At 70.3% G+C, this 108,931-nt stretch carries 111 protein-coding genes and 2 tRNA genes (2 of these 113 cut by a window edge); 47 read left to right on the top strand and 66 right to left on the bottom strand.

Going from position 1 to position 108,931, the window contains the following annotated elements; translation table 11 throughout:
• Positions 1-106, bottom strand: partial view of a thiamine pyrophosphate-binding protein gene (locus tag ACY0MJ_RS14905; protein ID WP_462639264.1) — the beginning only. It extends 1,604 nt beyond the left edge of the window; 106 of the gene's 1,710 nt are visible here — the first part of the coding sequence; it begins with the start codon at positions 104-106; its stop codon lies off the left edge, out of view.
• Positions 107-148: 42 nt separating this feature from the next.
• On the opposite strand from ACY0MJ_RS14905, the gene ACY0MJ_RS14900 reads away from it, so the two are divergent.
• From ACY0MJ_RS14900 to ACY0MJ_RS14885, 4 genes are all read left to right on the top strand, one after another.
• Positions 149-799 carry a TetR/AcrR family transcriptional regulator gene (locus ACY0MJ_RS14900; protein WP_462639263.1) on the top strand — a complete coding sequence of 217 codons (651 nt, stop codon included), beginning with the start codon at positions 149-151 and terminating at the stop codon, positions 797-799.
• A 74-nt stretch (positions 800-873) separates the two neighbouring features.
• The gene (locus ACY0MJ_RS14895; RefSeq protein WP_462639262.1) at positions 874-2,037 is read left to right on the top strand and encodes a Gfo/Idh/MocA family protein; all 1,164 of its coding nucleotides are present in this window, start codon (positions 874-876) and stop codon (positions 2,035-2,037) included.
• 11 nt (positions 2,038-2,048) lie between these two features.
• On the top strand, positions 2,049-3,233 hold the full coding sequence (locus ACY0MJ_RS14890) for a dihydrodipicolinate synthase family protein (protein ID WP_462639261.1): 1,185 nt from the start codon (positions 2,049-2,051) through the stop codon (positions 3,231-3,233).
• A gap of 2 nt (positions 3,234-3,235) precedes the next feature.
• On the top strand, positions 3,236-4,114 hold the full coding sequence (locus ACY0MJ_RS14885) for a sugar phosphate isomerase/epimerase family protein (protein WP_462639260.1): 879 nt from the start codon (positions 3,236-3,238) through the stop codon (positions 4,112-4,114).
• A 132-nt stretch (positions 4,115-4,246) separates the two neighbouring features.
• Here ACY0MJ_RS14885 and ACY0MJ_RS14880 read toward each other — a convergent pair whose 3' ends face one another.
• Positions 4,247-4,774, bottom strand: a complete 528-nt coding sequence (locus ACY0MJ_RS14880) for a bactofilin family protein (protein ID WP_462639259.1) — start codon at positions 4,772-4,774, stop codon at positions 4,247-4,249.
• A 177-nt stretch (positions 4,775-4,951) separates the two neighbouring features.
• On the opposite strand from ACY0MJ_RS14880, the gene ACY0MJ_RS14875 reads away from it, so the two are divergent.
• Positions 4,952-5,653 (top strand): hypothetical protein, encoded by a 702-nt coding sequence (locus ACY0MJ_RS14875; RefSeq protein ID WP_462639258.1) that lies wholly within the window; start codon positions 4,952-4,954, stop codon positions 5,651-5,653.
• Between the two features lie 6 nt (positions 5,654-5,659).
• Here the strand turns inward: ACY0MJ_RS14875 and ACY0MJ_RS14870 are convergent, their stop codons facing one another.
• From ACY0MJ_RS14870 to ACY0MJ_RS14860, 3 genes are read right to left on the bottom strand one after another with little or no spacing between them, the layout of a single operon-like run.
• Positions 5,660-6,352, bottom strand: a complete 693-nt coding sequence (locus ACY0MJ_RS14870) for a general secretion pathway protein GspB (RefSeq protein ID WP_462639257.1) — start codon at positions 6,350-6,352, stop codon at positions 5,660-5,662.
• An 11-nt stretch (positions 6,353-6,363) separates the two neighbouring features.
• The gene (locus tag ACY0MJ_RS14865; RefSeq protein WP_462639256.1) at positions 6,364-7,995 is read right to left on the bottom strand and encodes an ExeA family protein; all 1,632 of its coding nucleotides are present in this window, start codon (positions 7,993-7,995) and stop codon (positions 6,364-6,366) included.
• 48 nt (positions 7,996-8,043) lie between these two features.
• Positions 8,044-9,273: an MFS transporter gene (locus ACY0MJ_RS14860; protein ID WP_462639255.1), complete on the bottom strand. Its 1,230-nt coding sequence runs from the start codon at positions 9,271-9,273 to the stop codon at positions 8,044-8,046.
• Between the two features lie 72 nt (positions 9,274-9,345).
• Here ACY0MJ_RS14860 and ACY0MJ_RS14855 point away from each other — a divergent pair, with 72 nt between their 5' ends.
• Positions 9,346-10,170 carry an AraC family transcriptional regulator gene (locus ACY0MJ_RS14855; RefSeq protein WP_462639254.1) on the top strand — a complete coding sequence of 275 codons (825 nt, stop codon included), beginning with the start codon at positions 9,346-9,348 and terminating at the stop codon, positions 10,168-10,170.
• A 14-nt stretch (positions 10,171-10,184) separates the two neighbouring features.
• A complete protein-coding gene (locus tag ACY0MJ_RS14850) occupies positions 10,185-10,655 on the top strand; it encodes an NUDIX domain-containing protein (RefSeq protein ID WP_462639253.1) in 471 nt (156 codons plus the stop codon).
• Here the strand turns inward: ACY0MJ_RS14850 and ACY0MJ_RS14845 are convergent.
• Complete coding sequence (locus ACY0MJ_RS14845) at positions 10,647-12,593, bottom strand: S9 family peptidase (protein WP_462639252.1); 1,947 nt, start codon at positions 12,591-12,593, stop codon at positions 10,647-10,649. The genes ACY0MJ_RS14850 and ACY0MJ_RS14845 overlap by 9 nt on opposite strands.
• A 17-nt stretch (positions 12,594-12,610) precedes the next feature.
• Positions 12,611-13,039, bottom strand: a complete 429-nt coding sequence (locus ACY0MJ_RS14840) for a hypothetical protein (RefSeq protein ID WP_462639251.1) — start codon at positions 13,037-13,039, stop codon at positions 12,611-12,613.
• Positions 13,040-13,237: 198 nt separating this feature from the next.
• Here ACY0MJ_RS14840 and ACY0MJ_RS14835 point away from each other — a divergent pair, with 198 nt between their 5' ends.
• A complete protein-coding gene (locus tag ACY0MJ_RS14835; RefSeq protein WP_462639250.1) occupies positions 13,238-14,017 on the top strand; it encodes an SDR family oxidoreductase in 780 nt (259 codons plus the stop codon).
• On the opposite strand, the gene ACY0MJ_RS14830 is transcribed toward ACY0MJ_RS14835, so the two are convergent.
• The gene (locus tag ACY0MJ_RS14830; RefSeq protein WP_462639249.1) at positions 14,014-14,154 is read right to left on the bottom strand and encodes a DUF3096 domain-containing protein; all 141 of its coding nucleotides are present in this window, start codon (positions 14,152-14,154) and stop codon (positions 14,014-14,016) included. The genes ACY0MJ_RS14835 and ACY0MJ_RS14830 overlap by 4 nt on opposite strands.
• A gap of 114 nt (positions 14,155-14,268) precedes the next feature.
• On the opposite strand from ACY0MJ_RS14830, the gene ACY0MJ_RS14825 reads away from it, so the two are divergent.
• Positions 14,269-14,469, top strand: coding sequence for a DUF3079 domain-containing protein (locus ACY0MJ_RS14825; RefSeq protein WP_462639248.1), 201 nt, complete (start codon positions 14,269-14,271; stop codon positions 14,467-14,469).
• A gap of 4 nt (positions 14,470-14,473) precedes the next feature.
• Here the strand turns inward: ACY0MJ_RS14825 and ACY0MJ_RS14820 are convergent, their stop codons facing one another.
• From ACY0MJ_RS14820 to ACY0MJ_RS14800, 5 genes are all read right to left on the bottom strand, one after another.
• A complete protein-coding gene (locus ACY0MJ_RS14820; RefSeq protein WP_462639247.1) occupies positions 14,474-15,214 on the bottom strand; it encodes a hypothetical protein in 741 nt (246 codons plus the stop codon).
• A 61-nt stretch (positions 15,215-15,275) separates the two neighbouring features.
• Entirely contained in the window at positions 15,276-16,271 is a 996-nt protein-coding gene (locus ACY0MJ_RS14815) for a Bug family tripartite tricarboxylate transporter substrate binding protein (RefSeq protein WP_462639246.1), read from the bottom strand.
• Between the two features lie 16 nt (positions 16,272-16,287).
• A complete protein-coding gene (locus ACY0MJ_RS14810; RefSeq protein ID WP_462639245.1) occupies positions 16,288-17,463 on the bottom strand; it encodes a 4-hydroxybenzoate 3-monooxygenase in 1,176 nt (391 codons plus the stop codon).
• Positions 17,463-18,305, bottom strand: coding sequence for a class III extradiol dioxygenase family protein (locus ACY0MJ_RS14805; protein WP_462639244.1), 843 nt, complete (start codon positions 18,303-18,305; stop codon positions 17,463-17,465). The genes ACY0MJ_RS14810 and ACY0MJ_RS14805 overlap by 1 nt, the downstream gene beginning before the upstream one ends.
• Positions 18,305-18,664, bottom strand: coding sequence for a protocatechuate 3,4-dioxygenase (locus tag ACY0MJ_RS14800; protein WP_462639243.1), 360 nt, complete (start codon positions 18,662-18,664; stop codon positions 18,305-18,307). The genes ACY0MJ_RS14805 and ACY0MJ_RS14800 overlap by 1 nt, the downstream gene beginning before the upstream one ends.
• 88 nt (positions 18,665-18,752) lie before the next feature.
• Between ACY0MJ_RS14800 and ACY0MJ_RS14795 the strand changes: the two genes are divergently transcribed.
• Positions 18,753-19,268, top strand: coding sequence for a MarR family winged helix-turn-helix transcriptional regulator (locus ACY0MJ_RS14795; RefSeq protein ID WP_462639242.1), 516 nt, complete (start codon positions 18,753-18,755; stop codon positions 19,266-19,268).
• Between the two features lie 34 nt (positions 19,269-19,302).
• Here the strand turns inward: ACY0MJ_RS14795 and ACY0MJ_RS14790 are convergent, their stop codons facing one another.
• The 5 genes from ACY0MJ_RS14790 to ACY0MJ_RS14770 all read right to left on the bottom strand — a co-directional run bounded on the left by ACY0MJ_RS14790 (position 19,303) and on the right by ACY0MJ_RS14770 (position 26,952).
• Positions 19,303-20,631: an NAD(P)/FAD-dependent oxidoreductase gene (locus tag ACY0MJ_RS14790; RefSeq protein WP_462639241.1), complete on the bottom strand. Its 1,329-nt coding sequence runs from the start codon at positions 20,629-20,631 to the stop codon at positions 19,303-19,305.
• A gap of 4 nt (positions 20,632-20,635) precedes the next feature.
• A complete protein-coding gene (locus ACY0MJ_RS14785) occupies positions 20,636-21,274 on the bottom strand; it encodes a response regulator (protein WP_462639321.1) in 639 nt (212 codons plus the stop codon).
• A gap of 196 nt (positions 21,275-21,470) precedes the next feature.
• Complete coding sequence (gene clpB, locus ACY0MJ_RS14780; protein WP_462639240.1) at positions 21,471-24,095, bottom strand: ATP-dependent chaperone ClpB; 2,625 nt, start codon at positions 24,093-24,095, stop codon at positions 21,471-21,473.
• A gap of 653 nt (positions 24,096-24,748) precedes the next feature.
• Positions 24,749-25,978, bottom strand: a complete 1,230-nt coding sequence (locus ACY0MJ_RS14775; RefSeq protein ID WP_462639239.1) for a flavin-dependent oxidoreductase — start codon at positions 25,976-25,978, stop codon at positions 24,749-24,751.
• Entirely contained in the window at positions 25,978-26,952 is a 975-nt protein-coding gene (locus tag ACY0MJ_RS14770; RefSeq protein ID WP_462639238.1) for a tripartite tricarboxylate transporter substrate binding protein, read from the bottom strand. Before ACY0MJ_RS14770 ends, ACY0MJ_RS14775 begins: the two co-directional genes overlap by 1 nt.
• Positions 26,953-27,045: 93 nt before the next feature.
• Here ACY0MJ_RS14770 and ACY0MJ_RS14765 point away from each other — a divergent pair, with 93 nt between their 5' ends.
• A complete protein-coding gene (locus tag ACY0MJ_RS14765; RefSeq protein WP_462639237.1) occupies positions 27,046-27,555 on the top strand; it encodes a MarR family winged helix-turn-helix transcriptional regulator in 510 nt (169 codons plus the stop codon).
• On the opposite strand, the gene ACY0MJ_RS14760 is transcribed toward ACY0MJ_RS14765, so the two are convergent.
• The 7 genes from ACY0MJ_RS14760 to ACY0MJ_RS14730 are packed head-to-tail and all read right to left on the bottom strand — an operon-like array spanning position 27,556 to position 34,008.
• Entirely contained in the window at positions 27,556-28,029 is a 474-nt protein-coding gene (locus tag ACY0MJ_RS14760; protein ID WP_462639236.1) for a molybdenum cofactor biosynthesis protein MoaE, read from the bottom strand.
• 8 nt (positions 28,030-28,037) lie between these two features.
• Positions 28,038-28,289 (bottom strand): molybdopterin converting factor subunit 1, encoded by a 252-nt coding sequence (moaD, locus tag ACY0MJ_RS14755; RefSeq protein WP_462639235.1) that lies wholly within the window; start codon positions 28,287-28,289, stop codon positions 28,038-28,040.
• Positions 28,286-29,515, bottom strand: a complete 1,230-nt coding sequence (locus ACY0MJ_RS14750; RefSeq protein WP_462639234.1) for a molybdopterin molybdotransferase MoeA — start codon at positions 29,513-29,515, stop codon at positions 28,286-28,288. The genes moaD and ACY0MJ_RS14750 overlap by 4 nt, the downstream gene beginning before the upstream one ends.
• Positions 29,512-30,045, bottom strand: coding sequence for a molybdopterin-guanine dinucleotide biosynthesis protein B (gene mobB, locus ACY0MJ_RS14745; RefSeq protein ID WP_462639233.1), 534 nt, complete (start codon positions 30,043-30,045; stop codon positions 29,512-29,514). The genes ACY0MJ_RS14750 and mobB overlap by 4 nt, the downstream gene beginning before the upstream one ends.
• On the bottom strand, positions 30,042-31,451 hold the full coding sequence (gene thrC / locus ACY0MJ_RS14740) for a threonine synthase (protein ID WP_462639232.1): 1,410 nt from the start codon (positions 31,449-31,451) through the stop codon (positions 30,042-30,044). Before thrC ends, mobB begins: the two co-directional genes overlap by 4 nt.
• 11 nt (positions 31,452-31,462) lie before the next feature.
• Positions 31,463-32,785 (bottom strand): homoserine dehydrogenase, encoded by a 1,323-nt coding sequence (locus ACY0MJ_RS14735; protein WP_462639231.1) that lies wholly within the window; start codon positions 32,783-32,785, stop codon positions 31,463-31,465.
• Positions 32,782-34,008 carry a pyridoxal phosphate-dependent aminotransferase gene (locus tag ACY0MJ_RS14730; protein ID WP_462639230.1) on the bottom strand — a complete coding sequence of 409 codons (1,227 nt, stop codon included), beginning with the start codon at positions 34,006-34,008 and terminating at the stop codon, positions 32,782-32,784. Before ACY0MJ_RS14730 ends, ACY0MJ_RS14735 begins: the two co-directional genes overlap by 4 nt.
• 98 nt (positions 34,009-34,106) lie before the next feature.
• Between ACY0MJ_RS14730 and ACY0MJ_RS14725 the strand changes: the two genes are divergently transcribed.
• The 3 genes from ACY0MJ_RS14725 to ACY0MJ_RS14715 all read left to right on the top strand — a co-directional run bounded on the left by ACY0MJ_RS14725 (position 34,107) and on the right by ACY0MJ_RS14715 (position 36,960).
• A complete protein-coding gene (locus tag ACY0MJ_RS14725; RefSeq protein WP_462639320.1) occupies positions 34,107-34,481 on the top strand; it encodes an Mth938-like domain-containing protein in 375 nt (124 codons plus the stop codon).
• A gap of 117 nt (positions 34,482-34,598) precedes the next feature.
• Complete coding sequence (locus ACY0MJ_RS14720; protein ID WP_462639229.1) at positions 34,599-35,075, top strand: peroxiredoxin; 477 nt, start codon at positions 34,599-34,601, stop codon at positions 35,073-35,075.
• Between the two features lie 196 nt (positions 35,076-35,271).
• Entirely contained in the window at positions 35,272-36,960 is a 1,689-nt protein-coding gene (locus tag ACY0MJ_RS14715; RefSeq protein ID WP_462639228.1) for a PhoH family protein, read from the top strand.
• A 4-nt stretch (positions 36,961-36,964) separates the two neighbouring features.
• On the opposite strand, the gene ACY0MJ_RS14710 is transcribed toward ACY0MJ_RS14715, so the two are convergent.
• The 11 genes from ACY0MJ_RS14710 to ppsA form a co-directional block, all read right to left on the bottom strand.
• The gene (locus ACY0MJ_RS14710) at positions 36,965-37,291 is read right to left on the bottom strand and encodes a hypothetical protein (protein ID WP_462639227.1); all 327 of its coding nucleotides are present in this window, start codon (positions 37,289-37,291) and stop codon (positions 36,965-36,967) included.
• 79 nt (positions 37,292-37,370) lie between these two features.
• Positions 37,371-38,777, bottom strand: a complete 1,407-nt coding sequence (gene dnaB / locus ACY0MJ_RS14705; RefSeq protein ID WP_462639226.1) for a replicative DNA helicase — start codon at positions 38,775-38,777, stop codon at positions 37,371-37,373.
• Positions 38,778-39,049: 272 nt separating this feature from the next.
• Positions 39,050-39,502, bottom strand: a complete 453-nt coding sequence (gene rplI, locus ACY0MJ_RS14700; protein WP_462639225.1) for a 50S ribosomal protein L9 — start codon at positions 39,500-39,502, stop codon at positions 39,050-39,052.
• A 10-nt stretch (positions 39,503-39,512) separates the two neighbouring features.
• Positions 39,513-39,794 (bottom strand): 30S ribosomal protein S18, encoded by a 282-nt coding sequence (gene rpsR / locus ACY0MJ_RS14695; protein WP_169420325.1) that lies wholly within the window; start codon positions 39,792-39,794, stop codon positions 39,513-39,515.
• Positions 39,795-39,812: 18 nt separating this feature from the next.
• The gene (gene priB / locus ACY0MJ_RS14690) at positions 39,813-40,100 is read right to left on the bottom strand and encodes a primosomal replication protein N (RefSeq protein WP_462639224.1); all 288 of its coding nucleotides are present in this window, start codon (positions 40,098-40,100) and stop codon (positions 39,813-39,815) included.
• Between the two features lie 19 nt (positions 40,101-40,119).
• Complete coding sequence (gene rpsF / locus ACY0MJ_RS14685; RefSeq protein ID WP_462639223.1) at positions 40,120-40,485, bottom strand: 30S ribosomal protein S6; 366 nt, start codon at positions 40,483-40,485, stop codon at positions 40,120-40,122.
• A gap of 106 nt (positions 40,486-40,591) precedes the next feature.
• Positions 40,592-41,032 carry a hypothetical protein gene (locus ACY0MJ_RS14680; protein WP_462639222.1) on the bottom strand — a complete coding sequence of 147 codons (441 nt, stop codon included), beginning with the start codon at positions 41,030-41,032 and terminating at the stop codon, positions 40,592-40,594.
• A 71-nt stretch (positions 41,033-41,103) separates the two neighbouring features.
• Positions 41,104-42,807, bottom strand: a complete 1,704-nt coding sequence (locus ACY0MJ_RS14675; RefSeq protein WP_462639221.1) for an MFS transporter — start codon at positions 42,805-42,807, stop codon at positions 41,104-41,106.
• 76 nt (positions 42,808-42,883) lie between these two features.
• The gene (locus ACY0MJ_RS14670) at positions 42,884-44,968 is read right to left on the bottom strand and encodes a VC_2705 family sodium/solute symporter (protein WP_462639219.1); all 2,085 of its coding nucleotides are present in this window, start codon (positions 44,966-44,968) and stop codon (positions 42,884-42,886) included.
• Positions 44,961-45,233: a DUF4212 domain-containing protein gene (locus ACY0MJ_RS14665; RefSeq protein WP_462639218.1), complete on the bottom strand. Its 273-nt coding sequence runs from the start codon at positions 45,231-45,233 to the stop codon at positions 44,961-44,963. The genes ACY0MJ_RS14670 and ACY0MJ_RS14665 overlap by 8 nt, the downstream gene beginning before the upstream one ends.
• Positions 45,234-45,318: 85 nt before the next feature.
• Positions 45,319-47,709 (bottom strand): phosphoenolpyruvate synthase, encoded by a 2,391-nt coding sequence (ppsA, locus tag ACY0MJ_RS14660; RefSeq protein WP_462639217.1) that lies wholly within the window; start codon positions 47,707-47,709, stop codon positions 45,319-45,321.
• Positions 47,710-47,853: 144 nt separating this feature from the next.
• On the opposite strand from ppsA, the gene ppsR reads away from it, so the two are divergent.
• The 15 genes from ppsR (at position 47,854) to hemP (ending at position 60,901) form a co-directional block, all read left to right on the top strand.
• Positions 47,854-48,675 carry a posphoenolpyruvate synthetase regulatory kinase/phosphorylase PpsR gene (gene ppsR / locus ACY0MJ_RS14655; protein ID WP_462639216.1) on the top strand — a complete coding sequence of 274 codons (822 nt, stop codon included), beginning with the start codon at positions 47,854-47,856 and terminating at the stop codon, positions 48,673-48,675.
• Positions 48,676-48,829: 154 nt separating this feature from the next.
• Positions 48,830-49,537, top strand: a complete 708-nt coding sequence (locus ACY0MJ_RS14650; RefSeq protein WP_462639215.1) for a sensor histidine kinase — start codon at positions 48,830-48,832, stop codon at positions 49,535-49,537.
• The gene (locus tag ACY0MJ_RS14645; RefSeq protein WP_462639214.1) at positions 49,534-50,958 is read left to right on the top strand and encodes an ATPase domain-containing protein; all 1,425 of its coding nucleotides are present in this window, start codon (positions 49,534-49,536) and stop codon (positions 50,956-50,958) included. The genes ACY0MJ_RS14650 and ACY0MJ_RS14645 overlap by 4 nt, the downstream gene beginning before the upstream one ends.
• 13 nt (positions 50,959-50,971) lie before the next feature.
• On the top strand, positions 50,972-51,343 hold the full coding sequence (locus ACY0MJ_RS14640) for a response regulator (protein ID WP_462639213.1): 372 nt from the start codon (positions 50,972-50,974) through the stop codon (positions 51,341-51,343).
• A gap of 159 nt (positions 51,344-51,502) precedes the next feature.
• A complete protein-coding gene (gene ahpC / locus ACY0MJ_RS14635) occupies positions 51,503-52,075 on the top strand; it encodes an alkyl hydroperoxide reductase subunit C (RefSeq protein ID WP_462639212.1) in 573 nt (190 codons plus the stop codon).
• A gap of 120 nt (positions 52,076-52,195) precedes the next feature.
• Positions 52,196-53,737 (top strand): alkyl hydroperoxide reductase subunit F, encoded by a 1,542-nt coding sequence (gene ahpF / locus ACY0MJ_RS14630; RefSeq protein WP_462639211.1) that lies wholly within the window; start codon positions 52,196-52,198, stop codon positions 53,735-53,737.
• Positions 53,738-53,828: 91 nt separating this feature from the next.
• Positions 53,829-54,311: a bacterioferritin gene (gene bfr / locus ACY0MJ_RS14625; protein WP_462639210.1), complete on the top strand. Its 483-nt coding sequence runs from the start codon at positions 53,829-53,831 to the stop codon at positions 54,309-54,311.
• A 173-nt stretch (positions 54,312-54,484) separates the two neighbouring features.
• Positions 54,485-56,620, top strand: a complete 2,136-nt coding sequence (locus ACY0MJ_RS14620) for a TonB-dependent receptor (RefSeq protein ID WP_462639319.1) — start codon at positions 54,485-54,487, stop codon at positions 56,618-56,620.
• Positions 56,621-56,627: 7 nt separating this feature from the next.
• Positions 56,628-57,314, top strand: a complete 687-nt coding sequence (locus ACY0MJ_RS14615; protein ID WP_462639209.1) for a Fe2+-dependent dioxygenase — start codon at positions 56,628-56,630, stop codon at positions 57,312-57,314.
• Positions 57,311-58,381: an alpha-hydroxy acid oxidase gene (locus tag ACY0MJ_RS14610; protein WP_462639208.1), complete on the top strand. Its 1,071-nt coding sequence runs from the start codon at positions 57,311-57,313 to the stop codon at positions 58,379-58,381. The genes ACY0MJ_RS14615 and ACY0MJ_RS14610 overlap by 4 nt, the downstream gene beginning before the upstream one ends.
• Positions 58,382-58,484: 103 nt before the next feature.
• Positions 58,485-58,748, top strand: coding sequence for a (2Fe-2S)-binding protein (locus ACY0MJ_RS14605; protein WP_462639207.1), 264 nt, complete (start codon positions 58,485-58,487; stop codon positions 58,746-58,748).
• Between the two features lie 61 nt (positions 58,749-58,809).
• Positions 58,810-59,556, top strand: coding sequence for an energy transducer TonB (locus ACY0MJ_RS14600; protein ID WP_462639206.1), 747 nt, complete (start codon positions 58,810-58,812; stop codon positions 59,554-59,556).
• A 21-nt stretch (positions 59,557-59,577) separates the two neighbouring features.
• On the top strand, positions 59,578-60,294 hold the full coding sequence (locus ACY0MJ_RS14595) for a MotA/TolQ/ExbB proton channel family protein (RefSeq protein WP_462639205.1): 717 nt from the start codon (positions 59,578-59,580) through the stop codon (positions 60,292-60,294).
• A 2-nt stretch (positions 60,295-60,296) separates the two neighbouring features.
• The gene (locus ACY0MJ_RS14590; protein ID WP_462639204.1) at positions 60,297-60,710 is read left to right on the top strand and encodes an ExbD/TolR family protein; all 414 of its coding nucleotides are present in this window, start codon (positions 60,297-60,299) and stop codon (positions 60,708-60,710) included.
• On the top strand, positions 60,707-60,901 hold the full coding sequence (hemP, locus tag ACY0MJ_RS14585; protein WP_462639202.1) for a hemin uptake protein HemP: 195 nt from the start codon (positions 60,707-60,709) through the stop codon (positions 60,899-60,901). Before ACY0MJ_RS14590 ends, hemP begins: the two co-directional genes overlap by 4 nt.
• A gap of 27 nt (positions 60,902-60,928) precedes the next feature.
• On the opposite strand, the gene ACY0MJ_RS14580 is transcribed toward hemP, so the two are convergent.
• Positions 60,929-61,336 (bottom strand): GlcG/HbpS family heme-binding protein, encoded by a 408-nt coding sequence (locus tag ACY0MJ_RS14580; RefSeq protein ID WP_462639200.1) that lies wholly within the window; start codon positions 61,334-61,336, stop codon positions 60,929-60,931.
• 136 nt (positions 61,337-61,472) lie between these two features.
• Between ACY0MJ_RS14580 and ACY0MJ_RS14575 the strand changes: the two genes are divergently transcribed.
• Positions 61,473-62,132, top strand: coding sequence for a Bax inhibitor-1 family protein (locus ACY0MJ_RS14575; protein WP_462639318.1), 660 nt, complete (start codon positions 61,473-61,475; stop codon positions 62,130-62,132).
• Positions 62,133-62,176: 44 nt separating this feature from the next.
• On the opposite strand, the gene rlmD is transcribed toward ACY0MJ_RS14575, so the two are convergent.
• The 6 genes from rlmD to surE all read right to left on the bottom strand — a co-directional run bounded on the left by rlmD (position 62,177) and on the right by surE (position 67,920).
• Positions 62,177-63,577 carry a 23S rRNA (uracil(1939)-C(5))-methyltransferase RlmD gene (gene rlmD / locus ACY0MJ_RS14570; RefSeq protein ID WP_462639199.1) on the bottom strand — a complete coding sequence of 467 codons (1,401 nt, stop codon included), beginning with the start codon at positions 63,575-63,577 and terminating at the stop codon, positions 62,177-62,179.
• Positions 63,578-63,644: 67 nt separating this feature from the next.
• Positions 63,645-64,442: a 3'-5' exonuclease gene (locus ACY0MJ_RS14565; RefSeq protein ID WP_462639198.1), complete on the bottom strand. Its 798-nt coding sequence runs from the start codon at positions 64,440-64,442 to the stop codon at positions 63,645-63,647.
• Positions 64,443-64,536: 94 nt separating this feature from the next.
• The gene (rpoS, locus tag ACY0MJ_RS14560) at positions 64,537-65,475 is read right to left on the bottom strand and encodes an RNA polymerase sigma factor RpoS (RefSeq protein ID WP_462639197.1); all 939 of its coding nucleotides are present in this window, start codon (positions 65,473-65,475) and stop codon (positions 64,537-64,539) included.
• A 71-nt stretch (positions 65,476-65,546) separates the two neighbouring features.
• On the bottom strand, positions 65,547-66,413 hold the full coding sequence (locus tag ACY0MJ_RS14555; RefSeq protein ID WP_462639196.1) for a peptidoglycan DD-metalloendopeptidase family protein: 867 nt from the start codon (positions 66,411-66,413) through the stop codon (positions 65,547-65,549).
• Positions 66,410-67,153: a protein-L-isoaspartate(D-aspartate) O-methyltransferase gene (locus tag ACY0MJ_RS14550; RefSeq protein WP_462639195.1), complete on the bottom strand. Its 744-nt coding sequence runs from the start codon at positions 67,151-67,153 to the stop codon at positions 66,410-66,412. The genes ACY0MJ_RS14555 and ACY0MJ_RS14550 overlap by 4 nt, the downstream gene beginning before the upstream one ends.
• Complete coding sequence (surE, locus tag ACY0MJ_RS14545) at positions 67,150-67,920, bottom strand: 5'/3'-nucleotidase SurE (RefSeq protein WP_462639194.1); 771 nt, start codon at positions 67,918-67,920, stop codon at positions 67,150-67,152. The genes ACY0MJ_RS14550 and surE overlap by 4 nt, the downstream gene beginning before the upstream one ends.
• Before the next feature lie 92 nt (positions 67,921-68,012).
• Here surE and ACY0MJ_RS14540 point away from each other — a divergent pair, with 92 nt between their 5' ends.
• From ACY0MJ_RS14540 to ACY0MJ_RS14530, 3 genes are all read left to right on the top strand, one after another.
• On the top strand, positions 68,013-69,002 hold the full coding sequence (locus ACY0MJ_RS14540; protein ID WP_462639193.1) for an NADPH:quinone oxidoreductase family protein: 990 nt from the start codon (positions 68,013-68,015) through the stop codon (positions 69,000-69,002).
• Positions 69,003-69,039: 37 nt separating this feature from the next.
• Positions 69,040-69,115, top strand: a tRNA-His gene (locus ACY0MJ_RS14535).
• Between the two features lie 87 nt (positions 69,116-69,202).
• Complete coding sequence (locus tag ACY0MJ_RS14530) at positions 69,203-69,670, top strand: thioredoxin family protein (protein ID WP_462639192.1); 468 nt, start codon at positions 69,203-69,205, stop codon at positions 69,668-69,670.
• Here ACY0MJ_RS14530 and ACY0MJ_RS14525 read toward each other — a convergent pair.
• On the bottom strand, positions 69,667-70,227 hold the full coding sequence (locus ACY0MJ_RS14525) for a DUF1003 domain-containing protein (protein ID WP_462639191.1): 561 nt from the start codon (positions 70,225-70,227) through the stop codon (positions 69,667-69,669). The genes ACY0MJ_RS14530 and ACY0MJ_RS14525 overlap by 4 nt on opposite strands.
• A gap of 151 nt (positions 70,228-70,378) precedes the next feature.
• Here ACY0MJ_RS14525 and ACY0MJ_RS14520 point away from each other — a divergent pair, with 151 nt between their 5' ends.
• Positions 70,379-72,328, top strand: a complete 1,950-nt coding sequence (locus tag ACY0MJ_RS14520) for an APC family permease (RefSeq protein WP_462639190.1) — start codon at positions 70,379-70,381, stop codon at positions 72,326-72,328.
• Positions 72,329-72,335: 7 nt separating this feature from the next.
• On the opposite strand, the gene ACY0MJ_RS14515 is transcribed toward ACY0MJ_RS14520, so the two are convergent.
• From ACY0MJ_RS14515 to ACY0MJ_RS14495, 5 genes are all read right to left on the bottom strand, one after another.
• Positions 72,336-74,252, bottom strand: coding sequence for a SurA N-terminal domain-containing protein (locus ACY0MJ_RS14515; protein ID WP_462639189.1), 1,917 nt, complete (start codon positions 74,250-74,252; stop codon positions 72,336-72,338).
• A 58-nt stretch (positions 74,253-74,310) separates the two neighbouring features.
• A tRNA-Val gene (locus tag ACY0MJ_RS14510) sits at positions 74,311-74,386 on the bottom strand.
• A 19-nt stretch (positions 74,387-74,405) separates the two neighbouring features.
• Positions 74,406-74,678, bottom strand: a complete 273-nt coding sequence (locus ACY0MJ_RS14505) for an HU family DNA-binding protein (RefSeq protein WP_013901776.1) — start codon at positions 74,676-74,678, stop codon at positions 74,406-74,408.
• A 197-nt stretch (positions 74,679-74,875) separates the two neighbouring features.
• The gene (locus ACY0MJ_RS14500) at positions 74,876-75,961 is read right to left on the bottom strand and encodes a tartrate dehydrogenase (RefSeq protein WP_462639188.1); all 1,086 of its coding nucleotides are present in this window, start codon (positions 75,959-75,961) and stop codon (positions 74,876-74,878) included.
• Positions 75,958-76,842, bottom strand: a complete 885-nt coding sequence (locus tag ACY0MJ_RS14495; RefSeq protein ID WP_462639187.1) for an alpha/beta fold hydrolase — start codon at positions 76,840-76,842, stop codon at positions 75,958-75,960. The genes ACY0MJ_RS14500 and ACY0MJ_RS14495 overlap by 4 nt, the downstream gene beginning before the upstream one ends.
• Positions 76,843-76,918: 76 nt before the next feature.
• Between ACY0MJ_RS14495 and ACY0MJ_RS14490 the strand changes: the two genes are divergently transcribed.
• Positions 76,919-77,884 carry a LysR substrate-binding domain-containing protein gene (locus ACY0MJ_RS14490; protein ID WP_462639186.1) on the top strand — a complete coding sequence of 322 codons (966 nt, stop codon included), beginning with the start codon at positions 76,919-76,921 and terminating at the stop codon, positions 77,882-77,884.
• Here the strand turns inward: ACY0MJ_RS14490 and ACY0MJ_RS14485 are convergent.
• The 3 genes from ACY0MJ_RS14485 to uvrC all read right to left on the bottom strand — a co-directional run bounded on the left by ACY0MJ_RS14485 (position 77,838) and on the right by uvrC (position 81,466).
• Positions 77,838-78,746: a DMT family transporter gene (locus ACY0MJ_RS14485; protein WP_462639185.1), complete on the bottom strand. Its 909-nt coding sequence runs from the start codon at positions 78,744-78,746 to the stop codon at positions 77,838-77,840. The two genes, ACY0MJ_RS14490 and ACY0MJ_RS14485, sit on opposite strands and share 47 nt — an antisense overlap.
• 10 nt (positions 78,747-78,756) lie before the next feature.
• Complete coding sequence (gene pgsA, locus ACY0MJ_RS14480; RefSeq protein WP_462639184.1) at positions 78,757-79,323, bottom strand: CDP-diacylglycerol--glycerol-3-phosphate 3-phosphatidyltransferase; 567 nt, start codon at positions 79,321-79,323, stop codon at positions 78,757-78,759.
• Between the two features lie 145 nt (positions 79,324-79,468).
• Positions 79,469-81,466: an excinuclease ABC subunit UvrC gene (gene uvrC, locus ACY0MJ_RS14475; protein ID WP_462639183.1), complete on the bottom strand. Its 1,998-nt coding sequence runs from the start codon at positions 81,464-81,466 to the stop codon at positions 79,469-79,471.
• Positions 81,467-81,486: 20 nt separating this feature from the next.
• On the opposite strand from uvrC, the gene earP reads away from it, so the two are divergent.
• The 3 genes from earP to ACY0MJ_RS14460 all read left to right on the top strand — a co-directional run bounded on the left by earP (position 81,487) and on the right by ACY0MJ_RS14460 (position 84,026).
• Positions 81,487-82,533, top strand: a complete 1,047-nt coding sequence (earP, locus tag ACY0MJ_RS14470; protein ID WP_462639182.1) for an elongation factor P maturation arginine rhamnosyltransferase EarP — start codon at positions 81,487-81,489, stop codon at positions 82,531-82,533.
• A 99-nt stretch (positions 82,534-82,632) separates the two neighbouring features.
• Positions 82,633-83,187 carry an elongation factor P gene (gene efp / locus ACY0MJ_RS14465; RefSeq protein WP_462639181.1) on the top strand — a complete coding sequence of 185 codons (555 nt, stop codon included), beginning with the start codon at positions 82,633-82,635 and terminating at the stop codon, positions 83,185-83,187.
• Between the two features lie 47 nt (positions 83,188-83,234).
• Complete coding sequence (locus ACY0MJ_RS14460; protein ID WP_462639180.1) at positions 83,235-84,026, top strand: heme-dependent oxidative N-demethylase subunit alpha family protein; 792 nt, start codon at positions 83,235-83,237, stop codon at positions 84,024-84,026.
• A 92-nt stretch (positions 84,027-84,118) separates the two neighbouring features.
• Here the strand turns inward: ACY0MJ_RS14460 and ACY0MJ_RS14455 are convergent, their stop codons facing one another.
• Positions 84,119-84,799, bottom strand: coding sequence for a hypothetical protein (locus tag ACY0MJ_RS14455; RefSeq protein ID WP_462639179.1), 681 nt, complete (start codon positions 84,797-84,799; stop codon positions 84,119-84,121).
• A gap of 91 nt (positions 84,800-84,890) precedes the next feature.
• Here ACY0MJ_RS14455 and ACY0MJ_RS14450 point away from each other — a divergent pair, with 91 nt between their 5' ends.
• A complete protein-coding gene (locus ACY0MJ_RS14450; protein WP_462639178.1) occupies positions 84,891-85,754 on the top strand; it encodes an LOG family protein in 864 nt (287 codons plus the stop codon).
• Here ACY0MJ_RS14450 and ACY0MJ_RS14445 read toward each other — a convergent pair.
• From ACY0MJ_RS14445 to ACY0MJ_RS14430, 4 genes are all read right to left on the bottom strand, one after another.
• Complete coding sequence (locus ACY0MJ_RS14445) at positions 85,729-86,826, bottom strand: MFS transporter (protein ID WP_462639317.1); 1,098 nt, start codon at positions 86,824-86,826, stop codon at positions 85,729-85,731. The genes ACY0MJ_RS14450 and ACY0MJ_RS14445 overlap by 26 nt on opposite strands.
• A gap of 64 nt (positions 86,827-86,890) precedes the next feature.
• Entirely contained in the window at positions 86,891-88,186 is a 1,296-nt protein-coding gene (locus ACY0MJ_RS14440) for a DNA recombination protein RmuC (RefSeq protein ID WP_462639316.1), read from the bottom strand.
• 50 nt (positions 88,187-88,236) lie between these two features.
• The gene (locus tag ACY0MJ_RS14435; protein WP_462639176.1) at positions 88,237-89,217 is read right to left on the bottom strand and encodes a 2-hydroxyacid dehydrogenase; all 981 of its coding nucleotides are present in this window, start codon (positions 89,215-89,217) and stop codon (positions 88,237-88,239) included.
• A 4-nt stretch (positions 89,218-89,221) separates the two neighbouring features.
• Positions 89,222-90,631: a sodium:proton antiporter gene (locus tag ACY0MJ_RS14430; RefSeq protein WP_462639174.1), complete on the bottom strand. Its 1,410-nt coding sequence runs from the start codon at positions 90,629-90,631 to the stop codon at positions 89,222-89,224.
• 184 nt (positions 90,632-90,815) lie between these two features.
• Between ACY0MJ_RS14430 and ACY0MJ_RS14425 the strand changes: the two genes are divergently transcribed.
• A complete protein-coding gene (locus ACY0MJ_RS14425) occupies positions 90,816-91,388 on the top strand; it encodes a hypothetical protein (RefSeq protein WP_462639173.1) in 573 nt (190 codons plus the stop codon).
• Between the two features lie 3 nt (positions 91,389-91,391).
• On the opposite strand, the gene ACY0MJ_RS14420 is transcribed toward ACY0MJ_RS14425, so the two are convergent.
• The 3 genes from ACY0MJ_RS14420 to ACY0MJ_RS14410 are packed head-to-tail and all read right to left on the bottom strand — an operon-like array spanning position 91,392 to position 93,486.
• Complete coding sequence (locus ACY0MJ_RS14420; protein ID WP_462639172.1) at positions 91,392-92,117, bottom strand: nitroreductase; 726 nt, start codon at positions 92,115-92,117, stop codon at positions 91,392-91,394.
• Complete coding sequence (locus ACY0MJ_RS14415; RefSeq protein WP_462639171.1) at positions 92,114-92,560, bottom strand: acyl-CoA thioesterase; 447 nt, start codon at positions 92,558-92,560, stop codon at positions 92,114-92,116. Before ACY0MJ_RS14415 ends, ACY0MJ_RS14420 begins: the two co-directional genes overlap by 4 nt.
• Complete coding sequence (locus tag ACY0MJ_RS14410; RefSeq protein WP_462639170.1) at positions 92,557-93,486, bottom strand: histone deacetylase family protein; 930 nt, start codon at positions 93,484-93,486, stop codon at positions 92,557-92,559. Before ACY0MJ_RS14410 ends, ACY0MJ_RS14415 begins: the two co-directional genes overlap by 4 nt.
• 167 nt (positions 93,487-93,653) lie before the next feature.
• Here ACY0MJ_RS14410 and phaP point away from each other — a divergent pair, with 167 nt between their 5' ends.
• A complete protein-coding gene (gene phaP, locus ACY0MJ_RS14405) occupies positions 93,654-94,211 on the top strand; it encodes a TIGR01841 family phasin (protein WP_462639315.1) in 558 nt (185 codons plus the stop codon).
• Between the two features lie 143 nt (positions 94,212-94,354).
• Here phaP and ACY0MJ_RS14400 read toward each other — a convergent pair whose 3' ends face one another.
• Positions 94,355-95,251, bottom strand: a complete 897-nt coding sequence (locus ACY0MJ_RS14400; protein WP_462639169.1) for a patatin-like phospholipase family protein — start codon at positions 95,249-95,251, stop codon at positions 94,355-94,357.
• A 91-nt stretch (positions 95,252-95,342) separates the two neighbouring features.
• Between ACY0MJ_RS14400 and ACY0MJ_RS14395 the strand changes: the two genes are divergently transcribed.
• On the top strand, positions 95,343-96,383 hold the full coding sequence (locus ACY0MJ_RS14395) for an extracellular solute-binding protein (protein ID WP_462639168.1): 1,041 nt from the start codon (positions 95,343-95,345) through the stop codon (positions 96,381-96,383).
• Between the two features lie 49 nt (positions 96,384-96,432).
• A complete protein-coding gene (locus tag ACY0MJ_RS14390) occupies positions 96,433-97,191 on the top strand; it encodes a 3-hydroxyacyl-CoA dehydrogenase (protein WP_462639167.1) in 759 nt (252 codons plus the stop codon).
• Between the two features lie 7 nt (positions 97,192-97,198).
• Here ACY0MJ_RS14390 and ACY0MJ_RS14385 read toward each other — a convergent pair whose 3' ends face one another.
• Positions 97,199-97,858, bottom strand: a complete 660-nt coding sequence (locus ACY0MJ_RS14385) for a hypothetical protein (RefSeq protein ID WP_462639166.1) — start codon at positions 97,856-97,858, stop codon at positions 97,199-97,201.
• Between the two features lie 47 nt (positions 97,859-97,905).
• On the opposite strand from ACY0MJ_RS14385, the gene ggt reads away from it, so the two are divergent.
• Entirely contained in the window at positions 97,906-99,690 is a 1,785-nt protein-coding gene (ggt, locus tag ACY0MJ_RS14380) for a gamma-glutamyltransferase (protein ID WP_462639314.1), read from the top strand.
• On the opposite strand, the gene ACY0MJ_RS14375 is transcribed toward ggt, so the two are convergent.
• Positions 99,687-100,538 (bottom strand): YihY/virulence factor BrkB family protein, encoded by an 852-nt coding sequence (locus ACY0MJ_RS14375; RefSeq protein WP_462639312.1) that lies wholly within the window; start codon positions 100,536-100,538, stop codon positions 99,687-99,689. The genes ggt and ACY0MJ_RS14375 overlap by 4 nt on opposite strands.
• Positions 100,539-100,605: 67 nt before the next feature.
• Positions 100,606-102,252 carry an acyl-CoA synthetase gene (locus tag ACY0MJ_RS14370; RefSeq protein ID WP_462639165.1) on the bottom strand — a complete coding sequence of 549 codons (1,647 nt, stop codon included), beginning with the start codon at positions 102,250-102,252 and terminating at the stop codon, positions 100,606-100,608.
• A gap of 88 nt (positions 102,253-102,340) precedes the next feature.
• Between ACY0MJ_RS14370 and dnaG the strand changes: the two genes are divergently transcribed.
• The 3 genes from dnaG to ACY0MJ_RS14355 all read left to right on the top strand — a co-directional run bounded on the left by dnaG (position 102,341) and on the right by ACY0MJ_RS14355 (position 108,024).
• Positions 102,341-104,188, top strand: a complete 1,848-nt coding sequence (dnaG, locus tag ACY0MJ_RS14365) for a DNA primase (RefSeq protein WP_462639164.1) — start codon at positions 102,341-102,343, stop codon at positions 104,186-104,188.
• A 241-nt stretch (positions 104,189-104,429) separates the two neighbouring features.
• Positions 104,430-106,802: an RNA polymerase sigma factor RpoD gene (gene rpoD, locus ACY0MJ_RS14360; protein WP_462639163.1), complete on the top strand. Its 2,373-nt coding sequence runs from the start codon at positions 104,430-104,432 to the stop codon at positions 106,800-106,802.
• A gap of 97 nt (positions 106,803-106,899) precedes the next feature.
• The gene (locus ACY0MJ_RS14355) at positions 106,900-108,024 is read left to right on the top strand and encodes an NAD(P)/FAD-dependent oxidoreductase (RefSeq protein ID WP_462639161.1); all 1,125 of its coding nucleotides are present in this window, start codon (positions 106,900-106,902) and stop codon (positions 108,022-108,024) included.
• Positions 108,025-108,244: 220 nt separating this feature from the next.
• Here the strand turns inward: ACY0MJ_RS14355 and ACY0MJ_RS14350 are convergent, their stop codons facing one another.
• Both ACY0MJ_RS14350 and ACY0MJ_RS14345 read right to left on the bottom strand, forming a co-directional pair.
• Entirely contained in the window at positions 108,245-108,490 is a 246-nt protein-coding gene (locus ACY0MJ_RS14350; protein ID WP_462639160.1) for a hypothetical protein, read from the bottom strand.
• A 69-nt stretch (positions 108,491-108,559) separates the two neighbouring features.
• Positions 108,560-108,931 carry the end of a class III extradiol dioxygenase family protein gene (locus ACY0MJ_RS14345; RefSeq protein WP_462639159.1) on the bottom strand. The gene runs 465 nt beyond the window's last position, so the window shows 372 of its 837 coding nt (coding positions 466-837); the start codon falls outside the window, past its right edge; its stop codon occupies positions 108,560-108,562.

Genomic DNA, 108,931 nt, shown 5'->3' with positions numbered 1-108,931 from the left:
GCACGGCGAGGTAGCTCTCGCCGGGAACGCCGAACGCATGGCGCACGCCCTGCGCGACGAGGCATTCGACGATCAGGTGGCCGGCCAGCTGGGTGTCTGCGGTCATGGTGCTTGACTCGATTAACTGTTTGGTGAATTATCGGCGGCCATGGCACGAGACCCCAGCCCTGCCGGAGAAGAACGACTGCGCGATGCCGATCGCTCGCAGAGCACCATCTTAGCGGCGGCCCGCGACGAATTCGCGGAGCACGGCCTGGGGGGCGCCCGCGTGGACCGCATCGCCGAACGCGCGGGCCTCAACAAGCGGCTGATCTACTACTACTTCGAGGACAAGGACAAGCTGTTCCAGGCGGTGCTGGAGCAGACCTACCGCGACATCCGCCAGCGCGAGCTGGAGCTGCACCTGCAGGAACTGGAGCCGGCCACCGCGGTGCGCCGCCTGGTCGAATTCACCTGGGACTACTACCTCGAGCACCCCGAGTTCCTGACGCTCCTGAACAGCGCCAACCTGCACCGCGCGCGCCACCTCACGGATTCGAGGCGGGCGCGCGAACTGAACTCGCCGCTGATCGAGACGCTGGCGGCGGTGCTGGAGCGCGGCCGCCGCGAGGGCGTGTTCCGCGGCGGCGTCGACCCGGTGCAGCTGTACGTGTCGATCGCCGGCATGGCGTACTTCTACCTCTCCAACAGCCACACGCTGTCGGCGATCTTCGGCCGCGACCTGCTCGCGCCGCGGGCCCGGGCCGAGCGCCTGTCGCACATGACGGACGTGATCCTGGGCTACCTCTCGGCCCACTAGCGTCCCGCTTGCGCCAGGCCCATGGCTGGCCCATAATTCACCGGATAGTTAATTAACCGCAGCAAGGCACATTCATGGCGACCCAGAGACTCGGAATCATCATGCACGGCGTCACCGGACGCATGGGCATGAACCAGCACCTGATCCGCTCGATCGTGGCGATCCGCAACCAGGGCGGCGTGACGCTCTCCAACGGCGACAAGGTGATGCCGGACCCGATCCTGATCGGCCGCAACGCCGAGAAGATCGAGGCGCTGGCGCGCTCCCAGAAGATCGAGCGCTGGGGCACCGACCTGGACAAGGCGCTGGCCAACAAGGACGACACCGTCTTCTTCGACGCCGGCACGACGCAGATGCGCCCCGCCCTGCTGGCCAAGGCCCTGCGCGCCGGCAAGCACGTCTACTGCGAGAAGCCGATCGCCACCACGCTGGCCGAGGCCATGGACATCGCGCAGGTCGCGCAGAAGTCCGGCCTGAAGCACGGCGCCGTGCAGGACAAGCTGTTCCTGCCCGGCCTGCGCAAGCTGGACATGCTGCGCCGCGCCGGCTTCTTCGGCCGCATGCTGTCGCTGCGCCTGGAATTCGGCTACTGGGTGTTCGAGGGCGACCTGCAGCCGATCCAGCGCCCCAGCTGGAACTACCGGGCCGAGGACGGCGGCGGGATGATCCTGGACATGATGTGCCACTGGCGCTACGTGCTGGACAACCTGTTCGGCCAGGTGAAGTCCATCTCCTGCCTGGGCGCCACGCACATCCCGCAGCGCTGGGACGAACAGGGCCGGCCCTACCAGGCCACGGCGGACGACGCCGCCTATGCCATCGCCGAACTCGTGGGCCACAACGGCGAGCCGGTGGTCGCGCAGCTGAACATGTCCTGGGCCACGCGCGTGCGCCGGGACGACCTCGTGACCTTCCACGTGGACGGCACGCACGGCTCCGCCGTGGCCGGCCTGCAGGAATGCCGCGCGCAGAGCCGCGTGACCACGCCCCGCCCGGTGTGGAACCCCGACGTGAAGCAGACGATGAACTTCTTCGACCAGTGGCAGGAAGTGCCCGACTCGGAGTTCTACGACAACGGATTCAAGATCCAGTGGGAGCACTTCATCCGCCACGTGGTGGAAGACGCGCCCTACAAGTGGACGCTGCCGGAAGGCGCCAAGGGCGTGCAGCTGGTGGAAGCGGCCCTGCAAAGCTGGAAGGAACGCCGCTTCGTCGACGTGCCGCCGCTGGCCTTCTGAGGAGCACCGCCATGGCCCTGACGCTCAAGCTGCCCACGCGCGCCGGCGCGATCGAGACCTATGCGCTGCGCGGCGCCACGCCCGCGCGGCCCGACGCCGGCGTGAAGTTCAACCGCATCGCCTACTCCGCCGCGCACGTCGTGGCGGACCCGCTGGCCGCCATCGACCCCTGGCTGCAATGCGCCGTCGACTGGGACGCGACCATCGCCTACCGCCGGCGCCTCTGGTCTCTGGGCCTGGGCGTCGCCGAGGCCATGGACACGGCCCAGCGCGGCATGGGCCTGGACTGGCCCACCTCGCTGGAGCTGGTGCGCCGCTCGCTCGACGCGGCGCGCGACGTGCCGGGCGCGCTGGTCGCGTCCGGCTGCGGCACCGACCACCTCGCGCCCGAGGACGCGAAGAGCGTCGACGACGTGATCCGCGCCTACGAGGAGCAGATGGCCGCCATCGAGAAGCTCGGTGGCAAGCTGATCGTGATGGCCAGCCGCGCGCTGGCCCGCGTGGCGAAGTCGCCGGCGGACTACGAGAAGGTCTACGGCCGCATCCTGTCGCAGGCGAAGCAGCCGGTGATCCTGCACTGGCTGGGCGACATGTTCGACCCCGCCCTGGCGGGCTACTGGGGCGCGAAGGACGTCGATGCCGCGATGGACACGGCGCTGGGCATCATCGCCGCGCACGCGTCCAAGGTCGACGGCATCAAGATCTCGCTGCTGGACAAGGACAAGGAGATCGCCATGCGCCGCCGCCTGCCTGCGGGCGTGCGCATGTACACGGGCGACGACTTCAACTACGCCGAGCTGATCGCCGGCGACGGTCACGGCAGCGCGCCCGAGCACGGCAAGAGCGACGCCCTGCTGGGGATCTTCGACGCGATCGCGCCGGCCGCGAGCGCGGCCCTCGGCGCGCTGGCGCAGGGCAACCTGGAGCGCTTCCACGCGATCCTGGGGCCGACCGTGCCGCTGTCGCGCCACATCTTCGCGGCGCCGACGCGCTTCTACAAGACGGGCGTGGTGTTCATGGCCTGGTTGAACGGCCACCAGTCGCACTTCGCCATGGTGGGCGGCCAGCAGAGCACGCGCAGCCTGCCGCACCTCGCGGAGCTGTTCCGCCTGGCCGACGCGGCCGACCTGCTGGAGCAGCCGGAGCTGGCGGTGCGCCGCATGAAGACGCTGCTGGCGCTGCACGGGGTCGAGTGAACATGCGCGACTTCTCCGGGGACCACCGCTGGCTGTCGATCAACACGGCCACCATCCGCAAGAGCCGCGGCGCCGACCTGCCGCTGCCGGACATCATCGAGGCCTGCGTGCGCAAGGGCATCCGCGCGATCTCGCCCTGGCGCGACCAGGTGCAGGCCGCCGGCCTGGCCAAGGTGTCGCAGCTGGTGCGCGCGCACGGGCTGGAGCTCTCCGGCTACTGCCGCGGCGGCATGTTCCCCGCGGCCGATGCCGCGGGCCTGCAGGCCGCGCGCGACGACAACCGCCGCGCCGTCGACGAGGCGGCGGAACTGCGCGCCCCCTGCCTGGTGCTCGTGGTGGGCGGCCTGCCCGGCGCGCTGCAGGGAAAGGCGGCGCACAAGGACATCGCGCTGGCGCGCACGCAGGTGCGCGACGGCATCGCCGAACTGCTGGAGTACGCGAAGAAGGCCGGCATGCCGCTCGCGATCGAGCCGCTGCACCCGATGTACGCGGCCGACCGCGCGTGCGTGAACACGATGGAGCACGCGCTCGACCTCTGCGACGAACTCGACCCCGGCCGCACGGGCGCGCTGGGCGTCGCCGTGGACGTGTACCATCTGTGGTGGGACCCGAAGCTGCAGCAGCAGATCGCGCGCGCGGGCAAGGAACGCCTGCTCGCATTCCACGTCTGCGACTGGCTCACCCCGACCACCGACCTGCTCAACGACCGGGGCATGATGGGCGACGGCGTCATCGACATCCCGCGCATCCGCGGCTGGGTCGAGGCGCAGGGCTTCGCCGGCTACAGCGAAGTGGAGATCTTCTCCACCGGCAACTGGTACCGCCGGCCGCACGACGAGGTGCTGGACACCTGCATCGCGCGGCACAAGGCCGCGGTGTGAAGACGAATACCCGACGCAAAGGTCGCAAAGGTTCCGCAAAAGTCGCGAAAGAATCCTTGAACAGGTCTTCCGAATCTTTTGCGACCTTTGCGCAGTTTTTGCGACCTTTGCGTCCGGCTGTCCGACCCCCTCTTACTGCAGCGGAACTGCGGGCCGCTGTTGCGCGGCGCGCGGCGCGGGCGTGGCGCCGGATTCGATCTCGCCGGACAGCTGCCCGCCCTCCTCGATCACGACCTTGCCGTAGCGGACCTTGCCCGTCACCTTGCCGGTCGAATAGATCACCAGCTTCTGGCGGGCGTTCAGGTTGCCGTCGAAGAGGCCGCGGATCTCCGCGACGTCGATCTCGGCGGAGCCCTTGAAGGCGCCGCGCTCGGAGATCTGGATCACGCGCGAATCCATCGTCGCCTCGACCGAGCCTTCCACGACCAGCGTGTCGCAGTCGGTGATCTCCACGCCCTTCAGCTTGATGTTGGGGCCGACGGTCAGCTTGCTCTCGCCTTCCTTCGCCGGCGTGCCGGCGGCGGGCGCGGGTTGCGTGACGGGCGCGGCGGCCGCGGGCTGCGCGTGCCCCGCGGCGGCGGCGGCATTCGGGCTCAGGCCCGGGCGCGGGTAGGCGTCCTCGCGCTTGTTGTTGTTGAAGAAGGGGGATTGCAGGGCCATGGGGTACTTCCTCTGAGGTGGATGGGAGCGATGAGCTGACGATGCTACGCAGCGAAGCCCTTACAAGTTCATCGTGTCCCGCAAGATGGGTAACGAATGGCGTTGCAGCGCGCCGACGCTTTCCTTGCGCGCGGGCACGCGAGGCTTCACGATGTGCGCAAGGACGGAGGAGGAGCGATGAAGCACTGGTTGCGTGCGGCGTGCGCCGCGGCGCTGCTGGCCGCCACGGCCGGCACGATGGCCGCCGACACGGGCGAGCACTTCGAGCTGAGCGCGTCGAACCTGCTGGTGGTGCTGCGCGAAAGCCCCGGCGCCAACAAGCAGGACGAGGGGCTCACGCCCTTCGGCAAGATCTCCGCGCGCGCGGCCGACGGCCGCGAGTTCGAGTTCGAGGCGAGCTGGTTCCAGTACCTGGGCGACATGCACCTGCGCCTGGTGTTCGACGGCGAGCGGCGCGTGCAGAGCGCCCTGCCCGAGGACCTCGCGCGGCTGCGCCTGTCGCCCGAGGAGGCGCTGCAGCGCGCCGTCGACAACCTGCGGCGCCGCTACGGCGCCCCGGTCGCCGAGCCCTGGAGCGGCGGCCTGATGCAGGTGCACGGCAACGCGCCCGAGCTCGATAGCAGCTACTTCCTCGATCGCCGCTTCTGGCTGGAGCAGCTGCGCCAGTCCCCCGCCGGCATCGTGGCGGCGGTGCCGGACCGCGGCGGACTCGTGTTCGCGCGCGCCGACGACGAATCGGCCATCGCCACGCTGCGCTTCAGCGCCGCGGCCCTCTACGCGGGCAGCGACGACACGCGCATCTCCTCGGGCCTGTACCTGTTCAAGGACGGTCGCTGGTCGGTGTTCCAGCCGCCGCAGAAGGTCTCGTCACTGCAGTAGGCACGCTCAAAACCCCACGCTGTACCGCAGCCCCTTGAACCGCATCACCGCGCTGCGGCTGCGGATCTGTTCCAGCACCACGCCCGGCGCCAGCTCCGCGCCTTCGCTCACCACCTTCCCGCCGACGATCAGCAGGCGCTGGCCGGGATCCTCGGACCACACGCCGCCGGTGATCGCGAGCTTGGGCAGCTCGCCCTTCACGGCTGCCGGCAGTTCGGCGACGGAGAGGATGCGCGGCGGCGGCGCGACCGGCGCAGCCGGAGCCTGCACCGGCGCGGCCTCCGCCTGGGCCGGTGCCGCCGCGGAGGCCGGCGCAGCGGCCGGCGGCGGTGCCTTCAGCACCGCGGCCGGCGCGCTGCGCGCGGCGACGCGTTCCACTTCCGCCGCCGGCAAGGGCGGCGGCGCGGGCGGCAGCAAGGCGGCCGCGGGAACGGGCACGGCGGCTTCGGCCGCCGTGGCAACGGGAACCGCCACCGCGGGCTGCACGGGGACGGTCACCGGCTGCGCGGCCTGCTGCCACAGCACCCAGCCGCCGGCGAGCAGCAGGACGGCCGCGGCGCCCGCCGGCCAGGCCCAGCGCGGGGACCCCGGTGCGGAGCCGGCGGGCACGCCCGCCGCGGGCTGGGCATGGATGCCGCGGGCCGGGTCGCGCTCGCGCTGCGCGTCGGCGCGGCGCAGGGCATCGAGGATGTACGACATGGGCTCGCTTCTTAAGGTTCGGTGCGCAGGCGCGGTTCTTCCACGCCGGTCACACGATTGAGTTGCATGTAGGTGAGCGGGCCCGGCCGGCCGTCGGCCGGCAGGCCCTGCGCCACCTGGAAGGCGCGCACTTCGGCGCGCAGGCGCGCATCCAGCTTCGGCGCGCGCGGCGGCTGCGCGCCCTTCACGCTGGCGAGCTGCGCGGCGATCCATTCGATGGCCGGGCCGTCCGCACCGTCGCGCGGCCGGTCGGCATAGCCCTCGGGCGCGCGCCACAGGGTGGCGAACTCGCCCTGCCAGCGCTGCGCCAGCGCCGCGAGCGTCACCGTCTGCTCGGTGCCGGCGGCGCGCAGCGTCGCGCTCTGGTCGGTCAGCGCGGTGAGGATCGCGTACGAAGGCTGGCCCGTGTGCGTGTCGAGCACGACGATGCCGGGGCGGGCGAGCTGGCGGATCAGCGCCAGGCTCAGGTTCTTGCGGAAGCAAAGCACCTGCGCGCGCGCGAGTTCCTCGCAGGGCTCGCCCTGCGGCGGCGGCAGCTTCCAGGCCTGGGCCAGTTCGCGCCAGGCCGCGTCCTCGTCGCGCAGCAGCGTGGGCCGAGCGGCGGGCGCTGCAGCGGCGGGCTTCGGCGCGGCCAGCGCCACCGGGACGGCGGCCGGCGCCGGCGCGCCAGGAGGCGCCAGGCGCGGCGTGACGGTGAGCGACACGGGGCGCGCCCCGCCGGGCTCCGTCACGTGCGTCACGGCGGCCAGCAGGCCGGCCCCCGCGACCAGGCCGATGCCGCCCGCCAGCACCGCGCGCGACCAGCCGGCGTGCGGCCGCTCGCGCCGGGGAAAGACCTCGGCGACCGCGCGATCGACGATCCCGCGGGTCACCTGTCCCAGGCCTTCGGCATAGGCGCCCAGCAGCGCCCGGTCGCACAGCAGGTTGATGCGCCGCGGCACGCCGCCGCTGGCGGCATGCACGCGCTTGAGCGCCCCGCGGTCGAAGGGCAGCGGCCCCTGCAGCCCGCAGAGTTCCAGCCGGTGGCGGACGTACTGCGCGCTCTCCGCCGGGCCCAGCGCCTGCAGGTGGTAGCGCGCGATCACGCGCTGCGCCAGCTGCTCCAGGTCCGGCCGCGCGAGCATCTGGCGCAGCTCGGGCTGACCGATCAGGATGATCTGCAGCAGCTTGCGCTCGTGCGTCTCCAGGTTGGTCAGCAGCCGCAGCTGCTCCAGCACCTCGGCCGACAGGTTCTGCGCCTCGTCGATCACCAGCACCGCATTGCGCCCGGCCGCGTGCGACTGCAGCAGGAAGGCGTTGAGCGGGTCGAGGTAGTCCTTGACCGTGGCGGCGCGGTGCGCAGGCAGGACCACGGCCACGCCGAACTCGTGGCAGACCGTCTCCAGCAGCTCCAGGACGGTCAGCTTGGGATTGAAGATGTAGGCCAGGTGGCAGTGCGGCGGCACCTGGTCCAGGAAGGAGCGGCACACGGTGGTCTTGCCGGTGCCGATCTCACCCGTCAGCAGCACGAAGCCGCCGCCGCCCTGGATGCCGTACAGCAGGTGGGCCAGGGCTTCGCGGTGCTGCGCGCTCATGAACAGCAGGCGCGGGTCCGGCGCGATCGAGAACGGCTCCTGCTTCAGCCCGAAATACGCGGCATACATGGCGCCTAGGATAGCGCGCCCAGGGGCCCTTTCCCCCGGGATCTGCCCTCAGGCGGGCGCGAGCACCGTGCGGCGGACCCGCCGCACGTTGAAGGCGCTGGCGATCAGGAGCAGCTGTGCCAGCACCAGGCCCAGCCACACGCCCTGGAAGTTGTGGCGGTCCATCAGGGCGCCGAACAGCAGCGGCGCGGCGGCCTGGCCGATGTCCAGTCCCGAGTAGACGACGCCGTAGACGCGGCCCGTGGCGTTCTCGGGCGTCGAGCGCTTGACCAGCATGTCGCGCGAGGGCGCGGCCATGCCGGCGGCGAACCCCATCACGCCGAACAGCACCGGCACCGCCATCCCCGGCACCGGCGCGAAGCCGATGGACAGGGCGACGGCCGCGGCCACGGCGAAGCCGATGCCGAACACGCGCTCGCAGCGCGCCGGGTCCGAGGCGAGGAAGCCGCCGGCGACGGTGCCGCCGGCGCTGCACACCATGTACACCGTGAGGCAGGCCGCGGCCACGCCCACCGGCACCTGGTGCAGCTGGCGCGCCGCTTCCGGCGCGAAGGCCTGCACCACGCTCAGGACGACGGCGTAGACGAAGAAGAAGGCGAAGCACATCCAGACCGCCGGGATGCGCAGGAAGCCGAAGGTCTCTTCCTGCGCGGCGGCCGCCGCGGCGGGACGCGGCGCCTCGGGCAGCGCGAGCGTGGCCCGCTTGAACCACAGGATCGCGAGCACCAGCAGCGCGACGCCGCCCGCGGCCGCGAGCGCGATGCGCCAGTGGAAGGCGATCGCCAGCGGCACGACCAGCGCCGGCGCCGCCGCCCACCCCAGGCTGCCGGTGAGGCCGTGCACGCTGTAGGCGTGGCCCAGGCGCGGTGCGCTCACCTTGCGGTTCAGGAGCGTGTAGTCGACCGGGTGGAACACGCCGTTGCCGAGGCCGGCCACGATGGTGAAGAAGGCGACGGCCCAGTAGTTCGGGCTGATCGCGTAGCCGAAGGCCGCCGTGGCCACCAACGCCAGCCCGCCGAACAGCACCGGGCGCGGTCCGAAGCGGTCCACGAGGAAGCCCGAGGTCGTCTGCACCGCGCAGGACACCACGAAGAAGATGGTCATGAGCGCGCCCAGCTCGGTGTAGCTGGCGTGCAGGGCGTCCTTCAGCCAGGGGAACAGCGGCGGCAGCAGCAGCTGGCAGAAGTGACTCACCAGGTGGGCGATGCCCACCAGCCCGATCACCCCGGCATCGTGCTTGAGGGGAACGGCGGGCTTCGCGGCGGCGGTGGCAGTCATGGACGCGATCGTATGCCGGCGGCCGGCTTTCCGGAATGCGATGGAAGGACAGGAATCGGCGAAAATCCGCCAATGCCGCGCCGCCGCCGTTCCGTGGTCGCCAACATGGATGCCAGCCAGTTCCAGCCCAGCCGGGGCCGGCCGGTGCGCGTGCGCTCGCGCAACATGCCGGCCGACGCGCATTTCGAGCCGCACCGCCATGCGTGGGCGCAGGTCGCCTACTGCGCGAGCGGCATCCTGCAGGTGTCCGCCGCGGACGCGGGCAGCGCCAGCGGCGAGGTCACCTACATCGTGCCGCCCTCGCGCGCCGTGTGGATCGCGCCCGACGCCCTGCATTCCGTGCACGTGCTGGAGGCGGCGCACTTCCGCACGCTCTACATCGACGCCTCCGCGGCGCCCGCCGGCTGGAGCGGCTGCCGCGTGCTGGTGGTTTCGCCGCTGCTGCGCGAGCTGGTGCCGGCGCTGGAAGCGCCGGACCTCGCGCCGGCGCGCGAGGCGCTGCTCACGGCACTGCTGCTCGACGAGCTGCGCGGCGCCGACACCCAGGCGCTGGGCGTGCCCCTGCCGCCCGCGCACAGCGGCGACAAGCGCCTGCGGGCGCTGTGCGAGGCGGTGCTGCGCGCGCCGGCGGAGCGCGCCACGCTGGCGCAGTGGGCGGCGGACGTGGGCGCGAGCGAGCGGACCATGGCGCGCCTGTTCCGCGAGCAGCTCGGCACCAGCTACCAGCAGTGGCGGCAGCAGGCGGTGCTGGCGCACGCGCTGCCGCTGCTCGCGCGCGGCCTGCCGGTGGCGCAGGTCGCCTTCGCCAGCGGCTACGCGAGCGAGAGTGCGTTCACCGCCATGTTCAAGGCCGCGATGGGCCAGCCGCCCAGCCGCTTCCAGGGCCGCCTGGCCTGAGGCCGCAGCACGCCATGCCCCTGATCCGAAGCGCCGGCCTCCTGATGTTCCGCCGCACGCCGCGCGGCACGGAGGTGCTGCTGGCGCATCCGGGCGGCCCTTTCTGGGTGCGCCGCGACGACCTGGCCTGGACCCTGCCCAAGGGCGAGATCGGCCCGGACGAGGATCCGCTCGCCGCCGCGCGCCGCGAGTTCCTGGAGGAGACCGGCTTCGCCAGCACGCCGCCCTTCCTGCCGCTGGGCGAGCTGCGCCAGAAGAGCGGCAAGCGCATCGCCGCCTGGGCGTTCGAGGGCGACGCCGATCCCGAGCGCCTGGTGAGCAACCTGTTTGAACTCGAGTGGCCGCCGCGCTCGGGCCGGATGCGGTCCTTCCCGGAGGTGGACCGGGTGCACTGGTTCGGGCTGGAGGCGGCGCGGCGCAAGCTGATCGCCGGCCAGGCGCCCTTCATCGACACGCTCGAGGAGTTGCTCGCCGCCTCATCCTGAGGCGCCGCCCACGTGGCGCTCCAGCCAGGCGATGATCCGCCGGGCCGCGTCCTCCCGCACCGCCGGCGCGCCTTCGCCGAGGAAGTGGTGGTTCTCGCCGGGATACAGCACCAGCTCCGCCGGCGTGGTGCCGGCGCGCATCAGCGTGACGAACAGCTCCTCCGACTGCGAGCGCGGGCAGCGCTCGTCGTCCGCGCCCTGCAGGAACAGCGTGGGCGTGGTGGCGCGGTGCACGTGCGCGAGCGGCGACAGCGCGTGCGCGCGCTCGCGGTCGAATGTCTCGCCACCGAGGTAGAAGGGGTCGGCGTAGTAGCCGCCGTCGGATGTTCCGTAGTGCGCCTCGATGTTGCCCACCGGCGCCATCACCACGGCGGCGCGGAACAGGTCGCAGTGGCCGATGGCCCAGGCCGCGAGGTAGCCGCCGTAGGACTTGCCGGCGATCGCGAGCCGCTCGTCGCACACGCCCTCCTCGCGCATCTGCGCGAGCGCCGCCAGGTGCTGCGGCAGGTCGTACTCGCCCCAGTGGCCGGCGAGCCGGTCGCAGAACTCGCGCCCGTAGCTGGCCGAACCCACGGGATCGAGCGCCAGCACGGCCCAGCCGCGCGCGCACAGCACCTGCCAGTACACGTTGGTGTCGAAGTCCAGCAGCGCGTAGCTGGCGGGACCGCCGTGCGCGTCGTCCAGCAGCGGCAGCGGCCCGCTGCGGCCCTCGGCCCGCAGCAGCCAGCCTTCGATGCGCTCGCGGCCGCCGCGGCCATCGGGCACGTCGAAGCCGCGGCGCTCGGCGCGGATCGCCTCGCGCTCGCGCCACCAGGGATTGAAGTCGCTCAGCGGGCGCACGGCGGCGCCGGCCTCCCAGGCGTGCACCTCGCTCGCCTGCGCCGGGTGGTCCACGCTGAAGCAGAGGGTTCCGCGGGCGGCGGCGAAGGATCCGATCTGGCCTTCGCAGGCGAACAGCACCTCGGCATCGGCACCGGTGAGCGGGACGCGGACGATTGCGTGGCGGCCGCGCCGCTGCGCGACCAGCAGCAGGCTGCGCCCGTCCGCGTCCCACGCGAGCGATTCCGGATCGGCGACCTCCAGCTCGTCGCCGCCGAGGCGGCGCACGGCGCCGCTCGCGAACTCCAGCAGGTAGACGCCGGTCAGCGCATCGCCCTCGGCGCCGGTGGCGCAGAACGCGAGCGCCTGGCCACCGGGCGCCCAGAGCGGGTGCGCCACGGTGGCGAAGTCGCGCGTGCACTGGCGCGGCTCGCTGCCGTCCGCGGCGCACAGCCACAGGTCGGTGCGATGCGCGAAACGGCCGATGCGCGTGCGCGTGCTCGCGATCCGGCCGTCGGGAGCCACGTCGAACGCGAGGACGTCGAAAGGTCCGTCGGTCAGCTGGCGATGCGCGCCCGTGCGCGCATCGAGCTGGAACAGGTGGATCTCGCGGCCCAGCAGGTAGCCGACGCCGTCGGCCTTGTACGGCAGCTTCCACGCGAGCAGGGGCTGCGCCCTGGACTGCGGCGGTTCGCGGCCATCCGCACGCTCGCCGCGCCAATCAGGGTCGACCGTCACCGCGGCCGACACGACCAGGGCCGCGCCGTCGGACCGCCAGCGCAGCTCCGACGCCGCGCCCGGCAGTTCGCCGAGTTGCTGCGCTTCGCCGCCGTCGGCGTCGAGCAGGTGCACCTGCGACGAGCCGCCGCGGTCGGAAAGGAAGGCCAGCCGGCGTCCGTCGGGCGACCAGCGCGGCGACTGGTCCAGGCCTGGGCCTTGCGTCAGCTGCCGCGCCGCGCCGCCGTCGAGCGGCAGGCGCCAGAGGCGCGACTGGTAGTCGTCCTGCTCGCGGTCGACCGAGCGCAGCGCGCAGGCGAGCGAGCGGCCGTCCGGCGCCGCCGCGAGTTCCATGACCCTGCGGTGCAGGAACAGGTCCTCGACGGCGAACGGCTGGGGCATGCGCCGCGGCTTCCCCGTCAGGCCGCGGCCCAGGCGGGTTCGGCGCGGGGAGCGGATCGCGTGGCCAGGAAGCCGGCCTCCACCAGCTCCTCGTCCTCTTCCGGCTCGGGCCGGGCTTGCGCCTGCGCGGCGTGGTCCCAGGCGGCACGGATGGCCTGCATCGCGTCCTCCAGGCTCAGCCGGGAGTCGCCGCGGATGCGCAGCCAGTTGGCGCAGAGGGATTTCTCGGCCTCCTCGAAGCGGCCGCCGTACTGGGCGTAGCCGATGTAGCCCACGCAGTAGGCGGGCGCGTAGTCGTCGTAGTCGAGACCGCTGCGCCGGTAGGGCTCGGTCCACCAGACGCTCTGCCACCAGGCGTCCTCCCGCTCGGGATCCACGCGACCATCGATGCGGACTTCCGGGTCGTCCGCCTGTTCTTGCCAGTCGTCCTGTGCCAGGGCGCTCATGCCTATCTCTCCGTTCTGTTCTTGCCTGGGATCGATGATCGCGAGCCGGCCAGCCCGGCCGCGTAGGACGCGCGCGCCGCGCCGCTGTCGGAAGCCGCACCCGGACCGTGCAGGCGGGTCCGCCGGGAGCGCGCCCGACGCGGGAGAGCCGCCGAGCCACCGCGCGAGCGATACTCGGCGGCAACAACGGAGGTGCGCATGGAGATCCAGGACAAGGTGGTGGTGGTCACCGGCGGCGCGAGCGGCATCGGCGCCGGGCTCGCGGCCCGCTTCGCGCGCGACGGCGCGCGCGGCGTCGTCGTCGCGGACATGAACCTCGAACGGGCGCAGGGCGTGGCGCAAGGCATAGGCGCGCGGGCGCTCGCGCTGGCCTGCGACGTGAGCCGGGAAGCGGACATCCAGGCGCTGGCGCGGCAAACGCGCGAGCGCTTCGGCCGCATCGACGTGTACTGCTCCAACGCCGGCATCCTCGGCCGGCTGGGCGGGATCGAGCTGGAGGATGCCCTCTGGGAAAGGATGTGGCAGGTGCACGCCATGGCCCACGTGTGGGCGGCGCGCGCCGTGGTGCCGGAGATGGTGGAGCGCGGCGAGGGCTACTTCCTCGTCACGGCCTCGGCCGCCGGCCTCCTTAACATCGTGGAGTCGGCGCCTTACGGCGTCACCAAGCACGCGGCGGTCGCGTTCGCCGAGTGGCTGCGCATCGCGTACGGCCGCCGGGGCCTGCGCGTCTCCTGCCTGTGCCCGCAGTCCGTGCAGACGGACATGACGCGCGACGGGACGGGCTCGGCCGGCATCAACGGCGTGCTCACGCCGGAACAGGTGGCGGAGGTGGTGGTGCAGGCCATGCGCGAGGAGCGCTTCCTCGCCCTGCCCCACCCCCATGTGGCGCAGTACTTCCAGGCCAAGGCCCAGGACTACGACCGGTGGCTGGGCGGCATGCAGAAGCTGTACGCCCGCCACATGGGCCCGGGCGCCTAGCGGCCGCCGAACAGGCCGACGACGCCGATCACGATCAGGTACAGCGCGACGATGTAGTTCAGCAAGCGGGGAATGATCAGGATCAGGATGCCGGCGATGAGCGCGGCCAGGGGACCGATGTGCTGGATGTAGGCCATGGAGGCTCCTGCAGGAAGGAAAGCGCGAGTATGCGGCGCGCGTCGCGCCGCGTGGGGCGCTGCTTGACGCAGCGCAAACCGTCGCGGGGGGCGGCTGCCCACAATGGGTTCGCCATGGCCAAGAAGTTTCCCATCCATCCGGCCCACCCTGAACGCACCTGCTGGGGCTGCGACCGCTACTGCGCCGCCGACGCGATGATCTGCGGCAACGGCACCGAACGCACGCAGCACCCGATCGAGCTGTTCGGCGAAGGCTGGGAAGAGGAAGGCCTGGACCCGCTGCGGCCGGCCGGGCAGCCGGCGCCGCCGGCCTGAGCGGCTAGGCGGCGGCCCAGTCCGGCCGCCGGTCGCGCTCGCTGTCCACCACCACGAGATACTGCCCGGCAAAGGGCAGCGCCTGCCCCTCGGCGGTGCGCAGGTCCGGCCGCTGGGCATCGAGCACGCCGTACGCGTCGAGGAAGGCCACGAGGCTCGGCGGCAGCAGCACGCGGCCGTCCGACTGCGGGGTGCCCAGGTGCGCGCGGGTGCGGCCGAGCGCGGCATGCGCGCGCAGGTGCAGCGCCGCCATCTCGCGCCCCGCCGTGCGGCGCACGCGCTGCATGCCGAAGTCGTAGACGCGCGCCGCGTAGGCGTGGCCGGCGCCCGCCGCGCCCGCCTGCGCGAACACGCCGCAAGGCGTTTCCACGCAGCCCGGGAGCAGCGGCGTGCCCGTCGATGCGGGCGTGGCGCCCACCAGTTCGAAGCGGCCCGGCACGAGCCGCCAGAACAGCAGCGCGGCCTGCACCATCGGGGAGCTGTCCACCACCAGCAGGTATTGCGGCGCGTCGTCCAGGCCGTCGGGATGGCTCGCGAGCTCCAGCTCCGCCAGCATCCCGTAGATCATGGCCTCGCTGCGCGGGACCGCCAGCTGGCCCGCGACCGCGTGCCCGAAGCGCTGCTTCAATTCGTGCGGCGTGCAGACGCCGGCCGCGCGCAGCGGAAGGGGAGCGGAGAGGGCGGCGGCCGCGGCGCCGAGGAGCAGCGTGCGTCGGCCGTGGGAAAAGGAAGGGGCGCTTCGCATGCAGTCCATTCTGCGAAGCGCCCCGGCGCAGCGCCTTGCGCTGCATCAAGGAAGCGGCGGCTCAGGTCGCCGTGATGTGGCGCTCGCGGATCACGGCGCCGTAGCGGCGGCTGTCCTCGTTCATGAGCGCCGCGAACTGCGCGGGCGACATGGGCGAAGGATCGGCGGCCAGCGTGGCGATCTGCGACTTGACGTTGGCGAGCGCGAGCGCCGCGTTCACCTCGCGGTTGACGCGCGCGACGATCGCCGCGGGCGTGCCCTGCGGGGCGTACAGGCCGTGCGTGGTGCCCGCGTCGAAACCCTTGAGGCCGGCCTCGTCCAGCGTCGGCACGTCGGGGTACAGCGCGGAACGGTGCGGCGCGGCGATCGCCAGCAGCTTCAGCTTGCCGGACTTCACGTGCTGCAGGGCGATGCCCGGATCGAAGTAGAAGTCGATCTGGCCGGCCAGCAGGTCCTGCAGCGCCAGCGAGGCGCCGCGGTAGGGGACGTGCACGGCGAACACGCCGGCCTGGCCCTTGAGCATCTCGCCGGCGAGGTGAAGGCCGGTCGCGTTGCCCGCGGAGCCGTAGGTGGCCTTGCCGGGGTTCGCCTTCAGGTACGCGAGGAACTCGCGCACGTTGCTCGCCGGGAAGTCGCCGCGCGTGACCAGGAACAGGTTCAGGCGCGCGAGCGCCGCCACCGGCACGAGGTCCTTCGCGGGATCGAAGGACATCTTGGGGAACACGTGCGGGTTGGTCGTGATCGTGCTGCCCGCCGTCATCAGCAGCGTGTAGCCGTCGGCCGGCGCCTTGGCGACGAGGTCGGCGCCGATCATGCCGCTCGCGCCCGCGCGGTTGTCGATCACCACGGGCTGGCCCAGCGCCTGCTGCAGCGGCTGCGACACGGCGCGGATCAGCGCGTCGGGCGAACTGCCGGGCGGGAAGTTGCAGATCACCTTGACCGGCTTGGCGGGCCAGACGTCGCCCTCGGCGAGCGCGAGGCCGTGCAGGCCCAGTGCGGCGGCGGCGCCGGCGTGCGCCAGGAAGCGGCGGCGGGAAGAAGGAATACGCGGGTCCATGGCTTGCTCCTCGTTGTCAGGCGTCCACCGGCAGGCCGGTGAAGTTCTCGGAAAACTCCAGCCGGCCGGGGCCGGTGGTGGTCATGTACTCCAGGTCGGCGCGCTGCAGGCGGCGCACGAAGGCATTCTCGCCGGGGAACTGGTGCACCATCGTGCACAGGCCCGCGGAGAAGCGCTGCACCATCCACATGCGCTTGAGGCAGATGGCGGAATAGCGTTCCAGCCAGTCGCCGTTGCCGCGCTTGTATTGCTCCACGAGGGCGCGCCCCAGCACCTTGACGTCGGCGAGCGCCGAATTGAGGCCCTTGGCGCCGGTCGGCGGCACGATGTGCGCGGCGTCGCCGGCGAGGAACAGGCGGCCATGCTGCATCGGCTCGGCGAGGAAGCTGCGCATCGCCGTCACGCCCTTCTGCGTGATGGGACCCTCTTCCACCGGCGGCAGGCCGGGCACGTCCAGGCGCTTGTGCAGCTCGGACCAGATGCGGTCGTCGGACCACGCGTCCGGCGACTCGTCGGGGTCGCACTGCAGGTACAGGCGCGTGACGCTGGGCGAGCGGATGCTCATCATCGCGAAGCCGTCCTCGTGGCAGCCCCAGGTGATGTCCTGGATCGCCGGCCTGGCCTCGGCCAGGATGCCCAGCCAGCCGAAGGGATAGATGCGGTCGTAGACCTTCATCCGCTCGGCCGGGATGGCGGCGCGGCTGACGCCGCGGAAGCCGTCGCAGCCGGCCACGTAGTCGCACTCCAGCGTGGCCTGCTCGCCGCCGTGCTCGAAGTGGATCACGGGGCGCTTGCCCTCCAGGCCCTCGATGCGCGAGACCGGCGCGTCGTACAGGACGGGGAGGCCGCTCGCGTCGCGGGCGGCCATCAGGTCCGTCACCACCTCGTGCTGCGGGTAGACCCAGGTGTTGCGGCCGCACACGGCGCCGAAGTCGATGGGGTGCGACTCGCCGTTGAAGCGGAAGTCGATGGCGCGCTGCTTCAGGCCCACCGTGTCCACGCGTTCGCCGACGCCGAACTCGCGCATCATCTCCACGGTGCCCTGCTCCAGGACGCCGGCGCGCAGGCGGGTGCGCACGTGCTCCTTGCTGGAGCGCTCGATGATGACCGACTCGATGCCCTGCAGGTGCAGGATCTGCGCCAGCATGAGCCCCGAGGGGCCGGCGCCGATGATGCCGACTTGCGTGCGCATCAGGCGGCCTCCTCGAGCGTGATCAGGCCCATGCCCGTGGTCATGGGCGCGTAGTAGTGGCGGTGCACCCGCTTGGCGCCCTGCGACAGCGCCCCGCGCATCACCAGCCACATGATCAGCTCGATCCCCTCGACGCCGTACTTCTGCATCATCTGCTCGTGCGTCAGGCCGGCCAGGCTCTCCGGGTCGCGCTCGATGCGGTCCAGGAAGTCCTGGTCTTCCTTTTCGTTCATCGCGCCGAAGTTGGGGCCGGTGAGCTGGTGCGACATGCCGCCGGTGCCGATGATCGCCACCTTGATGTCCTTGTCGTAGCTGTCCACCGCGCGGCGGATCGCCTGGCCCAGGCGCAGGCAGCGACGGGCCGTGGGCAGCGGATGCTGCAGCACGTTCACTTCCACCGGCACGCAGGCCACCGGCCAGCCGTCGGCCTGCGGGTCGAAGCACAGGTGCATGGGCACCAGGAAGCCGTGCTCCACCGCCATCTCCTGGCACACCGTGATGTCGAACTCGTCGTACACCAGCGAGGTGCACAGGTGCTGCGAGAACGCCAGGTCGCCGCGGATCGCCGGCAGCGGCCGCACGCCGAAGCCCTCGTCGGCGATCGGGTAGCTGTCGGCGCAGCCGATGGCGAAGGTCGGGTACTTGTCGAAGAAGAAGTCGGCGCCGTGGTCGTTGTAGACCATGATGCAGACGTCGACCTGCTGCTCCTTGAGCCACTCGCGCACGGGCACGTAGGCGTCGAACAGGGGCTTCCAGGCGGGCGTGGCGGTCTTGCCGCGGTCGTAGGCGCCGCCGATGGAGGGAACGTGGGAGGTGCCGATGCCGGCGACGATGCGTCCCATCAGGTGGCTCCCGCGTCGTTGCGGGTGGCGAGGAACTGCTCGTAGCTCTCGCCACGCATCTTCGCGCCCATCTTGTACAGGCCGTTGCCGGTGACCACGCCCAGCTTCAGCAGGAAATAGATGTTGCCGCCGGCCGCCAGCAGGCCGGAGAAATCGCGGTCGCGCACGAGCTGCTTCTCTTGCTCGGTGAGGTGGTAGGCCGCCAGGAAGGCTTCCTCGTCGCGCTTGAAGGCCTCGCGGTTGGCCGCCTGGGACAGCGCGTTGCACATCTTGTTGATGCGGTAGCCCCGCCAGGAGTTGGCGAGGTCGAAGACTTCGGATCCGTAGATGCGGATTCCCGGAGTGAGCTGGGTCGTCATGGTGGGTGGTTCGAAAGGATGTCGTCCAGTCTAGGACGCCAGCCGATAATTCATCTATACAACTATCGCCCCGCCCCCCTGGAACGCCATGTCCCTCGCCGACCCGCGCACCGTCGACGACCTGCTCAACTACCGCCTGAGCCGCCTCTTCTCGGCCAGCGGCGCCATGGTGATCCGGCTGTGCGAAGGGCGCTACGGGATCACCCGGCGCGAATGGCGGCTGATCGCGCTGCTGGCCGCGCACGGGGCGATGTCGCCCTCGGAGCTGGCGCAGCGGGCGCACCTGGAGCGCGCCCGCACCTCGCGGCACATCACGGAGCTGAGCGCCCGCGGGCTGATCCGGCGAAGGCCGCTGCCGGGAGATGGACGGCGGGCGGAGGTGGAGCTGAGCGCGGAGGGACGGCGGCTGTACGACGAGCTGTTCCCGCAGTCGGTGCGGTTCAACGGGGAGGTGCTGGCGGCGCTGTCGGCGGCGGAGTTGGCGGCGTTCGAGCGGGCGCTCGACAAGCTGACGGCCAACGCCGAACGCATCGCTGCGGCGAAGCCGGTGGCGGAGAAGGCGGACCGGCGGCATGGCGGGGCGCGGCGCTTGCGGGATCGTTGAGCCGCAGGCGAACCCCAGCACAGCCCGCAGCCCCTCAACTGTCCGTCGTGCCCGGATCTATCCCCGTCACCACCCGCGCGTACCGCTGCGAGCTCCAGTACGCCGACGCCCAGTCGATCAGAACGACCAGCCGGTTGCGGAACCCGATCAGGAACCAGATGTGCGCGAACAGCCAGAACACCCACGCGAACCAGCCGCTGAATTCGATGCGCCGCCAGGGCGTCCACAGGTCCACCACCGCTGAATTCCGCCCGATGGTCGCGAGGTTGCCGTAGTCGCGGTAGCGGAAGGCCTGCGTCGGCTTCCCGGCGATGCGGCGCAGGATGTTCGCGGCGGCGCAGCGGCCCATCTGCTTGGCCGCGGGCGACACGCCCGGCACCGGCCGGCTGGCGTGCCCGGGCAGGTGGCTCTGCGCCGCGGCGAGGTCGCCGATCACGCTGATCTCGGGATGGCCCGGCAGGCTCAGGTCCGGCTGCACCACCACGCGCCCGGCACGATCCACGTCCGCGCCCGCGGCCTGCGCAAGCTGGCGCCCGAGCGGCGAGGCGCTGACGCCGGCCGCCCAGACGATGCAGCGGGCCGCGATGCGTTCCGGCGCGCCCTCGGCCGCTTGCACCTGCAGGCCCGCGCCGTCGATGGCCACCACGCGCGCGCCGACGCGCACCTCCACGCCCAGCTTCTCCAGCTGGCGCTGCGCGCTCGCGCTCAGCGCCTCGGGCATGGCCTGCAGCACGCGCGGACCGCCTTCCAGCAGCAGGATGCGGGCGGCCGCGGGATCGATGTGGCGGAACTCGCCGGGCAGCGTGTGCCGCGCGATCTCCGCCAGCGTCCCCGCCATCTCCACGCCCGTGGGGCCGCCGCCGATCACGACGAACGTGAGCCAGGCGGCGCGCAGGTCCGGGTCGCTTTCCTTCTCCGCCGCCTCGAAGGCGTACAGCACGCGGCGGCGGATCTCGAAGGCATCCGCGAGCGTCTTGAGGCCCGGCGCGTACTCCGCCCACTCGTCGCGCCCGAAGTAGCTGTGGGTCGCGCCGGCGGCGACGACGAGGTGGTCGTAGGGCAGCGTGGCGCCGTCGGCCAGGCGCACCTGGCGTGCCTGGGCTTCGATCGCCACGACGTCGCCGAGCAAGGTGGTCACGTTGGCCTGCCGGCGGAACAGGTGGCGCACGGGCGCCGCGATCGCCGGCGCGGGCAGGCCAGCGGTGGCGACCTGGTACAGCAGCGGCTGGAACAGGTGGTGGTTGGTGCGGTCGACGACCGTGATGTCGACCTCGGCGCCCCGCAGCGCGCGGGCCGCCTCCAGCCCGCCGAAGCCGCAACCGATGATCAGGACCCGTGGCTTGTCGTTCGTGGCGCTCGACACGCCTTCAGTCTAGCAGCCGGTGCTTGAGCGCATAGTAGGTGAGGTCGCTGTTGGAGCGCGCCTCCAGCTTGCGCATCAGGCGCGCGCGGTAGGTGCTGACGGTCTTGGCGCTGAGCGAGAGTTCGGCGGCCACTTCGCCGGCGCTGCAGCCCTGCGCGAGCTTCAGGAACACCTGCAGCTCGCGCGCCGACAGCTGTTCGTGCAGGCCGCCCGGCGTGGGCGCGATCACCTGCGAGGCCAGGAGTTCGGCGACGGCCGCCGTGATGTAGCGGCCGCCCTGCGCCACCCGGCGGATCGCGGCGCAGATCTCCGAGGGTTCGCAGGCCTTGTTCAGGTAGCCGCTCGCGCCGTTGCGGATCAGGGGCACGGCGTACTGGTGCTCGGGATAGCCGGAGAGCACCAGCACCGCGACGTGCTCCGCCTTGGCCTTGATCATGGTGAGCGCGTCGATGCCGCTCTGCCCCGGCATGTCGAGATCCAGCAGCAGCACGTCGACGGCCTGCGTGCGCACGAGGTCGATCGCCTCGCGCCCCGAGCACGCCTCGGCGACGACGCGGATGCCGTCCTGGTCGTCGAGGAAGCCGCGCAGCGCGGTGCGCGTGATGGGATGGTCGTCGGCGATGCCGACGCGGATGACACGCAGCGTCCAAGACCCCTGCGACTGGGCCCCGCTCTGCTCGCGTTCGCCGAAGCGCTGCAGCTTCACGGACTGTGCCTCCCGGGTCCTCCGACCCGACGAGCCGATTAGGTAACGGGAGGGGTACGCCCCCCGTAGTCCGCAGCCTACAGCGCGGTAGGGGAATTCCGCAAGCTGCGCGCCGCCTGGCGGCAGGCCGCCGTCAGGCGGCCTCCGCCTCGCGCCGGCGCCCCTGCCCCTCGCCGAAGTGGAAGACGCCGGGCTCGCGCACCGGGTCGACTTCCACCGGGATCCGGCTCTTGGGCGGGAAGCGGCCTTCCAGGATCAGGCGCGACAGCGGGTTCTCGATCCGCTGCTGGATCGCCCGCTTCAGCGGCCGCGCCCCGAACACCGGGTCGAAGCCCACCTTGGCCAGTTCCTCCAGCGCCGCCGGCGTGACCTCCAGCTGCAGGTCCATCTTGGCCAGCCGCTGCTCCAGCACGCGCAGCTGGATCTTCGCGATGCGCGCGATGTCCTCGGCGCCCAGCCCGTGGAACACCACCGTCTCGTCGATGCGGTTCAGGAACTCCGGCCGGAAGTGGTTCTTCAGCTCGTCCCAGACGGCTTCCTTCACGTCCTCGTAGGGCTTGCCCACCATGGCCTGGATCATGTGCGAGCCGATGTTGGACGTCATCACGATCACCGTGTTCTTGAAGTCCACGGTGCGGCCCTGGCCGTCGGTGAGGCGGCCGTCGTCGAGCACCTGCAGCAGCACGTTGAACACGTCGTGGTGCGCCTTCTCGATCTCGTCGAGCAGGATCACGCTGTATGGCTTGCGGCGCACGGCCTCGGTGAGGTAGCCGCCCTCCTCGTAGCCCACGTAGCCCGGGGGCGCGCCGATCAGGCGGGCCACCGAGTGCTTCTCCATGAACTCGCTCATGTCGACGCGGATCAGGTGCTCCTCGCTGTCGAACAGGAAGGCGGCGAGCGCCTTGCACAGCTCGGTCTTGCCCACGCCCGTGGGGCCCAGGAACAGGAAGGAGCCGGTCGGCCGGTTCGGGTCGGACAGGCCCGAGCGCGAGCGGCGGATCGCGTTGGCGACGGCGCTGATCGCCTCGTCCTGGCCGACCACGCGCTCGTGCAGCTTGTCTTCCATCAGCAGCAGCTTCTCGCGCTCGCCCTGCATCAGCTTGGACACCGGGATGCCGGTGGCGCGCGCCACCACCTCCGCGATCTCCTCGGCGCCGACCTGGGTGCGCAGCAGCTGCGGCTTGCCGCTCTTGCCTTTCGCGTTCTCGGCGGCCTGCGCCTCCTTCAGCTGCTTCTCCAGGCCCGGGAGCTTGCCGTACTGCAGCTCGGCGACCTTGTTGAAGTCGCCCTTGCGCTTGAACTCCTCGATCTGGGTGCGGATCTTCTCGATCTCCTCCTTGATCAGCGCGCTGCCCTGGGCCTGGGCCTTCTCGGCCTTCCAGACTTCCTCCAGGTCGGAGATCTCCTTCTGCAGGCGGCCGATCTCGTCCTCGATCAGCGCCAGGCGCTTCTGCGAGGCCTCGTCCTTCTCCTTCTTCACCGCCTCGCGCTCGATCTGCAGCTGGATCATGCGGCGGTCCAGCCGGTCGATGGCCTCGGGCTTGGAGTCGATCTCGATCTTGATCTTGGAGGCGGCCTCGTCGATCAGGTCGATGGCCTTGTCCGGCAGGAAGCGGTCGGTGATGTAGCGGTGCGAGAGTTCGGCCGCGGCGACGATCGCCGGGTCGGTGATCTCCACGCCGTGGTGCACCTCGTACTTCTCCTGCAGGCCGCGCAGGATGGCGATGGTCGCCTCCACGCTCGGCTCGCCCACGAGGATCTTCTGGAAGCGGCGCTCCAGCGCGGCGTCCTTCTCGATGTACTTGCGGTATTCGTCCAGCGTGGTGGCGCCCACGCAGTGCAGCTCGCCGCGCGCGAGGGCCGGCTTGAGCATGTTGCCGGCGTCGATGGCGCCCTCGGCCTTGCCGGCGCCCACCATCGTGTGCAGTTCGTCGATGAAGACGATGGTCTGGCCCTCGTCCTTCGCGAGCTCGGTCAGCACGCTCTTCAGGCGCTCCTCGAACTCGCCGCGGTACTTGGCGCCGGCCAGCAGCGCCGCCATGTCCAGCGACAGGACGCGCTTGCCCTTGAGCGTCTCGGGCACCTCGCCCGAGACGATCCGCTGGGCCAGGCCTTCCACGATGGCCGTCTTGCCCACGCCGGGCTCGCCGATCAGTACCGGGTTGTTCTTGGTGCGCCGCTGCAGCACCTGGATCGCGCGGCGGATCTCCTCGTCGCGGCCGATCACCGGGTCGAGCTTGCCCTGGCGGGCGCGCTCGGTCAGGTCCAGCGTGTACTTCTTGAGGGCCTCGCGCTGGCCTTCCGCCTCGGGGGAGTCGACCCCCTGGCCGCCGCGGACGGCCTCGACGGCCGCCTCGAAGGACTTGCGCGACAGGCCGTTCTCGCGGGCGATGCGGCCGATGTCCTGCTTCGTGTCGGCGAGCGCCAGCAGGAAGTTCTCGCTGGCGATGAACTGGTCGTTGCGCTTGAGCGCCTCCTTCTCGGCGCCCTGCAGCAGGGCCGCGAGGTCGCGGCCGACCTGCACCTGCTCCTGGCCCTGCACCTGCGGCAGCCTGTGCATCGCCGCCTCCGCGGCGGCCAGCAGGCCCGGCACGTTGACGCCGGCGCGCTGCAGCAGCGCGCGGGGGCCGTCCTCCTGCCGCAGCATGGCGACCAGCAGGTGGGCCGGTTCGATGTAGGCGTGGTCGTTGGCGAGCGCCAGGCTCTGGGCGTCGGCCAGCGCCTCCTGGAACTTGGTGGTGAGCTTGTCGAGTCGCATGGAAATATTCCTCGACCGTGCAGATGGGCCTGCCGCGGATGCTTTTCAAGCCCGCACTGTAGGACGGGCGGGCGTTTCCGGGTGCGGCTGACTAGAATCGGGCGCCATGCAGATCCACCAGATGTCGGTGACCTACCTGCCCGAGCAGGACCGCATCCTCATGCGCATCAACACGACCGACGGCGAGGAGATGCGCCTGTGGCTCACCCGGCGGTTGATGGTGGGGCTGTGGCCGCTGCTGTCCAAGCTGCTGACCGAGCACCTGCTGAAGCTGGAGTCGGCGGGAGCGTCGCTCTCGGGCGCCAATGCGGAACTGAAGAAGATGCTGGCGGATTTCCGGAAGGAGGAGTTCCTGCAGCACGCCGACTTCGACACGCCCTACAAGGAGGCGCAGCAGCGGCTGCCGCTGGGCGAGGAGCCGCTTCTGGTGACCGACGTGGACGCCACGCCGCTCGCCAACGGGCCCCTGCGCCTGAACTTCAACGAGCGCCCGCCGAACGGCGACACGAAGCCGCGCAGCTTCCAGATGGAGATGCAGCCCAAGCTGATGCAGGGCCTGATGCACCTGCTGGACCAGGCGCTGCTGCAGTCGCAGTGGCGCGAGCCCTTCGTGCCGGTGGTGGCGGTGAGCCGCAGGCGAACCCCAGCTTGCCCTATTTCACGCTCTGCAACGCGAACCCGGCGACCTTCTTGTAATCGTCCGAAATCCTGCGCAGCTCCTCCTGGCTCACCAGGTCGTCGATCGTCCCAGGAAAGGGCTGGCCGCCGCTCAGTTCGTCGGCCTTCATGATGATGAAGTCGGGCGGCACCGTGCGGTTGGTCTCCACCACCTTCGCCGTCGCCGGCAGGCGCAGGCCCTCGTAGCGCTGCAGCGCCTGCTGCGGGTCGCCGCCTTGCGCCAGCAGCCCCGCCAGCGTGGAGGCGTCCAGCAGCGCCTGGGCGCTTCCGTTGGAGCCACGCGGGTACATCGGGTGGGCCGCGTCGCCCAGGAAGCTCACGCGGCCGAAGGTCCAGCGCGGCACCGGGTCCTTGTCGACCATCGGGTACTCGAGGATCTCCCGCGCGCCGGTGATCAGCGCCGGGACGTCCAGCCAGTCGAACTTCCAGTCCTGGTAGACGGGCAGGAAGTCCTCCAGCCGGCCCGGCTGGTTCCAGTCGTTCATGCCGGCGCCGGCCTGGCGGATCTCCGCGACCCAGTTGACCAGCTGGTTGCCCTGCCCGTCAACGTCGTCGGCGATCGGGTAGATCACCATCTTGCCGGTGTCGATCGAGCCGATGCGCATGTAGGTCTTGCCCGTGAGGATGGGCTTGTGCACCGTCACGCCGCGCCAGGTGTTGATGCCCGCGAAGGCCGGCTTCTCCTCCGGGTAGAACTGGCGCCGCACGGCCGAATTGACGCCGTCGCAGGCGATCACCACGTCGGCCTGCACCGGCGGGCGCAGCTGGCCGCGCGCGTCCTGGAACGCGAGCGTCACTTCCTTCGTGTCCTGCTGCAGGCCCACGCAGCGGTGGTCCAGGTGGATGTGCGCCGGCCCCAGCCGCTGCAGCGCCGCCTGGTACAGCACGCCATGCAGCTTGCCGCGGTGCATGCCCAGCTCCGGCACTTCGTAGCCGGCGTGGCGGCCCCGCGGCTCGCGGTAGATGAACTGCCCCCAGCGGTTGAAGAACACGCTCTCCAGGTTCTCGATGCCCACGGCCTCCAGCTGCGGCTGCAGGCCCAGCGCGGCCAGCTCGCGCATCGCATGCGGCAGCAGCGTGATGCCCACCCCGATCTCGCGCACTTCCGGCGCGCTTTCGTACACTTCGCAGGCGATGCCGCGCTGGTGCAAGCCCAGCGCCAGCGCGAGCCCGCCGATCCCTCCCCCGACGACTGCGATGCGCATCAGTCCGCCTTGATGTGCGCCGTTCGGATCAGGTTGGCCCAGCGGTCGGCGTCGCGCGCCACCAGCGAGCGGAAGGCGTCGGGGGTGCTGGACGCCGGGTCCATGCCCTGCGACTGGAAGGCGGTGCGCACCTCGGGCAGCGCCAGGATCTCCTTCAGCTCGCGATTGAGCTTCTGCACCTCGGCGGCCGGCGTGCCGGGCGGCGCGAAGATGCCGTACCACATGTCGACGTTGACCTTGCCGGCGCTCGCCTCCTGCAGCGTCGGCACATCGGGCAGCAGCGCGTGGCGGTGCTCGCTGCCGATGGCCAGCGCCACCAGCTTGCCGGCCTTCACGTGCGGCAGCGCGACGTGGATGGGCAGGAACATGGCGTCCACCTGGCCGCCGATCAGGTCCGTCACCGCCTGCGAGGTGCCGCGGTAGGGGATGTGCGTGAGGAACACCCCGGCCGTCTGCTTGAACAGCTCCATGGACATGTGGTGCGGCGTGCCCACGCCCGGGCTGGCGTAGTTGAGCTTGCCCGGCCGGGCCTTGGCTGCGGCCACCAGGTCCCGCGCGGTCTTGAAGCCGGCGCTGGGCGGCGCCACCAGCAGGAGCTGGCCCCAGCTGGTGAGCGTGACCGGCACGAGGTCCTTCACCGGGTCGAAGGGCAGGTGCGGGTACAGCGCCTTGTTCATGACCAGCGTGTTCACGCTGACCAGCAGCGTGTTGCCGTCGGCGGGCGAACGCACCACCGCCTCGGTGCCGATGTTGCCGGACGCGCCGGCGCGGTTCTCCACCACCACCGGTCGGTTCAGCCGCTGGCTCAGGCGCGGCCCGACCGTGCGCGCGACGATGTCGATGCCCGTGCCCGGGGTGAAGGGCACGATCAGCTTCAGCGGGGCGCCACCGGCGGCGGGCGCCGGGGACTGGGCCAGGACGGCCACCGTGCAGAGGGACAGGGCGGCCACGGCCGCGCGGGCGAGCAGTTTCATTGCGGTTCCGGCTTGCGAGTTGGCATGCTAACGAGTATGGCGAGCGCGCGGGCAAGGCACAATCCGCGCATACCCGATGCCCTGAACAGACACGTGCCTCCCCCGCAGAAGCTCCCCACCACCCTTTCCCGCCTGTACGCCCGGCCGGGCTTCCTGCTGCGCCGCGCCCACCAGATTTCCGCCGCCGTGTTCGAGGACGCCTGCCGCGAACTGGCCCTGACGCCGGCGCAGTTCGGCGTGCTGACCGTGCTGCAGGCCCACCCCGGGCTGGGGCAGTCCAGCCTGGCCCGGGCGCTCGGCTTCGACAAGGTCACGGTGCTGCGCGTGCTGCGCGGCCTGCAGGCCCGCGGGCTCGTCAGCCGCAGCCCGGCGGAGCAGAACCGCCGCAACGTCTCGGTGTCCCTCACGCCCGAGGGGCTGGCGGTGCTGCAGCAGGCGCAGAAGCCGGCCGAGAAGGCCTACAAGCGCCTGATGGCGCCGCTGGACCGGCAGCAGCAGGAACAGCTGATGCAGCTGCTGCAGCTGCTCACGGGCGGGCTGGAGGACGAGGCGCGCGCCGCCTTCGTGCCGCCGCCGGCGCCGCGGGCACGTCAGGCGGCCTGATCAGCCGTTGCGGGCTTCGATGCCCCAGCGCGCGAGCGCCGCGTCGTCGGCCACGCGGGCGTCGACCCAGCGCTCGCCTTCGGGCGTGCTCTCCTTCTTCCAGAACGGCGCCTGCGTCTTCAGGTAGTCCATCAGGAACTCGCAGGCCCGGAAGCTTTCGCCGCGGTGCGCGGAGGTGACGACGACCAGCACGATCTGGTCCTGCACCGCGAGCGGGCCGACGCGGTGGATCACGCGGGCGGCGCGGATGTCGAAGCGGCGGAAGGCCTCGTCGATCATGGCCTCGATGGCCTTCTCGGTCATGCCCGGGTAGTGCTCCAGCTCCATGCCGCGCACGGCGCTGCCGTCGTTGCGGTCGCGCACGGTGCCGATGAAGCTGCAGACGGCGCCGACGCCGGCGTCCTCGCGGCGCAGCGCCGCGATTTCCGCGGCGACGTCGAAGTCGCCCGTCTGGATCGTGACGCGCGCGGCCATGGCCTCTCTCAGCCGCCGGTGACCGGCGGGAAGAACGCGACTTCGCAGCCCTCGCGCAGGACGGCGGATTCGTCGCTCATGACCTGGTCCAGCGCCATGCGCACGGCCTTGCCGCGGGCCAGCGCCGTCGCGTAGGGTTCGCCGCGCGCGACCAGTTCGTCGCGCAGGGCACCCAGCGTCTCGCTGCGGGTCTGCAGGCTCTCGCCGCCCTGCCCCACGGCTTCGCGGATCGCGGCGAAGTACTTGATCTTCACGTTCATCCCAGCAACTCCGCCATCGCCAGGAAGGGCACGAGCTCGCCCCGCGCGATGGTCTGGCCGGCCGCGACGTCCACGAGGCCGTCGGCCCACACGGTGGAGGTCAGCACGCCGGAACTCTGGTTGGGAAACAGCTCGATGCCGCCTTGCGCATTGCGGCGCGCGCGCAGGAACTCGCGGCGCTTGTCGGCGCGCGGCCAGTCGAAGTGCGCCGGCAGCCGCAGCGCCGCGGGCGCGAGCCGCGTGGCGCCCTGCAGCTTCAGCAGGAAGGGCCGCACCAGCAGCAGGAAGGTGACGAAGCTGGAGACCGGGTTGCCCGGCAGGCCGATGAAGTGCGCGTCGCCCACGTGGCCGTACGCGAAGGGCTTGCCCGGCTTCATGGCGATCTGCCACAGGTCCAGCGCGCCCAGCTGCTCCACCGCCGGCTTGATGTGGTCTTCCTCGCCGACCGAGACCCCGCCGCTGGTGAGGATCAGGTCGTTCCCCCGCGCCGCCTCGCGCAGGGCCTCCACGGTGGCTTCGCGCCGGTCCGGCACGATGCCGAGGTCCTGCACCTCGCAGCCCAGGCGCAGCAGCAGGCTGCGCAGGAAGAAGCGGTTGGAGTTGTAAATGGCGCCCGGCCGCATCGCCTCGGGCGCGACCTGGCCCGGCATCACGAGCTCGTCGCCGGTGGAGAACAGCGCCACGCGCGGTCGGCGCGCCACCTGCAGGCGGTCGCGGCCGATGCTGGCCGCCAGGCCCTGCGCGGCCGGGCCGATGCGCTCGCCGCGGGCCAGCACGGTGGTGCCGCGCGTGATGTCCTCGCCGCTGGCGCGGATCCACTGCCCGCGCGCCGGCACGCGCTGGATGCGCACGCGGCCGTCGTCCAGCAACTCGGTGTCCTCCTGCATCACGATCGCGTCGGCGCCCTGCGGCACGGGGGCACCGGTGAAGATGCGGGCCACCGTGCCGGGCTGCAGCGGCTGCGCGGCCGCCCCGGCGGGAATGCGCTGGCTCACCGGCAGCGGCACGCCCTCGTCGGCGATCTCCGCCACGCGCACGGCGTAGCCGTCCATGGAACTGTTGTCCTGCGGCGGGACCTGCAGGGGCGAGACGAGGTCCTCGGCGAGCACCCGGCCGTCGGCATCGAAGGTGGGCACGGCCTCGACCTCGGCCAGCGGCCGCGCACGCTCCAGCAAGGCCTGCAAGGCCTCGTCCAGGGGGCGCAGCGGCGGCCGGGGCTTGTTCATGCGTAGTTCTCTGCGTTGTAGTCGAACCGGTGGCCATTCTCGACCAGCCAGGTCGCGACGGCATCCGGGTCGTTGAGATCCAGCACGGGGCGAAGGGTGGGCTCGGGCATGCGCTCCGGCGAGTCGGTGGCGATCGCCACCACGAAATCGTCGTCGGGGTAGCGCGCCGGCTTGCCGGCGTCGGCGCGCCAGACCTCCACCTTGAGCAGGTTGCTGTCCTTGAAGCCTTCCACCAGCACCCAGTCGACGCCGTCGTAGAGCTCGGCCAGGAGGTGGTGCACCGTGAGCTGGGCGGGCTGCTCGAACTCGCGCATCAGCGCCAGCCGGCGGTCGGAGGCGACGACCACCTCGAAGGCGCCGGCCTCGCGGTGGCGGTGCGTGTCCTTGCCGGGATGGTCGATGTCGAAGCTGTGGTGCGCGTGCTTCACGACCGAGACCCTCAGGCCGCGCATCTTCAGCGCGGGGATCAGCCGCTCCACCAGGTGGGTCTTGCCCGCGCCGGAAAAACCGGCAAAGCCGACGACCTTCATGCGCAGTGCTCCGCGATGAAGGCCTTCACGCGCTCGGCGTCGGCCGGCAGCACCGTGACGCGCCGCGGGCGGTCCTCGATGCCCGCGAACTTCGCGGGCCGGTCCGGCTCGCGCCCGAGCGCCTCGACGATGGTGGCGGCGAACTTGATCGGCAGCGCCGTCTCCAGCACGATCATCGGCACGCCGGGCTGCAGGTGCTCGCGCGCGACCTTCAGGCCGTCGGCGGTGTGGGTGTCGATCATGGCGTGGAAGCGCTCCCAGGTGTCGCGGATGGTGCCGAGGCGGTCGGCGTGCGTGCTGCGGCCGGAAACGAAGCCGTAGTCGGTGCGGGCCCGCTGCACCTCGCCGGAGAGGTCGAAGCGGCCGCGGGCCGGAAGCTCCTCGGCGAACAGGCGGCGCACCCGCGCGCCGTCGCGGCCCAGCAGGTCGAACACGAAGCGCTCGAAGTTGCTCGCCTTGGAGATGTCCATCGACGGGCTCGAGGTCTCGTAGGTGTCGGCGCTGCCGCGCACCCGGTAGACGCCCGTGCGGAAGAACTCGTCGAGCACGTCGTTCTCGTTCGTGGCCAGCACCAGCCGCTCGATCGGCAGGCCCATGCTGCGCGCCACGTGGCCGGCGCAGATGTTGCCGAAGTTGCCGGAAGGCACGGCGAAGGAGACGCGCTGGTCGTCGGCGCTCGTCGCCTGGAAGTATCCGGCGAAGTAGTACACCACCTGCGCGACCAGCCGCGCCCAGTTGATCGAGTTCACCGTGCCGATGCGGTGCCTGCGCTTGAACGCGAGGTCGTTCGACACGGCCTTGACGATGTCCTGGCAGTCATCGAACACGCCCTCGATCGCCAGGTTGTGGATGTTGGCGTCCTGCAGGCTGAACATCTGTGCCTGCTGGAACGGGCTCATGCGTCCCTTCGGGGAGGTCATGAAGACGCGCACGCCCTTCTTGCCGCGCATCGCGTATTCGGCGGCGCTGCCGGTGTCGCCCGAGGTCGCGCCCAGGATGTTCAGCTCCTCGCCGCGGCGCGCCAGCTCGTACTCGAACAGGTTGCCCAGCAGCTGCATCGCCATGTCCTTGAAGGCGAGCGTCGGGCCGTTGGACAGCGCCTCCAGCGCGACGCCCGGCTCCAGCGGCTTCAGCGGGACGATCTCCTTCGTGCCGAACACCTCCTCGGTGTAGGTCTTGCGGCAGATGGCGCGCAGGTCGGCCGCGGGGATGTCGTCGATGTAGAGCGACAGGACCTCGAAGGCGAGGTCGGCGTACGGCAGGCCGCGCCACTTCGCGAGCGTGGCGGCATCGACCTGCGGATAGCGCTCCGGCAGGTAAAGGCCGCCGTCGGGTGCGAGGCCTTCCAGCAGGATCTCGCAGAAATGCTTGCGGTCCGGATGGCCGCGGGTGGACAGGTAAAGCATGGTCCGCGGCCTCAGGCCAGTTCCTCCTTGCGGATGCGCGTGATGGGCGCCAGGACGGCGGCCAGGCCCTGCATCTGCGCGATCACCTCGTTCATCGTGCCTTCGCGCACGCCGTGCGTGAGCAGGATCAGGTCGGTCTGCGTGGAGCCCTGGCCGCCGACGGCGGAGGCTTCCCGCTGCAGCATCGCGTCGATGCTGATGCCGGCCTGCGCCAGCAGGTTCGCGACCTTGGCCAGCACGCCGGCCTGGTCGGCGACGCGCAGGCGCAGGTAGTAGCTGGTGACGACCTCGCTCATGGGCAGCACGGTCTCGTCGCTCATCTGGTCCGGCTGGAACGCCAGGTGCGGCACGCGGTGCGCGGCGTCGACGGTGTGCAGGCGCGTCACGTCCACCAGGTCGGCGATCACGGCGCTGGCGGTCGGCTCGCTGCCGGCGCCCTTGCCGTAGTACAGCGTGGTGCCGACCGCGTCGCCCTGCACCACCACGGCGTTCATCGCGCCTTCCACGTTGGCGATCAGGCGCTTGCGGGGGACCAGCGTGGGGTGCACGCGCAGCTCGATGCCCTTCTCCACCCGCTTGGTGATGCCCAGCAGCTTGATGCGGTAGCCCAGCTGCTCGGCGTATTCGATGTCGACCGAGGAGAGCTTGGTGATGCCCTCGACGTAAGCCTTGTCGAACTGCACCGGCACGCCGAAGGCGATGGCGCTCATGATGGTCGCCTTGTGGGCGGCGTCCACGCCCTCGATGTCGAAGGTCGGGTCGGCCTCGGCGTAGCCCAGGCGCTGCGCCTCCTTCAGCACCACGTCGAAGTCCAGGCCCTTGTCCCGCATCTCCGACAGGATGAAGTTGGTCGTGCCGTTGATGATGCCGGCGATCCACTGGATGCGGTTGGCCGTGAGGCCTTCGCGCAGCGACTTGATGATCGGGATGCCGCCGGCCACCGCGGCCTCGAAGGCCACCATCACGCCCTTTGCGTGCGCGGCGGCGAAGATTTCCGTGCCGTGCACCGCCAGCAGCGCCTTGTTGGCGGTGATGACGTGCTTGCCGTTGTCTATCGCCTCCATCACCAGCTGGCGCGCGATGCCGTAGCCGCCGATCAGCTCGATGACGATGTCGATGTCGGGGTTGGCGATGATCTCGCGCGCATCCTTGACGACGCGCGCGCTGCCGCCGACCACCGCCTCGGCGCGGGCGGTGTCGAGGTCGCCGACCATGGTGATTTCGATGCCGCGGCCGGCGCGGCGCTTGATCTCGGCCTGGTTGCGCTTCAGGACGTTGAAGACGCCGCTGCCGACGGTGCCGATGCCCAGCAGGCCGACCTGGATTGGATTCATTTGGAGTGACGTTTTCGGTATTGCTCGAGGAAGCGCGCGATGCGGCCGACGGCCTCGCGCAGGTCGTCCTCGTGCGGCAGGAACACGATGCGGAAGTGCTGCTGGTCCGGGTAGTTGAAGCCCGAGCCCTGCACCAGCATCACCCGCGTCTCCTGCAGCAGCTCCAGGAAGAACTGGCGGTCGTCCTGGATCGGATACAGCTTGGGGTCCAGCCGCGGGAACATGTACAGCGCGGCCTGCGGCTTGTTGCAGCTGACGCCCGGGATGGCGGTGATCAGCTCGTAGGCCAGGTCGCGCTGGCGGCGCAGGCGGCCGCCCGCGCCCACCAGGTCGTTGATGCTCTGGTAGCCGCCCAGCGCCGTCTGGATCGCCCACTGCCCCGGCACGTTGGCGCACAGGCGCATGTTCGAGAGCATGGTGAGGCCCTCGATGTAGTCGGCGCCCGCCTTCTTGTCGCCCGACACGACCATCCAGCCGGCGCGGTAGCCGCAGGAGCGGTAGCTCTTGGACAGCGAGTTGAAGGTCAGCGTGAGCACGTCCTCCGACAGGCTGCCGATCGCGGTGTGCTTCACGCCGTCGTACAGCACCTTGTCGTAGACCTCGTCGGCCAGGATCACCAGCCCGTGCTCGCGGGCGATCGCGACGATCTCGCGCAGCAGCTCGTCGCTGTACAGCGCGCCCGTGGGATTGTTCGGGTTGATCACGACGATGCCCTTGGTGGCCGGCGTGATCTTGCGGCGGATGTCGGCGACGTCGGGCATCCAGCCGTTCGCCTCGTCGCACATGTAGTGCACCGGCGTGCCGCCCGAGAGCGCCGTGCAGGCCGTCCACAGCGGGTAGTCCGGCGAAGGCACCAGCAGCTCGTCGCCCTCGTTCAGCAGCGCGTTGGTGGCCATGGCGATCAGCTCGCTGGCCCCGTTGCCGAGCCAGACGTCGTCGATGCGCACGCCCTTGATGCCCTGCTGCTGCGTGTAGTGCATGACCGCCTTGCGCGCGGCGAAGATGCCCTTGCTGTCCGAGTAGCCCGCCGAATTGGGCAGGTTGCGGATCATGTCCTGCTGGATCTCTTCCGGCGCGTCGAAGCCGAACACGGCCAGGTTGCCGATGTTCAGCTTGATGACCTTGTGGCCCTCTTCCTCCATCTGCCGCGCGGCGTCCATGATGGGGCCGCGGATGTCGTACAGAACGTTGGCGAGCTTGGTGGATTTCTGGACGGTCTTCAAAAGCCCTCCTGCGGGCGTGACACGAGGTGAAACGTATAATTTGACCATAAGTCCGCGCCCCTTCCCCCATGCGTGGACATGCCCAGCCCCCGCCCGCATTGAAGCTCCAGCCCGATCAATCCGACGTCCAGACCATCAGCGGCCACGGCCCCGGCTGGGTCGCCGTGGGCACGGAAAAGATCACGCACAGCGTGGTGCTCGGCTCGCACGGCGAGCGCTTCGCCTGGGCCGGCAGCTTCGAGGAGCTCGGGCCCGAGCAGTTCGCGCAGCTGGCCGAACTGCAGGTCGAAGTGGTGATCTTCGGCAGCGGCAGCCGCATCCGCTTTCCCAAGCCCGCGTGGCTCGCGCCCCTTGCGGCGCGGCGCATCGGCATCGAGACCATGGACACCGCGGCCGCCTGCCGCACCTACAACATCCTCGCGCAGGAAGGCCGCGAAGTCGCAGTGGCCCTCCTGCTCGAAGCGGCACCCTGAGCCCTCCGGCGCCCGCGAGCGATTCGCGGTAAAATCTTCGATTGCGGCATGGCCTGCGCGAAGCCCCGCCGCCGCCGAGCATCTGTCACACAGAACCACACACTGCACCAGGAAACTATGGCGATCGTTGTCAACAAACCCCTTCCAGAATTTGAAGCGAACGCCACCGGCGGCATCAAGGTCACCAATACCTCCCACCTGGGCCAGGTCGTGGTCCTGTACTTCTACCCCAAGGACAACACGCCCGGCTGCACCACCGAGGCCATGCAGTTCCGGGACAAGTACAAGGACTTCGTGAAGGCCGGCGCCGTGGTGTTCGGCGTCTCGCGCGACAACATGAAGTCGCACGACGACTTCAAGGCCAAGCTGGAACTGCCCTTCGAGCTGATCGCCGACACCGAGGAAAAGATGTGCCACATGTTCGGCGTGGTGAAGAACAAGATCATGTACGGCAAGAAGGTGAAGGGCATCGAGCGCAGCACCTTCCTCGTCGGCGCCGACGGCATCCTCAAGCAGGAATGGCGCGGCCTGAAGGTCCCCGGCCACGTGGACGAAGTCCTCAAGGCGGTGAAGCTGCTCAAGAAGGCGGCCTGAACCCCGCCGCGGGCTGCTGACGCGCCAGCGCAACAGGCTTTCGTCCGACGTTGTCCGGATGGGCCGGGTGTGCATAATGAATTCATGCCGTTGATCCCGACGCGCCGCGTCATCACCGTCAGCCCGCAAGAAGCCGCCCGGCCCGCCTGGCGGCTTTTTTGTTTTCCGTCGACCTCAACAGGAAGCCGTACTCCTCATGCCCCTGCCCCCCGCCCCGACCAAGCGCGCTGCCATGCTCCCGCCGGATGCGTTCGACGCCCCGGCCCGTTCCTCGCACAAGGCCGCGCGAAAATCGGAGGCGCCTTCGGCCGATAGCCTGCTGGCCGAGCACCCGCAGGCCCAGGACGACTTCGACCCGCGCGCGGGCGGCGGCGACCTGCAGGCCGGCGCGTACGACGGCGACATCGAGACCTACCTGGACGAGCCGCAGCCGGTGCGGCGCCGCAAGGACGTGACGGTGCCCGCGCCGGCGCCCAAGAAGAAGAAGGCCAGCGGCCCCTCCAAGATGTTCGTGCTGGACACCAATGTCCTGATGCACGACCCGATGAGCCTGTTCCGCTTCGACGAGCACGACATCTTCCTGCCGATGATCGTGCTGGAGGAACTCGACGGCCACAAGAAGGGCATGACCGAGGTGGCGCGCAACGCCCGCCAGGTCAGCCGTTCACTGGACGCGCTGGCCGGCAGCCAGGGCGCCGACATCGCGCACGGCCTGAAGCTTGACACGACGGGCCACCGCGAGGCCGGCGGCTGCCTCTTCTTCCAGACCATGCCGCTGTCGCCCAGCGGCCTGCCGCTGGGCCTGCCTCCCGGCAAGGCGGACAACCAGATCCTCTCGGTCGTGCAGGCCCTGCAGGAGAAGCACGCGCCGCGCCAGGTGGTGCTGGTGTCCAAGGACATCAACATGCGCGTCAAGGCGCGCGCGCTGGGCCTCGTCACCGAAGACTACAAGAACGACAAGACGCTGGACGACCTGGACCTGATGTATTCGGGTTCGCTGGCGCTGCCGACGGACTTCTGGTCCAAGCACGGCAAGACGGTGGAGAGCTGGCAGTCGGGCCAGCACACCTTCTACCGCGTGAGCGGGCCGGTCGTGCCCAGCCTGTTCATCAACCAGTTCGTCTACTTCGAGGCGCCCGGCGAGCCGAGCCTCTACGCGCGCGTGATCGAGATCCGCGGCAAGACGGCGGTGCTGAAGACGCTGAAGGACTACGGCCACCTGAAGAACGCGGTGTGGGGCGTCACCACGCGCAACCGCGAGCAGAACTTCGCGATGAACCTGCTGATGGATCCCGAGGTGGACTTCGTCACGCTCACGGGCACGGCCGGCACCGGCAAGACCCTGATGGCGCTGGCCGCGGGCCTGACGCAGGTGCTCGACGAGCGCCGCTACACCGAGATCATCATGACGCGCGCCACGGTGAGCGTCGGCGAGGACATCGGCTTCCTGCCCGGCACGGAGGAAGAGAAGATGGGGCCCTGGATGGGGGCGCTGGACGACAACCTGGAAGTGCTGGGCAAGGGCGACAACGCCGCCGGCGAATGGGGCCGCGCGGCCACCAACGAGCTCATCCGCAGCAAGATCAAGATCAAGAGCATGAACTTCATGCGCGGGCGCACGTTCCTGAACAAGTACGTGATCATCGACGAGGCGCAGAACCTCACGCCCAAGCAGATGAAGACGCTGATCACGCGCGCGGGCCCGGGCTCCAAGATCATCTGCATGGGCAACCTGGCGCAGATCGACACGCCCTACCTCACCGAGGGCTCCTCGGGCCTCACCTTCGCGGTCGACAAGTTCAAGGGCTGGCCGCACAGCGGCCACATCACGCTGGCGCGCGGCGAACGGTCGCGGCTGGCGGACTTCGCGAGCGAAGTGCTCTAGGCGTTCAGTAGCGGATGCCCCGCCCCAGCGGGGTGTAGCGCAACACCTTCGACAGGCCTTCCCGGCCGCTCGCGGCGCGCGCCACGAGCGTCGTCGCGCCCAGCGCGCCGATCGTGCGCACCAGCGGGTTGCGGTGCTTGCGCGTCACCTGCCACAGTCCGACGCCGATGGCGAGCACCAGCCAGTGCTCGCCCGGGAAGCCCGGACGCGCCTCGTCGGCGGCCTTGAGTTTCTCCAGCGGCGAAGCCGGGTCCAGCTCCGGCGGCACGGGTTCCGCGGCCATGGGGACTTGCGCCTCGGCCAGCGTGGGCATCAGGTTCATCTCTTCCATGCGCGTCTCCCGGAGTTCGCGCCGAGCATCGCGCAGCGGCCGGGCCGCCTGCGTAGGAAGAGAGCGTGAAACCGATGCGTCAGAAATCGGCGTTGCCGCTGGCGAGGTTCTCGAACTTGGTCAGCTGCTTGATGAAGGCGAGCTTGACGGTGCCGGTGGGGCCGTTGCGCTGCTTGCTGATGATCACTTCCGAGACGCCGGGCTCCTTGGAGTCCTTGTTGTAGTAGTCGTCGCGGTAGATGAACATGATCACGTCGGCGTCCTGCTCGATGGCGCCGGACTCGCGCAGGTCGGACATCATGGGGCGCTTGTCGGTGCGCGACTCCACGCCGCGCGACAGCTGCGACAGCGCGATCAGCGGGCAGCCCAGCTCCTTGGCCAGCATCTTCAGGCCGCGCGAGATCTCGCCGACCGCGGTGGCGCGGTTCTCGTCGCTCATGCCCGAGGACACGCTCATCAGCTGCAGGTAGTCCACCACGATCAGGCCCAGCTTGCCGCCGCACTGGCGCGCCAGGCGCCGCGCGTTGGCGCGCAGTTCGCTGACCGTGAGGCCCGGCGTCTCGTCGATGTGCAGCGAGATGTTGCGCAGCTTCTCGATCGCTTCCGTCAGCCGCGGCCACTCGTCGTCGGTGAGCTTGCCGGTACGCAGGTGCCCCTGGTCGATGCGGCCGATGGAGCCCACGATACGCACCGCGAGCTGCGAGGCGCCCATTTCCATCGAGAACACGGCGACCGGCAGGCCTTCGTTCAGCGCGACGTGTTCGGCGATGTTGATCGCCAGCGAGGTCTTGCCCATGGAGGGCCGGGCCGCGAGGATGATCAGGTCCCCGGCCTGCATGCCCGAGGTCATGCGATCCAGGTCGTAGAAGCCGCTCGGCACGCCGGTGATGTCGTTCGGGTTGTCCGCCATCTCCTGGACGCGATCGAGCAGCTGCACCACCAGGCTGTCCATGGCCTGGAAGCCCTGCTTCATCCGGGAGCCTTCCTCCCCGATGTTGAAGATCTTCTGCTCCGCCTCGTCCAGGATGCGGTCCACCGGCTTGCCCTGCGTGTTGAAGGCGGCGGTGGCGATCTCGTCGCTCGCGGACACGAGCTTGCGCAGGATGGAGCGCTCGCGCACGATCTCCGCGTAGCGGCGGATGTTGGCCGCGCTCGGCACGTACTGCGCCAGCGCGTTCAGGTACGGCAGCCCGCCGACCTCCTCCGCCTTGCCGAGCGCCTGCAGCTGCTCGAACACGGTGATCACGTCGGCCGGGCGCGTCGCGTTGATCAGGCCGCCGATGGCGGAGAAGATCAGCTTGTGCTCGTAGCGGTAGAAGTCGCCGTCGACCAGCAGGTCGCCCACGCGGTCCCAGGCCTGGTTGTCCAGCAGCAGGCCGCCGAGGACGCTCGATTCCGCCTCGACGGAATGGGGCGGGATGCGCAGCTGCGCCACCTGCCGGTCGCGCGGGAAATCGTCTTCGACGGCACTCAGGACGGCGGACATGGGTGGCTCTCTCTCCTAGCTCCGCATTGTCCCGCCGGGGCTGTAAACATGTCCAGTGATAACACTGGGTAGATTCTGTGGACAACAGGCGGGAAGCTGTGCGTCGCCGCAATGCGGACTGCCAAGACGCAAAGGTCGCAAAGGATGCGCAAAAGTCGCAAAAGCCATCCGCTTTTCTTGTGCGGCCTTTGCGTGGTTTTTGCGACCTTTGCGTCCGGCTGTTCAAAAGAAAAAAGCCGCCCGAAGGCGGCTTTCGCGCGAGAGCGAGGGGCTTACGCCGTTTCGCCCAGCACGGTCACGTTGATGTCGACCACCACGTCGGTGTGCAGCGCCACGGAGACGGTGCTCTCGCCGACCATCTTGATCGGGCCGGAGGGCATGCGCACCTGCGCCTTGGCGACCGGGAAGCCCATCTTGGTGAGTTCCTCGGCTATGTCGTAGTTGGTGACGGAGCCGAACAGGCGGCCGTCCACGCCGGCCTTCTGGGTCAGCTTGACGGTCTGGCCGGCGAGCTTCTCGCCCGTGGCCTGCGCCTCGGACAGCTTCGCGGCGGCCTGCTTCTCCAGTTCGGCGCGCTTGGCCTCGAATTCGGCCTTGTTGGCCTCGGTCGCGCGGCGGGCGTGGCCCTGCGGGATCAGGAAGTTGCGGGCGTAGCCGTCGCGCACCTTCACGATCTCGCCCAGGTTGCCCAGGTTCACGACTTTCTCGAGCAGGATGACTTGCATGGCGGGATCCTCAGATGCGGTGCTGGTCGGAATACGGCAGCAGCGCCAGGAAGCGCGCGCGCTTGATGGCGGTGTTCAGCTGGCGCTGGTAGATCGCGCGGGTGCCCGTCAGGCGCGCCGGGATGATCTTGCCGTTCTCGGAGATGAAGTCGCGCAGGGTGTCGATGTCCTTGTAGTCGATTTCCTCGACGCCGGCGACGGTGAAGCGGCAGAAGCGCTTGCGCTTGAACAGCAGCGACTGGGTGTTGCGCTTCGGACGCTTGTCCTTGTTGAACTTCTTGAAGGTGGCCATGGTGACCTCTATGACTGGTTAATCTTGCTGGAATGACTGGATGTGCAGGACCGGGTGCTTGCCGTGGCGGGGGGCGGCCAGGAAACCGGTGAACCGGAACCCGCTGCCGACCGCCTGGCGCGCGAGCGTTTCCGCTTCCGTCCCGAAGGCCACCGCCCGGATCTCCATCTTCACCTGCCGCCGCGAGCCGGCTTCTTCAGCCTCGGACTCGTGCGCGAGCGTCAGGTCGATGGCGGGCAATCCGGCCGGCGTGTAGCGCAGGGCCGAGGCCTCCGCGATGCGCGCGCTCAGGATCGTCTGGTTCACGCCCGCCGCAAGCCGTCGCTTACGACTGGAACTCCGCCTGCTGCGCCTTGCGGGCTTCCTCGCGCTCCACGGTCTTCATCATGGAGGACGGGCCGGTGTCGGCCTTCTTCTTCACCACGGTCAGGTGGCGCAGCACGGCATCGTTGAAGCGGAAGGCGTGCTCCAGCTCCTGCATGACGGCCTGGTCGGCCTCGATGTTGATGCACAGGAAGTGGGCCTTGGCGAGCTTGTTGATCTGGTAGGCCAGCTGGCGGCGGCCCCAGTCCTCGACGCGATGCACCTTGCCGTTGCCGGCGGTGATCATGCCCTTGTAGCGCTCAAGCATGGCCGGAACCTGCTCGCTCTGGTCCGGGTGGATCAGCAAGACGATTTCATAGTGACGCATTCGATCTCCTTCTGGATGGAGCCGCCTCCGGCGTCAAGACGGGGTGCGGCAAGGGGAAAAGCCCACGATTATAGCCGGGCGGGGCCGGGCCTGCCTCGGGGCAGTCTCAGCGGGACTTGAGCGCCGCTTCCAGCCGGGCGAACTTCACCGGCCCGACGGCCAGGCGGATGCGGGGCGCCAGGGCCTCCAGCTCCTCCAGCGAGCTCGCGGACTCGACGGCCAGGTTCAGGCTGCCCCACTTGCTGCCAAGCTCTTCCGTCAGCTGGGCGGCGATGCCGTAGACATGGAGGTAGCGTTCGCGCTCCAGGCCGGCCGGCGACGAGTCTCGGAAGGGCTGGGCGCCGGGCGGCAGTTCGGCCACGAGGCCCAGGTGCAGCAGGCGCTCGATGTCGTCGCGCGTCACGCCGCCGGCGCTCGTGGCGGCCAGGACGTCGTCGAGCGAGCGCTGGCCGTCGAACAGGATCAGCGCGGCGCGCTGGCGCGGCGACAGCCCGCTGTGGCGGTCCTTCAGGATGCGCAGGCCGGCATCGGTCTTGGCCAGGGTCATGGGCTCCCCGCTAGGGCGCGACGCAAAAAGGAAGCCCGCACGAAGCGGGCTCCCGGTGCGACAGGCGAAGCTTAATCGCGGGCGTAGATGTCCACGTCCTTGGTTTCCCGGATGAACAGCATGCCGATCACGAAGGTGACAGCCGCGACGACGACCGGGTACCAGAGCCCGTAGTAGATGTCGCCCGTGGCCGCCACCATGGCGAAGGCCGTGGTCGGCAGCAGGCCGCCGAACCAGCCGTTGCCGATGTGGTACGGCAGGCTCATGGAGGTGTACCGGATGCGCGTCGGGAACAGCTCGACCAGCATGGCCGCGATCGGGCCGTACACCATGGTGACCAGGATCACCAGGAACACCAGGATGGCCAGCACCATGCCCTTGTTCATCCTGGCCGGGTCCGCGGGCTGGGTCAGCCCGGCCGCCTTGGCGGTCGCGCCCAGCTCCTTCTTGAAGTCGGCGATGGCCTTGCCCGACTCGGCGGAGAAGGCGTGGCGCTGCGCGTCGACGGTGCCGGCGGGCGCGGTCAGCACCTTGTCGCCGATGCTGATGGTGGCCGGGGAGCCGGCCGGGCCCGCCTTGTTCTCGTACGGGATGTAGGCCTGCGTCAGGGCGCGCTTGGCGATGTCGCACGAGGAGGTGAAGTCGATGTCGCGCGCGATCGGGCTGCCCTGGAAGGAGCATTGCTTCGGGTCGGCCGTCACGGTCACGCGGGTGGACTGCTGCGCCGCCACGATGCCGGGGTTGGCGGCCTTCAGCAGCATCGGGAACACGGCGAAATACGTGAGCGCGGCGACCAGGCAGCCGGCCATGATGATCGGCTTGCGGCCGATGCGGTCGGACAGCGCGCCGAACACGATGAAGAAGGGCGTGCCGATCGCGAGCGAGGCCGCGATGAACAGGTTGGCGGAGGTCACGTCCACCTTGGCGAGCTGCGTCAGGAAGAACAGCGCGTAGAACTGCCCCGTGTACCAGACGACCGCCTGGCCCGCCGTCAGGCCCAGCAGCGCCAGGATCACGATCTTCAGGTTGCGCCACTGCCCGAAGGACTCCGCGAGCGGCGCCTTGGAGGTGCGGCCCTCGGCCTTCATCTTCTGGAAGGCGGGCGATTCGTTCAGGCTCAGGCGGATCCACACGGAGATCGCCAGCAGCAGGATGGAGACGAGGAAGGGAATGCGCCAGCCCCAGTCGGCGAAGTCCTTGGTGCCCATGGACTCGCGCACGCCCAGGATCACCAGCAGCGACAGGAACAGGCCCAGCGTCGCCGTGGTCTGGATCCAGGAGGTGTAGGCGCCGCGCTTGCCGTGCGGCGCGTGCTCGGCGACGTAGGTGGCGGCGCCGCCGTACTCGCCGCCGAGCGCGAGGCCCTGCAGCATGCGCAATGCGATCAGGATCACCGGCGCGGCGATGCCGATGGACTGGTAGCTGGGGAGCAGGCCGACGATGAAGGTCGACGCGCCCATGATCAGGATGGTGACCAGGAAGGTGTACTTGCGGCCGATCATGTCGCCGAGGCGGCCGAACACGATGGCGCCGAAGGGCCGCACCAGGAAGCCGGCGGCGAAGGCGAGCAAGGCGAAGATGTACGCGGAGGTGGGATCGAGCCCGGAGAAGAACTGCGCGGCGATCACGCCGGCGAGCGAGCCATAGAGGTAGAAGTCGTACCACTCGAACACGGTGCCCAGCGAGGAGGCGAAGATGACCTTCCTCTCCTCGCGGGTCATGGGTGTGGTGGTGCCGTCCGTCCGGATGCCCGCGTGCGCGGATGCAGTTGCCATGTTGTCTCCTGTGGTGGGGAGACCGCAGTCTTGGGGCGGGGTCTGACGCGAGCCTGACTCGCGTCGCGGGCGCTTCCTAGGGCAATCCCTGAGCCGCCACCGGGGGCGCGTGCAGGCCGCGCGCGAGCAGGCTCACCCCCCATGTCACGAGCAGTCCGACCGGTACGCCGAACACGCCGGCGGACAGCGGCTGGATCGCGAACCACAGCTGCTGGCCGGGCGGCAGCCCCAGCAGCGTGCGCACGGCCGGCGCGTTGAGCAGCATGTAGCCGACCGTCACGCCCAGCCCCGCCGCCATGCCGGCGACGGCGCCGGTGCGGTTGGCGCCGCGCCAGAGGATCCCGAGCAGCATCGCCGGCACGAAGGCCGAGGCGGCGAGCGAGAACGAGGCGGACACCAGCGGCAGGATCTCCGCCGGCTTGGTGGACGCCACGACCGCCGCGATGAGCGCCACCGCCATCAGCGCGAACTTCGACAGGATCACGCGCTGCTGCGGCGGCAGCCGCGGCTTGAAGTCGTGGCAGAAGATGTCGCGCACCAGCGCGTTGCTGATCGTCAGCAGCAGCCCGTCGGCCGTGGACAGCGCCGCGGCGAGCCCGCCGGCGGCCACCAGCCCCGAGATCACGTAGGGCAACCCGCCCAGCTCCGGCGTGGCCAGCATGATGATGTCGGCGCCCAGGTGGATCTCGCCCCACTGCAGGATGCCGTCGCCGTTGACGTCGGCCACCGAGATCAGCGAGGGGTCCACGCGCGCCCACTGGGCGATCCAGGGCGGCAGCGCCTCGAAGCTGCTGCCCACGAGGTTGTTCATCACCTCGAACTTCACCAGCACGGCGAGCGCCGGCGCGCTCACGTACACGAGCGCGATGAACAGCAGCGACCAGGCGACCGAGGAGCGCGTCGCCGCCACGCTGGGCGTGGTGTAGTAGCGCGTGAGCAGGTGCGGCAGGCCCGCGGTGCCCACCATCAGGCAGAACATCAGCGCGAGGAAGTTGCGCCGCCCCTCCTCGAAGGCCTGCTGCTCCTGCGGCGAGCCGTCCGGGTCGCCGGCGAAGGGCTGGCTGTGGCGCGGCATGCCGCCCAGGGGTTTCGCCCGCTCGTAGCTTTCGTGCATGGCGCGGGTCCACTGCTCGCGGGCGCCGGCGGCGTCGCGCGGCAGCGCCGCCAGCGCGCGGGACGCGGCCACCACCTCCGAGGAATCGGCACCGCGCTGCTTCAGCATGCGCAGGCGCTCGCGGGCGGCGGCGCGCTCGCGCGCGAGCGCGGCATCGACGTCCCGCAGGCGCGCCTCGTACTCGCGGGCGCGGCGCAGGAAGACGGCCGAGACCTCCTGCTCCTCGCGATCGGCCGCGAACCGGTCCTCCAGCGCGCTGATCTTCTGCAGCTGCGTGCCGTACACCACCGGCGCCGCCGGCTGCCCGAGCTGCTTGTACGCGAGCCAGGACACCGGGATCAGGAAGGCGAGCAGCATCACGATGTACTGCGCCACCTGCGTCCAGGTGATCGCCTTCATGCCGCCCAGGAAAGAGCACAGCAGCACCCCGCCCAGTCCCAGCAGGATGCCGATCTCGAACTGCACGCCGGTCAGCCGCGAGGCGATCAGGCCGATGCCGTAGATCTGCGCCACCACGTAGATGAAGGAGCACAGCACCGCCGCGAGCGCCGCCAGGATGCGCGGTCCGCGGCCGCCGTAGCGCACGGCGAAGTAGTCGGGCACCGTGTACAGGTTCAGCCGGCGCAGGTGCGGCGCGATCAGCAGCGCCACCAGGCAGAAGCCCCCCGTCCACCCCAGCACGTAGGCCAGGCCGCCGGCCTGCCCCGGGCTGCCGCCGTAGCCTTGCAGGTAGAGGCCGCCGGCCATGCTGATGAACGAGGCCGCGCTCATCCAGTCGGCCGCCGCCGCCATGCCGTTGTACATGGGCGGGATGCGCCGGCCGGCGACGTAGTACTCCTCGGGGTCGGTGGTGCGGCCGCGGATGCCGATCACCGCATACATCATCACCGTGGAGAAGAGGAAGATCGGCCCCAGCCAGAAGCGCGAGAGGCCCTGGTGCTCGGCCCAGGCGAGCAGCAGCAGGAAGGCGGCGAAGCCGCCGAGGAAGGAGCCGACGATGCGGCGCAGGCGCCGCTCGTACTCGCCGGGGCGGCCGCCCTCAGGCACCGGGGCCGCTCCTGCTGCCGGCCGTGTCGTCCTCCGGCTGCAATCGCCGCATCGCCCAGGCGTAGAAGGCGACGATGGCGATGAAGGCGAGCACGGCGCCCTGGGCCGCGAACCAGTAGGCGAAGGGCCAGCCCAGGACGGTGAAGTCGAGGTCGCGCGCGAAGTACACGCTGCCGAAGCCGACGGCCACCCAGAGCGCGAGCAGCCCCAGCTTCAGCGCCAGCACGCGCGGCGGCAGCGGTTCCGGCGAGGGCAGGTCATCCATGGATGCGGATCATCGCACCCGGCCGGCCGGCCCGCCAGCCCGGGTTCCACCCCGTAGGCTGGCGGTGAGCGGAGCGAACCCCAGCTCAGCCTGCGAGCTTCTGCCACGTCCCGATCACGCTGTCCGGGTTCAGCGAGATCGAGCTGATCCCTTCCTGCACCAGCCACTGCGCGAAGTCGGGATGGTCGCTGGGCCCCTGCCCGCAGATGCCCACGTACTTGCCCTGCTTCACGCAGGCCTGGATGGCGCGCGACAGCATCGCCTTCACCGCCGGATCGCGCTCGTCGAAGTCCGCGGCCAGCAGTTCCAGCCCCGAGTCGCGGTCCAGGCCGAGCGTCAGCTGCGTGAGGTCGTTGGAGCCGATGGAGAAGCCGTCGAAGTATTCGAGGAATTCGTCGGCCAGGATCGCGTTGCTCGGGATCTCGCACATCATGATCAGCTGGAGATCGTCCTGCCCGCGCTTCAGGCCCTGCTGCGCCAGCATCTTCGTGACGCGCTCGGCCTGCCCCAGGGTGCGCACGAAGGGCACCATGACCTGCACGTTGGTCAGGCCCATGTCCCTGCGCACGCGCACCAGCGCCTCGCATTCCATCGCGAAGGCCTCGGCGAAGTCGCCGCTGATGTAGCGCGCCGCGCCGCGGAAGCCCAGCATCGGGTTCTCCTCCTCCGGCTCGTAGCGGCTGCCGCCGATCAGCTTGCGGTACTCGTTGGACTTGAAGTCCGACAGGCGCACGATCACCGGCTTGGGCCAGAAGGCCGCCGCGATGGTGGCGACGCCCTCCGCGACCTTGTCGACGTAGAACGCGCGCGGCGAGGCGTGGCCGCGGGCCACCGACTCCACGGCCTTCTTCAGGTCGCCGTCGACGTTGGGATAGTCGAGGATGGCCTTGGGGTGGACGCCGATGTTGTTGTTGATGATGAATTCCAGCCGCGCGAGGCCGACCCCGTCATTGGGCAGCTGCGCGAAGTCGAAGGCCAGTTGCGGGTTGCCCACGTTCATGGTGATCTTGGTCGGTATCTTCGGCATCTCCCCGCGCTGCACCTCGGTGACCTCGGTCTCCAGCAGGCCGTCGTAGATGGTGCCGGTGTCCCCCTCGGCGCAGCTCACCGTCACCAGCGTGCCGTCGGTGAGACGCTCGGTCGCGTCGCCGCAGCCCACCACCGCCGGGATGCCCAGCTCGCGCGCGATGATGGCGGCGTGGCAGGTGCGCCCGCCGCGGTTGGTGACGATGGCGCTCGCGCGCTTCATCACCGGCTCCCAGTTCGGGTCGGTCATGTCGGTGACCAGCACGTCGCCGGGCTGCACGCGGTCCATCTCCGCCGTGCTGTGCACCAGCCGCACCGGCCCCGTGCCCACCTTCTGGCCGATCGCGCGGCCCTCGGCCAGCACCGGGCCCTTGCTCTTCAATTTGTAGCGCATCTCGGACTTGCCCTGGGCCTGGCTCTTCACCGTCTCGGGCCGCGCCTGCAGGATGTAGAGCTGGCCGTCGGTGCCGTCCTTGCCCCACTCGATGTCCATCGGCCGGCCGTAGTGCTCCTCGATGACGAGCGCGTAGCGGGCCAGCGCCTCCACGTCGCCGTCGGTGAGCGAATAGCGGTTGCGCTGCTCCAGCGGCACGTCCACCGTCTTCACCAGGCGGCCGCCCTGCTTCTGCTCGTCCTCGCTCGCGAACACCATCTGGATGAGCTTGGAGCCCAGGTTGCGGCGGATCACGGCGCGCTTGCCGGCCTTCAGCATGGGCTTGTGCACGTAGAACTCGTCCGGGTTCACGGCGCCCTGCACCACCGTCTCGCCCAGCCCGTAGCTGGAGGTGATGAACACGACGTCGGGGAAGCCCGATTCGGTGTCGATGGTGAACATCACGCCGGCCGCGCCGAGGTCGGAGCGGACCATGCGCTGCACGCCGGCCGACAGGGCCACGTGCTCGTGCGCGAAGCCCTTGTGCACGCGGTAGCTGATCGCGCGGTCGTTGTAGAGCGAGGCGAAGACCTCCTTCATCTTGTGCAGCACGGCCTCGATGCCGACCACGTTGAGGAAGGTCTCCTGCTGGCCGGCGAAGGAGGCGTCGGGCAGGTCCTCGGCCGTGGCAGAGGAGCGCACGGCGAAGCTGGCCTGGGCGTTGCCGCCCGCGAGCTTCTCGAAGGCGGCGCGGATCTCGCGCTCCAGCCCGGGCGGGAAAGGCTGCGCTTCCACCCAGCCGCGGATCTCGGCGCCGGCGGCGGCGAGCGCCCGCACGTCTTCCGTGTCCAGCTCTTCCAGGCGCCGGCGAATGCGGGCGTCCAGGCCGTCGTGGGCCAGGAACTCGCGGAAGGCGCAGGCCGTGGTGGCGAAGCCGCCGGGCACGCGCACGCCCTCGGGCAGCTGGGAGATCATCTCGCCGAGGCTGGCGTTCTTGCCGCCGACCACCTCGACGTCGGTCATTCTCAGGTTCTCAAACGGTACGACCAGGGCGGTCGCAGGCAGGCGTGCAGACATGGGAAGACTCCGGAAGTTGAAAATCGGTCTGCGCGCAGGCGCATGGCGCGAGGGCCCGCCGCCGGGCTTTGTGCTTGTTCGAATGGGCTGCGGCGGGTCATCGGCTCGGGAATTCGGATAATGGCGGGATTGTAGGTCCCGACCATGCACACGCGCACCGTCTTCTTCGTCTCCGACGGCACCGGGATCACCGCGGAGACCTTCGGCAACGCCATCCTGGCGCAGTTCGAATTCAAGCCCCGCCACGTCCGCCTGCCCTTCATCGACACCGTCGACAAGGCCCACCAGGTGGTGCGGCAGGTGAACCACACGGCCGAGGCGGAGGGCCGGCGGCCCATCGTCTTCACGACGCTCGTCAATGTCGAGGTGCTCCAGGTCATCGAGGAAGGCTGCAAGGCCATGGTGCTGGACATGTTCGGCACCTTCGTGCGCCCGCTGGAGATCGAGGTCGGCATGAAGTCCAGCCACCGCGTGGGCCGCTTCTCGGACGTGAGCAAGAGCAAGGAGTACCACGACCGCATCGAGGCGATCAACTACAGCCTGGCCCACGACGACGGCCAGTCCAACCGCGACCTGGAGCAGGCCGACGTGATCCTGGTCGGCGTCAGCCGCAGCGGCAAGACGCCCACCTCGCTGTACCTGGCCATGCAGCACGGCCTGAAGGCGGCCAACTATCCGCTGATCCCGGAGGACTTCGAGCGCCGGCAGCTGCCGCCGCCCCTGGCGGCCTACCGCAAGAAGATCTTCGGCCTGACCATCCAGCCCGAACGGCTGAGCGAGATCCGCAACGAGCGGCGGCCCAACTCGCGCTATGCGGCTCTGGAGAACTGCCGCAACGAAGTGGCCGAGGCCGAGGCCATGATGCGGCGCGAGGGCATCCGCTGGCTCTCCACGACGACGAAGTCGATCGAGGAGATCGCCACGACGATCCTGCAGGAGATCCGGCCCGAGCGGCTGGAGTACTGAAGGGCGCGATCCGCAAGTTCATCCGCGAGCTTGCGCGAAACGCACGCTCGGGTATGCTCGGTCGCTTCCCTCCTCCACCGCGCTGGGCGCGGCTCCTTCTTTGAACCACGACCGGAACGATTTGCTCGTTCGCCTCGAGCAAGTCGAACAGGCCTTGCGCGCCCGTGACGACTTCCTGGCCGTGGCCGCGCACGAGCTGCGCTCGCCGCTGCACGCGCTCGGCCTGCGCATGGCCGCGCTGGAACGCCTCGCCGAGCGCAGCGGGCACGCCCAGCTGCAGGAGGAACTGCAGCGCGCGCGGCGCAGCGTCGACCGCTACGTGCGCCGGGCCGTCACGCTGCTCGACCTCAGCCGGGTCCACGCCGGCGTGCTGCATCCGCAGCCTTCGCTCGTCCGGGCCGCCGAGGTGGTGCGCTGCGTCGTCGGGGACTACCGCGACGAGGCCAGCTTCCACGGCGCCCACCTCGAGGACGATGTGCGGGGCGATCCCTGCGGCTGGTGGGACGCGCACATGATCGAGCAGATCCTCGCCAACCTGGTGAGCAATGCCATCAAGTATGGCCAGGGCACGCCCGTGCTGGTGCACGCCCGCGCGGAAGGACCGGATGCGGCCGTGTTCGAGGTGTCGGATCGCGGCCCCGGCATCGACGAGGCGCACCGCGCCAAGATCTTCGAGAAATTCGAGCGGGTGGTCGCCCGCGACGCCGCCGGCTTCGGCCTGGGGCTGTGGATCGTGGGCCGCATGGTCGCGGTCCACCGTGGCACCATTGCCGTCGCCGGGCGCCCCGGCGGCGGCGCGCTGTTTCGCGTCACGCTGCCGCTGCGCGCCCTGGCCGAACCGCATCCGGACCCACAGCCATGACGGACACCCCATCGCTTCCCCCGCCGCTGGCGCGCATCGCGAGCGGCGTTCCCGGCCTGGACGAGATCACCGGCGGCGGCCTGCTGCAGTCGGGCTGCTACATCCTCCAGGGCGTGCCGGGCGCCGGCAAGACCATCCTCGCCAACCAGATCGTGTACGGGCACGCCGCCGCCGGCGGGCACGTGGTGTACGTCACCATGCTGGCCGAATCGCACGCGCGGCTGCTGCAGCACATGGAGGCGTTCTCCTTCTTCCGCGCCGACGCGCTGCCGCGGCAGGTGTACTACGTGAGCGCCTTCAACGCGCTGCGCGCCGCCGGCCTCAAGGGCGTGGTGGACCTGCTGCGCGCCGAGATGCGGTCCCGGCGCGCCAGCCTCGTCGTCCTGGACGGCCTGGTGATGGCCGACAGCAGCGCGGGCTCGGACGAGGCGCTCAAGCTGTTCATCAGCGAGATCCAGGCCCATTCCACGCTGACCGGCTGCACCACCCTGCTGCTGGCGAGCGAGCACCCCGACCGGCCGGTCTCGGCCGAGCACACCATGGTGGACGGCATCCTGCTGCTGCGCGAGCGGGCCTACGGGCCGCGGCGGGAGCGGAACATCGAGGTGGTGAAGTTCCGCGGCAGCAGCACGCTGCGCGGCAACCACGCGTTCCGGATCGGGGCCGACGGCATCACCATCCACCCGCGCCTGGAGGCGCTGAAGCGCACGCCGGTGGGCGACGCCGTCCAGCCGGTCGGCGTCTCCAGCGGCGTCGACAGCCTGGACGCCATGTTCGCCATCGGCGGCTACCCCCGCGGCGGCGTGACAGCGCTCTCGGGCCCTTCGGGCAGCGGCAAGACCAGCCTGGGCGTGCACTTCGCGGCCCGCGCGAGCGCGGGCGAGAAGGCGCTCTTCCTCGGCTTCTACGAATCGCCCGAACTGCTGGTGCGCATGGGCGACCTGCTGGGCGTCCCGCTGCGCGAGAAGGTGGAGGCCGGGCACGTGCGCTTCCTCGGCCTGCCCTTCGGCGAGAACATGCTCGACGGCACCGCGGCCCTCCTCCTGGAGGAGGTCGAGCGCATGCGGGCCGCGCGGGTCGTGATCGATGGCGTCGGCGGCTTCCTCGCCGCCCCGGGGTATGCCGAGCGCGGCGGCCCCTTCGTGGCGGCGCTGCTCGACGAGCTGCGGCGGACCGGCGCCACCACGGTGGTCACCGTCGAGGAGGGCGACGCCCGCGGCCAGCGCGCCATGGACACCCCCACCCTCTCGGCCTCCGCGGACGCGCTCATCGAGCTCGCCCTGCACAACGATGGCGCCTTGCAGCGCTTCGCCACCATCCGCAAGTCGCGGGTGAGCCGCTGCGACCTGCGCCGGCGCGAGCTGGTGCTGACGCCCTCGGGCCTGCGACTCGCGGAGCCCGCCGGGCCCGCGGCCGGCTGAGCCGCGCAATGCGATGAGCGGGCGACGCGTCCTCCTGGTCGACGACGAGCTGTCCAGCGCGGAAGTGCTGGCGCTCGTGCTCGCCGGCGAGGGCTACGACGTCACGCTCGCGGCCGATGGCCGCCAGGCGCTCGCCCGGCTCGAGGAGGCGGCGCCGGACCTGCTGGTCGTGGACTTCATGATGCCCGGCATGAACGGCGCCGAGCTGGTGCAGGCCGTGCGCGACACCGGGCGCTTCCCCTCGCTGCCCGTGCTGCTGATCAGCGGGGCGCCGGAGGCGGCACTGAAGGCCTACGCGCCGCAGTACGACGCCTTCCTGCGCAAGCCCTTCGGGCTGGACGAGTTCCTCGCCGTCCTGCGGGCGCTGGACGCCGGCGCGCCCTAGCGCGGCGGCGCAGCCTCGGCTTCACGCGCGCGCACGGCGCGCGCGCCCATAGCCGACACCTAACACGCCCATGCCCGCTTTCAATTGGGAGTGACCCCCTTTGGCCTTATGATTCATAGACGCGATCAATTGATGCGTATTAACGTATAGAGGAATCCAATGTCCCTGATCAACACCGAAATCCCCGCCTTCTCCGCCACCGCCTACCACAACGGCAAGTTCGTGCCGGTGACCGAGCAGAATTTCAAGGGCAAGTGGTCCGTGGTCGTGTTCTACCCGGCCGACTTCACCTTCGTCTGCCCGACCGAGCTGGGCGACCTCGCCGACAACTACGCCGAGTTCAAGAAGCTGGGCGCCGAGGTGTACGGCGTGTCCACCGACACCCACTTCACGCACAAGGCCTGGCACGACACGTCCGACACGATCAAGAAGGTGCAGTACCCCCTGATCGGCGACCCGAGCCACCAGCTGGCCCGCTTCTTCCAGGTCCTGATCACCGAGGGCGAGGACACCGGCCTGGCCCTGCGCGGCACCTTCATCATCGACCCGAACGGCCGCATCAAGACCATCGAGGTGCACGACAACGGCATCGGCCGCGACGCCAAGGAGACGCTGCGCCGCCTGAAGGCCGCCCAGTACATCGCCGCGCACCCGGGCGAGGTCTGCCCGGCCAAGTGGAGCGAAGGCGCCGAGACGCTGAAGCCCTCTCTGGACCTGGTGGGCAAGATCTAAGCGGCCCAGCCGAAGCGGGCCCTGGCGCCCGCCTCCCCGCCAAGGGGTGCACCAGCGGCCCGGCCCTGCCGGCCCCGCGGTGCCCCCTTTTCTTTTGCCGAACCCGAACCAAGGAGTCCCATGCTCGACGCCAACATGAAAGCCCAGCTCGCCGCCTACCTCGAGCGCATGACGCAGCCGGTGGAGATCGTCGCCTCGCTCGACGACACGCCGGCGTCGGGGGAAATGCAGGCGCTGCTGAAGGACATCGCCGAGGCGTCGCCGCGCGTGAGCGTCACCGAGACGCGCGGCGGCCCGCACCGCACGCCCTCGTTCCAGATCAACAAGCCCGGCCACAGCGATGGCCCGCGCTTCGCCGGCCTGCCCATGGGCCACGAGTTCACCTCGCTCGTGCTGGCACTGCTGCAGGTGGGCGGCTACCCGCCCAAGGTGGAACAGGCGCTGCTGGAGCAGATCCGCGCGCTGGACGGCGACTTCGACTTCGAGGTCTACGTCTCGCTCACCTGCCACAACTGCCCGGACGTCGTGCAGGCGCTGAACCTGATGGCGGTGCAGAACCCGCGCATCAAGGCGACGATGATCGAAGGCGGCCTGTTCCAGAAGGAGATCGACGAGCGCCAGATCATGGGCGTGCCCACGGTGTTCCTGAACGGCACGTTCTTCGGCTCGGGCCGCATGAGCCTGGAGGAGATCGTCGCCAAGATCGACACGGCCGGCGCCGAGCGGGAAGCGCAGAAGCTCTCGGCCAAGGACCCCTTCGACGTGCTGATCGTCGGCGGCGGCCCGGCGGGCGCGGCGGCCGCGGTGTACGCGGCGCGCAAGGGCATCCGCACGGGCATCGCCTCCGAGCGCTTCGGCGGCCAGGTGCTGGACACGCTGGGCATCGAGAACTTCATCTCGGTGAAGGAGACCGAGGGCCCGAAGTTCGCGCTGGCCCTGGAGGAGCACGTGCGCCACTACGACGTGGAGATCATGAACCTGCAGCGCGCCAAGGCGCTGAAGCCGGGCGACCTCGTCGAGGTGGAGCTGGAAAGCGGCGCCACGCTGAAGGCGAAGAGCGTGATCCTCACGACCGGCGCGCGCTGGCGCAACATCAACGTGCCGGGCGAGCAGGAGCTGAAGAACAAGGGCGTCGCCTACTGCCCGCACTGCGACGGTCCCCTCTACAAGGGCAAGCGCGTCGCCGTGATCGGCGGCGGCAACTCCGGCGTGGAGGCGGCGATCGACCTCGCGGGCATCGTGGCGCACGTGACGCTGGTGGAGTTCGACACGAAGCTGCGCGCCGACGAGGTGCTGCAGGCGAAGCTGCGCACGCTGCCCAACGTGGACGTGATCCTCAACGCGCAGACCACCGCCATCACCGGCACCGACAAGGTGGACGGCCTGACGTACAAGGACCGCGCGAGCGGCGAGGAGAAGCGCGTCGACCTGGAAGGCGTCTTCGTGCAGATCGGCCTGGTGCCCAACACCGAATGGCTCAAGGGCACGCTGGAGCTGTCGAAGCACGGCGAGATCGTCGTGGATGCGCGCGGCCAGACCTCGATCCCGGGCGTGTTCGCGGCGGGTGACTGCACCACGGTGCCGTTCAAACAGATCGTCATCGCCGCGGGCGATGGCGCGAAGGCGGCGCTGGGGGCGTTCGACCACCTGATCCGCAACTAGGGACCGCCCTCACCCCGGCCCTCTCCCGCTCTCGCGGGAGAGGGAGTCTTGGGCCACAATCGCCGCATAACACCAACGGGAGCACCCCACCATGCAAGGCGATCCGCAAGTCATCCAGCACCTCCAGGCGCAGCTGAAGAACGAGCTGACGGCGACCAACCAGTACTTCCTGCACTACCGCATCCTCAAGCACTGGGGATTCGACCGGCTCGCGAAGAAGGAGTACGAGGAGTCCATCGGCGAGATGAAGCACGCCGACCGGCTGATGGAGCGGATCCTCATGCTCGACGCCCTGCCCAACCTGCAGGACCTCGGCAAGCTGCTGGTCGGCGAGGACGTGCCCGAGATCCTCGACTGCGACCTGCAGAGCGAGCGCGGCGCCCAGGCCGCCGTCAAGGCCGGCATCGCCCATTGCGAGAGCGTGCGCGACTACGTCTCGCGCGAGATCCTCGAGCGCATCCTCGAGGACACCGAGGAACACATCGACTGGCTCGAGACCCAGATCGACCTCGTCAACAAGCTGGGCCTGCAGAACTACCTGCAGTCGCAGGTGGGCGAAGGCGAGTCCAGTTGAGAAAGATTCGCATTCAGCATTAGAATCCGGCCCGAACCCATCCGGGCCAGCCACCGCACGCCGCGCCAGCCAGCCCTCCGACTCACCGCCCGCACCCGCGGGCCAGCCTGGAGGCCACCTTGGCGCAACACCGCCCCTCGCACGACCCTGCCCTGCTCCCGCTGGGCGCCCTGATGCTCGCCGCGTCCGCCGGCGCGCTCGCGCAGTCCACCCCGCAACCCGCCGCGCCGACGCTCTCGACGGTGATCGTCCGCGAGCAGGCCGAAGGCCCGCAGGGCAAGAACACCCTGCGGGCGACCACCACCAGCATCGGCAAGGGCAGGCAGCAGCTGCGCGACATCCCGCAATCCGTCACGGTCCAGACCGAGCACCTGATGGACGACCGCAACCTCGACGACCTGCGCGAGGTGCTGCGCACCACGGCCGGCATCACCTTCCAGGCCGGCGAGACCGGCGAGGAGGACGTGCGCCTGCGCGGCTTCTCGCTGCAGCAGGCCGGCGACCTGTACCGCGACGGCCTGCGCGACGGCGCGCTGTACGAGCGCGACACCTTCAACGACGACCGCGTCGAGGTGCTGAAGGGATCGGCCTCCATGCTGTTCGGCAAGGGCTCCACGGGCGGCGTGGTCAACCAGGTGAGCAAGCAGCCCTTCGTGATGACGCAGCACGAGGTGGACTACACCCTGGGCACCGGCGACTCGCACCGGCTCACCGGCGACTTCAATTTCCACACGGGCCAGGATGCCGCGCTGCGCCTGAACCTCATGGCCCACGACGCGGACAACCGGGGCGCCAGCCAGCGCAAGTACGGCATCGCTCCGACCTTTCGCTGGGGCATCGGCACGCGCGACGAGTTCTCCGTCGGCCTGTTCCACCTGGACATCCGCGGCCGCCCGCTCTACGACCACCCCTGGGTCCTCGAGGACGGCAAGCTGCGCGCGGTGCTGCCGGCGCGCAACTACTACGGCCTGGCAAGCGACCACCTCGACACGCGCGCCAGCTACGCGACGATCAGCCACCTGCACCGCTTCGACCACGACGGCGAGCTCAGGACGCAGCTGCGCCACGGCCGCTACGAGCGCGACCTGCTGGCCAGCGCGATCCACTTCGAGAACCGCGACATCACGCGCCGCGAGGTGAACGACGCCACCGAACTCACCCGCTCGCCCAAGGGGCGCGTGGGCGTGAGCGACCTCACGCAGCTGGCGAGCGACTATTCGGGCAACTTCGGCTGGGGCGGGCTCGCGCACCAGGTGCTCGCCGGCGTGGACCTGTACCAGGAGAAGGCGCGGCGCGCCAACCGCTTCACCGACGGCCTGGCCCCTTCGCCGTCCACCACCGTGGGCACGCCGAACGACGGCGCCTCGGTGCCCGACACGCGCGGCGCGCCGCCCTTCACGCGCTTCGACGCCTCGGACATCGGCCTCTACGCGCAGGACACGGTGGGCATCACGCCCACGGTGAAGCTGCTGGGCGGCGTGCGCTTCGACCACTTCACCGCCTCGTACCGCACGCCCGACGGCGTGGAGACCAGCGCGCGCACCGAGAACCTGTGGTCGCCGCGCGTGGGCGTCATCTACCAGCCCGGCGACACCGCTTCGTACTACGCGTCCTTCGGCACCTCGTACAACACCTCCGGCGACACCTACCAGTTCACGCCGCGGCCGCCGGCCGATGCACGCGCGGCCAACACGCCGGCGGAGAAGAGCCGCAACCTGGAAATCGGCGGCAAGTGGGACCTCGCGGACCACCGCGTCCTGTTCGGCGCCGCGCTCTTCTACAGCGAGAAGTACAACGAGCGCAACACCGATCCCGACACCGCCGCGACCCAGGAGCTGCTGTCGGGCAAGCGCCATGCGGCCGGCATGGAGCTGAACCTCGCCGGACGCATCACGCCGAAGTGGGAAGTCTTCTTCAACCACACGTGGATCCCGGAGGCGAAGATCGACGAGAGCAACCAGGTCCTCCGCCCGGACGGCACCGGCGCCCAGGTGCAGGGCGACCGCCCCGGCCTGACGCCGCGGCACAGCGGCAGCCTCTGGACCGCCTACCGCGTGCTGCCCCGGCTGCGCGTGGGCGGCGGGATCAACTACCGCAGCGAGCAGAATCCGGAAGGCGCGCGGCACGTCACCGCTCCCGGCTTCGCGACCATCGACGCCATGGCCGAATACACGATCAACGACACCTGGTCCGCCCGCCTCAACGTGACCAACCTCGCCGACAAGGTCTATGCGGATACGCTCTACCGCGGCTTCTATGGTCCCGGCGCGCCGCGCCGGGTGGAGCTCACGATGAAGGCCATGTTCTGATCGCGCCATGCTGCTGCACCTGAAGAGGATCCTGGGACCCGCGGAACTCGCCACGGCGCGCGCGCTGCTGGGAGAAGACGCCCCCTGGGTCGACGGGCGCGGCAGCGCCGGCGCCGAGGCGGTGCGCCAGAAGAACAACGAGCAGCTGGCGCAGGACAGCGCCCCCGCGGAGCAGCTGCGCGCCCTGGTGCTGGCGGCCGTGCAGCGCGACCCGCTGTTCTTCTCGGCGGCGCTGCCGCGCCGGATCTTCAATCCCATGTTCAACCGCTACCGCGGCGGCAGCAACCACTACGGTCCGCACGTGGACGGCGCGATCCTGCACTCGCGCCATCCGGCGCAATGGGTGCGCACGGACGTGTCGTGCACGCTGTTCCTCAGCGATCCCGGCGACTACGACGGCGGCGAGCTGGCGATCCGCGAGCCCCAGGGCGAGCGCCGCTTCAAGCTGCCCGCGGGCGACCTGCTGCTGTATCCCGCCAGCACCTTGCACGAGGTGACGCCGGTGACGCGCGGCGCCCGCCTGGCCAGCTTCTTCTGGGTGGAGAGCATGGTGCGCAGCGGCGAGCAGCGCCAGCTGCTCTTCGACATGGACATGGCCTTGCTGGACCTGCGGCGGCGCCGGCCGGAGGATCCATCGCTGGTGCAGCTCACCGGGACGTACCACAACCTCCTGCGCATGTGGGCCACGCCATGAAGCCGGCGCTGCAGCCGCTGCCCGCCGGCATCGCCTGCGCGTCCGACTACGCAGCCCACGCGCGCGCCGCCCTGCCCGACCCCGCCTGGGAGTACTTCTCGGCGCAGGCCGGCGAGGGCGTCACGGCGCGGCGCAATCGCGCGGCGTGGGAGCGGATCGCCCTGTTGCCGCGCGTGCTGCGCGGCGCGCGTGGCGTCGACCTCACCACGAGCCTGTTCGGCCAGGCGCTGCCCTGGCCCCTGCTGGTCGCGCCCATGGCCTTGCAGCGCCTCGCCCATCCCGACGGCGAGGCCGCGATGGCGCTCGCCGCCTCGGCGCAGGGTGCGGGACTGGTGCTGGGCAGCCAGGCCAGCATGACGATCGAGTCCGTGGCCTCGGCCTTCGGGCCCGCCGGACAGCGCGGGCCCCTGTGGTTCCAGCTGTACTGGCTGGCGGATCGCGGGGCGACGCTCGCGCTGGTGCGGCGCGCCGAAGCCGCCGGCTGCCAGGCGCTGGTGCTGACCGTGGATGCCGGCGTGCGCGCCGCGCGCGGATTGCAACTGCCACCGGACATCGTGCCGGTCAACCTCCCCGCGGCGGCCCAGGGTTCCGCAGGCCATGCGCTCGAAGACCTGCTCGCCCGCTCCGCGTCCTGGGACGACGTCGCCTGGCTGCGCAGCCAGACCCGGCTGCCGCTGCTGCTCAAGGGCGTGCTGCACCTGGCCGATGCCCGCGAGGCGCTGCGCCAGGGCGTGGACGGGCTGGTCGTGTCGAACCACGGCGGGCGCGTCCTCGACGGGGCCGCGGCGACGGCCGAAGCCCTGCCGGCGATCGCGGATGCCGCGGGCGGGGCCCTGCCGCTGCTGGTCGATGGCGGCATCGAGCGCGGCACCGACGTGCTCAAGGCGCTGGCGCTCGGCGCCCGGGCCGTCCTGGTCGGCCGGCCGGTCCTGTGGGGCCTGGCCTCCGCCGGCGCGGCCGGTGCCGCCCACGTGCTGCGCCTGCTGCGCGACGAGCTGCAGCTGGCCATGGCCCAGTGCGGGCTCGCCGGCGTCGGCGAGATCGGCCGCGACCTGCTGCTGCCCTGAGCGATTGACCTTTCTCAACCCTGCGCGCAAAAAGGCATTGCAAATGCGAAGGATTCGCATTTATACTGCACCCCATCCTGTCGTACCGCCTCCGCCGCAAGCCATGATCGTCTGTGTCTGCCACCGCATTTCCGACCGCGAAATCGCCCGCCACGCCCGGGCCGGCATGAGCTTCGACGAGATCCAGTTCGAGCTGGGCGTGGCCACCCAGTGCGGCCAGTGCGAGGGCTGCGCGCGCGACGTGGTCGCGCAGTGCTGCGGCTCGCATCCCGTGGCTGCCCTGCACCGCGACACGGCGCCGGCCCCGCTGGCGACCGCCATCCCGGAGGGCCGCGCATGGCCGAACTCGCCCTTGGCGGCGGCCTGATCCTCGCCCTCGCGGCAGCCTGGTGGGCCTGCAGGGGCCGCTGAGGCCGTCCCTCGCGCCCATGAATCTTTCGCTGCCCAGCCCCGGCCCCGCGCCGCAGTTTCCCCGTCATGCCGCCGTCGCCGGCGTCGTCGTGCTCCTGCACGGCGCCGCTCTGTGGGCGCTGCAGGCCGGCCTGCTCCATCGCCCGCCCGAGGTCTTCGTCCCGGTGGAGCTGCTGAGCGAGATCGTGACGCCGCCGCAGGTCCAGGCACCGCCGGTGCCGCAGCCGCCGCCTCCGCCGCCGGAAGTGCAACCCCCGCCCAGGCCGGCGCCCCCGCCGCCCAAGCCGGTCGTCCGCAAGATCCGGCCGGCCCCGGCGCGCGCGCCGCGCCCCGCGCCGGTCCCCGAACCGGCGCCTAGCCTTCCCGCTCCCCCCGTGGTGGCCGAGCCGCAGCCGCCCGCCCCCCCGCTGGCGGCGCCCGCGCCCGCCCCGGCTCCCGCTCCCGTCGCTGCGCCGGCCCCGGCGCCGGTCGCGAAGGTGGAGCTGCCCACCACCAGCGCGGACTACCTGCGCAATCCGCCGCCCGCCTACCCCCGCATGAGCTTCCGTCTCGGCGAGGAAGGGACCACGATCGTGCGCGTGTTCATCGGCACCGACGGCCGCGCGCAGAAGGCGCAGGTCGCCAAGTCGAGCGGCTACGACCGGCTCGACGAGGCGGCCCGCTCCACCGCCCTCGCCTGGCAGTACGTGCCGGGCAAGCGCGGCGGCGTGCCCGAAGCCATGTGGGTCAACGTGCCCATCAAGTGGGAAATCAAGAAAGACTGAAAGAAGAAGCGAAGAAACGCGATGAACGACAACGAATTCGGATTGATCCACCTCTGGAGCCAGGGCGACATCGTGATGCGCCTGGTGGCCCTGCTGCTGCTGGTCATGTCGCTCGCCTCCTGGACGGTGATCCTGGTGAAGGCGCTGGACCTGCGGCGCTACCTGGCGCAGGCGCGGCGCATCGAGAGCTTCTGGCATTCCGCCGACTTCGCGGACGGGCTGAGCAAGCTGGGCCCCGACGCCGGCAGCCCCTTCCGCACCCTGGCGCTGGAAGGCCGCGAGGCGGCGGCGCACCTGAACGCGCAGCCGCAGCTGCACGACACGCTGGGCACGAGCGAGTGGCTCACCCGGGCCCTGCGCAACTCCATCGACGACTCCACCGCGCGCCTGCAGTCCGGCCTGGCGATCCTCGCCTCGGTGGGATCCACCGCCCCCTTCGTCGGGCTGTTCGGCACGGTCTGGGGCATCTACCACGCGCTGCTCACGATCAGCGGCACCGGCCAGGCCACCATCGACAAGGTCGCGGGCCCGATCGGCGAGGCGCTGGTGATGACGGCCCTGGGCCTGGCCGTCGCGATTCCCGCGGTGCTGGGCTACAACGCCATCGTGCGCGGCAACAAGGGCGTGCTGAACAAGCTCAACCGCTTCGCCCACGACCTGCATGCCTACTTCGTCACCGGCGCCCGCGTCGGCGACAGCAACGGCAGCAAGGTCATCGCCATGAAGAAGGGCGCCTGACCATGTCCTTCGGCACCCAGGACGACACCGACGAGGTGATGAACGAGATCAACGTGACGCCCATGGTGGACGTCATGCTGGTGCTGCTGATCATCTTCATCATCACCGTGCCGGTGATGCAGCACTCGGTGAACATCGCCCTGCCCCAGGCGACCAGCACGCCGGAGGACGTGAAGCCGCAGACGATCCGCCTCGCGGTCGACGCGCAGGGCCGCTACCTCTGGGACGGGCAGCCGCTGGCCGACGCCGACCTGCAGCCGCGGCTGGAAGCCGCCGCCGCGCGCGATCCGCAGCCGGAGCTGCACCTGCGCGGCGACAAGGACGCGCGCTACGAGCGCGTCGCGCAGGCGCTCGCGGCGGCCCAGCGCGCGGGCCTGCGCAAGGTCGGCTTCGTCACGGAGCCGAAGTCGCCATGAACGAGCGCCTGCCCGGGCGGCAGGACCCGTCGCCGCAGCGGTCCGATGCGGCCGCGCGGACCGATCCGCGCCAGCCGCCCCTGTCCAGCGAGGACCTGCTGCGCGGCCGGCGCTTGGTGGAGATCGCGCATAACGGCGAGGTCTACCGCCTGCAGGCCACGCGCCTGGGCAAGCTGATCCTCACGAAATGACGCGCGTTCAGGCGGGGATCCCGCCCGCTACAGCCCCAGCGCCGCGATGCCGGCGCGCGCGACCTGCGCGTCCTCGTTCGACTTCACGCCGCTGACGCCCACCGCGCCCAGGCACTCGCCGTCCTTCAGGATGGGCACGCCGCCCTCCAGCACGCCTTCCAGCCCGGGGGCGCTCAGGAAGCTGACGCGCCCGCCGTTGATCATCTCCTCGTACAGGCGGCTCTCGCGCCGCCCCAGCGCCGCGGTGCGCGCCTTGGCGGGAGCGATGTGGGCCGACACCGGCGCGGCGCCATCCAGCCGCTGCAGCCACAGGAGGTGCCCGCCCGCGTCGACGATGGCGATGGCGACGGCCCACTTGTTGGCGAGGGCCTCCGCTTCGGCGGCGGCGGCGATGGCCTTGACATCGGCGAGTTCGAGCGCAAATTGGTTCTTCATGCGCCGAGCATAGCGGCTCGCCCGGCGCGGTTTTCGGGGCCGTCCGGGAACCGGCCTAGAATGGGCTCATCCAACGGCCGACCAGACAGGAGACCTGCCAATGAGCGACCCGATCCAGACCTTCCCTTCCTATGGCATGGGCGGCACCACTGCCCTGGAACAGCGCAACCGCGTCCTGCGCAACACCTATTGGCTGCTGGCCCTCAGCCTGATCCCCACCGTGCTCGGTGCCTGGGTGGGCGTGGCCACGGGCATCACCCGCAGCCTGGGCGGCGGCCTGGGGCTGATCGTCTTCCTGGGCGGCGCCTTCGGCTTCATGTACGCGATCCAGAAGACCAAGGATTCCGCGGCCGGCGTGGGCGTGCTGCTCGCGTTCACCTTCTTCATGGGCCTGATGCTCTCGCGCCTGATCGCGATGGTGCTGGGCTTCAGCAACGGCACCAGCCTGGTGATGACGGCCTTCGGCGGCACCGCCGGCGTGTTCTTCGTGATGGCTTCGCTGGCCACCTTCATCAAGCGCGACCTGACCGGCCTGGGCAAGTGGCTGTTCGTCGGCGCGCTGGTGCTGATGGTGGGCGCCATCATCAACGTCTTCGTCGGCTCGAGCGCCGGCATGCTGGTGATCAGCACGCTCGCGATCGGCATCTTCAGCCTGTACATGCTGTACGACCTGAAGCAGATCATCGATGGCGGCGAGACCAACTACATCACCGCGACGCTGGCGCTGTACCTGGACCTGTTCAACGTGTTCCAGAGCCTGCTGATGCTGCTGGGCCTGACGTCCGGCGACGATTGACCGGCGCCTGGCGCCATCCGCAAGGGGCCCTCGGGGCCCCTTTTTCATGCGCGGTCGAACACCGCCATCGACTCCACGTGCGCCGTGTGCGGGAACATGTTCACCACGCCGGCGGCGCTGCAGGTGTAGCCGGCCTGGTGCACCAGCAGCCCGGCGTCGCGGGCCAGCGTGGCCGGGTTGCAGCTGACGTAGACGATACGCCGCGGCGGCGTCCAGCCCTGGCGCAGCGACGGGTCCTGCTCCAGGTCGGCAAGGGCCTTGGCCAGCGCGAAGGCGCCCTCGCGCGGCGGGTCCACCAGCCAGCGATCGGCGTGGCCGTCGGCCACCAGCTGCTGCGGGGTCATCTCGAACAGGTTGCGCGCCTCGAAGCGCGTGGCCGCCAGCGGCTCGGCCCGGCCCGCCTGGTTGCGCGCCAGGTTCTCGCGCGAGCGCGCCACCAGGGCCTCGCTGCCCTCGATGCCCAGCACCTCGCCGGCGCGGGTGGCCAGCGGCAGCGTGAAGTTGCCGAGGCCGCAGAACCAGTCGATCACGCGCTCGTGGCGCCGCGCGTCCAGCAGGCGCACGGCGCGGTCCACCAGCACGCGGTTGATGTGCGGGTTGACCTGCGTGAAGTCCGTCGGCCGGAAGGGCATCGTGATGCCGAACTCGGGCAGCGTGTAGGCGAGCTCGGGGCCGCCTTCATCGAGCAGGCGCACCGTGTCGGGCCCCTTGGGCTGCAGCCACCATTGCACGCCCGCGTCCGCATGGTCGCGCGCGAACTGGCGCAGCTTCGCGAGGTCGCCGGCCGACAGAGGCTCCAGGTGCCGCAGCACCAGGGCGGTGACGGCGTCGCCGCAGGCCAGCTCGACCTGCGGGCAGGTCTCGATCGCGTCCATCGAGCCGATCAGCGCCCGCAGGGGCAGCAGCAGGTCGCTCACGTGCTTCGGCACCACGTGGCATTCGCGGATGTCGGCGACGTAGCGGCTCTTGCGTTCGTGGAAGCCGACCAGCACCGTTTCCTTCTTGCGCACGTGGCGCACGGAGAAGCGGGCGCGCCAGCGGTAGCCCCAGGCCGGCCCCTCGATGGCGGCCAGCAGCGTGCCGGGCTTCACCTTGCCCAGGTGCCACAGGTTGTCCTCCAGCACGCGCTGCTTGATCGCCACCTGCGCACCCACGTGCAGGTGCTGCATCTTGCAGCCGCCGCACGCGCCCTCGTGCAGGCCGAAGTGCGGGCAGCGGGGGCGCACGCGCTGCGCCGACTCGCGGTGGACTGCCGTGAGCGTCGCCTGTTCCCAGTTGTTCTTGCGGCGGTTCACCTTGGCGCCGACCCGTTCGCCGGGCAGCGCGCCGTCGATGAACACCACCTTGCCGTCGGGCCGCCGGGCGACGCCCTGGGCCTCGATGTCGAGCGATTCGATTTCCAGCCAGCCCTCGGGGTCGGGGGCGGGGGACTGCTTGTCTGTCATGCCCCGATTGTCTCGTACGGTGGGGTTCGCTGCGCTCACCGCCACCCTACAGCGAACCCCACCGCCTTCATGGCCAGGCGGCGAGGTACTCCTGCCAGTGCGGCTCGTCGGGCGCGAGCGCGGCCAGCGACTGCTTCACGAAGGCGATCTCCTGCTCGTACTCGGCCTCGGTGAAGCCGCAGCGCATCTTCTGGAAGCGGCAGTACAGCAGGTAGGTGTTCATCACGTCCGTCTCGCAGTACTGCCGGATCTCCTCCAGCTTGCCGTCCAGGAACGCGGGATAGACCTGCGAGCCGTCCATGCCCAGCTTGCCGGGGAAGCCGCACAGCTTGGCCATCGCGTCCAGCGGCGCGTTGGCGCGCGGCTGGTACATCGCCAGCACGTCCATCAGGTCCATGTGGCGCATGTGGTAGCGGTTGATGTAGTTGTTGTACTTGAACTCGCGGTCGTCCGGCGCGCCGCCCTCGCCCAGGCACCAGTAGCGGTCCGCCGTGACGCCGTGGCGCAGCCCGCGGTAGTGCAGCACCGGCAGGTCGAAGCCGCCGCCGTTCCAGCTCACGAGCTGCGGCACGTGCTTGTCGAGCGCGTTGAAGAAGTTCTGGATGACGCGGCCTTCGCTGGCGTTGTCGCGATCGACGAAGGAATGCACGCGCAATCCCTCGGCGTTGCGGAACACGCAGCTGATCACCAGCACCCGCTGCAGGTGCAGCGGCATGAAATCGCTCTGGCCGGCGTCCTTGCGCTCCTGCAGCCACTGGGCGTACACGTCGGCGTCCGTGGCGTCCTTCGGGGCGTCGCGCAGCAGGCGCAGGCCGGCCACGTCGGGAATGGATTCGATGTCAAAAACCAGGACGGGCCAGCTCATGGAGGCACTGTACCAGTGCCTTCATGAGCTGGCCGTGGGCCGTCACAGGAACCCCCCATCCCGGCCTTCCCCCCGGAGGGGGGAAGGAGCAAAGCTAGAAGAGCGAGTCGCGGTCCACGCCGCTGCGCGCCATCTGCCGCTTCAGCTTGGTGAGCGCCTCGTTCTGGATCTGGCGCACCCGCTCGCGGGTGAGGCCCAGCCGGTCGCTCAGGACCTCCAGCGTTTCCGGCTCGCGCTGGCGCAGGCCGAAGCGGCCTTCCAGCACTTCCTTCTCGCGGTGGGTGAGCGTCTCGATCCAGCCGGACAGCAGCCGCTCGACCTCGTGGTTGTGGGTGACGCCGGTGGGGTCGAGCGCGAATTCGTCGGCCATGAAGTCGCCCAGCGTGTGCTCGTCGTCGGAGCGGTCCACCACCGCGTCCAGCGACCTGGGCGTCTCGGCCATGGCGAGCAGTTGCGCCACCTCCTGCACCTCGCGCCCGAGCAGCGCCGCGACGTCCTCGACCCGCACGCCCTCGCCGTCGCCGTTGCGCGCGGCGGCGAAGGCCGGGTCGTTCTCCAGCGTCCGGCGGGCCCGCAGCACCTGCTGCAGTTCGCGCACGACGTGCACCGGCAGCCGGATCACGCGGCCCTGGTTCATCACGGCGCGCTCGACCGCCTGGCGGATCCACCAGGTCGCGTAGGTCGAGAAGCGAAAGCCGCGCTCCGGCTCGAACTTGTCGATGGCGTGCATCAGGCCCAGGTTGCCTTCCTCGATCAGGTCCGACAGCGGCACGCCCCGCCCGAGGTAGCCCTTGGCGATGCTGACCACCAGCCGCAGGTTGTGCTCGATCATGGACTGGCGCGCCGCGAAGTCGCCGGCGCGCGCGCGCAGGGCCGTCTCGTATTCCTCCTCCGCCGTGAAGAGGGCCGTGCGGCGCACCTCGCGCAGGTACAGCGTGAGCGTGTCGGTGCTCTCGCCGGACAGGTCCGGCGGCAGTTCGCGCAGGGGGATTTCGGCGCCCGGGTCGGTGGCGGCGACCTCCGGCTCATCCATGCGGGCGGGGTCCGCATCCGGGCCGGCGCCTCCAGGCGGTGGAGCTCCGTGCCCGTTGCGCCGCTTCATGGCTATCTCGGTGGCAGGTACCTTGTGGGATCGACCGGCTTGCCCAGCCGGCGGATTTCGAAGTGCAGCTTCACGCGATCGCTGTCGGTGGAACCCATCTCGGCGATCTTCTGGCCCTTGCGCACGTTCTGGTCTTCCTTCACCAGCAGCGTCTGGTTGTGCGCATACGCGGTGAGGTAGGTGTTGTTGTGCTTCAGGATGATCAGGTTGCCGTAGCCGCGCAGCCCGGCGCCGGCATACACGACGCGGCCGTCCGCCGACGCGTACACGGGGTCGCCCGCGCGGCCGCCGATGTCGATGCCCTTGTTCTTCTGCTCGTCGAAACTCGCCAGCAGGACGGGCGCGCCGCTCGTGGGCCACGCCCAGGCGATCTCGTCGTCCGGGCCGCTGGCCGCGGGACGGGATGCCGTCGCGGGTGCGCTCGCCGCGGGAGCCGCGCTGCCGCTCGCCGCGCTGGCGGGCGGCTGCGCGGGCGCGGTGGACGCCGCAGGCGCCGCAGGCGCGGCCGCGACGACGGGGCCGGTGGGCGGCACGACGCGCAGCACCTGCCCCACCTCGATCACGTTCGGGTTGTCCAGGTTGTTCCAGCGCGCGATGTCGCGCCAGTTCTGGCCCGACTCGAGCGCGATGCGCACCAGCGTGTCGCCGGGACGCACGGTGTGGTAGCCGGGCTTGCCGGCGTTCTCGGCGCCGGGCAGCGCGCCGACGCGCGCCTCGTTGACCAGGGCGCCGTTGCGCCCCCCGAGCCGGTCTTCCACCGGCGCGGGCGCGCGGCGCGGCGATGCGCAGCCGGCCAGCAGCGCGCAGGCGAGCGCGAGGCCCAGCCAGGGCCATGCACGTTCGCGCCAGTTGTTCGTTGGATTCCTCATGCGACGCCTGATTTTAGGGGGACAAAGTGCACGCTCTCAAGAATCGTCTGCTGCAGCCGTCCCGCGTTCTTCTCGACGATGACGAGCGCCTGCCGCCCCTGCGCCATCACCATGGGCGCGACGATGCGGCCGCCTTCGGCAAGCTGATCGGTCCAGGCGCGAGGCACGGCCTCTCCGCCCGCTGCGGCAATGATGCCCGCATACGGCGCACCCTGGGGGAAACCGGCCATGCCGTCGCCGAACAGCAGGTGCACGTTGGCGAGGCGGAAGGCGCGCAGGTTCTCGCGCGCGCGCTCGTGCAGGCCGCGCAGGCGCTCGATCGAATACACCTCCGTGGCGAGCTGGCTCAGCACGGCGGCCTGGTAGCCGCAGCCCGTGCCGACTTCCAGCACGCGGCCTATGCGGCCGCTGCGCCCGGCCAGCAGCAGCTCGATCATGCGCGCCACGACGCTCGGCTTGGAGATCGTCTGGCCCAGCCCGATCGGCAGGCTGGTGTCCTCGTAGGCCTGGTTGACCAGCGCGCTGTCGACGAAGCGGTGCCGCTCGACCGCCTGCATGGCGGCCTGCACGCGCGGGTCCGCGAGGCCCTGAGCCGCCAGCTTCTGCACCATGCGCGCGCGCACGGCTTGCGAGTCGAGTCCGAGGCCGGATGGCGGCGCGGCCACGGCACGCACGGGCGCGGGCTGCGGACGCGCCGGCGCGCCGGGCAGGCGCGCGGGAAAGCCGGGGCGGCGGCTCATGCGCCCTCGCCGGTGGGCAACTGCGCGGCCGCCTGCGCCCAGTAGCGCAGCGCGTCGTGGTCGGTCAGGTCCACCTTCAGCGGCGTGATGGTCGGATGGCCTTGCAGCGCCGCGTGGAAGTCGGTGCCTTCGGCGCCGTCCTTGGCCGGGCCGGCGCCGCCGATCCAGTACATCATGTCGCCGCGCGGGCTGGTCTGCGAGATCACCTTCTCCGCCGCGTGCCGCCGCCCGAGGCGGCAGACCTTGAAGGGCTTCAGCTCCTCGTAGGGGCGGTTGGGGATGTTCACGTTCAGCAGCCAGTGCGCGCCCTCGGCGCGGTGGCGCTCCGACAGGAACTGCACCAGCTCGCGCGCCTTGCGCGCCGCCGCGTCGATGTGCGCCCAGCCCTTTTCCGTCTGCGAGAAGGCGATCGCGGGAATGCCGAACAGGTAGCCCTCCATCGCGGCGCCCACGGTGCCCGAGTAGATCGTGTCGTCGCCCATGTTGGCGCCGTTGTTGATGCCGCTCACGACGAGGTCGGGCCGGTAGCCGAGCAGGCCCGTGAGCGCGATGTGCACGCAGTCGGCCGGCGTGCCGTTCACGTAGCGGAAGCCGTTGGCCGCGACGTTCACGTAGAGCGGCGCGTGCAGCGTGAGCGCGTTGGACTTGGCGCTGTTGTTGTGCTCGGGCGCGACCACTTCCACCTCGCCGAGGTCGCGGATCGCCTCGTACAGCGCCACGATGCCCGGCGCCTGGTAGCCGTCGTCGTTGGAGAGCAGGATCTTCATCTTGCAAGGATTGTAGGTGCGGTCACGGCAGGGACATGGCGCGCAAGGCGGGCTTGCCTATCATGCGCGTTTCACCGTCCCGGAGTCCGTCCATGCATGCCTGGCTTTGCGAAAACCCCGTCGGCGTCGAAGCGCTGCAGTGGAAGGAGCTGCCCACGCCCCAGCCCGCGGCGGGCGAGGTGCTGGTGGAGATCAAGGCCGCGAGCCTGAACTTCCCCGACCTGCTGATCGTCCAGAACAAGTACCAGCACAAGCCGAAGCTGCCCTTCGTGCCCGGGTCCGAATACGCGGGCGTCGTGGCCGCGGTGGGCGAAGGCGTGACGCAGCTGAAGCTCGGGCAGCCCGTCGCGTGCCTCTCGGGCACCGGCGGCTTCGCCACGCACACGATCGCGCCGGCGCACCTGTGCCTGCCGCTGCCGGCGGGCTTTCCCTTCGTCGATGCCGCCGCGTTCATCATGACCTACGCGACCTCGCACCATGCGCTGCTCGATCGCGCGCAGTTGAAGCAGGGCGAGACGGTGCTGGTGCTCGGCGCGGCCGGCGGCGTCGGGACGGCGGCGATCCAGATCGCCAAGGCGGCCGGCGCGCGCGTCATCGCCGCCGCGTCCAGCGAGGAGAAGTGCGCCCTGTGCCGCTCGATCGGCGCCGACGCGACCATCAACTATAGCGAGCACCAGGTGCCCAACGCCTTCCGCGACGCGCTGAAGGAGGCCACGGGCGGCAAGGGCCCCGAGGTGATCTACGACCCGGTGGGCGGCGACTTCGCCGAGCCCGCGTTCCGCTCGATCGCCTGGCGCGGCCGCTACCTGGTGGTCGGCTTCGCGGCCGGCCCCATCCCTAGCCTGCCGCTGAACCTGCCGCTGCTGAAGGGCGCCTCCATCGTCGGCGTGTTCTGGGGCGACTTCGCGCGGCGCGAGCCGCAGGCGAACGCGGCGATGCTGCAGGCGCTGGCGCAGTGGTACGCGCAGGGCAAGATCAAGCCGGTGATCGACCGCACGATGGCGATGGCCGAGCTCCCGGCGGCGTACGCGCACATGGGATCGCGCGCGGTCCGCGGCAAGCTGGTGCTCGTCAACCCCTGAGCGGCCGCGCCGCCCGGGCTATAATCTCGGGCTCGCGGTGGCTGTAGCTCAGTTGGTAGAGTCCCAGATTGTGATTCTGGTTGTCGTGGGTTCGAGTCCCATCAGCCACCCCAGGTAACACGCACCCCGGCAGGCCGCGCCTCCCGGGGTTTTTCTTTGCCCGCTGCAGCGCGGTCGCCGCTGTTCCACAATCGGACTCCATGGAACGTAGAGCCCTGCTCGCCCTGCTCGCCATCCTGGCGCTGCCCGCGCAGGCCGCCCTGCCCCTGCGCTTCGACCCGAAGCGCGACGCCGCGGCCGACCTGCAGGAAGCGCTCGCGCAGGCCAGCGCGCAGGGCAAGCGCGTGCTGGTCGACGTGGGCGGCGAGTGGTGCACCTGGTGCCACGTGCTGGATCGGTTCATCGCGGGCCGGCCCGAAGTGCAGCGCACGGTCGATGCCCACTACGTCTGGCTCAAGGTGAACTGGTCGCCGCAGAACCGCAACGAGCGCGTGCTGGCGCGCTGGCCCAAGGCCAGGGGCTACCCGCATCTTTATGTGCTGGACGCCACGGGACAGCTGCTCGCCTCGCAGGCCACCAGCGAGCTGGAGGCCGGCGAGGACTACGACGAGCAGAAGATGCTCGCCTTCCTGCGCCGCTACGCGCCCGGCGCCGGCGCGGCCCGCTAGGGCGTTCCCGCGCCGCCGGGGCGCTCGCGCTGCTCCTCTTCCTTCTGCGTCTCGTCGAGCTGGCGTGCCAGCGAGTCGATCCGCGTGGCCTCGGCCAGCGCCGCCACCTCCGGGTCCTGGCCGCACTGGGCGCCGACCTGGCGGGCGATGGCCTCCAGCATCTGCAGCGTCTTGGTGGTCTCCTGCTCCGCCAGCAGGTTGACCTGCAGGTCCAGCTGCGCGCGGCGCTCGCTCAGGCGCATCGCGTAGTTCTGCGCGATCAGGATGAACGAGGCGATGAAGATCGACTCCATCGACGCCCACATCGTGAGGAACGTGAACGGGTACGGGTCCCAGTGCGGCAGCCCCGGGATGCTGTTGATCGCGAACCACGCGATGAACACCACGGCATGGACCCAGACGAAGTGGATGCTCCCGCAGAAGCGCGCCACGAAGGACGCCGTGCGGTCGGCGAAGCTCGGGTCGGAGACCGCGAGCGCCTCCAGCTCCCGCACGGTGCGGACGTTGCGCCGCGTGATCTCGCTCGCGTTCTGGTGCAGTTGCGCATCCTGGGCCATCCGCACAGTGTTCGGCCGCGCCGCGGCCGGGCTTGCCGGACCAGCCCGGATTGCGCCGTCAGCCGCGCCGCCGGGCCACGGCCGCGCTGGTCGAGCGCGCTTGCGCGGGATTCCTACGCGGCGGCGCCGCGCGCCATGCGAACTTCCGGCAATGATCAGCCTGCGACAGGTGCTGCTGGGCCGGCGGCTCGCGAACCGCGAGTCGGAGACGCGCAAGATCGGGCCGCTGGAGGCGATCCCGGCCATGGGCCTCGACGGCCTCGGTTCCTCGGCGTACGGGCCGGAAGCGGCGCTGGCCGTGATGGCGGCGCTCGGCGCGGCCAGCCTGTCATGGATCGGCTGGGTGATGGCGCCCATCCTGCTGCTGCTGGCTGTCCTGTTCGCCTCCTACTGGCAGACGATCCGCGCCTATCCGAGCAACGGCGGCGCCTACACCGTGGCGCGCGAGAACCTCGGGCCCTGGGCCGGGCTGCTGGCCGCCGCCTCGCTGATGACGGACTACGTGCTGAACGTGGCGGTGGGGATCTCGGCCGGCGTGGGCGCGCTGGTCTCGGCGGTGCCCGCGCTGCATCCGCACACGCTGGCCTTGTGCCTCGCGATCCTCGCCTTCGTCACGGTGATGAACCTGCGCGGCACGCTCGACGCCGGCCGCGTGTTCGCCGTGCCCACCTACCTCTTTATCGCGAGCTTCGGGTTGATCCTGGCGATCGGCCTGGTGCGCGCCTTCACGGCCGACGGCGCTCCCGAACCGGTGGTGCCCCCGCCCGCGCTGCGTCCCGCCACCGAGGCCGCCAGCCTGTGGCTGCTGCTGCGCGCGTTCGCCAGCGGCTGCACCGCGATGACGGGCGTGGAGGCCGTCAGCAACGGCATGGGCGCCTTCCGCGAACCCGTGGTCGCCAACGGCCACAGGACGCTCGCCGGCATCGTCGGCATCCTGGCCGTGCTGCTGGCGGCCATCGCGTATCTCGCCCAGGCCTACGGCATCGGCGCCATGGACCAGGTGCAGGACGGCTACCGCAGCGTGCTGTCGCAGCTCGCCAGCGCCGTGGTCGGCGACGGCTTCCTCTACTACGTCGCCATCGGTTCGCTGCTGTGCGTCCTGGGCCTCTCGGCCAACACCAGCTTCGTCGGCTTCCCTCGCCTGTGCCGCATGGTGGCCGCCGACGGCTACCTGCCCAAGCCCTTCGCCGTCGCCGGACGCCGGCTGGTGTTCTCCGCCGGCATCCTGTACCTCACCGCCGCGGCCGGCGCGCTGCTGGTCGTGTTCGGCGGGATCACGGAGCACCTGATCCCGCTGTTCGCGGTCGGCGCCTTCCTCACCTTCACGCTGTCGCAGGCCGGCATGGTGGCGCACTGGCGCGTCGCCCTGGAGGAAGAGGACGACGAGGCGCAGCGCCGGCGCCTGCGCGTGCACCTGGCGGTGAACGCCTTCGGCGCGGTCGCGACCGGCATCGCGCTCGTCGTGATCCTGGTGGCGAAGTTCGCCGCGGGCGCCTGGATCGTGGTGCTGGTGGTGCCGGCGGTGATCCTGCTGCTGCGCCGGATCCGCCGCTACTACGTGGACCTGGAGCGAAAGGTCCACGACCCGACGCCGCTCAGCCTGCACGACCTCGCGACGCCGATCGTGCTGGTCGCCATCGAGGAGTGGAACCAGATGGCGGACCGGGCGCTGACCTTCGCGCTGTCGCTGTCGCCGCACGTCATCGGGCTGCACCTGGCCGACCTGGCCGGCCCGGGCGCGGACGAAGGCTACGACCGCAAGCTGCGCGAACGCTGGGAGCGCAACGTCGCCGCGCCGGCCCGCGACAACGGCCTGCCGGAACCGCGGCTGGTGGTCCTGCGTGCCGAATACCGCGCGATCCACGAGCCGGTGCTGCGGCTCGCGCGCGAACTGGAACTGAAGTATCCCGACCGGTCGATCGCGGTGCTGGTGCCCGAGCTGGTGAAGCAGCGCTGGTACCAGCGGCTGCTGCACACGCACCGCGCCAGCCAGCTGCGCCGCCAGCTGCTGCGCCACGGCGGCAGCCGGCTCACGGTGATCAACCTGCCCTGGTCCGTGGAGCAGCGCGAGCTGCCGGCGGTGGCGCAGCGCGCCGCCTGAGCGCCCCTCAGCGGCCGGCTTCGGCCGGCTTCGGCACGTTGATCTGGACCTTGAAGCGTTCCTTCAGCACCTCGTAGTAGGCCGCGGCCTCGGCCGTCGCCCAGGCCCGGTCGTACTGCGCCAGTTCCTGCTGCGCCCGTTCCGGCGGCGGGGTCTCGCGGGGCAGCGCCTTCAGCACGCGCACGACGGCATAGCCCTGCGGACCCAGGTCGACGCCTTCGAAGGCGGGCAGCTTGTCCGCGTCGGCGCGCAGCGCGGCCTCGATCACCTGGCGCGGCTGCTTGCCGGCGTCCTGCCGCGACAGCGTCACGGCCGGCGGCAGCTGCGCCGTCGCCGGCGCCGCCTTCCAGGCGGCCAGCTTCGCCTCGCCGTCCTTGCGCGCCAGTTCCGCCGCCTTGGCGTTCACCACGCGCTCGCGCACCTGCGCCTTCACTTCCTCGAAGGGGCGGGTGTGCGCCGGCGAGTACTTGACGATGCGGCCGGAGACCATCTGGTTGGGACCGAACTCCACCGCCTCGGTGTTGCGCTTGTGCTCCACCGCCTCGGGCGAGAACAGGGCCTCCAGGAACTTCGGGTTCGCGAGCGGGCCGGTGGCGCCCGGCTGCGGCGTGCGCGTGACGCCCTGGGCCGTGCGGATCTCGAGCTTCAGCTTGTCGGCGGCGGGCTTGAGCGAATCCGACTGCTCGTACACCGTGTTGCTGAAGGTCTCGGCGGCTTCCGCGTACTTCTTCTGGGCCTGCTGCTTGCGCAGTTCCGCTTCCAGCTCCGGCTTCATTTCCTCGAAGCTGCGCTGCTTCGGTGCCTTGATGTCGGTGAGCTTGATGATGTGGTAGCCGAAGTCGGTCTCCACGACGTCGCTGATGTCGCCCTTGTTCTTCAGCGCGAACACCGCGTCCTCGAAGGGCTTGGTCATCGCGCCGCGGGTGAAGAAGTCGAGGTCGCCGCCCTGCGCGGCCGAGCCTTGGTCCTGCGAGTTCTTCTTCGCCACCTCGGCGAAGCTGGCCGGGTCCTTGCGCACCTGCGCGAGCAGTTCCTCGGCCTTCGCCTTGGCCTTGGCCTTGTCCTCCGCGCTCGCCCCCTTGGGCACCGCGATGAGGATGTGGCTGGCGCGGCGCTCCTCCTGGCCCGCCAGGCGCGAGGCGTTCTGCTCGTAGTAGGTCTTCAGGTCCGCCTCGTTGACGGTCGCGCCCTGCTGCACCGAGGCCAGGTCCAGCACGACGTACTGGATGTCGGCCTGCTCGGGGGCCTGGAACAGCGCCGCGTTGTCCTTGTAGAAAGCCTGCAGCTCCGCGTCGGTGGGCTCCACCTTCGCCTTGTAGTCGGCGGGGTCGAAGCGCGCGACCTGCGCCTCGCGTCGGCCGAAATAGCTGTCCAGCGCCACGCCGGCGATGGCGGGCGGCGTGAAGGCCGACATCGCGACGGCGCCGAGGGCCTGGCGCATGGCGATGTCCGCGCGCACCTGGTTCTCGTACATCTCGGGCGTCATGCCGCGCGCGGCGAGCAGCTCGCGGTAGCGGTTCATGTCCAGCTTGCCGTCGGGGCCGCGCAGGGAGGCGATCAGCTCGTTGGACTGCAGTTCGCGGGCGACGCGCTGGTCGGCCACCAGCAGGTGCGAGTGTTCCGCCGCCGCCGCCAGCACGCGGTCGCGCACCATGCGCTCGAGCGTGCCGTAGCGCGCCTCGGGCGAGTCGAACAGCTTCGTGTCCAGGTTGGGCATCTGCTCGCGCAGGCGGTCCACCTGCTGGCGATGCGCGTTGTCCCAGTCGGCCTGCTTGATCTCGTGCCCGTCGACCTTGGCGACGGTGGCGCCCTGCTCGCGCATCCGGTCGTAGCCCTGCAGGCCGAACAGCACGAAGGACGGCACGATCAGCAGGAACAGCAGGAACTGCATGACCTTCATGTGCTTGCGGACGAAATCGAACATGTTCTTGGACTCGGAACGGGGACAAACAAAAAGGCGAACCGCGGTTCGCCTTCGTCGTTGGTGGGTGCTGACGGGATCGAACCGCCGACCTACGCCTTGTAAGGGCGCCGCTCTACCAGCTGAGCTAAGCACCCCACCGGGGAGAAGCCGTCTTCAGTTCAGCGCATCCTTGAGCGCCTTGCCGGGACGGAACTTGGGCACCTTGGCGGCCTTGATTTTAATCTGCGCGCCGGTCCGCGGATTCCGGCCGCTGCGGGCGGCCCGCTTGCCCACGGCGAAGGTGCCGAATCCGACGAGCGAGACCGAGCCGCCTTTCTTCAGCGTGGTCTTCACCGCGCCGATCATGGATTCCAGTGCGCGTGTGGCGGCGGCCTTGGAGATGTCGGCGTGCTTGGCGATGTGCTCGATCAGTTCGGTCTTGTTCACAGGGGTCCCTCGTGCAGGATGTTGTTGACGTTGCCGTCCAAAAATTTGTCTCCCGTTCCCGGGACGCCTCTTCGTGCGTGGCGGGAAGGGGAGACATGGGCGGGCGGCCTCGCGGCCACTGGCGTCGATTAGAAACAGCGCGGCGGGGGGTGTCAATAAGGCATGCGGCAATACAACACGCCTCGTGCAGCAAAGTCTTACAGGGCGGCCGCGATCGCCTTGCCGACGTCCGTGGTGCTGGCCTTGCCGCCGATGTCGGCGGTGCGCGGAGCGCCCGATTTCGGGTCCAGCACGGTCTCGATCGCCTTCAGGATGGCGTCGTGCGCCTCCTTGTGCCCCAGGAACTCCAGCATCATGGCGCCGCACCAGATCTGGCCGATCGGGTTGGCGATGTTCCTGCCGTAGATGTCCGGGGCGGAGCCGTGCACCGGCTCGAACAGCGAGGGGAACCTGCGGTCCGGGTTCAGGTTGGCGCTGGGCGCGATGCCGATCGTGCCCGTGCAGGCCGGGCCCAGGTCTGACAGGATGTCGCCGAACAGGTTGGTGGCCACCACCACGTCGAAGAAGTCCGGCCGCTGCACGAAGTGCGCCGTCAGGATGTCGATGTGGAACTTGTCGGTCTTCACGCCCGGGTACTGCTTCGCCATCTCGGCGAAGCGCTCGTCCCAGTAGGGCATGGTGATCGCGATGCCGTTGGACTTGGTGGCGCTGGTCAGGTGCTTCTTCGGGCGCTTCTGCGCCAGCTCGAAGGCGAACTTCAGCACGCGGTCCACGCCGTGGCGCGACATGATCGTCTCCTGCATGACGATCTCGCGCTCGGTGCCGGGGTACATGCGGCCGCCGACGGCGGAGTACTCGCCCTCGGTGTTCTCGCGCACGATGTACATGTCGATCTCGCCGGGCTCGCGCTTGCTGCCGTCCTTGCGCACCACGGGCGCGACGATGCCGGGCATCAGGCGCGCCGGGCGCAGGTTGACGTACTGGTCGAACTCGCGGCGGAACAGCAGCAGCGACTGCCACAGCGAGGTGTGGTCGGCGATCTTCTCGGGCCAGCCGACGGCGCCGAAGAAGATGGCGTCGTGGCCGCCGACCTGGTCCTTCCAGTCGTCGGGCATGTACTTGCCGTGCTTCTCGCAGTACTCCCAGCTGGAGAAACCGAAATGGTCGAACTGCACGTCGATGCCGAACTTGCGGGCGGCCGCGTCGACGACGCGCACGCCTTCGGGCATGACTTCCTTGCCGATGCCGTCGCCGGCGATGACTGCGATCCTCTTCTTGCTCACGGGTGGCTCCTGAAAAATGCGAGGGCTTCGTCGAGGAGCAGCGCGGGCGCCTCCTCGGCGATGTAGTGGCCGCAGGGCAGGCTGCGGCCGGAATAGTCGGTGGCGGCCGCGCGCCAGAGCGCCGGCACGTCGAAGCAGCGGCCCACGGCGCCGTGCTCGCCCCACAGCACGCGCAGCGGCTGCGCGATCCTGCGGCCGGCATCCGCGTCGGCCTGGTCGTGCTGCAGGTCGATGCCGGCGCTCGCGCGGTAGTCGGCGCAGACGGCGGCCGCGGTGCCGGGCAGCGCCGCGCAGCGCTCGTACTCGGCCAGCGCCTCGGGCGCGAACGCGGCCAGGCCGGCGTGCCGCGCGCCCATGATGCTGCGCACGTAGCGGCGCGGATCGGAATTCACCAGGGCTTCCGGCAGGGGCGGCGGCTGGATCAGGAAGAACCAGTGCCAGTACGCACGGGCGAAGGCCTCCGTGGTGTTGCGGTACATGGCCAGCGTCGGAGCGATGTCCAGCAGCAGCATGCGTTCCACCGCATCCGGATGGTCCAGCGCCAGGCGGTGGGCGACGCGGGCGCCGCGGTCGTGGGCCAGCACCTGGAAACGGGCGTGCCCCAGGCTGCGCATCACCTCGATGGCATCGGCCGCCATCTCGCGCTTGGCGTAGGCGGCGGACTGCTCGCCCGCGGGCGGCCGGTCCGAGTCGCCGTAGCCGCGCAGGTCCATGAGCACGACCTGGAATTCCTGCGCCAGTTGCGGGGCGACGCGGTGCCACATCGCCTGCGTCTGCGGATGGCCGTGCAGCAGCAGCAGGGGCGCGCCCTGCCCGCCGCGGCGCACGTTCAGCGTCACGCCGTCGCGCGCGATGCGCAGGGATTCGAAGCCATCCAGCATGGGGGCGATTCTAGGCACCGGCGCGCGGGCGGCGCCAGCAATAATGCGGCAAGCCATTCTTTCCATGCCGGCAGCAATGAAGCCCCACCTCGATCGCGCCGACCTCGAACTGCTGCTCGCCATCCGCGGGCACGGCAGCCTGGCGGGCGCGGCCGCCGCCGCGAACGTCGTACCCTCGGTCGTCACCAAGAAGCTGGCCGCGCTGGAGGCGCGGCTGGGATTCAAGCTGTTCCAGCGCACGACGCGCCGCGTCGTGCCCACGGCCGAAGGCGAGGCCCTGTGCGAGCGCGCCACCGGGCTGCTGGCCGGCTTCGCGGCGATGGAGAGCGAGCTGCAGGAGCGCCACCGCGAGCCCGTGGGCCGCATCCGGCTGGCCGCGACCTTCGGCTTCGGCCGCACCTGGGTCGGGCCCGCCGTCGCCGAATTCCAGCAGCGGCATCCGCAGCTGGACATCCAGTTGCAGCTCACCGAGCAGCTGCCCGACCTGGCCGTGGAGGGCTTCGACGGCGCCGTGTGGCTGTGGCAGTTGCGCGGGCAGCGCGCCAGCGAATGGACCGGACGGCGGCTCGCGCGCAACCAGCGCGTGCTGGTCGCGGCGCCCGCCTACCTGCGCCGGCGCGGCACGCCGGAGAGCGTGGAGGAACTGGCCGCGCACGACTGCCTGGTGGTGCGCGAGAACGAGCAGTTCGGCACCTGGCGGCTGCAGCGCGAACGCGACCGCGCCGAGGTGCGCGTGCGCGTGGGCGGCCGGCTCTCCAGCAATTCCGGCGAGCTGGTGCGCGACTGGTGCCTCGCCGGCCACGGCATCATGCTGCGCAGCCTGTGGGACATCGCCGGCGCGCTGGCGGCCGGCGAGCTGGTGCGCGTGCTGCCCGGCCACGCGATGGCCGACGCCGACGTGCACTGGCTGGCGCCGCACACGGCGAGCACGCCCAAGCGCATCCGCCTGCTGGTGGACTTCCTCGCCGAGCGCTTCCGCGGCGAGCCCTGGAAGCTCAGTTCCGCGGCGAGCGCACGACCAGGCTCACGCCCACGGCGGTGAGCGCCATGCCGGCGACGATCAGCACCGTGATGGGTTCGCCGAACAGCACCCAGGCCATGAGCGCGGTGGCGGGCGGCACGAGGTACATCAGGCTGGTCACGCTGGTGGCCGCGCCGCGCTGGATCAGCAGGTACAGCAGCGAGCTGCCGCCCAGCGTGAGCCCCAGCACCGACCATGCGATGGCGCCGGCCAGTTCGTGGTTCAGGGAGCCGTCGGCCAGCCACCAGCGCATGCTCTCCTGCTCCATGAGGGCCAGCGGCAGCGTCACGACGAAGGCCGCGGCGAGCTGCACGAGGTTGGCCGTGCGCACGTCGCAGGGCGCGACGAAGCGCTTCTGGTACAGCGTGCCGGCCGTGATCGACATCAACGCGACGAAGGCGCACAGCAGGTTCCAGGCCCCCACCTCGCCGAAGCCCAGCTTCTCCCACACGACCAGCACCAGGCCGCCCAGCCCGAGGGCGAGGCCGCCCCACTGGCGCGCCGCCACCTGGCCGCCGCGCATGGAGATCCACACGGCCGTGAGCACCGGCTGCAGCCCCACGAGCAGCGCGGCGAGCCCCGCGCCCATGCCGGCCTTCACCGCGGCCCAGACGCCGCCCAGGTAGCCCCCGTGCATCAGGACGCCGGTCACGGCGAGGTGCGCCCATTGCGACCGGTCGCGCGGCCAGGCCGCGCGCGAGGCGAAGGCCCAGGCGAGGAAGGCCGCGACCGAGAGCACGTAGCGCAGCGCCAGGAACTTCATCGGCGGCGCGTGCGGCATGCCGTAGCGCGCGACGATGAAGCCGGTGCTCCAGATCACGACGAACACGGCGGGCATGGCCCGGACCAGGGGGTCGGGCCGCGTGGCGACGGCAGCGGTCATGGTGGAAGGTCTATTTCACGCGCCGCCGGATCTCGGGGAGCGCCTTCTGCAGGTAGTAGATCATCGACCACACGGTCAGGATGGCCGCCAGCCAGATCAGCCACGTGCCCCAGACGTCCGTGTGGATCACGCGGAACAGGCGGCCGTCGAACAGCAGGAAGGGGATGGCGATCATCTGCACGGTGGTCTTCACCTTGCCCAGCATGTGCACGGCCACGCTCTTGGACGCGCCGATCTGCGCCATCCACTCGCGCAGCGCCGAGATCGCGATCTCGCGGCCGATGATGATCAAGGCCACGAAGACGTCGGCGCGCCCCAGGTGCACCAGCACCAGCAGCGAGGCGCAGACGAGGAACTTGTCGGCCACCGGGTCGAGGAAGGCGCCGAACGAGGAAGTCTGGTTCAGCTTGCGCGCGAGGTAGCCGTCCAGCCAGTCGGTGAGCGCGAACACGATGAACATCACGGTCGCCACCAGGTTCTGCACCTTGGGCTCCAGCCCGATGTAGAACACCCCCACCAGCAAGGGGATGGCGATGATGCGCGTCCAGGTCAGGAGCGTCGGGACCGTGAAGAACATGGTCCGCCATTGTGCATGAGGGCGGGAAGGCGGGTTCAAGGACGCAAAAGTCGCAAAGGTTCCGCAAAGGGCGCAAAAAAATCCTTGGATGATCTTTTGCGACTTTTGCGGAACCTTTGCGACCTTTGCGTCCGGAAGTCCGCATTCAATGCAGCGCGCGATAGATCTCCTCCGCCAGGTCGCGCGAGATGCCTTCCACCGTCGCGATGTCCTCCACGCTCGCGGCCGCCACGCCGCGCACGCCGCCGAAGCGTTGCAGCAGGCGGGCGCGCTTCTTGGCGCCGACGCCGGGGATTTCCTCCAGCTGGCTGCCGCCCACGCGCACGCGGGCGCGGCGCGCGCGCATGCCCGTGATGGCGAAGCGGTGCGCCTCGTCGCGGATCTGCGCCACCAGCATCAGCGCCGCCGATTCCCGCCCCAGGTAGATCTTGTCGCGGCCGTCGGCGAACACCAGTTCCTCCAGCCCCACCTTGCGGCCCTCGCCCTTCTCCACGCCGACGATCACCGACAGGTCCAGACCCAGCTCGGCGAACACCTCGCGCGCCATGCTCACCTGGCCGCGCCCGCCGTCGACCAGCACGAGGTCCGGCAGGCGCTGGGCACCGCCGCCGCCGCCCGGCTTCTCGCGCTTCGGCTCCTCTTCCGCCGGCGTCGCGTCCGGCGTGTCGCGCCCCGCCTGGGCGAGCCGCGCATAGCGGCGCGTGAGCACCTGGCGCATCGCCGCGTAGTCGTCGCCCGGCGTGATGTCGTCGATGTTGTAGCGGCGGTATTCGCGGTTCTGCATCTGGTGGTGGTGGAACACCACGCAGGAGGCCTGCGTCGCCTCGCCGGCCGTGTGCGACACGTCGAAGCACTCGATGCGGAAGGTGTCCAGGTTGTCCGGCGCCAGGTCCAGCGCTTCGACCAGCGCGCGGGTGCGGGCCTGCTGCGAGCCCTCCTCCGCCAGCAGGCGCGCGAGCTGCAGCTGCGCGTTCTTCTCCGCCATCTCCAGCCACAGGCGCCGCTGCCCCCGCGGGTTGTGCACGGCGGCGATGCGGCAGCCGGCCTGCTGCGAGAGCGCCTCGACCAGTTCGCCAGCCACGGGGTGGCTCGTGATCAGTGCCGACGGCGCCGGCACGCCCAGGTAGTGCTGGGCGATGAAGGCCTCCAGCACCTGCACTTCCACCGGCGCCGGCGGCGCGGCCTCGCCGGCCTCGTCGACCTCCTGCAGGCTCGTCGCGTCCTCCACGTGGCTGGGGAAATAGGCGCGGTCGCCCAGGTGCCGGCCGCCCCGCACCATCGCCAGGTTGACGCAGGCCTTGCCGCCCTGCACCTGCACCGCGAGGATGTCGACATCCTGGTCCGACACCGTCTCCACCGACTGCTGGTGCAGCACCTTGGACAGCGCCGCCATCTGGTTGCGCAGCTCCGCGGCCTGCTCGAACTCCAGCTTCTCCGCGTGCGCCATCATGCGCGACTCCAGCTGCTGCAGCACGGCGTGCGTGTCGCCGCGCAGGAAGGCCTCGGCGTTCAGCACGTCCTGGTGGTAGGCCTCGGGCGCGATGAAGCCGACGCAGGGAGCGGTGCAGCGCTTGATCTGGTACAGCAGGCAGGGCCGCGTGCGGTTGGCGAACACGGTGTCCTCGCAGGTGCGCAGGCGGAACACCTTCTGCAGCAGCTGGATCGATTCCTTCACCGCCCACGCGCTCGGGTAGGGCCCGAAGTAGCGGTGCCTGCGGTCCACGGCGCCGCGGTAGTAGGCCACGCGGGGGAACACCACCGCCGAGGGCGCCCCGCCCTCCTTCGTCGCGAAGCCCTGCTTGTCCGGCGAGCCGGTGATCTTCAGGTAGGGGTAGCTCTTGTCGTCGCGGAACAGGATGTTGTAGCGCGGCGCGAGCGTCTTGATCAGGTTGTTCTCGAGCAGCAGCGCCTCGGCTTCCGAGCGCACCACCGTCGTCTCGAGCCGGGCGATCTTGCCGACCATGTGCCCGATGCGCGTGCCGCCGTGGTTCTTGGTGAAGTAGCTCGAGACGCGCTTCTTCAGGTTGCGCGCCTTGCCCACGTACAGCACGCCGCCGTCGGCGTCGTAGTACCGGTACACGCCGGGCAGCGCCGGCAGCGCCGCGACCTGCGCGAGCAGTTCTTCCGAGTGGTCCTGCACCATGGGCCTATTATCCGGGCGCGATGCGATGGGACCTCTTCTGCAGGGTGATCGACAACCACGGCGATGCGGGCGTGTGCTGGCGCGTCGCCGCGGAGCTCGCCGCGCGCGGCGAGACGGTGCGCCTGTGGATGGACGACGCCCCGATGCTGCGCTGGATGGCGCCGCAGGGCGCACCGGGCGTGGAGGTCGTCGCATGGACCGATCCCGCCCCCGACCTCGCCCCCGGTGACGTCGTGGTCGAGGCCTTCGGCTGCGATCCGCCCGCCGCCTTCGTCGCGCGCATGGCGGCCGCGCCGGCGCCGCCGGCCTGGCTGAACCTGGAGTACCTCTCCGCCGAGAGCTACGTGGAGCGCAGCCACGGCCTGCCCTCGCCCGTCATGGCGGGCCCCGGCGCGGGCCTGGTCAAGCACTTCTTCTATCCCGGCTTCAGCGAGCGCACGGGCGGGCTGCTGCGCGAGAAGGACCTGCCGGCCAGGCGCGCGGCCTTCGACCGTGCGGCCTGGCTGCGCCTGCAGGGCGTCGCGCCGGCCGCGGGCGAGCGCGTCGTGAGCCTCTTCTGCTACGAGCCGCCGGCGCTGGCGGCCCTGCTCCGGCAGTTGCAGGCCGGTCCGCAGCGCACGCGCCTGCTGGTGACGCCGGGGCGTGCGCGGGCCGCCGTCGAGGCGCTGGGCGCCCGCGACGCCGGGGCGCTGCGCCTTCACTTCCTGCCGCTGCTCAGCCAGCGCGACTACGACCACCTGCTGTGGTCCTGCGACCTCAACTTCGTGCGCGGCGAGGATTCCTTCGTCCGCGGCCTGCTGGCGGGCGTGCCCTCGGTCTGGCAGATCTACCCGCAGGACGACGGCGCCCACGTGCCCAAGCTGGAAGCCTTCCTCGCCTGGCTGCAGCCCCCGCCGGGCCTGCGTGACTTTTTCCTGGCCTGGAACGCCGTGACGGACCGGCCTCTGCCGCCGCTGGACCTCGCGGGCTGGCGGCCGACCGCGGCCAGCGCCCTTGCACGGGCGCAAGCCCTGCCGGATCTCGCGGCCGGGCTGCAGCGGTTCGCCGCCGGGCGCATTAGAATATAGGGCTTTGCGCAGCGGGCTTCCCGTGCGTTTCCTTGCCGCCACCCGCATGTCTCGACCGAGTTGCTTGCGCGCGCAGCGGCCCCTCACCGAAGACTTGTCATGAAAATCGCTCAAGAAATCCGCGCCGGCAACGTGATCATGCAGAACGGGCAGCCGTGGGTCGTGCTGAAGACCGAATACTCGCGCGGCGGCCGCAACGCCGCGACGGTCCGCATGAAGCTCAAGTCCCTGCTGAACAACCAGGGCACCGAAGTCGTCTTCAAGGCCGACGACAAGATGGACCAGATCGTGCTGGACAAGAAGGAGTGCACCTACTCCTACTTCGCCGACCCGATGTACGTCTGGATGGACGCCGAGTACAACCAGTACGAGGTGGAAGCCGACAACATGGGCGACGCCCTGAACTACCTCGAGGACGGCATGCCGGCCGAAGTGGTGTTCTACGAAGGCAAGGCCATCTCGGTCGAGATCCCGACCAGCCTGGAGCGCGAGATCACCTGGACCGAGCCGGCCGTCAAGGGCGACACCTCGGGCAAGGTGCTCAAGCCCGCCAAGATCGCCACCGGCTTCGAGATCGGCGTGCCGATCTTCGTGGCGCAGGGCGACAAGGTCGAGATCGACACGCGCACCGGCGAATACCGCCGCCGCGTCTGAGGCGCCCCCACCCCGCTCACGAAGGCTCCGCAAGGAGCCTTTCTTGCATGGGCTTCGACCTGTCCCTCGCCGCCGTCCCGTTCCGCATGCAGCCCGGCCTGCGGCGGCTGGCGCCCGGCGCGCGGCAGCTCACGCCGCTCGCCCCGGGCAGCGCCCTCTGGCAGGAGAAGAAGCGGGTGCTGGAGGCAAGTGCCAGCCGTCTCGCCGTGCCAAGCTTCGACGCGCAGCCGGCGATCGCGGCCCTGCTCGCACAGGCGCGCGCCGAAGGCCTCGACGCCAGCGAGCCGATCGAACTGGCCTTCGAGGAGGACTTCGCCGTGCTGGAGGCCGCCGGCACCACCCTGCCCTGGTTGTGCGTCTGCGTGCCTTCGCACTGGGCGCCGGAGGAGAAGCTGGGCCAGCCTTTCTCCGCCGTGCACGCGCCGGTGGCCGACAACCAGGCCCTGCTCGCGGCCGGCCGCCAGCTGGTGCAGCTGGTCACGGGCGGCGAGCGCTTCGAGCGCTTCGTGTGGACGGTGTCGCCCAGCGGCCGCTACGACCAGCACCCGCGGCGCCATCCCCGCACGCCTTGGCCGGCCGACGCGGACCCTGAAGCGTTCGCGCGGCAATGCTTCCTGCGCAGCGAGCGCCAGAGCTTCATTCCCGTGCCGGGCATGGGCCAGGCCGTGTTCACGATCCGCGTGATGCTGCAGCCGCTGGCGGAAGCCGTGCGCACGCGCGAGGACGCGAAAAGGCTGCACGATTCGCTCGCGTCGATGAGCGACGCCGTGCTGGCGTACAAGAACCTCGCGGCGGCGCGGACGCCGCTGCTCGCCTGGCTCGCGGCGCGCGCCGGCTGATTGCTGGGGTTCGCTGCGCTCACCGCCAGCCTACGCCGGACTGCCTCGGGTTCGTAGGCTGGCGGTGAGCGCAGCGAACCCCAGCTCCCGCGTCAAACCCCGCGCGTCAACACCCAGGCCAGCACGCCCGCGACCACGACGACCGTGCCGCCGACGGCGGCCCAGACCAGCGGATGCATTCCGCTTCCCTTGATCGCGCCCGCCAGCGGTTCGCTGCCCGGATAGGGCGCCGTGTGCGGCAGGCTCTCGGCCAGCTCGCCGGCGGCTTCGGCCGTCAGCAGGTCCAGGCTGACGCGCTGCGTGCCCGGCGCCTCCGCGATGCGCACCCACAAGTCCACGACGGTGCCGCGCAGGCGCGCATGCGCGATGTCCGCCAGCGGGAACTTGACGCGGTCTTCCTTCCACGCGAGCCCCTGGCGAAAGCGGCCGGACAGGCGCAGCACCTTGGTCTGCACCCGCAGCTCGATCTCGCCCTGGAACGGCGGGATCTCGTAGCCCTTCGCCTCGGCTTCGAGCAGCTTCGCCGCGTGGATGCCGTGCACGACCGAGTGGCTGCCCAGGCCGCTGGGCGGCGCGCCGCCGCTGGCCGCGAAGCCGGTCTCGGGCTGGCCCTGCCGGACCAGGTCGCCCACGGTGAGCTCGATGCCGTCGGGACCGACCAGCACCTCCTTGCTGCCCAGCGCCTTCTTCACCCTCATGCCGAGGATCGTGCGCCGGTCGTAGGGGCCGACCCTGCGGCCCTGCAGCACCACGTGATACACCGGGTTCTCCACCTCTTCCCCTCGTGTTGCAAGCCACAGGATAGCGGGATCGCGGGCCGGCCCCGCCCCGGGCCGCGGCCGAATCCGGCCACAATGGGCCCTTATGTCTTCGACCCGCAACATCCATGACCGGCGGCTCGCCGACGCCTGGGCCACGCTCAAGGCGCACGCCGATTCCGGCCTGCCGCTGGATCCCGACGCGAACCGGCTCGCGTTCGTCGACCCCGAATTCCTGCTGCGCCGCGAGACGCGCGGCATCCGCTTCCAGCTCGAACTGCTCAAGCCCGACCTGGAGCAGCAGGAGCACGGCATCGAGAACACGATCGTCGTGTTCGGCAGCGCGCGCCTGCGCGACGCCGAGACCTCGGCCGCGCTGCTGAAGGAAGCCGAGGCCGGCGCCGACGAGGCGGCGCTCGCGCGCTCGCGCGCCCGCGAGCGCAACGCCCACTACTACGAGAAGGCGCGCGCCTTCGGCCGCCTGGTGGCCGAATACAGCGCCGGCAAGGAGCCGCGCGACAAGCTCTACATCTCCACCGGCGGCGGCCCCGGCATCATGGAGGCCGCCAACCGCGGCGCCCACGAGGCCGGCGGCATCAGCGTGGGCCTGTCGATCGCCCTCCCGATGGAGGAAGCGGCCAACCGCTACGTCACGCCCGCGCTGTCCTTCAAGTTCCACTACTTCGCGCTGCGCAAGATGCACTTCATGATGCGCGCGAAGGCGCTGGTGGCCTTCCCCGGCGGCTTCGGCACGCTCGACGAGCTGTTCGAGGTGATCACGCTGGTGCAGACGCGCAAGGCGCGCCAGGTGCCCATCGTGCTGTTCGGCTCCGACTACTGGAAGCGGCTGATCAACTTCCAGCTGCTGGTGGACGAAGGCGTGATCGCCGCGGCCGACCTCGAGCTGTTCCAGTTCGCCGACGAGCCGCAGGCGGCCTGGGACATCATCCGGACCTTCTATCGTCTCTGAGGCCCAGGGCCACGCGGACGCCGCAGCCCACGGTCGCGGCGACCGTCCAGAACACGGCGCTCACGCCCACCAGCGCGCCGGCGCTGCCGAACAGCATGGGCATCGCGACGCTGGAGGCGTTGATCACCAGCATGCGCATGCCCACCGCCTCGCCGTGGCGGTGCTCCGGCGTGATCTGGTGCAGCATGCTCATCACCATCGGCTGCACCATGCCCAGCGCGAAGCCGAGCAGCATGGAGCAGATGCCCATGGTGATCGCCATCTGCATGAACGGGTACACCGCGTAGATCAGGCTGGTGGCGACCATCGCCGTCACGATCAGCACCCACTCGCGCACGCGCGCCGCCAGCAGCGGAAGGAACAGGCGGATGCCGGCCGCGGAGGCGGCGAACACGCCCAGGATCGTGCCGATCACCGAGGCGGACAGCCCGCGGTCGTGGCCCAGCACCGGCACCACGAAGGTGTGCACGTCCCAAGCCGAGGACAGGAACCAGTTCACCAGGATCAGGCGGCGGAACATCGGCTCGCGCCACAGGTCCCAAGCGCGCCCGCGCGCCGCGCGGTGGTGGCCTTCCGGCTGCGGCACTTCGCGCGCCGTGCGCATGCCGACCCAGGCCACCAGCGGAAACACCGTCAGCAGGAGGAAGGCGGCGCGGTAGCCGCCATGGTCGATCACCAGGCCCGCGGCGAAGGGGCCGATGAAGTTGGAGAACGCGGGCCCGATGGCCAGCCACGAGAAGGCCTGCTTCATCTGCGTCGGCCCCGCCACCGCGCGGCCGACGTGCCGCTGCAGCGCGATCACGGCGCTGCCGGTGGCCCCGCCGGTGAGCAGCGCCGAGATGCACAGCACCGGGAACACCGGGAAGGCGAGCGCCAGGGCCGCGCCGATCGCGGCCGCCGTGACGCTGATGGCGATCGGGCGCTTGAGCCCGTGGCGGTCGGCGTAGCGGCCGGCCGGCAGCGCCAGGAACACCTGCGTCAGCGCGAACAGCGACATCAGCACGCCGACGGCCAGCTCGCTGTAGCCCTGCTGCAGCGCCAGCAGCGGCGCGGTCATGCGCATGCCGGCCATGCAGGCATGCAGGAACACGTGGCCGGTGATCAGCCGCGCGAGCTCGCGCGGCGTGATGGGGGCATCAGGCGTCGCTGTCGTCACCGGGTTCTTCGGCCAGCGGGAGCAGCGCCTGGGCCTGGGTTTCGGGCAGCGCCTCCACGTTCTTCAGCGCGCGCCGCATCATCTTGGTCCGCGTGTCGGCCTTGTCCACGGTGTCGGCCGCCTTCTGCACCTGCTCCTTGATGCGGGCCACCCACTCGCCGTAGCGGTCGAACTCGGTCTTCACGGCGCCCAGCACCTTCCAGACCTCGGAGGCCTGCTGCTCCAGCGCCAGCGTGCGGAAGCCCATGTGCAGGCTGTTCAGCATGGCCAGGAGCGTCGTCGGGCCGGCGAGCGTGACGCGGTAGTCGCGCTGGATCTTGTCCATCAGGCCGGGACGGCGCAGCACCTCCGCGTAGAGGCTCTCGATCGGCAGGAACAGGATCGCGAAATCGGTGGTGTGCGGCGGCGCGAGGTAGGACTCGCAGATGGACTTCGCCTCCTCGCGGATGCGCACCTCCAGCGCGCGGCCGGCGCTGTCGACGCCGGTGGGGTCGGCGCGCTCGTGCGCGTCGAGCAGGCGCTCGTAGTCCTCGCGCGGGAACTTCGCGTCGATGGGCAGCCACACCGGCGTGCCGTCGGCGCTGCGGCCCGGGAAGCGCACGGCGAAGTCCACGCGCTGGTTGCTGCGCGGCTTGGTCTCCACCTGCTTGCCGTACTGCTCCGGCGTCAGCACCTGCTCCAGCAGCGCCTCCAGCTGCACCTCGCCGAACATGCCGCGCGTCTTGACGTTGGTCAGCACGCGCTGCAGGTCGCCCACGCCCTGCGCCAGCGTCTGCATCTGGCCCAGGCCGTGGTGCACCTGCTCCAGCCGCTCGGCCACCTGCTTGAAGCTCTCGCCCAGGCGCGCTTCCAGCGTCGTCTGCAGCTTCTCGTCGACCGTGCGGCGCATCTCGTCGAGCTTGGCGGCGTTGGTCTGCTGCATGCCGGCGAGCTGCGTCTCCAGCGTGGTGCGGACTTCGGCCATGCGCCGCGCGTTCGCCTCGCTCAGGTCGCGCAACTGGTTGTTCAGCGTGTCCGACAGCGTCTTCTGCAGCAGCGTGAGCTGCTGGGCGAAGGCGTCGATCTGCGTGTTCTGCGTGCGCGTGGCCTCCTGGCCCTGCTGCATCAGCACCTGCTGGAACGTGGAAAGCGTCTGCGTCAGCTCGCCGCGCAGTCCGCGCGAGCTCTCGCTGATCTCGCGGCGCAGCTCCCGCTCCAGCCGTTCGCTGGCCGCCAGCAGTTCGGCGCGGCCCGTGTCGGGCACCGGCGGCCTGCGCAGCAGCAAGGCCAGCAGCATCACGACGCTGAGGCCTCCCAGCGCCAGCAGGGCCCAGACCCAGGGTTCCACTAGTTCAGCACTTCCGGGTTGAGCGGTGTGAGCGGCTTGCCGTGCACGAGGAAGCCGATCAGGTTGTCGGCGGCGAGGTCGGCCATGGCCCGGCGCGTGGGGATGGTGGCGCTGGCGATGTGGGGCGTGAGCACCACGTTCGGCACGGTCAGCAGGTCCGGGTGGACCTTGGGTTCGCCCTCGAAGACGTCCAGGCCGGCGGCCGCGATGCGCCGGTCGCGCAGCGCCTGCGCGAGCGCCGCGTCGTCCACGATGCCGCCGCGGGCGATGTTCACCAGCGTGGCCGTCGGCTTCATCTGCGCCAGTTCGGCGGCGCCGATCGCATGGTGCGACGCGGGCGAATACGGCAGCACCAGCACCAGGTGGTCGGCCGTCTTCAGCAGTTCCTCCTTGCTGACGTAGCGCGCCTTGCACGCGGCCTCCAGCTCGGGCGCGAGGCGCGAGCGGTTGTGGTAGATCACGTTCATGCCGAAGCCATGGGCGCCGCGCTTCGCGATGCCCTGGCCGATGCGGCCCATGCCCAGGATGCCCAGCGTGCTGCCGTGCACCTCGGCGCCCGCCATCATGTCGTAGCTCCACCGGGTCCACTTGCCGGCGCGCAGGAAATGCTCGCCCTCGGCCATGCGGCGGGCCGTGGCCATCATCAGGGCGAAGCCGAAGTCCGCGGTGGTCTCGGTCAGCACGTCGGGCGTGTTGGTGCCCAGCACCTTGCGGGCCGTCATCGCCGCGATGTCGAAGTTGTTGAAGCCCACGGCCATGTTGGCGCAGATCCTCAGCTCCGGGCAGGCGGCCAGCAGCTCGGCGTCGACGCGCTCGGCGCCGGTGGTGAAGACGCCGGCCTTGCCCTTCAGGCGGGCGAGCAGCTCCTCGCGGCTCCAGGCGGCGTCGCCCTGGTTGTGTTCCACCTCGAAATGCTGCTCCAGGCGGGCGATGGTTTCCGGGAACACGGCCCGGGCGACGAGGATGCGGGTTTTGCTCATGGGATCAGCGGAACCAGATGAAGGTCATGACGAGGAACAGCGGCACCAGGATGCCGATCGACCACAGCATGTAGCCGAAGAAGCTCGGCATTTTGACACCGCGGTCCTCCGCGATGGACTTGACCATCAGGTTGGGCGCGTTGCCGATGTAGCTGTTGGCGCCCATGAACACGGCGCCGGCGGAGATCGCGGCCAGCACGGGCGCCAGATCGGTCATCAGGTGCCGGGGATCGCCGCCGGCGGTGTTGAAGAACACCAGGTAGGTCGGCGCGTTGTCCAGGAAGGAGCTCAGCAAGCCGGTGGCCCAGAAGTACATCGCCGGGTCGGGCGTGCCGTCGGCGCGGGTGACGGCGGCGATGACGGCGCCGAAGGGGCCGTCCCTGCCCGCGCGCAGCATGGCGATCACCGGCACGATGGTCACGAAGATGCCCGCGAACAGCTTGGCCACTTCCTGCATGGGCGCCCAGGAGAACTGGTTCGCCTCGTGCACTGCCGCCGGCGTGATCTTCAGCGACAGCAGGGTGACCACGATCAGGCCCACGTCGCGCACCAGGCCCGGCAGCCCGACCTCGGTGCCGAACACCTGGAAGACCACGGGCGATTTCCAGAAGCCGCTCAGGAGCACCAGGCCCACGATGGCGCCGAGCAGCCAGAAGTTGCGGGCGCCGTCGAAGCCGACGCCGCGCGTGTCGGGCGTCGGGTCGGCCGGGCGGATCTCCTCGCGCTTGTGGTAGTAGTACCAGTCCAGGCCGTAGAACAGCAGCAGCAGGGCCCCGACCAGGAAGGTGGTCTCCGGGAAGATGTGGCTCACCGTCCAGAAGAAGTCCACGCCCTGCAGGAAGCCGAGGAACAGCGGCGGGTCGCCCAGCGGCGTGAGCGAGCCGCCGGCGTTGGAGACGATGAAGATGAAGAACACCACCGTGTGGGCGCGGTGCTGGCGGTTGTCGTTGGCGCGGATCAGCGGCCGGATCAGCAGCATCGAAGCGCCCGTGGTCCCCATGAAGCTGGCGAGCACGGCGCCGATGCCGAGGATGGCGGTGTTGAGCGCCGGGCTGCCGTGCAGGTTGCCGCGGATGTAGATGCCGCCGGCCACGGTGAACAGCGCCGTCAGCAGGATCACGAACGGGATGTACTCGCCGACCATGACGTGCACCAGCGCCGAGCCCGCGGCCGCCGCGCCGAAGATGGCGGCGAAGGGCAGGAAGAAGGCCAGGCCCCAGGCGGCGGCCACCTTGCCGTAGTGGTGGTGCCAGAACCAGGGCGCCAGCAGGGGGAACAGCGCGATGGACAGCAGGATGCCGGCGAAGGGCACGCCCCACAGCGGGGACAGGCGCGCGGCGTCGACTTCGGCCGCGCCCGCGAACAAGGGGCACAGCAGCAGGCAGGCCAGCAGGGCGGGCCGGAACTTGGACATCGGGTCTCCTCGTGGGCCGGCGGGGCCGGCCGCGTTTTTTGGGCAGCGCCACCGAGCATAACCAATCGCGCGCGCCACCCTGCCGCGGCGGGTAGGCGGCAGCCTACCGCGCGTGCGGAGCGCTTCCTACCGGTTGAGCCACGGGCGCATCGCACCATGCGCCGATCCCGAGGAGAACACCGCCATGAAGCTCCGCCTCGCCTGCCTCGCCGCCGCCCTCGCCTGCGCGGCCGCCGCCCAGGCCGCCCCCGTCCTCACCAAGGAGGAGGTGCAGGCGCGCAAGGTCCGCATCGAGGAGCACTACGACCAGTCGCAGGCGCGCTGCAAGCGCCTCGAGGGCCACGCGCGCCGCCTGTGCAACGAGGAAGCGCGCGGCGAGCGCGATATCGAGGTCGCGCAGCTCGAGATGGAGGCGAACCCGACGGCGGAGAACGACCAGCGGGTGCGGCTCGCGAAGGCGGAAGCCCGCTACGCGACCTCGCTGGTGAAGTGCAAGGAACTCGACGGCGAGGCCCGCAGCCTCTGCCGCGACGACGCGAAGCTGGTGCTGCTCGAAGCGAAGGCCGACGCGAAGCTGCAGATGGAAGTTGCGGCGCAGTTGCTGCGTTCGGAGAACACGGTGCGGGCGCGCACGGCCGAAGCCGAGCGCATCGCCGAAGCGCAGTTCCAGGCGGCGCGCACGCGCTGCGAGGCGCTGCCGCCGGAAGGGCGGGCGAACTGCATCCAGGATGCGAAGACGCGTTTCGGCCGGATGTGAGGCTCAGACCCAGCGCGTGAACGCGCTCGCCGGCTCGCGCGGCGTGTGGAAGGTGTTCACCGGCGCGGCGAGGTCGGCGTAGCCGAGCGACATGCCGCACACCAGCATCTCGTCGGGCCCCGCGCCGATCTCCGGCAGGATGATCTTGGCGAAGCCGTTCCAGGCCGCCTGCGGGCAGGTGTGCAGCCCGCGCGCGCGGGCGGCGACCATCACGTTCTGCAGGAACATGCCGTAGTCCATCAGCGAGCCGCGCCCGAGGATGCGGTCGATGGTGAACATGAGGCCCACCGGCGCGTCGAAGAAGCGGAAGTTGCGCTGGTGCTGCGCATGCATCTTGTCCTTCTCGCCCTTGGCGATCCCGAGCAGCCCGTACAGCCCCCAGCCGTTCTCGCGCCGGCGGTCGATGTAGGGCGAGATCCACCTGGTCGGGTAGTACTCGTACTCCTCGCGGTACTCCGAGGCGAGCCCCGGGTCGGCATAGAGCGCGTCGTGGGCGGCGCAGACCTGGTCGGCCAGCGCGTCGCGCCGCGCGCCCTGCAGCACGTAGACGCGCCAGGGCTGGGTGTTGGTGCCCGAGGGCGCGCGGCTCGCGACTTCGAGGATCTCCTCGACCAGCGCGCGCGGCACCTCGCGCTCGCGCAGGAAGGCGCGGCAGGAGAAGCGGCTGCCGATTGCGGCATCGACGCTGGCGGGATCGGCCACGACGGTCGCGACTTGCGGGGTCTTCACTGCAGGGCCTCCAGCACGGACTTCAGGCGCGCCGGCAGCGGCGCGGGGCGCCGGGAGGCGCGATCGACATAGACGTGGACGAAGTGGCCCTTGGCCACGGTGAGCTCGCCGCCCTGCAGGAAGATCCCGACCTCGTAGCGCACGCTGGACTGGCCGATGCGCGCGACGCGGATCCCGGTCTCCACGGATTGCGGGAACTCCACGGGCGCGAAGTAGTTGCACTGCGTCTCGACCACCAGGCCGATGGTCTCGCCGCGGTGGATGTCCAGCGCGCCCTGCTCGATCAGGTGCGCGTTGACGGCCGAGTCGAACCAGCTGTAGTAGACGACGTTGTTGACGTGACCGTAGGGGTCGTTGTCCATCCAGCGGGTCGCGATCGTGCGGAAGGCCTTGTAGCCGGCGCGGCCTTCGGGCTGCGGCTTCTCGGGGGTGGATGCGCTCATCGCGGGCGATTGTGCCAGCGGCGCGCATAGGCCAAGGCGACGGCGAAGGTGTTGACCTGCACCTGCACCGTGTCCTCCAGCCGGTGGCCGTAGCCGCCCGCCATCGCGAAGGCGAGCGGCAGGCCGCGCTGCCAGGCCCAGTCGAACACGCGCCGGTCGCGCGCTTCGAGGCCGTCCCAGGTGAGCTTGAGACGCCCGAGGCGGTCGCCCTCGTGCGGGTCGGCGCCGGCCAGGTAGATCACCAGGCCGGGATCGAAGCGGTGCGCCAGTTCGTCGAGCGCGCGCTCCAGCGCCTGCAGGTAGGCGTCGTCGCCGGTGCCGTCCGGCAGCGCGACGTCGAGGTCGCCCTCTTCCTTGCGGAAGGGGAAGTTCTTCTGGCCGTGCAGCGAGAGCGTGAAGACGGTCGGGTCGTCGCGGAAGATGTGCGCCGTGCCGTTGCCCTGGTGGACGTCGCAGTCGACGATCGCCACCCGCAGCGGCTGCCGCTGGCGGCGCGCCCGCTCGGCCTGCATCAGCCGCGCGGCGACGGCGGCATCGTTGAAGACGCAGAAGCCGGCCCCATGGTCCGGGAAGGAGTGGTGCGTGCCCCCGGCGATGTTGGCGGCGACGCCCTCCTCGAAGGCGGCGCGGCAGGCGGAGATGGTCGCGCCCACGGAGCGGCGGGCCCGCTGCGCCATGGCCTCGCTCCAGGGAAAGCCGATCTCGCGCAGGATCTTCGGGTCCACGGAGCCGTCGGCGATCGCCTGGATGTAGGCGGGCGTGTGCACCAGGGCGAGTTCGCCATCCGAGGCGGGCGGGGCCGGGACCAGCCGGAGCTCGGGCAGTTCGGCCCCGATCCGGTCCCGCAGCAGCCGGTACTTGCCCATGGGGAAGCGGTGGCCGGGCGGCAGGGGCAGGACGAACTGGTCCGTGTAGAAGACCTGCATGGGCGGCATTGTGCGGGGTCGCGGCGGCCGGGCTGAAAATATTTTGTGCAATGCAGCAAAAAAGACTTGCAAAGCGCCGCGGGACCCCTATACTTGGATCCATGCTGCACTGCAACAACGTCCAGGGCAGCGCGAAGACCCCGTCCACCGCCACCCCGGAGAAACCCATCATGTTGACCGCTGAGCAAATCCTGGCCGCCCAGAAAGCGAACGTCGAAACCCTGTTCGGCCTGACGAACAAGGCCTTCGAAGGCGTCGAGAAGCTCGTCGAGCTGAACGTCACCGCCTCCCGCGCCGCCCTGGCCGAGGCCGCCGACACCGCCCAATCCTTCCTGAGCGTCAAGGACGCGCAGGAACTGCTGGCCCTGCAGGCCGCCCTGTTCCAGCCGCTGGCCGAGAAGACCGCGGCCTACAGCCGCCACCTGTACGACATCGGCTCCGCCACCGGCGCCGAGTTCGGCAAGGCCGTCGAGTCCCAGGTTGCCGAAGCGCAGCAGAAGTTCCTGGCCGTCGTCGACAACGCTTCCAAGAACGCCCCGGCCGGATCCGAGACCGCGGTCGCCGTGTTCAAGAGCGCCGTCGCCGCCGGCAACAACGCGCTGGAGTCGGTGCAGAAGGCCGTGAAGCAGGCCGCCGACGTGGCCGAAGCCAACTTCAACGCCGTCGCGGCCCAGGCCGCCAACGCCGGCAAGGCCGCCGGCAAGAGCCGCCGCGCCGCCGCCTGAGGCTTGAAATCCGGGACCCTGGCGCCACCTCTGGCACCAGGAACCCATTCCGCTCCCGCCGCAGGGCGTGAGCTTCCAGGTTGTCTCCTCGGGTCCTTCGGGATCCCTTCAGCCTCCAGTCCGGCAAGGACTGGAGGCTTTTTTCATGGCGCGTGCGACTTCGCCTCGATGGCCGCGCGCAGCTGGGGCAGCAGCGCCTGCATGGCCGCGCGGCCGGCCTCGATGGCGCGCCGCTTGCCCGCGAAGTCGCCGCTGCCCATGCCGGCGAGCGCCGGGCGCACCACCACGTCCGCGTCCTGGAGCTCCCAGCGGTTGATGCTCTTGCCCATGATCGCGAAGGTCTGCAGCAGCACCTGGATCGGGTCGCTCGACGGATTGCCCTCGGGCGCGCTGGAGATGTCCACGGCGATCACCAGCTCCGCGCCCATCTCGCGCGCATAGCGCACGGGCACGGGCGACACCAGCCCGCCGTCGACGAACTCGTGGGTGCCGATCTTCACCGGCACGAACACCGCCGGGACCGCGCTGGACGCGCGCACGGCCGTGCCGGTGTCGCCGCGGCGGAACAGGATGCCCTGCCCCGAATTCAGGTCGGTCGCGACGATGCCCAGCGGCAGCGCCATCGCCTCGATCAGCTTGTGCCCGACCTGCGCGTTGACGTAGCGCGCCAGCGCCTCGCCGCGCAGCACGCCGCGGTTGAAGATCGGCAGCGTCCAGTCGGCGAAGGACGCTTCGTCCATCGTCATCGCCACCTGCTGCAGCTGCGCGCCGTTGCGGCCGCTCGCGTAGAGCGCGGCCACCAGGCTGCCGGCGGAGGTGCCCACCACCAGGTCCGGGCGGATGCCGGCTTCCTCCAGCACCTGGATCACGCCGACGTGGGCGAAGCCGCGCGCGGCCCCGCCGCCCAGGGCCAGGCCGATGCGCGGCGGCACCCTGGCCACGCTCTCGGGCGGGGCGGCCGGCGTCTCGGGCGCCTTCGGCGCGACGGCGCAGCCCGCCAGCAGCAGCGCCGCCACCGCGCCGGCGATGACCTGGCGCAAGCGCCCGTCGATTTGATTAAGAATGATTCGCGTTTGACTTATCATGCGCTCCGCTGCTTCCCAACACAGGATTCCCGAAAGGACACCCCCGATGATCTCCAAGGCCGCCGGCATCGCCACGCTGCTCCTCGCCACCCTCGGCCCCGCGGCCGCGCAGGAGCAGGTGCTGAACCTCTACTCCGCCCGCCACTACGCGACCGACGAGGCCCTGTACGACAACTTCACCAAGGCCACGGGCATCCGCATCCACCGCGTGGACTCCGACGACGCCGGTATTCTGGCCCGGCTGAAGGCCGAGGGCGCCGCCTCGCCCGCCGACGTGATCCTGCTGGTGGACGCCGCGCGCCTGTACAAGGGCGAGGTCGAGGGCCTGTTCAAGCCGGTGAAGTCCAGGGTGCTGGAGGACGCGATCCCGGCCCAGTACCGCTCCGCCCCGAGCGCCGAAGGCACCAGCTGGTTCGGCTTCTCCACCCGCGGCCGCGTGATCGTGTACGACAAGGTCAAGGTGAAGCGCGAGGACGTCGACACCTACGAGGAACTGGGCGACCCCAAGAACAAGGGCAAGGTCTGCCTGCGCTCCGGTTCGCACCCGTACAACCTGTCGCTGTTCGGCGCCGTCACCGAGCACCTGGGCGAGCAGAAGGCCGAGGCCTGGCTCAAGGGCATCGTGGCCAACATGGCGCGCGCGCCCAAGGGCGGCGACACCGACCAGATCAAGGCCGTCGGTTCGGGCGAGTGCCAGATCGCGGTGAGCAACACCTACTACATCGCCCGCCTGCTGCGCTCCGGCAAGCCGGAGGACAAGGCGCTGATGGAGCGCGTGGGCGTCGTGTTCCCCAACCAGCAGTCCTGGGGTACCCACCTGAACATCGCCGGCGGCGCGGTGGCGCGCCATACCAAGCGCCCGGAAGCGGCGATCAAGTTCCTGGAGTACCTGGCGAGCCCCGAGGCGCAGAACCACTTCGCCAACGGCAACAACGAGTGGCCGACGGCGAAGGGCGTGAAGGTGGACAACCCGGCGCTCGTGGCGATGGGCGGCGGCGACTTCAAGGCCGAGACGATCCCGCTCGCCGCCGTCGGCGCCAACACGGTGAAGGTCCAGCAGATGCTCGACCGCGTCGGGTTCCGCTGAGCGGCCAACGCATAATTGACGTTCACGTCAACGTCAATCAGGAGCAGAGATGGAAATCAAGGGCAAGGTGTTCATCGTCACCGGCGGCGCCTCGGGCCTCGGCGAAGGCACGGCGCGCATGCTGGCCGCGTGCGGCGGCAAGGTGGTGATCGCCGACATGCAGGCCGACAAGGGCGAGGCGATCGCGAAGGAAATCGGCGGCGCCTTCGTCAAGTGCGACGTGAGCCAGGAGGCCGACGCCAAGGCGGTGGTCGCCAAGGCGCAGTCGCTGGGCAAGCTGATGGGCCTGGTGAACTGCGCGGGCATCGCACCGGCGGAGAAGACCGTGGGCCGCAACGGCGCGCACGACCTGGGCGTGTTTACCAAGACCATCATGGTCAACCTGGTGGGCAGCTTCAACATGATCCGCCTCGCCGCGGAAGCCATGGCGAAGAACGAGCCGGAGTCCACCGGCGAGCGCGGCTGCATGATCTCGACCGCCTCGGTCGCGGCCTACGACGGCCAGATCGGCCAGGCGGCGTACAGCGCATCGAAGGGCGGCGTGGTGGGCATGACGCTGCCGATCGCGCGCGACCTCGCGCGCAGCGGCATCCGCAACATGACCATCGCCCCCGGCATCTTCGGCACGCCCATGCTGTTCGGCATGCCCAAGGAAGTGCAGGACGCGCTGGCGGCCAGCGTGCCCTTCCCCTCGCGCCTGGGCACGCCCGAGGACTACGCCAAGCTGGCGCGCCACATCTTCGAGAACGACATGCTCAACGGCGAGGTGATCCGCCTCGACGGGGCCATCCGCATGGCGCCGAAGTGACCGGGCGCTAGAACTTGTAGCGCAGGCCCGCCACGATGAAGTTCGAGCCCACGTGGCGGGGCGCGATCAGGCCGTAGATGCCCGAGCGGTGGTGCACGCGCAGCGCCAGTGCCCAGGCGGGCAGCGGCGCCAGGCCGAACTCCACCTCGAACGCCGTGTAGAACTGCGTGCGATAGCGCTTCTTGGGGTCGTCCTCGGGCCCGTCCTCGTAGCTGGGCGTGCCGAAGGCATGCGACAGGCCGGCGGCCCAGCCCGCGTTCACGCGCAGGTCGGCCAGCGCCAGCGAAGGCGTGCGCAGGAAGTAGCCCCCCGCGAGTTCCGCGTTGTGCTGCAGGCCACGGTGCTGCAGCGCGACGACTTCGTAGCCGTGCTGCACGTTCTCGAAGAATGTGCCCCGGAACAGGTCCAGGCTGCCCCCCAGCGTGCCGCGCGTGCGCTCGTAGCCGACGCCCGTGAAGTACGAGCGCTCCCGGTTGAAGTCGCCACTGAAGATCGCGCCCGGCACCTCGCGCAGGTTCAGGTCCACGCCCTGGCCGTTGTAGAGCGTGAGCGACTGGGGACGCTGGAGGGCTGCGGGATGGTCGGCCGCCTGGGCCCCTGCGGGGCCGGCGAGGAGAAGCGAGAGGAAGGCGGCGTGCAGGAGCGGGGGCAGGATGTTCTTGTACATGTTGGCCTCAAGTTTGCTCGAAAATTCCCGCAACCGAGGAGTCCGCCATCCACCGCGTCCTTTCTGCCTGGCTTGCAATTGCAACTTTGTTGGCTGGCTGCGTCAGTCCGGCCCCGCGCTTCGCCTACGAGCTTCTCCCGCAGCCCGAAGCCGCGTCCGGCCTGTCGGCCAAGCCGGGATGGGCCACGACGCGCTTCGCCGTGGCCGCCGCGAATCCGCTGGCCACCGATGCGGGCTACCGGGTGCTGAAGGCCGGCGGCTCCGCGATCGATGCCGCCATCGCCGTGCAGATGGTGCTCGGGCTGGTGGAGCCGCAGTCCAGCGGCATCGGTGGCGGCGCCTTCCTGCTGCACTTCGACGGCCGCGCCGTCGAGGCCTACGACGGGCGCGAAACCGCGCCGATGGCGGCCGACGAGCGCCTGTTCCTCGGCGCCGACGGCAAGCCCCTGCCCTTCCACGAAGCCGTGGTGGGAGGCCGTTCGGTGGGCGTGCCGGGCACGGTGAAGATGCTGGAACTGGCGCACCGCGAGCACGGCCGCCTGCCCTGGGCGGCGCTGTTCCAGTCCGCGATCCGCCTGGCCGAAGAGGGCTTCCAGGTGAGTCCGCGCCTGAACACGCTGCTCCAGGCGGACGCGCACCTGCGGAAGGACCCGGCGGCCCGCGCCTACTTCTTCGGCCCCGACGGCGAGCCGCTCGCCGTCGGCACGCGGCTGCGCAACCCGGCGTACGCGGCCGTCCTGCGCCGCATCGCCCGCGAAGGCGCGCGTGCCCTCTACCAGGGCGAGGTCGCGCAGGCGATCGTGGCGAAGGTGCAGGGGCATCCGAGCAATCCGGGCCGCATGACGCTGGCCGACCTGGCCGCTTACCAGGCGAAGAAGCGCGCGCCGCTCTGCCACGACCACCGAGCGCGCGGCCACGCCTGGCGTGTCTGCGGCTTCCCGCCACCCAGTTCCGGCGCGATCGCGGTGGGCCAGATCCTCGGCATCCTCGAGCACACGAACGCGGCCTCGCTGCCGCTCGCCGGCGGCCTGCCGTCGCCCGACTGGCTGCACCTGTACACGGAAGCGGCGCGCCTCGCCTTCGCCGACCGCGGCCAATACGTCGGCGACCCTGATTTCGTGCAGCCACCCGCGGGCAGCTGGACGAGCCTGCTCGATCCGGGCTATCTCGCATCGCGCGCGCGCCTGATCGGGGCGCGGAGCATGAAGGTCGCGCAGCCGGGGACGCCCGGACGCGCGAGCAGCCGCTACGCGCCTTCGCCGGCACAAGTGGAGCACGGCACTTCGCACATCAGCATCGTCGATCCCTACGGCAACGCGCTGGCGATGACCACCACCATCGAGGACCAGTTCGGCGCGCGCCAGATGGTGCGCGGGTTCCTGCTGAACAACGAGCTCACCGACTTCAGCTTCGCGCCCGCCGACGCGCAGGGCCGCCCGATCGCCAACCGCGTGCAGCCCGGCAAGCGCCCGCGCTCCTCGATGGCGCCGACGCTGGTGTTCGACAAGGCGACGGGACGGCTCGTGATGAGCGCCGGCAGCCCGGGTGGCGCCCTGATCATCCACTACACGGCGAAGACGCTCTACGGCGTGCTGGACTGGGGCCTGGACGCGCAGCGCGCCATCGACCTGCCGAACTTCGGCTCCACCAACGGGCCCACGCTGCTGGAAAAGGGCCGCTTCCCCGATACGACCGTGCAGTCGCTGCAGGCGCGCGGCCACGAAGTGCGCGAACTGGAGATGACCAGCGGCCTGCAGGCGATCCAGCGCACGCCCACGGGCTGGTTCGGCGGCGCCGATCCGCGGCGCGAAGGCGTGGTGATGGGTGATTAGGCGGGCGGGTGGCGGTCGATCCGCTCGTACTCCGAGATCACCTGCGCCCCGAACAGCAGCAGCGTCGCCGCGATCTCCAGGCTGAACAGCACCACGATCGCGGTCGTCAGCGACCCGTACACCACGTTCACCTGCGACAGCGTGCTGAAGTACCAGACCAGCACCCGGCGCGTAACCTCCCACAGCAGTGTCGCCGTCACGCCGCCCACCAGCGCATGGCGCCACCACAGGCGCCCCACGGGCATCACCATGTACACGGAGGTCAGCAGCAGGATCTCGCCGCCCAGTCCCAGCAGGTACAGCAGCACGCCCGAGGCGCCCTGCAGCGACCAGCGGATCCCCAGGAACGCGATGCTGTTGTCGCCCAGCGCCTGGATGCTGCCCGACACCAGCGTCACCACCAGCAGCCCGAAGCCGAGCGCCAGGATGTAGCAGTAGGGCAGCACGGCCGAGACCAGGAAGTGGCGCCTGCGCACCGTGAAGCGGTGCAGGAAGATCACGGCCATCGCCTTCTCCAGCACCGTGAACGCCAGCGAGCTGAAGAACAGCATCGTGACCAGCAGCACCCAGCCGATCACGCTGCGATGCTCCACGAAGCGGTTCAACTCGGAGACGATCGCCGGCGACTGCCCCGGCACCAGCCACTCCAGGTAGCGGCCGACGGTGCTCAGCAGCTCCTGCGGGGCGATCAGGTGCGACAGCGCGATCACCGCCAGGATCAGCAGCGGCACCACCGACAGCAGCGCGTAGTAGGCCACCGCGCCCGCGAGCAGCAGCCCCTGGTTGGCCTGGAAGCCCTTGAGCACGCGCCGCGTGAAGGTCCACGGATTGGCCACGACGTAGGCCATGGCAGGGCTCAGCACGCGCATGCGCGCGAGTATGCCGTCGCCACGGTTGCGCGGGGTGGCCCGCGGCTCAGACGTCGATCGCGCTCGCCGAGCCCGCCTGCTTGCGCAGTTCGAACTTCTGGATCTTGCCGGTGGAGGTCTTGGGCAGCTCGCCGAACACCACGGCCCGCGGTACCTTGAAGCCGGCGAGGTGCTTGCGGCAGTGCGCCACCACCTCTTCGGCCGTGAGCTGCGCGCCCGGCTTGAGCTCGACGAAGGCGCAGGGCGTCTCGCCCCACTTCGGGTCCGGCCTGGCGACCACGGCGGCCGCCAGCACGGCGGGATGGCGGTACAGCACGTCCTCGACCTCGATCGACGAGATGTTCTCGCCGCCCGAGATGATGATGTCCTTGCTGCGGTCCTTGATCTTGATGTAGCCGTCCGGGTACTGCACCGCGAGGTCGCCCGTGTGGTACCAGCCGCCCGCGAAGGCCTCCTGCGTCGCCTTCGCGTTCTTCAGGTAGCCCTTCATGGTGATGTTGCCGCGGAACATGATCTCGCCCATGGTCTCGCCGTCGCAGGGCACCGGCCGCATCGTCTGCGGGTCCAGCACGCGGGCGCTGCGCTGCAGGTGGTAGCGCACGCCCTGCCGCGCGTTCAGCCGGGCGCGCTCGCCGATGTCCAGGCGCTCCCATTCCTCGTGCTTCGCGCAGACCGTCGCCGGGCCGTAGACCTCGGTGAGGCCGTACACGTGCGTGAGGTCGAAGCCGAGCTTCTCCATGCCCTCGATCAGCGAGGCCGGCGGCGCCGCGCCCGCCACCATGCCCTTCACACCGCGCGGCAGTCCCTGCTTCAGCGCGTCGGGCGCGTTCACCAGCAGCCCGTGCACGATGGGCGCGCCGCAGTAGTGCGTGACGCCGTACTCGCGGATCGCGTCGGCCATGGCCTGCGCCTCCACCTTGCGCAGGCAGACGTTGACGCCGGCCCGGGCCGCGATGGTCCAGGGGAAGCACCAGCCGTTGCAGTGGAACATGGGCAGCGTCCACAGGTAGACGGCGTGCTTGGGCATGTCCCACTCGAGGATGTTCGAGATCGCGTTGATCGCCGCGCCACGGTGGTGGTAGACGACGCCCTTGGGGTTGCCGGTCGTGCCGCTGGTGTAGTTCAGCGCGACCGCGTCCCATTCGTCCGCCGGCAGCGCCCAGGCGAAGTCCGGGTCGCCCTGGGCGATGAAGTCCTCGTAGGTCGTGCCGCCGATGCGCTGCGCCGGGCCGGTGTAGAGCGGATCCTCGGCGTCGATCACCAGCAGCGGCCGCTGCTCCCTGCGCAACGCCATCGCCTTGGCCATGACGGGGGCGAACTCCGGATCGACGATCACCGCCTTCGCCTCGCCGTGTTCCAGCATGAAGGCCACCGCCTCCGGGTCCAGCCGCGTGTTCATCGTGTTCAGCACGGCGCCGGCCATGGCGATGCCGAAATGCGCCTCCACCATGGGCGGCGTGTTGGGCAGCATGACGGCCACCGTGTCGCCCTTGCCCAGCCCGGCGCGCTGCAGGGCGCTGCCCAGGCGGCGGCAGCGCTCGTACACCTGGGCCCAGGTGCGGCGCAGCGGCCCGTGGATCACCGCCGTGCGTTGCGGATAGACCTCGGCGGCGCGCTCCAGGAAGGAAAGCGGCGACAGCGGCGCGTGGTTGGCCTCGTTGCGGGGCAGGTCCTGGTCGAAAATGCTGGCCATGCGCGGGTCTCCTGTCGTTCTTCGGGGCGAAGCGTAGCCCGCTTTCGGGCCCGGTGCAGAATCCGGGGGCCCAGGCAGAGCATCCAACGTGGCCATCCCCCAGAACTTCATCCAGGAACTGATCGCGCGCGCCGACGTCGTGGAGATCGTCGGCCGCCACGTGCAGCTGAAGAAGGGCGGCGCCAACTACCTGGGGCTGTGCCCCTTCCACGGCGAGAAGACGCCCTCCTTCACCGTGAGCCCCTCCAAGCAGTTCTACCACTGCTTCGGCTGCGGCAAGAACGGCAACGCCATCGGCTTCCTGATGGACTACGCCGGCATGAACTTCGTGGAGGCGGTGAAGGACCTGGCCGGCCAGTACGGCATGCAGGTGCCGGAAGACGACGTGTCGCCGGCCGACCGCGCCCGGGCGGCGGAGCAGCGCAAGAAGCAGGCGACGCTGACCGACGTGCTGGAAAAGGCCGGGGCCGCCTACCGCAAGCACCTGAAGGAGTCGCCGCGGGCCATCGCCTACTTCAGGAACCGCGGCGTCTCCGGCGCGATCGCCAAGCAGTTTGGCCTAGGCTACGCGCCGGAAGGCTGGCGCACGCTCGCGAGCGTGTTCCCCGAGTACGACGACCCGCTGCTCACCGAAAGCGGCCTGGTGATCGTCAACGAGGAGGAGGACAAGCGCTACGACCGCTTCCGCGACCGCGTGATGTTCCCGATCCGCAACGTCAAGGGCGAGTGCATCGGCTTCGGCGGCCGCGTGCTGGGCGAAGGCACGCCCAAGTACCTGAACTCGCCCGAGACGCCCGTCTTCAGCAAGGGCCGCGAGCTCTATGGCCTCTGGGAAGCGCGCAACGCGGTGCGCGAGCACGGCTTCGTGCTGGTGACCGAGGGCTACATGGACGTCGTCGCGCTCGCGCAGCTGGGCTTCCCCAACGCCGTGGCCACCCTGGGGACGGCCTGCACCGGCGACCACGTGCAGAAGCTGTTCCGCTTCACCGACAGCGTGGTGTTCAGCTTCGACGGCGACGCCGCCGGCCGGCGCGCCGCCCGCAAGGCCCTGGACGGCGCCCTGCCCTATGCCAGCGACGTGCGCACGGTGAAGTTCCTGTTCCTGCCGCCGGAGCACGACCCGGACAGCTACATCCGCGAGTACGGCCAGGAGGCCTTCGCCCGCTTCCTGCGCCAGGCCGTGCCCCTGAGCACCTTCCTGCTGGAGGCCTCGGCGCAGGACTGCGACCTGGCCACGGCCGAGGGCCGCTCGCGCATGGTCAGCAACGCCGGGCCGCTGTGGAAGCTGATGCCCGACGGCGCGCTCAAGCGCCAGCTGCTCTCGGAGATCGCCGAGCGCAGCCAGCTCGGCCAGCACGAGCTGCTGGAGCTGTGGGGCGTGGCGCCGGCCGAGGGCGGCGGCCGCCAGCGCAAGCCCAGGAGCGAGGCGGCCTACGGCAAGCGGGCCTACGGCGCCGGCCACCGGCAGCCGGTCAAGCCCAAGGCCATCGCCCTGGCGGAACTGGCGGCCCGGGTGCTGCTGCGCAATTCGGGGGCCTGGGCGGCCCTGACGAATGCCGACCACCACCTCCTGTGCGAGCTGCCGGCGCCGCACGGGGACCTGTTCTCGTGGCTGGACACGCGCTTCCACGACCACGGGGCCGAGCCCTGGGCGGTGCTGGAGCTGGGGATCCAGGGCCAGCCCTTCGAGCAGCTGGCCCGCAAGCTGGTGGAGCTGGACAACATGCAGCCGGAAGGCCGGGCCCTGGAGGTGGAGGAATTCGGCGAGCGGGAGCTCCGGCGGGCCCTGACCGGCATCCACCTGGACGCCGTCGCCGAGGAGATCGCCGAGGTGGCCCGGCTGCCCCAGACCGACCCCGGGCGGATGGAGCGCCTGTACGAGCTGACCCGGCGCCAGCAGGCCCTGCAGCAGCTCAGCCGCGACAACCCTACTTGAAATTCCGTTCGGAACATATAATGTAGGGTTTGCTGGCGGCAAGAGCGACAGCAGCACCTCCGGACCGGCCTTCCGCGCCAAGCGCGCGGCGCCCCAAGCAGGGCCAGGCCAATCTACCGCAAGGGCTGCACACCAAATGATCGCCCACCCATCTTGCCCCTGAGGCCCAGGTCGGCCTTCCTCCACCCGCGCCGGGTCGTCGTGGCGCTTTTTTGTTTCCGCTGTCCTGTATCGAGGTCGTATGCCCGTTCAAAAGTCCGCGAAGCCGTCGTCCGCTGCGAAACCTGCCGACCGAAAGCCAGTCCAATCCACATCCCCATCCGCCGCCAAGGCCCAGTTGAAGGTCGTCAAGAGCGACTCCAAGGCTGCCGCCAGGTCCGCAACGAAAGTAGCCAAGCCCGTGCCCACGAAGTCCCCCGCCAAGGCCGAAAAGGCCTCCGCCAAGGAAGAAACGAAGAAGTCCGCCAAGACCGCCGCCGCCGATGAAACGGTGAAGAAGAAACCCGGCCGCCCGCCCAAGGCGAGCGCCGAGGTCGACACGCCGCCCAAGGCGGGCGCCAAGCGCGGTCGCAAGCCGAAGGCGGAAGCGAAGGCCGCCGTCGCGGACGACGAGGACCTGGGCGACGTCGAAGCCGACTTCGTGGACAGCGAGCCGGCCGTCGACGAGCCGGCGGCCGTGGTGGCCGAGAAGGTCAAGCCCCTGCGCATGAAGATCAGCAAGGCGAAGGAACGCGCCTTGATGAAGGAATTCGGCCTGGACGAGACGATCCTGACCGAAGAGGAAATGCTCAAGCGCCGCCAGCGCCTGAAGAGCCTGATCAAGCTGGGCAAGACGCGCGGCTACCTGACGCACGCCGAGATCACCGACCACCTGCCCGAGAAGCTGGTGGACGCCGAGACGCTGGAAGTCGTCGTCTCGATGCTGAACGACATGGGCGTGGCCGTCTACGAGCAGACGCCCGACGCCGAGACGCTGCTGCTCACGAACACCGGCCCGACCGCCGCCACCGAGGAGGAAGCGGAGGAGGAAGCCGAAGCCGCCCTGTCCACGGTCGACAGCGAATTCGGCCGCACGACCGACCCCGTGCGCATGTACATGCGCGAGATGGGCACGGTGGAACTGCTCACGCGCGAGGGCGAGATCGAGATCGCCAAGCGCATCGAGGGCGGCCTGATGGCCATGATGGAGGCGATCTCCGCCTCGCCCGCGACCATCGCCGAGATCCTGCGCATGGCCGGCGAGATCCGCGAGGGCAAGATCGTCATCTCCACGGTGGTGGACGGCTTCTCCGACCCCAACGAGGCCGACGACTACGTCGCCGAGGAAGACTTCGACGAATTCGACGCCGACGACGACGACGACGGCTCCGGCGGCTCCAAGGCCCTGACCAAGAAGCTCGAGGAGCTGAAGAACCAGGCGCTGGAGCGCTTCGACCGCATCGCCGGCCTGTTCGAGAAGGTCCACAAGGTCTACGACAAGGAAGGCTGGGGCACGCCCGCGTACCACAAGGCGCAGCACGCCCTGTCCGAGGAGCTGATGACCATCCGCTTCACGGCCAAGACCATCGAGAAGCTGTGCGACATGGTGCGCGCCCAGGTGGACGACGTCCGCAAGAAGGAGCGCGAGCTGCGCCGCATCATCGTGGACAAGTGCGGCATGCCGCAGGAAACCTTCATCAAGGAGTTCCCGCCCAACCTGCTGAACCTGAAGTGGGTGGAGAAGCAGGCCGCCGCCGGCAAGCCGTGGAGCGCCGTGATCGGCCGCAACGTGCCCGCGATCCAGGAGCTGCAGCAGAAGCTGATGGACATCCAGTCGCGCGTGGTGGTGCCGCTCGCGGAGCTGAAGGAGATCAACAAGCGCATGAACGAGGGCGAGGCCTCGTCGCGCGAGGCGAAGAAGGAGATGATCGAGGCCAACCTGCGCCTGGTGATCTCCATCGCCAAGAAGTACACGAACCGCGGCCTGCAGTTCCTGGACCTGATCCAGGAGGGCAACATCGGCCTGATGAAGGCCGTGGACAAGTTCGAGTACCGCCGCGGCTACAAATTCTCGACCTATGCCACGTGGTGGATCCGCCAGGCGATCACGCGCTCGATCGCGGACCAGGCCCGCACGATCCGCATCCCGGTGCACATGATCGAGACCATCAACAAGATGAACCGCATCTCGCGCCAGCACCTGCAGGAGTTCGGCTTCGAGCCGGACGCCAGCATCCTGGCGGCCAAGATGGAGATCCCGGAAGACAAGATCCGCAAGATCATGAAGATCGCCAAGGAGCCGATCTCCATGGAGACGCCGATCGGGGACGACGACGATTCCCACCTGGGCGATTTCATCGAGGACACCGGCAACACCGCGCCGATCGAGGCCGCCATGCAGGCGGGCCTGCGCGACGTGGTGAAGGACATCCTCGACTCGCTGACCCCGCGCGAGGCCAAGGTGCTGCGCATGCGCTTCGGCATCGAGATGAGCACGGATCACACGCTGGAGGAAGTCGGCAAGCAGTTCGACGTCACCCGCGAGCGGATCCGCCAGATCGAGGCGAAGGCGCTGCGCAAGCTCAAGCACCCGAGCCGCAGCGACAAGCTGCGGTCGTTCATCGACACGCTGTAATCAAGGGCCCTTCGGGGCCCTTTTTTCTTCCTCCCTCTCCCCTCCGGGGAGAGGGCCGGGGTGAGGGGCAGGCGCGGCACCCTCCTAGAATCCCCGCGTGCAACCCGCAGACTTCCTCATCCTCGGCGGCGGCATCGCCGGCGCCTCCATCGGCTTCTTCCTCGCGCCGCACGGCCGCACCGTGCTGCTGGAGCGCGAATCGCAGCCCGGCTACCACTCCACCGGCCGCTCCGCCGCCCTCTTCCTGGAAAGCTACGGCACGCCGCAGGTCCGGGCGCTGACGCGCGCGAGCCGCGCCTTCTTCGACGCCCCACCGGCGGGGTTCACCGAAACACCCTTGCTCTCCCCGCGCGGCTGTTTGCTGGTGGCCGCGCCCGGCCAGGAGGACGAACTCGAGTCGCACTGGGACCTGCTGCGTTCGATGACGCCGCACGCGCGCCGGCTCACACCGGCCGAGGCATTGGAGCTCGTGCCGGTGCTGCGTCCCGGGCGCGTCATCGGCGCCGTGCTGGAGCCCGAGGCCAGCGACATGGACGTGCATGCGATCCACCAGGGCTACCTGCGCGGGCTGAAGCGCGCGGGTGGCGCCGTCGTGTGCGACGCCGAAGCCACGCGCATCGAACGCGTCGGCGGCCAATGGGAAGTCACGACGCCCGCCGGCCAATGGCGTGCCCCGGTCCTCGTCAACGCCGCCGGCGCATGGTGCGACGTGGTCGCTGGGCTGGCGGGCGTGCCCGCCATCGGCCTGCAGCCCAAGCGCCGCTCCGCCTTCACCTTCGCGCCGCCCGCCGGCACGGACCCGCGGCACTGGCCCTGCCTGATCAGCGCCGACGAGAGCTGGTACGTGAAGCAGGACGCCGGCATGCTGCTCGGCTCGCCGGCCAACGCCGACCCGGTGCCGCCGCAGGACGTGCAGCCGGAGGAACTGGACATCGCGCTCGCGATCGACCGCATCCAGCAGATGACGACGCTGGAGATCCGCCGGCCGGCGCGCACGTGGGCCGGGCTGCGCTCCTTCGTCGCCGATGGGGACCTGGTGGGCGGGTTCGATCCGGCGGCGCCGGGGTTCTTCTGGGTGGCGGCGCAGGGGGGGTATGGCATCCAGACATCGCCGGCGATGGGGGAGGCTTGCGCCGCGCTCGCGCGCGGCGAGGCGCTGCCGGAGCGGATCGCGGCGTTCGGGCTGACGGAGGCGATGCTGGGGCCGGCGCGGCTGCGTTGATGCTGGGGTTCGCTGCGCTCACCGCCAGCCTACGGGGTGCGGATTCGGTGGGGTTCGCTGCGCTCACCTTCCGCGGCTTGCGCCGCGCCACCCTACGGGTGCCAGTCGCAGTCTTTCCGTAGGGTGGCGGTGAGCGAAGCGATCGAGCGCTGCGCTTGCGCAGCGCGTAGTCTGAGGCGTAGGCGAACGCCGAACCTCAGGCACCCCACCGACCGCCCCTTCAGAACATCGTCTCCTGGTACCGGTCCTGCTTCCCGTCCGTGCGCGGGCGCAGCAGCTGGACTTCCGGTTCGCCGAGCGCTTCGGTGGCGTAGCTCTTGCCGCATTCGGGGCAGTCGTACGCCTCGCGCCGGGAGAGGTCCGCCTGCAGCGTGGCCAGCACGCGGAAGCGCGCGCCGCAGTAGGCGCAGGAGGTCTCGAATACGCTCAGGGCCCCGGGGACGGCGGGCTCCACGGCATGCTTCATGCGGTCCTCCTCTCGTGAGATGGACGCGTCCAGTATGCGCCGCCCCCCGCCCGCCCACAAGCGCGGCGCTCAGTCCAGCGCTTCCAGCGCCATCATGCCCGCGGCCGTGTTGGAGATGGGGATGTGGTAGTTCGTGTGCACCTTGCGCACCGGGCCCGGCACGGCCCCGCGCGTGGCCAGCCACATCAGCAGTTCCACGCCCTGCGTGCCCGTCTTCTCCACCAGCTCATGCGTGCTGTACTGCGTCGCCCACTCCGGGTCGTGCACGAGGCTGTCCATGAACTTGAGGTCGAACGGCTTGTTGATGAAGCCGGCCCGCGCGCCATCGAGCTGGTGCGACAGGCCGCCGGTGCCGATCACCACCACCTTTTGATCGCTGTCCCAGGAGGCGATCGCCTCGCCCACGGCCTGCCCCAGGGCGTAGCAGCGGCGCGCGCTCGG

The sequence above is a fragment of the Ramlibacter sp. bp-362 genome (genome assembly GCF_054956735.1).
Note: the sequence above shows the minus strand (reverse complement) of the source record. Positions and strands in the feature narration are given on the sequence as shown.

Excerpts from the sequence above, each read along its gene's own strand:
- ACY0MJ_RS14515 (WP_462639189.1), bottom strand. The coding sequence starts at position 74,252 with ATGTTCGATTTCGTCCGCAAGCACATGAAGGTCATGCAGTTCCTGCTG.
- ACY0MJ_RS14580 (WP_462639200.1), bottom strand. The coding sequence starts at position 61,336 with ATGAAGAACCAATTTGCGCTCGAACTCGCCGATGTCAAGGCCATCGCC.
- ACY0MJ_RS14680 (WP_462639222.1), bottom strand. The coding sequence starts at position 41,032 with ATGACCCTGGCCAAGACCGATGCCGGCCTGCGCATCCTGAAGGACCGC.
- ACY0MJ_RS14775 (WP_462639239.1), bottom strand. The coding sequence starts at position 25,978 with ATGCGCATCGCAGTCGTCGGGGGAGGGATCGGCGGGCTCGCGCTGGCG.
- ACY0MJ_RS14770 (WP_462639238.1), bottom strand. The coding sequence starts at position 26,952 with ATGAAACTGCTCGCCCGCGCGGCCGTGGCCGCCCTGTCCCTCTGCACG.
- earP (WP_462639182.1), top strand. The coding sequence starts at position 81,487 with ATGCGATGGGACCTCTTCTGCAGGGTGATCGACAACCACGGCGATGCG.
- ACY0MJ_RS14435 (WP_462639176.1), bottom strand. The coding sequence starts at position 89,217 with ATGAGCAAAACCCGCATCCTCGTCGCCCGGGCCGTGTTCCCGGAAACC.
- mobB (WP_462639233.1), bottom strand. The coding sequence starts at position 30,045 with ATGAAGGTCGTCGGCTTTGCCGGTTTTTCCGGCGCGGGCAAGACCCAC.
- ACY0MJ_RS14605 (WP_462639207.1), top strand. The coding sequence starts at position 58,485 with ATGATCGTCTGTGTCTGCCACCGCATTTCCGACCGCGAAATCGCCCGC.
- ACY0MJ_RS14645 (WP_462639214.1), top strand. The coding sequence starts at position 49,534 with ATGACGGACACCCCATCGCTTCCCCCGCCGCTGGCGCGCATCGCGAGC.
- ACY0MJ_RS14370 (WP_462639165.1), bottom strand. The coding sequence starts at position 102,252 with ATGGCCAGCATTTTCGACCAGGACCTGCCCCGCAACGAGGCCAACCAC.
- dnaB (WP_462639226.1), bottom strand. The coding sequence starts at position 38,777 with ATGTCCGCCGTCCTGAGTGCCGTCGAAGACGATTTCCCGCGCGACCGG.
- ACY0MJ_RS14410 (WP_462639170.1), bottom strand. The coding sequence starts at position 93,486 with ATGCAGGTCTTCTACACGGACCAGTTCGTCCTGCCCCTGCCGCCCGGC.
- ACY0MJ_RS14885 (WP_462639260.1), top strand. The coding sequence starts at position 3,236 with ATGCGCGACTTCTCCGGGGACCACCGCTGGCTGTCGATCAACACGGCC.
- ACY0MJ_RS14870 (WP_462639257.1), bottom strand. The coding sequence starts at position 6,352 with ATGTCGTACATCCTCGATGCCCTGCGCCGCGCCGACGCGCAGCGCGAG.
- ACY0MJ_RS14430 (WP_462639174.1), bottom strand. The coding sequence starts at position 90,631 with ATGTCCAAGTTCCGGCCCGCCCTGCTGGCCTGCCTGCTGCTGTGCCCC.
- ACY0MJ_RS14835 (WP_462639250.1), top strand. The coding sequence starts at position 13,238 with ATGGAGATCCAGGACAAGGTGGTGGTGGTCACCGGCGGCGCGAGCGGC.
- ACY0MJ_RS14800 (WP_462639243.1), bottom strand. The coding sequence starts at position 18,664 with ATGACGACCCAGCTCACTCCGGGAATCCGCATCTACGGATCCGAAGTC.
- ACY0MJ_RS14375 (WP_462639312.1), bottom strand. The coding sequence starts at position 100,538 with ATGGCCTACGTCGTGGCCAATCCGTGGACCTTCACGCGGCGCGTGCTC.
- thrC (WP_462639232.1), bottom strand. The coding sequence starts at position 31,451 with ATGCTTTACCTGTCCACCCGCGGCCATCCGGACCGCAAGCATTTCTGC.
- ACY0MJ_RS14555 (WP_462639196.1), bottom strand. The coding sequence starts at position 66,413 with ATGAGGAATCCAACGAACAACTGGCGCGAACGTGCATGGCCCTGGCTG.
- ACY0MJ_RS14805 (WP_462639244.1), bottom strand. The coding sequence starts at position 18,305 with ATGGGACGCATCGTCGCCGGCATCGGCACCTCCCACGTTCCCTCCATC.
- ACY0MJ_RS14675 (WP_462639221.1), bottom strand. The coding sequence starts at position 42,807 with ATGGCAACTGCATCCGCGCACGCGGGCATCCGGACGGACGGCACCACC.
- ACY0MJ_RS14460 (WP_462639180.1), top strand. The coding sequence starts at position 83,235 with ATGGGCTTCGACCTGTCCCTCGCCGCCGTCCCGTTCCGCATGCAGCCC.
- ACY0MJ_RS14795 (WP_462639242.1), top strand. The coding sequence starts at position 18,753 with ATGTCCCTCGCCGACCCGCGCACCGTCGACGACCTGCTCAACTACCGC.
- surE (WP_462639194.1), bottom strand. The coding sequence starts at position 67,920 with ATGAAGATCCTGCTCTCCAACGACGACGGCTACCAGGCGCCGGGCATC.
- ACY0MJ_RS14825 (WP_462639248.1), top strand. The coding sequence starts at position 14,269 with ATGGCCAAGAAGTTTCCCATCCATCCGGCCCACCCTGAACGCACCTGC.
- ACY0MJ_RS14830 (WP_462639249.1), bottom strand. The coding sequence starts at position 14,154 with ATGGCCTACATCCAGCACATCGGTCCCCTGGCCGCGCTCATCGCCGGC.
- ACY0MJ_RS14880 (WP_462639259.1), bottom strand. The coding sequence starts at position 4,774 with ATGGCCCTGCAATCCCCCTTCTTCAACAACAACAAGCGCGAGGACGCC.
- rpsR (WP_169420325.1), bottom strand. The coding sequence starts at position 39,794 with ATGGCCACCTTCAAGAAGTTCAACAAGGACAAGCGTCCGAAGCGCAAC.
- efp (WP_462639181.1), top strand. The coding sequence starts at position 82,633 with ATGAAAATCGCTCAAGAAATCCGCGCCGGCAACGTGATCATGCAGAAC.
- ACY0MJ_RS14810 (WP_462639245.1), bottom strand. The coding sequence starts at position 17,463 with ATGCGCACGCAAGTCGGCATCATCGGCGCCGGCCCCTCGGGGCTCATG.
- ACY0MJ_RS14395 (WP_462639168.1), top strand. The coding sequence starts at position 95,343 with ATGATCTCCAAGGCCGCCGGCATCGCCACGCTGCTCCTCGCCACCCTC.
- ACY0MJ_RS14600 (WP_462639206.1), top strand. The coding sequence starts at position 58,810 with ATGAATCTTTCGCTGCCCAGCCCCGGCCCCGCGCCGCAGTTTCCCCGT.
- ACY0MJ_RS14610 (WP_462639208.1), top strand. The coding sequence starts at position 57,311 with ATGAAGCCGGCGCTGCAGCCGCTGCCCGCCGGCATCGCCTGCGCGTCC.
- ahpF (WP_462639211.1), top strand. The coding sequence starts at position 52,196 with ATGCTCGACGCCAACATGAAAGCCCAGCTCGCCGCCTACCTCGAGCGC.
- rlmD (WP_462639199.1), bottom strand. The coding sequence starts at position 63,577 with ATGACAGACAAGCAGTCCCCCGCCCCCGACCCCGAGGGCTGGCTGGAA.
- ACY0MJ_RS14845 (WP_462639252.1), bottom strand. The coding sequence starts at position 12,593 with ATGCCCCAGCCGTTCGCCGTCGAGGACCTGTTCCTGCACCGCAGGGTC.
- rpoS (WP_462639197.1), bottom strand. The coding sequence starts at position 65,475 with ATGGATGAGCCGGAGGTCGCCGCCACCGACCCGGGCGCCGAAATCCCC.
- ACY0MJ_RS14620 (WP_462639319.1), top strand. The coding sequence starts at position 54,485 with ATGCTCGCCGCGTCCGCCGGCGCGCTCGCGCAGTCCACCCCGCAACCC.
- ACY0MJ_RS14850 (WP_462639253.1), top strand. The coding sequence starts at position 10,185 with ATGCCCCTGATCCGAAGCGCCGGCCTCCTGATGTTCCGCCGCACGCCG.
- ACY0MJ_RS14750 (WP_462639234.1), bottom strand. The coding sequence starts at position 29,515 with ATGAACAAGCCCCGGCCGCCGCTGCGCCCCCTGGACGAGGCCTTGCAG.
- ACY0MJ_RS14735 (WP_462639231.1), bottom strand. The coding sequence starts at position 32,785 with ATGAATCCAATCCAGGTCGGCCTGCTGGGCATCGGCACCGTCGGCAGC.
- ACY0MJ_RS14415 (WP_462639171.1), bottom strand. The coding sequence starts at position 92,560 with ATGAGCGCATCCACCCCCGAGAAGCCGCAGCCCGAAGGCCGCGCCGGC.
- ACY0MJ_RS14815 (WP_462639246.1), bottom strand. The coding sequence starts at position 16,271 with ATGGACCCGCGTATTCCTTCTTCCCGCCGCCGCTTCCTGGCGCACGCC.
- ACY0MJ_RS14350 (WP_462639160.1), bottom strand. The coding sequence starts at position 108,490 with ATGAAGCATGCCGTGGAGCCCGCCGTCCCCGGGGCCCTGAGCGTATTC.
- moaD (WP_462639235.1), bottom strand. The coding sequence starts at position 28,289 with ATGAACGTGAAGATCAAGTACTTCGCCGCGATCCGCGAAGCCGTGGGG.
- ACY0MJ_RS14390 (WP_462639167.1), top strand. The coding sequence starts at position 96,433 with ATGGAAATCAAGGGCAAGGTGTTCATCGTCACCGGCGGCGCCTCGGGC.
- ppsR (WP_462639216.1), top strand. The coding sequence starts at position 47,854 with ATGCACACGCGCACCGTCTTCTTCGTCTCCGACGGCACCGGGATCACC.
- ACY0MJ_RS14760 (WP_462639236.1), bottom strand. The coding sequence starts at position 28,029 with ATGGCCGCGCGCGTCACGATCCAGACGGGCGACTTCGACGTCGCCGCG.
- ACY0MJ_RS14890 (WP_462639261.1), top strand. The coding sequence starts at position 2,049 with ATGGCCCTGACGCTCAAGCTGCCCACGCGCGCCGGCGCGATCGAGACC.
- ahpC (WP_462639212.1), top strand. The coding sequence starts at position 51,503 with ATGTCCCTGATCAACACCGAAATCCCCGCCTTCTCCGCCACCGCCTAC.
- ACY0MJ_RS14485 (WP_462639185.1), bottom strand. The coding sequence starts at position 78,746 with ATGACCGCTGCCGTCGCCACGCGGCCCGACCCCCTGGTCCGGGCCATG.
- ACY0MJ_RS14840 (WP_462639251.1), bottom strand. The coding sequence starts at position 13,039 with ATGAGCGCCCTGGCACAGGACGACTGGCAAGAACAGGCGGACGACCCG.
- ACY0MJ_RS14525 (WP_462639191.1), bottom strand. The coding sequence starts at position 70,227 with ATGGCCCAGGATGCGCAACTGCACCAGAACGCGAGCGAGATCACGCGG.
- ACY0MJ_RS14550 (WP_462639195.1), bottom strand. The coding sequence starts at position 67,153 with ATGAGCCGCCGCCCCGGCTTTCCCGCGCGCCTGCCCGGCGCGCCGGCG.
- ACY0MJ_RS14720 (WP_462639229.1), top strand. The coding sequence starts at position 34,599 with ATGGCGATCGTTGTCAACAAACCCCTTCCAGAATTTGAAGCGAACGCC.
- ACY0MJ_RS14615 (WP_462639209.1), top strand. The coding sequence starts at position 56,628 with ATGCTGCTGCACCTGAAGAGGATCCTGGGACCCGCGGAACTCGCCACG.
- bfr (WP_462639210.1), top strand. The coding sequence starts at position 53,829 with ATGCAAGGCGATCCGCAAGTCATCCAGCACCTCCAGGCGCAGCTGAAG.
- ACY0MJ_RS14820 (WP_462639247.1), bottom strand. The coding sequence starts at position 15,214 with ATGCGAAGCGCCCCTTCCTTTTCCCACGGCCGACGCACGCTGCTCCTC.
- pgsA (WP_462639184.1), bottom strand. The coding sequence starts at position 79,323 with ATGTTCTTCACGGTCCCGACGCTCCTGACCTGGACGCGCATCATCGCC.
- ACY0MJ_RS14900 (WP_462639263.1), top strand. The coding sequence starts at position 149 with ATGGCACGAGACCCCAGCCCTGCCGGAGAAGAACGACTGCGCGATGCC.
- ACY0MJ_RS14575 (WP_462639318.1), top strand. The coding sequence starts at position 61,473 with ATGGGCGGCACCACTGCCCTGGAACAGCGCAACCGCGTCCTGCGCAAC.
- ACY0MJ_RS14865 (WP_462639256.1), bottom strand. The coding sequence starts at position 7,995 with ATGTATGCCGCGTATTTCGGGCTGAAGCAGGAGCCGTTCTCGATCGCG.
- ppsA (WP_462639217.1), bottom strand. The coding sequence starts at position 47,709 with ATGTCTGCACGCCTGCCTGCGACCGCCCTGGTCGTACCGTTTGAGAAC.
- ACY0MJ_RS14855 (WP_462639254.1), top strand. The coding sequence starts at position 9,346 with ATGCCGCGCCGCCGCCGTTCCGTGGTCGCCAACATGGATGCCAGCCAG.
- ACY0MJ_RS14590 (WP_462639204.1), top strand. The coding sequence starts at position 60,297 with ATGTCCTTCGGCACCCAGGACGACACCGACGAGGTGATGAACGAGATC.
- ACY0MJ_RS14665 (WP_462639218.1), bottom strand. The coding sequence starts at position 45,233 with ATGGATGACCTGCCCTCGCCGGAACCGCTGCCGCCGCGCGTGCTGGCG.
- uvrC (WP_462639183.1), bottom strand. The coding sequence starts at position 81,466 with ATGGTGCAGGACCACTCGGAAGAACTGCTCGCGCAGGTCGCGGCGCTG.
- rpsF (WP_462639223.1), bottom strand. The coding sequence starts at position 40,485 with ATGCGTCACTATGAAATCGTCTTGCTGATCCACCCGGACCAGAGCGAG.
- clpB (WP_462639240.1), bottom strand. The coding sequence starts at position 24,095 with ATGCGACTCGACAAGCTCACCACCAAGTTCCAGGAGGCGCTGGCCGAC.
- ACY0MJ_RS14490 (WP_462639186.1), top strand. The coding sequence starts at position 76,919 with ATGAAGCCCCACCTCGATCGCGCCGACCTCGAACTGCTGCTCGCCATC.
- ACY0MJ_RS14875 (WP_462639258.1), top strand. The coding sequence starts at position 4,952 with ATGAAGCACTGGTTGCGTGCGGCGTGCGCCGCGGCGCTGCTGGCCGCC.
- ACY0MJ_RS14425 (WP_462639173.1), top strand. The coding sequence starts at position 90,816 with ATGAAGCTCCGCCTCGCCTGCCTCGCCGCCGCCCTCGCCTGCGCGGCC.
- ACY0MJ_RS14445 (WP_462639317.1), bottom strand. The coding sequence starts at position 86,826 with ATGGCCGGCATGCGCATGACCGCGCCGCTGCTGGCGCTGCAGCAGGGC.
- ACY0MJ_RS14440 (WP_462639316.1), bottom strand. The coding sequence starts at position 88,186 with ATGCTGCTGGCCTTGCTGCTGCGCAGGCCGCCGGTGCCCGACACGGGC.
- ACY0MJ_RS14385 (WP_462639166.1), bottom strand. The coding sequence starts at position 97,858 with ATGTACAAGAACATCCTGCCCCCGCTCCTGCACGCCGCCTTCCTCTCG.
- ACY0MJ_RS14595 (WP_462639205.1), top strand. The coding sequence starts at position 59,578 with ATGAACGACAACGAATTCGGATTGATCCACCTCTGGAGCCAGGGCGAC.
- ACY0MJ_RS14860 (WP_462639255.1), bottom strand. The coding sequence starts at position 9,273 with ATGACTGCCACCGCCGCCGCGAAGCCCGCCGTTCCCCTCAAGCACGAT.
- ACY0MJ_RS14640 (WP_462639213.1), top strand. The coding sequence starts at position 50,972 with ATGAGCGGGCGACGCGTCCTCCTGGTCGACGACGAGCTGTCCAGCGCG.
- ACY0MJ_RS14540 (WP_462639193.1), top strand. The coding sequence starts at position 68,013 with ATGCATGCCTGGCTTTGCGAAAACCCCGTCGGCGTCGAAGCGCTGCAG.
- ACY0MJ_RS14895 (WP_462639262.1), top strand. The coding sequence starts at position 874 with ATGGCGACCCAGAGACTCGGAATCATCATGCACGGCGTCACCGGACGC.
- hemP (WP_462639202.1), top strand. The coding sequence starts at position 60,707 with ATGAACGAGCGCCTGCCCGGGCGGCAGGACCCGTCGCCGCAGCGGTCC.
- ACY0MJ_RS14520 (WP_462639190.1), top strand. The coding sequence starts at position 70,379 with ATGATCAGCCTGCGACAGGTGCTGCTGGGCCGGCGGCTCGCGAACCGC.
- ACY0MJ_RS14495 (WP_462639187.1), bottom strand. The coding sequence starts at position 76,842 with ATGCTGGATGGCTTCGAATCCCTGCGCATCGCGCGCGACGGCGTGACG.
- rplI (WP_462639225.1), bottom strand. The coding sequence starts at position 39,502 with ATGCAAGTCATCCTGCTCGAGAAAGTCGTGAACCTGGGCAACCTGGGC.
- ACY0MJ_RS14565 (WP_462639198.1), bottom strand. The coding sequence starts at position 64,442 with ATGAGCTGGCCCGTCCTGGTTTTTGACATCGAATCCATTCCCGACGTG.
- rpoD (WP_462639163.1), top strand. The coding sequence starts at position 104,430 with ATGCCCGTTCAAAAGTCCGCGAAGCCGTCGTCCGCTGCGAAACCTGCC.
- ACY0MJ_RS14530 (WP_462639192.1), top strand. The coding sequence starts at position 69,203 with ATGGAACGTAGAGCCCTGCTCGCCCTGCTCGCCATCCTGGCGCTGCCC.
- ACY0MJ_RS14450 (WP_462639178.1), top strand. The coding sequence starts at position 84,891 with ATGTCTTCGACCCGCAACATCCATGACCGGCGGCTCGCCGACGCCTGG.
- ACY0MJ_RS14715 (WP_462639228.1), top strand. The coding sequence starts at position 35,272 with ATGCCCCTGCCCCCCGCCCCGACCAAGCGCGCTGCCATGCTCCCGCCG.
- ACY0MJ_RS14710 (WP_462639227.1), bottom strand. The coding sequence starts at position 37,291 with ATGGAAGAGATGAACCTGATGCCCACGCTGGCCGAGGCGCAAGTCCCC.